Raw genomic sequence first — 115,343 nt, forward strand, 5'->3', positions numbered from 1 at the left:
GCAATCGGGTGTGACGATTCCTCTATTGGCACGTTTATCTTCGTTGATTAGGAATTGCTTGCTAATCCCGCAGTCAATGTGATCCCAAGGAAGCGGCTCGGAATAGTCCCTAGGCCGATTTGCATAGGATGCTGGGGTTATGCCAGCAGCAGAGAATGCGCTTAGCCACTTTTCATAGTCAAAATACTCATCCCAGGCGTCAAACTTGCATCCATTTTTCCAAGCATGGTAGATGGCTTCCCCAACTTTCCTGTCACCTCGGGAGAGAATTCCCTCAAGAGCACTGATTCGAGCGTCGTGCCAACTGAGTTGAATGGCTTTATCTTTAATTGCACTTCGGAGAAGCGACTGCTTCCGTTGTAGCTCTTCGACCGTATCTTGCGGCCGCCACTGAAATGGCGTGTGCGGTTTCGGCACGAAGGATGAGACGCTCACGTTTACTGTCGGTCGAATTCTCATCTTTTTGGCGACCTGGGAAACCTTTTCGGCTAACTGTGCAATTCCTAGAACATCTTCATCAGTTTCTGTAGGGAGGCCTATCATAAAATATAGCTTGATGGTTCGCCAGCCATACCTAAAAGCTGCCTCCACAGCGCTGAGAAGATCTTCCTCTGTAACGTTCTTGTTGATTACATCCCTAAGCCGTTGCGTGCCAGCTTCTGGTGCGAGCGTTAACCCTGACTTCCGCACCTTCTGAATCTCCGATGCCAGCTCGACGCACGAAGCATCGGCTCTAATTGAAGGGAGTGAGACTCCAATTTTTTCGGGTTCATACTTTTCGATTAGTTTGTGAACTAGACCTTCGATGCCGGTGTAGTCTGCAGTAGAGAGGGACAGCAGACCTATTTCATCGTAGCCGGCGTGGGCATTCAAACACTCTGCCAGCTTGAGGATTCTTTCTTGGGGCCGCTCTCTAACAGGCCGGTAGATCATCCCAGCTTGGCAGAACCGACAGCCGCGAGAGCATCCGCGCATAACCTCGATTGGCAGGCGGTCGTGTACTGTTTCGATGAATGGAATTATGGGACGCTCAAGATATTCTGCGGTATCGAGGTCTTTAACAAGCCGCTTCCTGACCGGGTGTTGTCCAAGAGCTGGCACATACACACCAGAAATTTCTGCAAGCTTCTCAAGCAGTGCTTTTCTGGTGAGTGAGCGATTAAGCTTGAATACCTCGACTAGCTCGTGGATGATTTCCTCTCCCTCCCCGATTACGAAAGCATCCACAAACTCCGCCATAGGTTCGGGATTACACGCACAGCATCCACCTGCGATTATAAGAGGGTGGCTTTCGTTTCGCTCTGCAGAGCGAATTGGTATTCCAATTAGGTCGAGCATATTTAAAACATTAGTATATGTGAGCTCATAGCTGAGGGAGAAACCGATGATATCGAATTCGCAAGCCGGCGTATGGCTTTCTAGAGTAAAGAGAGGAAGCCTGCATCTTCTCATTTCCGCTTCCATATCAGGCCAAGGTGCAAATATGCGCTCGGCAGCAGTATCGTGCCTCCGGTTTAGGATCTCATATATTATCCTCAAACCGAGGTTCGACATCCCTATTTCGTAGACATCGGGAAAGGCTAGCGCAAATTTAACGTCCACGCTGTTTAAGTCTTTAATTACAGCGTTAAATTCGCCGCCAATATATCTTGCAGGTTTTGCTACTTTCGATAACACATTATCCAGCAGTTCGAGCATGTCTCATCAGCGCCTAGGAAGCAGGCAAGAAAAAAGCTGGCACCCCCGATATTTCGGGAGGCCAGCACGCACAGGATTGCTCCGGTTTTAAAATACTACCATAAAATAATGGAAATGTCAATTTTAATTAATTGACATGGCATCTTTTGGAAAGTAAAATATCTGGAGAGACATCGGCCGTTGGCTAGAAGACAAGGCGGTGTTTAGGTATTGAGATTTATGATTATTTTGGCGGTCGTAATGACCGCGGTACTACAAGCGGAGGTAGCAGCTTTGGGTAGCGACGCTAAGAACGCCAGGGCGGAAGCCAGGGCAATATGGGTAGTTCGGTTTGACACAACCTCACCGGAAAAGATTCGAAATGCAGTTTCCTATGCAAAGAAAAACAACATTAACGTACTAATCGTACAGGTTCGGGGTCGAGGAGACGCATTCTACAAGTCTCGCTATGAGCCCCGAGCGGAAGCTCTTGAGGGGCAACCTGAGGATTTTGACCCACTTCAAATGTACATCGAGGAATGCCGCAAGGCTGGCATTCAAATTCATGCTTGGTTGAATACTCACTACACTTGGAGCTCGAGTACGCCGCCAAAATCGCCAGAACACATCGTAAACAAGCATCCTGAGTGGTTGATGAGAAATGCGGAAAATAAGATTACCCTTGGGCCTGCTGGACAAGCTGAGGGAGCATATACGTGCCCGAGCAATCCAGAAGTCAAGGAGCATATACGCAACTGCTTTCTCGATGTGGTAGAAAACTACGACGTAGACGGCATCAATTTTGACTATGTGCGCTATCCAAGTGGGGATTATTGCTACTGCGATGGTTGTCTAAGCCGGTTCAAAGAATGGATGGACAAGGAACTTCCCGCCGATAAGATTGAAGCGCTCTCGTCGATGAAGGATAGATTGGCATATGTGCAGGCGTTCCCAAAAAAGTGGGATGATTTCAGGCGCAAGCAAATCACTGATTTGGTTGGCCAAATTTATCGTAGGGCACACGAGATTAAGCCTAATATTATAGTCTCCGCTGACGTATTTCCCGATTACGTTGATGCATTCAACAACCGCTTCCAAGATTGGAAACTTTGGATGAAAATGGGCATAATGGATCTACTTTGCCCGATGAACTACACGCCGAATTTCGACAGCTGGGTTAAATACGCAAAGGATGCCGTGGAAAATGCTAGCGGTCGGCATGTATATTTGGGCATTGGCGCATGGCAGACCGATGTTGAGGGGTCAATCCAAAGAATATTGAAAGCCAGGGAACTTGGCGCACAAGGAGTTAGCTTTTTTGCTTATAGTTCGGTTACAAAGGACGGCACGGACGACGAATATCTTGCAAAGATTAAAGACACGGTTTACCAAGAACCGGCGCAAGTTCCAGTAATAGAATGGCTTATACAAAAATGACTTTAGATTTTGCTAATCCTGCTGGTATTGGCCTCGACACCCAGAGATTGGAAGCTGCTAAGGAGCTGCTTTTTCGGGGGCTTGAAAACGGAGAGTATACTTGCGCCGTATGGCTTGTAGCTCGGCATGGAAAAGTTGCAGTGTGGGAGGCAATAGGGCGCCTGGGGGATGAAGAAAATGACCCACCTGCTAAACCTGACTCCATTTTCGATATGGCATCGGTGACTAAGCCAGTCGCCACTGCTACCTCTTTGATGATACTTGTGGAACGCGGAGCACTGCATTTAAACCAACCGGTCACTGACTTCTTCCCGAACAGAAAGCTCCCACACCTTTCGGGTGTTACCGTCAAACATCTGGCGACCCACACCTCGGGTCTTCCGGCATGGCGTGATCTTTTTTCGGAGGACGGGACACGTGAGGGAGCGATTGAAAGGCTTCTGCAAACCCCTCTTGAAAACCAGCCTGGGAAGAAGCATGTCTATAGCTGTTTGGGCTATATCACTCTGGGTTTGGTAATAGAGCAGGCGGCGGGTATGCCTTTGAAGGAGTTTGCTCGCAAAAATATTTTTGAGCCTCTTGGAATGGTAGATAGCTGTTTTAATCCGCCAGCTGAAAAGTCGGGTCGTATTGCTCGGACCGCAAATAGTCGGGGACGTGACCGAGTCCTCTGCGGCGAAGTCCACGATGAGAATGCACATGCGATGCAGGGGAACAGTGGGAATGCGGGGCTGTTTTCAACGGCTTCTGATATCGCCACTTATGCCCAGATGCTCATCAACGGTGGTTGGGTTCGGCAATCGGACAAGCAGGAAGAGGCAAGGATACTATGCCCTCTGAGTGTGCGGAAGATGTTGACTAATCAAATTAACCCCGAAATTAGTGGGCAGTCAATTGGATTCTTTACGCCGCCGAACGAGATGACTCCATGCGGAGATTTGTTCTCTGAGCGTTGTGCAGGGCATACAGGATTCACAGGAACGTCGCTCCTGATAGATCCAGAGTATGATATGTTTGTCATCCTTCTAACGAATAGGGTCTATAAGAAGCGTGAGGCTCCTGACTTTCTGCGCCGGAGGCGCTTGTTCCATAATATTATCGCCTCGGCGGTTCGATGATTACATTATCTGCATCGGCATGACGACATAGATATAATCTTCCTTGCCCACTTGTCGTAAGAGGCCCGGTTCAAGCGGTCCATTTAACTCAAAGCTGACACCTTCAGTGTCGAGCGCACTGAGGAAATCTATTAGATATTTCGCATTGAAAGCGATTTCGATATCATCGCCTTCTTTCACAATTTCGATTTCCTCGTATGCTTTTCCCACGTCGCCGCTTTCTGCTGTGACCATTAGCTTGTCGCCTTCTGTCTTGAGAATCACACGGTTGGCATTCTCGCGTGCTACTATGGATGCGCGGCGTATGCGGCTGAGGAGACCTTCAGCTGGCATGGTAAGTTTTCTTTGGCACGCCGTTGGTATAACGCGTTCGTAATTCGGAAACTGCCCCTCTATAAGCCTGGATACCATAGTGACATCGCCAACTGTGAACTTAATTTGGCTTTCTGAGATGGCAACCTTCACTGGAGTGTCTTCTTCCCCAAGCATTCGGCCAAGCTCATTTAGCGCCCGGCCCGGAATAATGCAGCTTGTTTCCCCTTTTGCATTTGCCACGGGTGATGTGCGGATTGCTAGTCTATGACTATCGGTAGCAGCTAGGCGAATTTCATCACCCTTAAGCACGAGCAGAACGCCGGTCAATATTGCTCGTGATTCATCAGGCGAGACGGCGAATATCGTTTGTTTTATCATGTTGCGCAGGGCTGCTTGTGTAATCTCAAAACTTTGGTCGTCGGGCACGTCAGGAAGGGCGGGGAACTCCTCAGGTGGAAGGCCCAATATTGTGTAGTCGGACTTTTCGCACTTCAGGTTTACTGAATTGTTTTCGTCAACAGATAGAACCACATCCAAGTCAGGCAGGGTGGCGAGAACTTCCGCCAGCACTCTTGCAGGGACCGTGAGGGCTCCTTCTGTTTCGATGGTCGCTGGAATAACAGATTGCATACCAAGTTCAAGGTCGAAAGCAACGAGCCGCAGGTGGCCATCCTCGCTTTTAATCAGAACATTGTTTAAGATTGGGAGCGCACTACGCCCAGCTATTGCCCTGCTTACGGTCTGAACACCCTCGTAGAAGTCCTTTCTGGCGCAAATCGCTTTCATGCGTTTCCCCTCCGCGTGAAGATTGCTTTAGTCTGGCCAAACCGTCTCTTTTTCGGCCACAAGCCACATCAGTATATCACAAGTGTATCGAGGAGGCAATACTAAGTTTCTATGTTACCGCTAGCCAGTTGAACAATCCAGTGTTGCAAGTTGTTTAAATGTTGCTACTTGGCAATCGGGATACTGTGCCGGCGTTGGCGCGTGGTGAAGCATTCTGGTGGCGTTTGCTTTGAAGCGCGGATAGTTGCATTGCTACTTAATTAGTACTCGGGCGGGAGTTCTTTCAACTGAGCATAAGAGAACACTGGCCCGTCAACGCAAACATATTTAGGGCCGATATTGCATCGTCCACACTTGCCGATGCCACATTTCATCTTCATCTCAAGCGTTGTCCAGATTTGGTTGTCTTCAAACCCAAGTTCTTTGAGGTTTTGCAAGGTGAACTTGATCATAATCGGTGGCCCGCAAGTTATGGCAATGGCATTCTTCGGAGATGGCTTAAGGTCCATGACATATGCTGGCACAAAACCGACATTCTTGTTCCATCTTTCCTCTTCCTTGTCGATTGTAAGGAAGAGCTCGGTATTAGGTGAATTCTGCCATTCGTCAAACTCGTATGTGAAGCAAAGGTCGCCCGATGATCTTGCGCCATAAATAATGTTTACTTTGCCGTAATCTTTGCGGTTGTCGAGGCAAAAATTCAAGAGCGAACGGAGGGGAGCCATACCAATTCCACCCCCAATAAACCAAAGGTCTTTGCCCTTGAACTCCTCATATGGAAACCAATTGCCAAGCGGCGCACGGATGCCGATGGTTGCTCCTTCATCAATTTCATGGAGCGCAGAGGTTACGCTCCCAATTTTCTTTACGGAAAACTCGACGAACCCCTTTCGTGTTGGCGATGAGGTTAGGCAAAATGGCGCCTCGCCGACTCCAAAAACAGAGACCTCTTGGAACTGGCCGGGCTCATAGGTAAAGCTCTCACGGAGCTCCTCGTCCTTAAAGACTGCCCGAAAAGTTTTAGTATCCCAGGTCTCGGTGATTATCTTTTCAATTGTCGCCAGTTTTGGAATATAAGGGTTTTCGATTCTCATCGTTTCTTTTTCAACGTTTGAAGCTGTATTTTCGATATTTGGTGTTGTCATTTTGCTACCGCCGTCTTTTCAAGCTCTTCCAGCACCCTGCGAATGTCAATATTCACAGGGCAAGCGGCAATACATCGGCCGCATCCTACGCAGCCGAGCATGCAATACCGCTCTTGCGAGTACTTGAATTTGTGAAAAACGCGCTGTCTAGTTCGTTCCTTCCTTGTCTCCCTGGGGTTATGACCTGATGCCATTAGCGTAAATTTTTCAAACTGGCATGTGTCCCAGCAGCGGTACCGGCTGCCTTTTTTTAATTTTGGGTGCTCTTGGATGTCGAAGCAGTGGCATGTTGGGCATAAAAATGCGCATGCACCACAGCTTAGGCATTTCTTCGCAAGCTCTGTCCATACTGGATGGTCCCAGTCGTATGAAAGGCATGCTGTTTCATGTTCCGCGCGCTTCGGCAGTCGTTCAAGTGCCTTTTGTCGTATTTCTTCATTTGCTACCTTGTCATTTTCATCTGCTGGTCGAAAGTTTCCAAGTCCAATAAGTTCTTCTCCCTTGGGTGTTAGAGGTTCTGCATAGTACCTGTTGCCTAAATCAGTAAGATATACATCCATTGCAACGGGATTTGTAAGGAAATCACCGACCTCGGTGCAGAAACAGCTCCATGCTGGCTTATTGCAGAACAAGCCAACAAGGTAGGTTTTTTCACGCCGCATAAAGTATGCGGTGTCGATAGGTTCGACATTGGAGTATACTGCGCCAACATAGAGTAGCGTAGCGGCATCGCAAGCCCTTGCACCGAAAATCACGCGGTGTCTTTCTTCATTTTCTGGAGGGATGACTTCCGCTGATAAATCTTCGAGCTTGTAGTCGAAGAGCGTCTCGGTTGGAGGCGTAAAGTGCTCACGGAGGGACTTCGCGGGTCCTACCATTCCCTCGATTGTCATTTCGGAGAGCCCCGACACCTGCCGGAACACTACTACGCCGTCTTCAGTTACCGGGGCAATGACTTCGTATTGTTTGACCAGTGCGTCTATCCATGTAGCAAGATCTTGTTTTGATATGACTTTAGCTTCCACAGCTTACTCCTCAAAAGTGCGGGCTTAGTAATTATTCCGAGCATGGGTCTGGGTCGTTTTTCAAATCGAACGTTCCTAGGGTCGGCGGTGCTTCGGGATTGGTTCCTGCTTCCTCGCCGAACATCTCGCGGACTTCTTTGCGCATCTTCTGATTGAGGCGCATAAGGGGTATCCCCATTGGGCAGACGCGTTCGCACTCGCCGCACGCAATACATCGACCTGCGGTGTGCATTGCTCGCGAGAAATGGAAGAACCAATTCGACTCGACATCTGTTGACCTCAGTACCCAAAGCTGGCAGGGCTTATCGGTAAAGCATTCTTTGCAATAGCAGCCCGGACAGACAGAACGGCAGGCATAGCACCTAATGCATCGGGCAAACTGCCTTGCCCAGTATGCGCGGCGTTCTTTGGGTAGCATTTTCTCTAACTCTTCGATGTCAGCGTACTTGCTTCGTATTGGGTGTCTCTCAATCGGCTCGCCGAACTTTTTATCTGCTATTGGTGATTCGGCAAGCTCACAGGACAGGCATTTGCTGGCAAAAGCTTTCTCTGATGGGATAATTGTTTCACCAGCGTTTGTTTTTATTGCGATGCCACTCTGGTGCCATTCGACCGACTTCACGTCTGCAAGGTCTATTTCCGCCAAAGCGTCTAAATTTAGCACGCCAGGGCATGACATCGCGAGAATAACCACATCATCTCGCTCAATCTGATTCTCTCGAATCAACTCGATGATTGACCGGGCATCGCAGGGCTTGACGACAATTGCCGCCTTGCCTTGCCTGCATGCATCTCTTAAGTATACGGTGAGATTATTCACGCATGTTGGATTCCATATGAGTTTATGAGCATCTTCGGGCTTTTCAATAAAAATCGGTGTACTCTTGAACGGAGCACTTCCCTGCCCATAGCCGATGACTACTTTTACCTCACCGCTTTCCAGAAGCTCTTTTGCTTTTTGTCTCAATTGCTCTTCCATAGTCACCAAAACCTATCTGGCTCCCACGCCCATGAACGGTCCTACTTTGCGTACTTGTTCGGTGAATTGCTCTACTACTTCGGCGAATTTTTGACCTTCTGCGGCCGAAATCCAGTCAAAGTGAAACCTCTCGGGTTCTATCCCCATATATTCCAACATCTGCTTAAGTAGCATAATTCGTCGTCGGGCGAAATAGTTGCCTTTTGCGTAATGGCAGTCGCCTGGATGGCACCCCGAAACGAGGACGCCATCAAATCCACGTTCGAATGCTTTAATGATAAGCTGGGGGTTAACACGACCTGAGCAAGGAACGCGCACGACGCGGATGTTTGGCGGATACTTTAGTCGGCTAGAACCTGCTAGGTCTGCCCCGGCGTATGTACACCAATTGCACAAGAAACCGATTATTCGCGGCTCCCATATTTCCTTTTCTTGTCGTGTTTCCTCAGCTTTAAGGTTGTTGGTTTTCACTTCTGTCGTCACTTAGCTTGTCCCCCACGATTCCTCCGAAATTTCAGCGCCACAGCCCTAATCCTAATTTACTCTATATACGCTAGAGCGTCCACCTCTGCGAGTAACTGGTTGTCCTTGAACCCTCTCAGCTGGAGCGATGCCGACCGGCAGGCTGCTACGCATGTTCCGCATCCGTGGCAAAGGCCTTCGTTTACAGAAGCGACGACCTTTAGCGAGTTGCCCTGTTTATCGTAGATTGTCTTGGGTTCGATGGCATTAAATGGACAGACTTCCTTGCAAATTAGGCAGCCTACGCATGTGTCCTCGTTGACCTCAGCCACTGTTGGCTCGGAGAGGAGGTAATCCTTCGAGAAAAGCCCTATTACTTTCGAGGCGGCTCCTGAGGCTTGTGCTACGGAGTCTGGGATGTCCTTAGGGTATTGGCATGCGCCAGCTAAGAATATACCGGATGTCAAGACTTCAACGGGGCGGAGCTTTGGATGTGCCTCGCTGAACCAATTGTATTCGTCAGTTGTGATGCCAAGTTTTCGTGCAAGTTCTTTTGCATCTGACTGCGGCTCCATTGCGGCAGCGAGAACTACGAGGTCGGCTTCAATTTCAACTGGCTTTCCAAGCAGTGTGTCGGCCCCGCGGACGATTAACTTTCCGTCGCCAGTTTCAAATATTCTTGAAACGCGGCCCCGAATATAAGTCGCCCCATATTTTTCGATTGCTCGACGAACAAACTCTTCGTATCCTTTGCCATTAGCCCGAATATCCATGTAGAAAACGTATGCTTGGGCGTTGGGATACTTTTCTTTCAAAAGGAGAGCATGCTTTGCGTTGTACATGCAACAGACTTTTGAGCAGTACGGGTAACCGTGCTCATCGTCGCGCGAACCCACGCAGGAAAGAAAAACTACCTTTTCTGGCGCTTTGTGGTCGGAGGGCCTCACTAGCTTGCCTTCTGTCGGGCCTGATGCGTTAATCAACCGTTCAAATTGAAGGCTTGAAATGACATCCGGGTACTTCCCATAGCCATAGTTCCCGTAGGCAGAGTGGTCCCATAGTTTGAAGCCGGTAGCAACTACAATTGCGCCAAATTTCTCGGTAATTATTTCGTCTTGTTGGTCATAGGCGATGGCGCCAGAAGGGCAGAGCTTCTCGCATGCCCTGCACTTACCCTCGGTAAACCAGCGGCACTTCTCGCGGTCAATGACCGGTACATTCGGGACTGCCTGCGGGAATGGGACGTATATCGCTCGTCTCTGTCCGAGTCCTTCGTCGAACTCAGAAGGTAGCCTAACTGGACACTTTTCGTAGCAGATGCCGCATCCAGTGCATTTTGTCATGTCTACGCTTCGTGCTCTTTTTCGGATTTTGACTTCGAAATTGCCGACAAAGCCCGAGACCTCTTCGATTTCCGAGTAAGTAAGAATTTTGATATTTGGATGGGATGCACAGTCAACCATTTTGGGCGTCAGTATGCAAGCGGCGCAGTCAAGCGTAGGGAACGTCTTGTCGTACTGCGCCATACGACCACCTATGCTTGGCGTCCGCTCAACGAGCGTAACCTTGTGCCCAGCATCAGCAATGTCAAGCGCCGCTTGGATGCCTGCTACTCCTCCACCGATAACAAGGGCGTGCTTTGTGATTGGAATTTTTTGCTCGAAGAGCGGTTCGTTTCTCGCCGCCTTCGCTACAGCCATGGCTGTAAGGTCAATCGCTTTTTTAGTAGCAGCTTCCTTGTCGTCGTGCACCCATGAGCATTGCTCGCGGATGTTCGCCATTTCGAGCATATATGGATTTAAGCCTGCCTCGCTTATACACCGCTGAAATGTTGGCTCGTGAAGCCGTGGCGAACATGATGCGACAACAACCTTATCGAGCCTGTGTTCCTTGATTGCTTCTTTGATTAAGTTTTGGCCTGGTTCTGAGCACATATATTTGTAATGCGTAGCGTAGACGACCGAGGGCATCTTCGACGCCGCTTCGGCTACCTTCTCCACATCTACTGTTTTAGCTATGTTTGATCCACACCAGCAGACGAAAACTCCTACTCGTGCCATTTTAACCTCTCACACCGGTGGTCAGAACTTGCTCGGGGCTGACCATTAACTTGTCTAAGCCGAGCGATGTGCCAGGAAGCCCGAATGCTATCCCCATTAACTGCGTGAAGTAGAACGCAGGGAGCCCGTATTTCTCGCCATATGCTTTCTCCACGTCAGACTGCCGAAGGTCTAGGTTCGACTGGCAGAGAGGGCATGCTGTCGCCAGACAATTTGCCCCTGCGCGCTTTGCCATTGAGAGGATATCATGCGTTAGCTTTAAAACAACCTCCGTCTTTGAGATCGAAAGGCCTGCGCCACAGCACTCTGTCTTATAGGGCCACTTTACCACTTCAGCTCCTAGGGCAGTAATTAGATTGTCGAGCGACTGTGGGTCTTCTGGGTCATCAAATTCCGTCGTCTCTGGCGGCCTAACTAGAAGACAACCATAATATGGCGCGACCTTTAAATTCTCCAGCAGACGCTTCACGTGTTCGCGGATGGTCTCAGTGCCGATTTCGTTAATGACAGCTAAAAGTGGAAGGACTTTTACTTTGCCTGAGTATGGCATCCCGATTAAATCACTCATTCGTGCTAGGAGCTCTGGGTTTTCGTTGACTGCGACGTTTGAGGACTTCATTCGGTTGAAACATGCTGCACATGGTGCAATTACATCGAGGCCCATCGTCTCGGCGATTGCTAAGTTGCGAAGGGGTAGTGCAATGCTTAAGTCGCGGTTTAAGGCATGTGCCGAAGTTGCACCACAGCAGTTCCAATCTGGTATTTCCACTAACTCTATTCCGAGCTGTTTGCATACAGCTAAGGTCGAGAGATTATAATCTCTTGCAGTCGAATGCAATGAACAGCCCGGGTAATACGCATATCTCATCTTTATAGTACTCCTGCTGCTATAAAAGTAGTAAGCAGTCGAAAATAAGCTTATTTTCCAAAAGTTTTATTGAATATCTTCTTTATATCACTTCGTCCTTTTAGGAACTCTGGGATAAGTGCCAATTTCCCTTTTAGGAACATTCGTGCGCCAAGAAGCAAGTCCGAAAACAGGTTTCCGCTTCTTAACTTGTATTCAGCAAGCATGGTAATCTCGTGCACCCTGCCCATGCGTTCTACGGAGTCCAGGAAGGTTTTGTGGAATGTGCTGATAGATGGCTCACTGGGTTTGATTTTCCTTGCAACTGCTGTCTCGCGCAGAGCGTCCATTACCTTTGCAAGCTCAATCCCGCGGGGGCAACGCGTTGTGCAAGTCTCACAACCAACGCAGAGCCATATCATCCTGGACCTGAGGACAGGTTCTTCTAGCCCGACCTGAACCATTCGCGTGACTTGATTTGGCATAATATCAGCAGTAAAGGCTACTGGGCATCCGGCAGTGCATTCTCCACACTGGTAGCACGAAATCACCGGCTGGCCGCTCAGCGCAGTTATCTCGTCGCAGAACTTCTTCTCGCCTGTGAGACGTATTCTATCCTCGGCAATAGCTTGCAATTCTAACCTCCAAAAAGACTTGGGGAGTTCAGGATTTATTAGAGCCTAAACCCCTATCCGAATTACTGTTCCCAAGCCAATCATGTGCTCCAGCTTTTGGAATTGTTCTGCAGAGAAACACCAACTCTGGGTAGTAAGAGCTACACCTTTAGGACACGATGAGGGCTATATAGATACAAGGTTAAGACATTCTTTGTTCGCCTGGCAACCAACTTATCCAGTGCCCCCAGTGTCTATTTTGCAAGGTAGTTGGTGCCCAACAGATTCGACATGCCAAATCTTGATAATCTATTTTTGATTGAACAACACATTATAACGTTTTCATGGACGTGTTTGCAAGCAACAGACGTTGCTGACTTTTTATCTGCCGCCAATCTAATTTTAATGGATTAACCTTAATCCATTCTTAAAAGAATCGTAAGCCTAAATAAAAAGTTATTTAAGTTTGATTGGGTTTTAATGCGAAGGCTTTGGCAATTTTGCGATTATGAGAGGCGACAGTGGAGTTTGGGAAGAGAGGCATGAGGGAGATTTACCTAGGCTGATAAGTGGCGTTTGGCAGTTATTTTTGTGAGCCACGGTTCGTCTTTCGAATACATTGCTTATTCTTGTAAATATCCCTGACAATGCTTGGTTTAAGAATCGCTTCTTCAGTCTCAATGCCAAAAATGGGTGGTTTGTTTGCCTTTGGTTATGGGCGAAGTTGTCATTATTTGGAAGCGTCCTTTTTAGTCTTTGCTCGGTAGACAGCTATGGCTTCATCATATACCTGTCGCACTGGAACTGAATGTGCCTCCGCAGCTTTTCGGCAATCTTCGTATTCAGGCGAGGCTACAATCTCGGTGTCGTCAGTCATGCCGACCTTAATGCGAATGTCGCCGAATCGTGTTGTTGCCGTCTCCCACTTCCTATTGAGGCATCGCCGCTTGGCGTCCGAAATTCGAATGCCAAATGTTGTTGTTTCTGCTAGCATAACTTGTGCTACAATGTCTTTCCTATCGGTCGGGCAAATTGCGCTGAGTAGGGTTCCGGGGCGGCTTTTTTTCATGATGATTGGCGTTAGAAATACATCAAGCGCTCCTGCTTGGAACAGCCTTTCAAAAATGAGCTCATAAAACTCGGGGTTCATATCGTCAATATTTGTTTCTATTATCGAGACATATTCTGTAGGAGAAAGCGCTTCTTGTGAAGGATTGCCTATTAGCACACGCAACACATTTGGGAATTGGAACTCAGCTTTGCCCGCTCCATAGCCTATGGATTGAATGCTCATAGAAGGCATGCCACCAAATTCGGACGCAAACGTGGAGATCAAAGCAGCTCCTGTGGGTGTAACGAGCTCTCCCTCAATGCCGGCATCATATATTGGTATGTTTTTTACTAGCTCGACAGTTGCAGGAGCGGGCAGCGGTATTCTGCCATGCGCAACTTCGACAAAGCCGCGACCCATCGGAAGCGGAGATCCAATGACTTTCTCGATGCCAAGGAGCTCGATTAGAATACAAGCGCTGACTATGTCTACTATTGCGTCGATTGCTCCGACTTCGTGGAAATGCACTTCCTCTGGACTAGTGCCGTGAACTAATGCCTCAGCTTCAGCCAACCGCCTAAAAATAGCCAAAGCTTTCTCTTTGACTGATTCTGAGAGGCCGCTTGATATTATGATGTCGGAAACATCTTTTAGCCTGCGGTGGTGATGGTCTTCGGATGTCAAGACTTCGACATTCGTTGCCCGAATGCCCTTTTTGTTTATTTTTGAAATTTTGAGTTCAAACTCGATTTCGGGGAGCTTAGCAAGCTCCTCTCGGAACTCAGCCTCATTGGCACCGCAGTCGAGCAAGGCTCCAAGCGTCATGTCGCCGCTAATTCCGGCAAAGCAGTCAAAATAGGCAATTCGCATGAGGCTTCTCCGTTTTGTTTGGTTATTTATTCACTAAATGTGCAAAGTAGCCTGCGCCAAACCCGTTGTCGATGTTCACGACAGCTACGCCTTCTGCACATGTGTTGAGCATCGAAAGAAGCGCCGCTAAGCCAGCAAAGCTTGCGCCATATCCAATGCTTGTTGGTACAGCTATAACTGGTTTGCTAACCAAGCCTCCAACGACGCTTGCAAGTGCTCCTTCCATTCCCGCGACAACAATAATGACATTAGCGTTGTCGAGTTTTTCCTTTTGGTTTAGAAGTCTATGCAAGCCAGCGACACCGATGTCATAGATGCGCTCGACCCTGCTTCCCATTGCTTCGGCGGTAATGGCTGCCTCCTCGGCAACTGGGATATCTGCTGTTCCGGCGGAGACCACCAAAATATAGTTTTCGCTACTGACGGCTTGGGGTTTGTCTTCTTTGCTCCTTACTATTATCATTCGCGCGGCTTCGTGATAAATAGCATGAGGAATCTCACGCTTTACGGCTTCATATGCAGCTATATCCGCCCGAGTTGCCAAAACAGTTGGGTTTATCGCAGCTAGACGTTTAATAATTTCAACAATCTGTTGGGGGGTCTTCCCTTGGCAAAATACTACCTCTGGGAAGCCGGTACGGATGCTACGATGGTGATCTATTTTGCAGTAGCCGAGGTCCTCGTATGGCAGGTTACGCAGTTTGGATACTGCTTCGTCAACCGTTATTTCGCCTGATTGCAAAGCGTTCAGTATTTCTCGCAGGGAATTGATGTCCATTTTTGAGTTAATGGGAGCTTGGAATCATAAGATCTTATTAATCGCCAATAGTTATTAACTAGTTTTGGCTTTTGTATTCAAAGCTTCATTCATGCTTCCAGTGCGGTAGCCTTCAAGGTCAACGGCTACGTATAGGTATCCAACCTTTTTGAGTTCCTCAACCACCTTAGGCCGAATTTTAGAATCCAGCAACTTTGGTAGCTCTTCCATCTCGACCTCAATTCGCGCGATGGTATCATGGTGCCTAACCCTAACCTGTCGGAAGCCTAGACCTTTGAGTGCTGTTTCTGCTTTGTCGACCTTCTGTAGGGCTTCTGCAGTGATTTGTACTCCATAGGGAATTCTTGAGGCTAGGCAGGCGAGAGATGGCTTATCCCACGTCGGCAAGCCTAGCTCGCGAGAGATCTCGCGAATATCCGCCTTTGTAAGGCCTGCTTCCTGAAGTGGTGCGCGTATATCCATTTCTGATGCAGCTTTTGCTCCAGGACGGTAATCTTTTAGGTCGTCAACGTTTGCACCATGGGCTACCCATTTGAGACCCGCCCCCGCCGCGACCTGTTTGAGCTTAGCGAATAGTTCCCTTTTGCAATAGTAACACCTTTCAGGGGTATTTATTGCGAAAGAAGGGTTATCGAGCTCATGGGTGCGAATCTTAATCACGCGAGCGCCGAGTGCGATTGCTGTTTTCTCCGCTTGCTCTATCTCGTCGGCCGGGTAGGTCTCGGAAGTCGCTATCACGGCAACTACCCGATCTCCGAGCACATCGAGGCTAGCCTTTAGGAGTAGTGTGCTATCCACTCCGCCAGAATAGGCTACCAGGATGCTATTCATTTTTCCAATAATATCTTTGAGTTTATCGTATTTGGTGTCCATATCGAAAAACATTATTTAAAAACGAATGAAGCCAGCTCGGAAGTAGTATAATTATCATTGTAGAAAAAGTCAAACTCAGCAATGCATCTACAGGCGCGCATCATGCGAAGGAATAACTCCATAGTGTATTTAATGTTTTATGTGGGCGCTTGTTGGTATTTATGACGAGCCTTGATTGAAAGGGGGCAATGGTATGCCTGCTGAGGATGTGCAAATGACTCGGCTGGTACAGCGAGAAATTGGACGCCGATATATAGATTCCAGACAGCTGGATGTTAGAGTGATTCATGGCGTGGTCTATATTCGTGGTATTGTTAGGAAAATACGCGGTCATGATGTAAGTTTGGAAGCCGAAATGGAGATTATCCGCAGGATTCTTCGCTCCAAGCCTGGCATTAGAGATGTAATCATGGATGTAACTTACAGGTAGCCGAGGTTTCAGACCGAAAGAGCTTTGAACATAATAAACGCTGTTTTAGTTGTGCACGTTGTTTAGATACCATTATGGGTAATTTCTATGGGTTCGGAGTCACGAAAATTGTTTTTTCTCGTTGGTAGATGGCCATCCCTGACGGTGCATTTTTGGGTTTTCGAACGTGTTTCCTGAGCGTGTAATCAACGGGTACTAGCGACGAGTGTTTGGAGTCACTATGCTGAGCCGCGATTTCGGCAGCGGCGTGCAAGACTGCTGGTGGAACTGCTTCAGGATGTCCTTTTGTTCGTATAATGACATGGGCGCTCGGTGCGGCTTTGACGTGAACCCAGTAATCATTTGGAGACGCTAGCCTTGTAAGCAAATAGTCATTCGCTTCGCTATTTTGGCCGTATAATATTTCCCAGCCGTCTGAGACGACCTTTCCAATCTTGTAGCCCTCGAACTCTGGCTTTCGCTTCTCGGCTGGTGCCTGCTCTTGCTTGCTCAGGTGTATTCCGCTAGTCTCAAGGGTTTCGTGAAGTTGCTGAATTTGTTCGATTGATGTAATCAGATTTGCAGAGTCGAGCACTTTTCTTAGCAGTTTAATTTCGGTACTTATTTCGGCAAAGCGGTCCTTCATCGCTTCTATACCCGTGAGCATTTTTCGATATTTTTTGAAATAAGCTTCCGCATTCTCGATAGCGCTAAGGGCTGGGTCAAGCTCTACCCTAATCACTGAGCCAGAAGGGTCATAATAATCCACCAACTCGACGTATTCTGCCCCATTAGGAATGGTGGCTGCTTGGGCAAGTATTAAGTCGCCGATTTGTTTGAAGCGCTCTGGCGCTTCGAATTCAGCCAAGTTTTCCTGAATTGAAGCAATTGCATGTTCCCTAGAATCTATTTCTTTTTGCACAAGGCTTATGAAGTTTTCCTTTGCTCGTTCAAGGGCTATTCGCGGCAAAGCGCTGGTGTAGTAAATGTCTGCAACTCCGCTTACCGTCGGTCGCTGATGTTGATTAGCCGCTGTGTGTTGGACGCTTGGGAATGGATAAAAACCAATCGTATGCCCGGCGTTGTCAGTGATTATCACAGGAGAAAAATCGGCCCGCTTTACCCGGTCGAAAAATTCGGTGAATACATCTGGAAGCTGATTTACGTTGTCATGGCTTCTGGCGGCGAGTTCACGTGCGGCAAAGGGACTTATCCCGGTAAACGTTTTCGAAAGCCAGGAGGCAATTTCTGTTTGGTCAGCTGTGCTTGATGGGAAGGTATCGTTGAGCAGCTTGGCGAACTCATCTTTCGTGACGGACAGAGGATTGGTCTTGTTTTGTGGTGGAGGAGGTACGTATTGCCTGCCGGGGAGTACCTCGCGATAGCGATTCTTTTGGTGCCCAATGGGCTTGATTACGCCAAGTATACGATAAGAATCATTTATTAGAACAATATTGCTATGTTTTCCCATGATTTCAACAACCATTGTTAGTCGTTCGCCATCATAAGCTGTGAATTTAAGGCGGAGTATGCGGTCGAAATCCGCCTGTTCCGCTCCAACGAACCGTGCGCCTTCGAGGCGCTTGCGAAGAAGCATGCAGAAATTCGGAGGTGTCTTGGGGTTTGGGCGTCTAACTGAAGTTAAGTGAATGCGTGGATGCTCGGCGTTGGCAGAAATTAGCAGGCTATAGTTCGCTCCGCTACTCCTGATGACAATAACAATGTCAAGCGGTTCCGGCTGTCGAATCTCGGATATACGGCCGTTAGCTAGATATCTATTTAATTCCGCCGCGACAGCGGCTAAAATTACGCTATCGAAATTCACTTCAATATAAATTATATCATAACTCAGAGGGGTGAAAATGTTTCCTTACGGAGCACAATATTATCGAACTCCCAACCCGCCTGAGAGCGAATGGGAAAAAGACTTTCGCGTAATGGCTGAGCACGGTTTCACGATTGCGAAGATATGGGCGATGTGGAACTGGATGCATACGTCTGATGACACCTTTGATTTCTCACATTTCGACCGTCTTTTTGAGCTGGCTGAAAAGCATAACATCAAGCTTATCATCAATACTATTTTAGAGAATGCGCCGTATTGGCTAATTGAGCGTCATAGAGATGCACTTTACGTTGCTTCAGATGGCCAAGTATTTGAGCCTATTGCGCGGTCAAATACTCCAGGAGGCGGTTGGCCGGGTCTCTGCTTTGATAACGAGCCAGTGCGTGAGATGGCGGAAAAATTCCTCGTGGAAGTGGCTAAGCGGTACTTGGACCACCCAAACCTTTGGGGATATGACGTTTGGAACGAGGTATTTTTCGAACCTCTAAACCATCCTGGTTTTGAGGGGAGATTCTTTTGTTATTGCAGCGGCACAAAGGCGCGTTTTATCGAATGGCTCAAGGCGCGCTATGGCACGGTTGAGGAGCTGAATAAGGTTTGGTACCGTCGTTACTCTGATTGGAGCCAAGTTTACCCACCTAGGTATTGGGGTTCATATCCTGATTGGCTTGACTGGCTTAAGTTCCGGTTGGAAAACCAACGAAACCTTATGCGCTGGCGCATTAGGGTATTTCGCTCGGTTGACCAAAAACACCCGCTGACTAGCCATGGGATTGCTTATACTTTGCAGGGTATGCCTACTCATTTAACAAATGATTTCGACATTGCGCCGGAGGTTGACCAGTGGGGGCTTTCTGCATTTCCTATGTGGGCAAATCTGCACTCGAGTGATTTTTTCCGAATGCTTGATTTGGTGCGTTCTGCCTCGGCGGCAAGTGGGAAGCAATTCTGGCAGAACGAACTTCAGGGCGGTCAGAGCGGAAATGGTCTTGCAAGGAGCCGAACCCCTAGGGCTGAAGACACAACAATCTGGAACTGGACAGCTTTCATGTGTGGGGCAAAAGGACTAATGTATTGGCAGTGGCGGCCCGAGCTTCTTGGCCCTGAGTCGCCAGGTTTTGGCTTGTGCAGATTGGATGGAACGCCCAGCGACCGAACCGAAGCGGCGGCGTGGTTTGCAAGTTTCATGAACTCAGATGCTCGGCTCGCGGAAGCCAAGCCAATTAAAGGTGAAGTAGCCATTCTCGTTCTGCCAGAATCGCAACTATTTTGCTTTGTTGCAGATGGCAAAACAGACCACTATGCGCATTCAGTCTTTGGAATTTATCGGGCGCTTTGGAACGTAAACCTTCAAGTTGACTTTTGCACAATCGAGCATATGGGTGAATATCCGCTAGTCTTCTTGCCATTTCCACTGATGATTGAAAAAGCTCATGCAGAGATGCTGAAGAAATACGTTGCCGAAGGTGGAGTTTTAGTCTCGGATGCGGCTCCAGGCCACTTTACCGACCATGGTTATACTTGCATGCGCATTCCTGGGATGGGCCTAGATGAAGTCTTTGGCGCGGTAGAAGATGAAATGGAGTATGTTCCGACTCTAATGCAGGGCGGAGCGGCTCCTCCATCCATTGTTTGGGACAGCATGAGGATCAACTGTTCGGTATATCAGGAGAAGCTCATTCCGACAACCGGAGAGGTTGTCGCCCGATACGAAGATGGAACAGTGGCAGTTGTAGACAACTTGTTTGGCAAAGGAAAGGCTAGATTGATTGGCACATTCCCTGGGGCTACTTATTACCGTACTCTTGACCATGAGCCTGAATTACTTATCCGTGATGCCCTTCGGTATGCAGGAGTAAGACCTTTAATTCAGCCTCTTGATACATTTGTCAAAGCGCGAATCCAGCGAGGTCCTTCGGGCGATTTTCTTTGGGTGCTCAACACTAACTATCAAACCATTGACACCGAAATAACGCTCCTTCCGAGCCTTGGCGACTACTCGCATGCTGAGGACCTTATTACTAGCGAAGTGCTTCCCATCCGCCGTGGCGTGCTTCGTATTAGGCTTGGCGCTCTCAAGGGCACTGTATTACGACTGGAGTAGGTATGATTTATTTGACACTTGGTGTTCTCCATGTTAGAATCTCTTACCAATTCAACATTCGGTAACGCCATTGGACCTCGAAGCTAGACTTAGAAAATTCATGTCCCGGAAAGGAATACTAATCGTACTTTCCGGCCCTTCAGGCGTAGGCAAGGACACCCTTCTCGAGCGACTTGAGCAAGTGTGTCCACACATCCAGCGGTGTGTCACATACACTACTCGTGAGCCCAGGCAGGGCGAACGCCGGGGTTTGGATTATAATTTCGTTTCGGAGGAAGAGTTCCGCTCAATGATTGCTAGAGGAGAATTCCTCGAGTTCGCCCGTGTTCACGGTCATTTATATGGCACGCCACTCAAAGAGGTATTGGCAATTCGAGAAAAAGGCATTGACGTGGTCCTTAAAATTGACGTTCAAGGCGGCCTTACAGTTAAGCAAAAGGTCCCAGAAGCCATAATGATTTTTGTAGTTCCTCCGTCGCTAGAGGAACTTGAAAGGCGTCTACGTGCCAGATATACTGATAAAGAATCGGACATCAAGCGGCGGTGCAAAGATGCACGTAAGGAATTAGAACAAATACCTCAATATGATTATTTGGTTATAAACGATCAAATTGAATCTGCAGTTGATAATCTTCGCGCCATAATATTGGCTGAGCGCGCAAGGATACGAGATGACGGGTGAAGCTTTAAAAGAAAAAAACGTAATCCTGGGGGTGACAGGCAGCATAGCTGCCTTCAAAGCTGCGGAGATATGCAGTTTACTAATCCGCAAGGGTGCAACTGTGCATGTTGTAATGACAGAGCATGCCACAAAGTTCGTCGGACCGGTAACCTTCCGCGCGCTTACAGGAAATCAAGTTATCACTGGGCTTTGGGATGAGCCGCGGGAGTATGAAATCGCTCATATCTCGCTTCCAGACAAGGCTGATGTTTTCCTCATTGCCCCTGCCACAGCAAACTTTATTGGAAAGGTTGCGGCTGGCATAGCGGATGATATGCTCACTACGATGGTAATGGCCACCAAGGCTCCTGTGGTCATTGCACCTGCGATGAACTATAAGATGTGGGAGAATCCCATCCTTCAATCGAATGTTGAAAGCCTAAAATCGCTAGGATACCGCTTCGTAGGACCTGAAACTGGGCGCCTAGCGTGCGGCGTCGAGGCTGTGGGTCGCCTGGCGTCGCCAGAAGCAATTGTACAAGCAGTCGTTGAATGCATTAGCGGTCCTCGCGATTTAGAAGGCGTCGGAATACTAGTGACTGCAGGGCCGACCGAGGAGCCGCTTGATCCAGTGCGATTCATCAGCAACCGGTCATCTGGCAAGATGGGGTATGCCATTGCTCAAGTAGCGGCCAATCGTGGGGCTAAAGTTACCCTAGTCTCTGGACCAACAACACTTCCGCAACCGGCGGGGGTGGAGTTGGTTTGCGTTAGAACAGCAGCTGAGATGCTGGAAGCAGTTTTAAGTCGACTATCCGATACGGACGTAATTATAGGGGCAGCAGCGGTTGCAGACTATACACCAAAGTCGCCGGCGCCTGAAAAAATCAAGAAGGCAAACGAGGCTTTGGTGCTTGAACTTGAGCCCACCAAAGATATAATGTTCGAGGTAGGCAGGCGAAAGAATAACCGCATCCTCATTGGTTTTGCGGCAGAGACAGAAAATACGTTGGAGAACGCGCGGAAAAAACTAGCCCAAAAAAACCTCGACCTAATAGTAGCCAATGATGTGTCAAAGCCAGAGATTGGCTTCGGCTCGGATGTCAACGAGGTTACACTTATTGAACGAGATGGCACGACGCATGACCTGCCGAGGATGTTAAAATCGGAGATTGCAGCTCGTATTCTCGACTGGGTCAAAGAGCATTTGAACGGAGGGCACAGTTGAAAAAAGGCAGATATACTTTCACATCAGAATCAGTTGCCGAAGGACATCCCGACAAGTTAGCAGACCAGATATCAGATTCTATCCTCGATGCAATTCTTGAGGGTGATGAGAATGGCAGGGTAGCCTGCGAGACTCTCGTTACCACGGGTCTATGCATAGTTGCCGGAGAGATTTCTACCTCGACCTATGTAGAGATTCCCGCGATTGTCCGGCATACAATCGAGGAAGTTGGCTATACGCGGGCGAAATACGGCTTTGACTACGAAAATGTTGGTGTCCTTACGGCAATACAAGAGCAGTCTTGCGATATTGCAAAAGGCGTAGATATTGGTGGTGCGGGCGACCAAGGAATGATGTTTGGCTTTGCTTGCACGGAGACACCAGAGCTTATGCCAATGCCGATAATGCTAGCTCACAAACTTGTTCGCCAACTAGCAACTGTCAGAAGGAATGGTGTGCTAGATTATCTGCGTCCGGATGGCAAAAGCCAGGTTACTGTAGAGTACGAAGGCTATAATCCTATTAGAATTGACAAGGTTTTAATTGCAGCTCAGCATAAGGAAAACATACCTCAAGCCACAATTTTTAGCGATATTGTTGAGCAAGTCATAAAACCAGTGCTCCCGCCTGAAATGCTCGATAAAAATACCAAGTATTTGGTTAACCCCACGGGAAGCTTTTCCATCGGCGGGCCGAGAGCAGATACCGGCCTGACAGGACGCAAGATTATTGTAGATACTTATGGAGGTATGGCTAGGCATGGCGGCGGTTGTTTCAGTGGAAAAGACCCGACAAAAGTTGATCGCTCTGCAGCTTATATGATGCGTTATATCGCAAAAAATATTGTTGCTGGAGGTTTGGCAGATCGATGCGAGCTCCAGGTAGCCTATGCCATCGGCGAAAAGGAACCACTTTCAGTCTTAGTTGAGACTTTTGGCACCGGCAAAATCCCCGATTCCGAGATTTGCAAGTTGGTAACAAAAAATTTCGATCTTACACCTGGCGGTATTATTAAGAAGCTGAACTTACGCCGTCCCATTTATAGACAGACAGCGGTTTATGGCCATTTTGGCAGGACAGATTTGGGAGTGCCTTGGGAGGACACCGATATGGCCGAAACCCTGCGCAAAGAAGCGGGATTATAGGTGTATGCAAACGTCATAGTAGATTCTCCTGGTTTAAGAAAGGCTTTTACGTACGGCGTTCCTCCCGAGCTGGGGAACGCCGTACGCGCAGGAGTTTGTGTTGCTATTCCGTTCGCAGGCCGAGAGCATATTGGATATGTTCTCTCTCTTACAGAAAATGCCCCGACTGATATCACGGAGGTTAAGGATATCCTTTCTGTTATTCCAAATGCTTGTTCGCTGACCCCTTCGCTTCTTAATATTATTTCGTGGATGGCTGACCACTATATCGCTCCTCTCCAGCAAGCCATGCGCGCCGTTGTTCCGGAGGCGATGAGTGGGGCAATAACAACAACTATTAGGCTTATTGATGCCTCAAAAGCTTCGTTTTTATCCCAAAAACAACTTAAGATAGTTGCGATGCTCGAATCAATGGGCGGTGAGGCAGAATATGAGATTCTAAAGGCAAAAGTGCGGCTCGACGGTTTTGCTACCTCGCTAAGGCAGTTGAGGGACCGAGGCGCCATTGAAATTCTTCGGACTCTCGATCTCCCAAAAGCCAAGCCCCGAATAGTACGCGCCGTCAAGTCAGCTAGAGAGGCTAATCCGGATGTCCTTCAGCGTGCTCCAAAGCAGGCTGAGATTCTCCGAGAACTTGCAGAAGCGGGCGGCATTGTGCGCCAAGCTGAGTTGATAAACCGAGTTAAAAGTACAACATCGCCAATCAATTCGCTTGTCAAGAAGGGGCTAGTTGAGAAAGTTGACATTTGCATACGCCGGAAACCTTTTGAGGCTGTCCGCGGGTCTCGAAAGCCAGATTTAACATTAACAGCTGACCAGCAAGCCGCGCTAGAAGTAATCGTTTCGGGGTTAGAGTCAAGTAGCCCACAGACGACATTACTTTATGGCGTCACTGCCAGTGGAAAAACTGAGATATACCTCCAAAGTATTCAAAAAGCACTTGGACAGGGCAAGACGGCAATTGTCCTCATGCCTGAGATAGCTCTTACAGCCCATCTTCTAGAAGTATACAGGGCAAGGTTTGGCGAAGAGGTTGCCATTCTTCATAGCCATTTATCAGTTGGAGAGCGCTATGATGAGTGGCGAAGAATTGAAAGTGGAGAGGCCAAAGTTGTACTTGGCGCACGTTCGGCAATTTTTGCGCCTGTAAGTAATTTGGGTTTAATAGTTGTTGACGAAGAACACGAACCATCATACAAGCAAGAGCGTGAGCCCAGATATAATGCCCGAACAATTGCAGAGGAATTGGCAAGAGAAGCATCGGCGTCAGTGGTGCTGGGAAGTGCGACGCCTGCAGTTGAGACATTTTACCGCGCAAAGTCTGGCGAGATTGGTCTTGCAGTTTTAGCAAACCGTGTTGACGAACGGCCACTTCCGAAAGTGGAGATTGTTGACCAACGCGTTGAATTTGCGCATGGACGGCTGCAGATATTTAGTAATCGACTTCGGGAGGCAATTGAGAGTCGCCTAGGGAAGCGTGAGCAAATCATACTTTTCGTCAATCGGCGGGGTTATGCATCATTTATCCTTTGCAGGTCATGTGGATATACTCCCTCATGTCCAAACTGTGCTGTTTCGTTTACTTACCATATCGGCCCACGGATTCTCCGTTGCCATCATTGCAATGCTTGCCAGCCCGCGCCTACGATATGCCCAAATTGTGGCGGGCCGCATATTCGGCAGTTTGGGATAGGCACAGAGCGAGTTGAGGAAGAAGCCAGGCGTATTTTCACCAACGCATCGGTAATAAGGATGGATAGGGATACAACAAGCTCTAAGGGTGTACATTTCCGACTACTGGATGCGTTTAGTAAGGGCGAAGCCGATATCCTAGTAGGCACCCAAATGGTAGCGAAAGGACTTGATTTTCCAAACGTTACGCTGGTTGGAGTGGTAAGCGCAGATACAGCTCTTCATCTTCCGGATTTTCGCTCCGCCGAGCGTACATTCCAGCTTTTAACTCAAGTGAGCGGGCGGGCAGGCAGGGGTGAAGTCCCCGGCGAGGTAATAATTCAGTCATTCTCTCCAGAGCACTATGCGATTAGAGCTGCCTCGGCTCAAGATTACATAAGGTTTTACGAACAGGAGATTGAAAATAGGCGTGAATTGAGCTACCCACCTTTCTCAAGGCTGATAAATGTTATTTCTACAGACCCTATCGAAGAAGCCGCGGAAAACCGCATCAGACGGTTTATGGATGAGATTGCCTCCGAGCTTCCATCCGGTATGGTAGATATTCTGGGTCCTGCGCCGGCTCCTCTTGCCAAACTAAAAGGTCAATATCGCTGGCACATGGTTATCCGATACCGTGGCGAAGTTGCCATGCAGGAGATAATCAACAGTGTATGCAATAGGCTTCCTGATATGGTTGCAAACAACATTATTCTCGACGTTGATCCAATTACAATGTTATAATAAAGCTTTGAATTGGGAAAAGCCGTGTTGGAGTATGATGGCATTAAAGTGCTTTAATTAAGAGGTAGTGAAATGGCTGTGCGCGATGTGGTTACCTATCCGGATTCTGTTCTCAGACAGCAGGCTAAAGCCGTAACCAAAGTAGATACGAACACGAAGAAGCTGATACACGATATGATTGACACCATGCACGAGGCAAATGGTGTGGGATTTGCCGCAAATCAGATTGGAATCCTGCAGAAAGTTATTGTGTTTGATGATGGAACGGGGCCAAAGGTTCTTATCAATCCCAAAATCGTGCATGCCAGCGGTGAGCAAATTGGTATTGAAGGATGCCTCAGCGTGCCAGGCCTGCAAGGTGAGGTGCGCCGCGCAAATGAAATTGAGGTTAGGGGTTTAGATGAAAGAGGAAAGCCCGTGAAAATCAAAGCCGAGGGATTAACTGCCCGCATTATCCAGCATGAGCTAGACCATCTAAATGGTGTGCTGTTTATTGATAGAGCTGAGCCAAATTCGCTGCATTATGTCACAGCCACAGAGGAAGAGGAAGCGATAGAGGCATAAAAAAGATGCGCATCCTTTTCATGGGCACATCAAAATTTGCAGTGCCGACACTCCAAGCCCTTCTCAACTCCCGGCATGAGGTTATCGGAGTCGTTACTCAGCCAGACCGACCCAAGGGACGCGGTAGGGAAGTGAGTATGTCTCCGGTAAAAGAAGTAGCGTTGGAAGCTGGTGTGCCTATCTACCAGCCTGAGAAAGTTCGGGATGAGAACTTTATCAAACTTGTCGAGGAACTATCTCCCGACGTCATAGTCGTCGCCGCATTTGGACAGATACTACCGCAAAAGCTTCTCGACATACCAAAATACGGTAGCATAAATGTTCATGCTTCGCTTTTGCCGAAATATAGGGGAGCTGCGCCGGTGCACCATGCATTGTTTGAAGGGGAGACAAAAACTGGGGTCACAACTATGTTAATGGATGCAGGCTTGGATACTGGGCCGATTCTTCTTCAGCGGGAAGTTGAGATACTTCCCGAGGACAATGAGGGTACGCTTGAAGAGCGGCTTGCTAATATTGGCGCAGAGCTTTTAATTAAGACTCTTGATGGCCTTGAGCAGGGTAGAATTCAACCGAAGCCGCAGGATCATTCGTTGGCTACCCATGCTCCCTCGGTCAAGAAAGAGGACTGTGAAATTCAATGGGCTCAGCCAGCGGATAAAATTGTAAATAGGATAAGAGGGTGCACGCCACGTCCCGGAGCATATACTTATTTTGAGGGCTCACCGCTTAAAATTTGGCTATGCCGCCGATTAGATAGGGATATGGAGGCTAGTCCGGGTGAGATTATAGAAGTTTCAAAGGAGGGAATTGTGGTTGGAACGGGAGATGGCGCGGTTCTTTTAGTGGAGGTGCAGCCGGAGAATCGCAGACGAATGACAGCTGCAGAATTTGCGCGAGGCAGACATATAACCGCAGGCATGCGGTTCGATAGTTGCTCTTCTTGATTAGTCTATCGAAAGATGCTATACTTAATATAAGCCCTGGTAGAGTGAGCCCCATCTCCGGCTGTAAAATCCCGACTTTAAAGAGTCTGAACAAATATAAAACGCACTTATAATCTTATTACTACCTTTCGCGTGCTCAGAGCACGAGGTTTGGAGATGGGCGAGGCTAAAGAACATCTACAACGGGGCATAGAGTTTAAAATAGCCGGTCAATATGATGAAGCCATAGTTGAGCTACAGGAAGCAATCAAGCTTGATGGCATGAATTGTGAGGCTTATAGGCAGCTTGGCTTGGTATATGGCTTTACGGGCATGTTCGATGAGTCGCTTGAGATGCTCCGTAAAGCTAAGGAGATTGAACCGTCGAACCTAGATGCCAGGAATGACCTTGCTCTTACCTATGCAATGCTTGGAATGATTGAAGAGGCAAAGCAGGAATTCATGTCGGTGCTTGAAGAGGATCCCTCCAATGAGGTAGCACGTAAAAACATTGTCTACTTCTAAGATTCCGCTGAAAAGTTCCAGTTAGGGGCTTTATTTTGAATTCCTACTTATAAGGAATACATGGAGAGTTACAAAACTTGAACTCGAAAAAAATTAGAATAACAATTTACCCTTCAGGGCGATCTGCTTTGCTTTCGCCAGGCACTCCTCTTCGTTATGCATTTGATATATTGGGAAAAGGAATAGCCATGCCGTGTGGCGGGAAGGGCCGTTGCGCCAAGTGTCTTGTCTATTTTCAGGAAGGTGCACCTCCGCCCACACCTGCTGATGAGGCGGGTCTAACTGAGGCTGAACTCGCCCAGGGTTACCGGCTTGCATGTCAGGTTATCCTCGATAGAGATGCAGTTATTTTCACTCGCGATCACAAATTCAAGGCAACGGACAAGATACTCGTAACCGGGGCGACTAGAGACTTCGTCCTCAAGCCGAATATTACCAAACGCTGCGCAGTAATACCTAAGCCTACCGTGGATGACCTGCGTTCGGATCTCGACCGCGTATTGGATGTCTTCGGTATTAGGAGGGGCTTTGCGCCTTCGCTTCAGCTATTAAAAAACCTTGGATGCGAACTGCGCAAGTCGGGATTTCACACGACAGGTGTTTTCGCGAACGGAAAGCTTATTTCCGTTGAGGGTGGAGAGACTGCGGAAGAATGTTATGGAGTTGCCTTTGATATAGGAACAACGACGATTGCAGGTTACCTTCTTGATCTCACCAATGGTTCTCAATTAGCGGTGACGGCGGCCGTCAACCCTCAGGCTCGAATAGGTGAGGACGTCATCAGCCGAATTAGCTATTCGATGCAAGAGACCAAGGGCCTTAAGTGGCTTCAAACGGCGGTTGTCAAAGAGCTGAACAGAATCGCTGGCAGATTGGCTAGACAAGCAAATGTGTCGTTGAGTAAAATATATGAGGCAGTTGTCGTTGGCAACACATGCATGACACATTTACTGCTAGGTGTGGATCCGAGGCATTTGGCGCAGGCGCCCTATGTTCCGACATTCAGTCACAGTATGACGTTAGATGCGGGCGACCTTGGTTTGAGAATCAATCCAGCTGGCTTGGTGCACGTACTTCCGAATGTCGCTGGATATGTAGGGGCAGATACAGTTGGCATGATTCTTGCGACCGCCATCCACAAGAGCGACGGCATTGTGTTGGCGGTAGATATAGGCACAAACGGCGAAATTGTGCTAGGCTCGAAAGAACGAATGCTTGCGTGCTCAACGGCAGCAGGTCCAGCGTTTGAGGGAGCGCATATCAAGCATGGGATGAGAGCTGCTTCTGGCGCGATTGATTCTGTGTGGATTACGGATGGAGATATAGAGTTTAGCACTGTGGATGGCGCAAAGGCGGTTGGTATTTGCGGCTCCGGCCTTCTTGATGCAATTGTTTGTTTGCGCAAAGCAGGAATTCTGGAGGAAAGTGGAAGAATAGTAGATGTTGATGAAATACCGCCTGATTACGGTGGTCTTAAAGCCAGACTCACGGATGGGGGATTTGTTCTGGCAAGTGCTGAACATTCGGTGCATGGAACGCCGGTGGTGATTACTCAAAGGGATGTGCGCGAAGTTCAGCTTGCAAAGGGAGCCATTGCGGCTGGAATTCGTACGTTAATGGAGCGCCTAAATATTGTGCCGAATGATTTATCGGCGGTAGTTCTCGCAGGGGCATTCGGCAATTATATGCGCAAGCAGAGCGCGATTGCCGCTGGGCTTATACCAAATGTGCCATTATCAAAGGTACATTCGGTAGGGAATGCGGCGGGCGAAGGTGCGAAGCTTGCACTGCTTTCAACTGACGAGAGGTCCGAGGCTGACCGGATCGCTCAGTCAATTGAGTATGTAGAGCTGACGACGGACTCTAGTTTTCAGGAAAAGTTTGCGGAAGCCCTGATGTTCGGCTCGTGGCCCGACACAGGTTCGCAAAGCGTTTTTCCTTAATGGGGTGGGCTAGCTTGATAGGTGAGATAATTGCTGATTCAATCCCCTAAAGCTAGCAAGCCCAATTAAGGAGAAGAGTCAGACAAATAAATACTGCATAGGGGGTATCTGAATGTTCAACTACGAGGAGCTAGCCAATGCGCTGATTAACGGCAAAGCTCCACTTGTTCGAGAGCTCACTGAAAAGGCCCTGGCTGAGGGCGAAAGTCCCCAAGACATACTAAACAAGGGCTTAGTAGCGGGCATGAGCGTAGTGGGTGAAAAGTTCAAGAACAACGAGTTCTATGTGCCTGAAGTGCTCATTGCTGCTCGCGCCATGAAAAATGGCATGGAGGTTCTAAAGCCGAGGCTGGTTGAAACCGGTGTTGAGCCAATCGCAAAGGTTGCGATTGGTACGGTTCGGGGCGACCTCCACGATATTGGCAAGAATTTGGTTGCCATGATGCTCGAAGGCGCTGGCTTCGAGATTATCGACCTCGGCGTCGACGTCAAGCCTGAGCAATTTGTGCAGACAGTAAAAGAAAAGAATGCAAAGCTAGTATGTTTATCGGCGCTTCTTACTACTACCATGCCGGCAATGAAAGACACAATAAATGCGCTGTCTAAAGCTGGCTTGCGGGATGGTGTAAACGTCATGATTGGCGGGGCGCCGGTAACGCAGAACTATGCCGACGAGATTGGCGCCGATGGTTATGCGCCGGATGCCGCGAGTGCGGTGGACAAAGCTAAAGAGCTGTTGAAGGTTTAACCTCGACAGGTTGGCTTTTCAATAAGAGCATTAATACTGAGCCCTTGAGACCGGAAAATACGGCCAGCGGCCGTGGGTTGAACATATTCGGTTTCGGGGCTTATTTTTTAGGGAGGTACTTGTGGGTAAACCATCTTTGCTTTCTGTAGCACTGATCCTTTTCAACGTCATGCTTGCAGCGACTGGTCAGATAGTTTTAAAAATTGGTACATCAAAGCTTGGCGGCTTAATTAAGCCCAATCATTCAATTCTTGAAGCGGCTTTTTGTGCCATCAGGGCAATGTTCACGCCATATATTTTTGCTGGATTGATGATTTATGCCTTCAGCGCCATAACTTGGATCATCATTCTGAGCAGAGTGGACTTAAGCTTTGCATATCCAATGATTAGTTTAAGCTATGTGCTTGTCGTAATCCTTTCGGCACTGATTTTGAGCGAAAAAATCCCGCTGATTGCAGTGCCAGGCTTACTTCTGATTTGCATAGGTGTAAGCTTGATAGGGATAGGTTACAGTGGGCAGCGTTGAGATATAAATGATTCGCAGGCTCTTGCCGTTTTTAATCTTCGCCGTGCTTACTTTTATCTTTCTTTGGCCGGTTCTATTTGGCGCGCGGGCACTTCTGCCGGGTGGTATGCTTGGCTACATGTCGCCATGGAGGGCAGGCGTGGCGACGCCGGACCCGGTACATTGGAATGCGCTCACTTGGGATTCGATTGCCTACTTCTATCCTGCGAGGAAATTTTTGGGTGAGTCTATAAAGTCTGGAGATATTCCATTCTGGAATCCATATCAGATGTGTGGAATGCCTTTCCTTGCAGATCCCCAGACTGCCGTACTATATCCACCAAATCTCCTATTCGCTTTGCTCCCAGCTGATGTTGCATTTGGCATACTTGCCGCACTTCACCTTTTTGCGGCAGGGGTTTTCACCTATATTTTCCTAAGGGGCATTGGATTGAGCTCGATGGCGTCGATGCTTGGCGGAATCACATTTATGCTAGGCGGTTTTGCTGTTGTTTGGTTGGAGCTCCCAAACTTCTTGGCTGTTGCTATCTGGCTTCCTCTTACGCTGCATTTCTTGCGGTTGGCTCTTATTCATCGCTCGAGAATCTATGCCGCCGTATCCGGAATAATGATAGCGCTCTCACTCATAGCAGGACATCCACAGATTGCCTTTTATTGTCTGCTTGTGTCCGCTATGTTCTTGGCTTATCTAGCTTTCGTTGGGCGCTCGGAAACTGGAATTGTCTGCTCACTGGGGCTTGGCATTTTTGCGTTTGCTATTGGATTTGCCCTTGCCGCACCGCAGATACTTCCGACCACCGAACTAGCGGCTCTGTCGCATAGGATTGGCGGTGGATACAAGGCGTATTCATCTACAGCAATGACCCCGGCAAACCTTATTACGCTCCTACTTCCTGACTTTTATGGCAATCCGTCGAAGCTGGATTTCGACTATTGGGGTGTAGGTGAATACGCTGATTATTGTGGTTACATGGGAATTTTGCCTCTGCTCCTCGCACCGCTTGCATTTATGTGTGGTGGTAAGCGGCGGCAATATGCTTGGTTTTTCGGTTGCCTTGCTGTTCTGGGTCTTTTGATGGCAATGGGCACCGCTGTTAATCGAATCTTCTACTTTGGAGTCCCTGGATTTTCACGTTCAGGTTCTCCTGTAAGGGCACTCTTTATCTATATGTTTTCGCTAACCATCCTTGGTGCGCTGGGCTTTGAGCGGCTCTTGAATCAAAAGCCAGAAAAGGCAAATCAAACGTTGATTCGAATTTTACTTATAGTTATATCAATTCTACTCATAGGGCTTCTTCTTTTAAAGCTAAATTTTGAGCGCATACGTAGCGAATTTGGCGCGATTGACCTGCTCGAGATATCACTTCCGGTGACCTGGCTATTCCCACCATTTTTTCTTGGAGCTTTTGGGCTTATGGTGCTTCTGGTTTCGGGGAAGCTAAATCGGACTTTTTGTGGTGGGCTTTTGGTAGGGCTACTCATCGCAGACTTGCTTGTATTTGGGATAAAGTATAACCAAACCTGCGTTCGGCCTCAGATTTATCCAGAGGGCACACTGACGAATTTCCTCAGGGGTGACTTGGGCTTGTGGCGAATTATGCCTCTGAACTCAAGGTGGGACCTCCGTACCTATCCGAAGGCTGTGCTTCCACCAAACTCGGCAATGGTCTATGGGTTGCAGGACGTTCAAGGCTATTCGGCGCTCTATCCACTCAAATACAAAAAATTGCTTGATGCAGCTGCCGGCAGGGATTCATCGCCGCGAGAAAACGGCAACATGGTTTTTGCTCACAATCCCACTTCGCCCATCTATGATTTGCTTGGGGTTCGTTGGATTATCTCTCTAGCACACCTAGGGGGCAAGCCTTTAGAGATGGATGGTTGCTATTTGTATCAGAATGATGGTGTTCTTCCGCGAGCGTTTATAGTGCATAAGGTAGAGTTTGTGGATGACGATGAATGCCTTCGCAGAATACGGCGCGGCGAGGTGGACCTGCGTTCAACGGCGCTAGGTGACTCCGAGTTTCTGCTGGAAGCACTTCGTCCGAGCTTGCTGAAGGCAGATATGGCAAGTGAGGATGTAAAGATTACCAAATATAGGCCGAATGAAGTGACGGTAAGCGTGAGAACTCGTGCGCCCGGCATTTTAATACTCACTGACCAATTTTATCCGGGGTGGGAAGCTTTGGTAGATGGTGAGCCAAAACGCGTATTTGAGGTGGATTTTTGTTTCCGAGGGGTAGCGATTCAAGCCGGAAAGCACGAGGTAGTTTTCTCATACCGTCCAAAGTCATTTAAGAGGGGACTTTGGCTGGCATGTTGCGCACTGGTTGTTCTGCTTGGCGTAAGCGTTGCTAGCATTAAGCGGGGAAACGCAGGTAGTGAAGATGGATAAAACATCTATCAGCCGAAGTGAATGGAAATGGGTGATATGGGTGTCTCTCGCCATTGTGCTTGGGACAATGGTCCCTTATGCAATAGGTTATGCCTTCGCAGGCCCAGGTTATCGCTTCATTGGGTTTATGCACAATGGCGATGATATGTGCGTTTATCTTTCTTGGATGCGGCAGGCCGCTGATGGGTATTTTTTTATAAGAAATCTCTTTACAACAGAACCCCAGATAGGCAAAGGTTTCAATATTTTCTTTTATTTGCTCGGAAGATTGGCTCACTTTGCGCACTTGCCGCTAATAGCAATGCTTCACATCGCAAGGGTTATCAGCGGCTTTGCGCTTTTGCTTGCTATATATATTTTTTCGAGTACCTGGCTTAAAGACAAATTCTCTCGACGTCTTTGTTTGTTAATCACGGGAACTTCGGCTGGTTTGGGCTTTCTATTTGTAGGGGTTCCTCATTCAACAGACGCTCCGGTAGATTTGTGGCAACCAGAAGCGATCACATTTCTTAGTATTTATTTAAGTCCACTGTATACTTTCCCAACCTTGCTGATGGTAGGAATTATTTTTTGGCTTTACAAATTCGCAACAGCTGGCCAATGGAAATATGCAATATTTGCTGGTGTGGGCCTATTGCTTCTTTCGAACATCCATACTTATGACATTATCCCACTAGGTCTTACTTGGGCGCTCTATTCGCTACTCAAGCTGGCATTGAGACCTCGAAATTCTAGGGTTTTGGTTGGAGGCGCAACCGCTTTGCTAATTGCATCGCCTGCGATAGCATATCAAGCGTACTTTTATTTGAGTGAGCCTGTCTTTAGAATGCGCGTTGCAGTGCCGACGACTTCGCCTAGTATTGTTTGGTATATTGCCGGCTACGGACTTCTTCTTGTGTTTGCGTTTATTGGGGTGTGGCAGTCGAGAAGGAATAATGACTTAAGCCTTCTCGTCTGCTGGTGTTTGGCTGGCTTCATTGCGGCATATCTTCCTGTAACTTTCCAAAGAAAGCTCATAATGGGAACACATATACCGCTGAGCATTCTAACGACAATGGGCGTGACTGCTGTAACTAGCCGTATTCTGCAAGATAAACATCGGACGTTGTTTTCTGCACTTATATTACTGGCGATGGTTCCATCAAACATGGTCGTAATAGCGTGGAATATTGGTGATATTCTGCAAAACCAAGTGCCAACAGGGTTTCACACGCCTTACATTTCAGAGGTTGAGCTGAATGCTCTTTCATTTCTACGGGCTCATGCGAAACCAGATGAGGCAATCCTTGGCCCGCCGAGCTTGTCGGTGCTTGTTCCGGGGTTTACAGGACGCACTGTGTACTGCGGTCACTGGGGGGAAACAGTGCGTTTTTGGGAGAAGCTTTTGGAAATTGGGCGCTTCTATGTTCCTGACACTTCTGATGACGAGAGGCGGATGTTTTTACGGAAGCACCGAATAAGCTGGGTTGTTGAATGTCGTGAGGAAAGCTCCCCTGGTTTTAAACCTGTTAATTTAAGTGAGCGGAAGGTTGATTATCTAAAGCCAGCATTTGACCAAGGTGGAATTGTGATTTACAGGGTGGTGAATAACGAAAATGCATAGAAATTGGAGGGTGATATAATCACCCTCCAGCTTTAGCCTTTTGCATTGAACTTACTCTTTTTAAGCTTGAGATTGCACATATTCTGTGATTTTATGCAATGCATCGGCGTTTAATGGGCCGAATCGGATATCAATGGCATAGCGGACAAGTTCTTTCTCGTATTTGTGCTCAATTTTGCTAACTACGCCCTTTACAGCCACTGGATTGTTTTTCTTATTAACAAAAAGGTCAAGATCCAGAGCTACGCCAGGCTTGAGATCCATTCTCGATGGAAGGTATACCCTAATTCCTGAGCATCCCATATCTCCTGATGTACAGAGTGCACGCACTGTATCGCCATTTGGGCGCGGCAGGTAAAGCCTGATTAGAAGCGGCGACTTTAATTGAAAATAAGCGTGTCCCTCGTCCCTTACAAATCTTTCTAAATCTGCCAGAGCCATTGTTTCGTCATCGGCCTCCTTTATCTGTTTTGAAGTTAATATTGTATGGCTCACGTTGGCGTCGTGCGGAATTGCCGAACAACCGCTTTTAAATGGCAATGGAATTGCACCAGAAAGCTCGGCGTTGCCTGCGGTTACAGCCGTGAGTGATTCAATTCTTGACTGCCAGGATGAACGCACTGCGTTCCTGTAATAATTCATAACAATGCCATTTAAATTGGTTCTAGGTTTCATCAAATTGGGAATCCGCCGTTCCAAACGGAGTCTACGTTAACGTTATTCCATTGACTATCCAGCGTGGAAGTTGTCAACATTACCAGTTTAATACCCGCATTTATGCCTGATTTGCCTTTCAATTTTCGCTTTTATCTATGAACTGACTGCAAAGTCAACAAATGGTCTAGAATCAAGCAAGTGCTTTAGGCGGACCCTGAATTGGCAGTATGGTATAATATAGGTGCTATGAAATACGATGTCATTGTGGTTGGAGCTGGTCATGCTGGTTGTGAGGCTGCACTTGCGGCCGCTCGTTTGGGTTGCAAGACTCTTCTCCTGACAATCAACATAGATAGCATAGCGGTCATGCCGTGCAACTGCAGCATTGGAGGACCTGCCAAGGGGCATCTAGTCCGCGAGATTGACGCACTAGGTGGACAGATGGGCTTTACAATCGATGTTGCTTATACTCACATCCGGATGCTGAATACTGGCAAAGGACCAGCAGTCCAGGCGCTTAGGGCGCAAGCCGACAAGCGACTATATCAATCTGTAATGAAGCAAACTATCGAGTCGCAACCTGGTCTCGACCTTAAGCAGGCAATGGTTGAGCGAATTCTTGTTAAGAACGACAGAGTAGTTGGCGTAGTAAGCCAGACGGGGGTAGAGTATTTAGCGAAAAAGGTTATCCTCACTACGGGCACTTTTCTTCGGGGTCTTATCCACATTGGCGAAGTGAAGTTTCCTGCAGGCCGAGCCGGCGAATTCGCCGCCGACAAACTCTCTGAAAGCCTAATTGAGATTGGCTTTGAACTTGGTAGGCTGAAGACCGGCACAACTGCGCGAATCCACAAGGGAAGCATAGATTTCTCAAAGGTTGAAGAACATCCCTCTGATGACGAACCCTTAGCTTTCTCATTTATAACGCCTTTGGTGCGTCGAGAAGGCCTACTTCCTTGCTGGCTCACCTATACGACGCAAAAGACGCGTAACATCATAATGGAAAATCTTCACCGCTCGGCAATGTATGGCGGCTCCATCATGGGCGTTGGGCCTCGTTATTGTCCATCTATCGAAGACAAAATGGTGAAATTCCCTGACAAGGAAAGACACCAGGTCTTTCTTGAGCAGGAAGGCTGGCATACTGATGAGGTTTATGTGCAGGGAATGTCAACAAGCATGCCTGAGGATGTCCAAATTGAGATGATACACTCGATACCAGGCTTGGAAAACGCTCATATAATCCGACCTGGATATGCTATTGAGTATGATTTTGCGCCGCCAACACAGCTCAAGCCGAGCCTAGAAACCAAACTTGTTGAGGGACTTTACTTTGCCGGTCAGATTAATGGCACCTCAGGCTATGAGGAAGCTGCCGCTCAAGGACTAATGGCTGGAATCAATGCTGCCCTTGCAGTTCAGGGCCGTGAACCCATCGTACTCGACCGGTCGCAGGCTTATATCGGAGTAATGATTGATGATTTGGTAACAAAAGGTGTGAATGATCCCTACAGATTGCTAACCTCTCGCGCAGAGCATCGGCTCTTGCTACGGCAGGACAACGCAGATGCACGGCTGACCCCAATCGGCCGTGAGATAGGTCTCGTTACTCAGGAACGATGGGACCGATTTGCTGCTAGACAAGAGCAGATAAGTCAAGAAATGGAGCGTCTTAAGAAAACTTTTATAAAACCGTCGGATACAGAAGTCCTAGCAAAACTTGGGATTGAAAACCTACAACGGCGGACATCTCTTGAGGAGCTACTGCGCCGTCCGAACGTTCGCTATGATGATATATTGAGCCTCAATAGTCATGGTCCGCAGCTTCCACGCGACGTCCGCGAACAAATTGAGACTCAAATTAAATATGAAGGCTACATTCGCCGCCAGCTTTCGCAGGTCGAGCAACAAAAAAAACTAGAAAGCCTTAGAATCCCTTCGGATTTCGATTATTCCTCTGCTACGTCACTTTCCAATGAGGGGCGCGAAAAGCTCAGTCGCATACAGCCTGCTTCCATTGGACAGGCGGCACGCATTCCTGGGGTAACTCCTGCTGATATTTCGCTTCTAATGGTTTTAGTGAGCAAATATGAAAGGGTTGGCTAGTAACCCTTTTTGTAGTTATAAAGCTCATCAGTTTGGGGCTGCATTCAACGGGGAATAAAAATTAGTACTAATGAAAACAGTGCAGGGTAACTCCGCGCCAACAATCTGCTTTTTAATTTTATGCGACTTTAAGCATTTCTAAGGTCGGTAAGGGGGTAGAGCGTGATGGGTGTGCGTGAGGCGGCGCTGGAAGTTGCAGTCAGGTCTCGTCTGAGCGAGGACAAGCGGATAGGTGATCTGCCAATCAGTCCTTATGTTGTCGATAATGTTGTTTATTTGATTGGCAGGGTCAACACACTAGAACAGCGAGACATAGCGCTTTTTCTTGCTCGTGGTACACCGGGCGTTCGGAAAGTTTATGTTGATGAATTAGAAGTTGGCGAAGTTGAGCGGGCACGAACTAAATCTAATAATTCACAACAAATAAGTTGACGCCTTGTTCCCCGGCGAAATATAATTACAAGTCTGTGCCATTGCTATTTAGCTAAGGCCAAAGTAAAAAATAATTGCTGGGGGTAAAACGAGCAGATGTCACATGAAATCGCAGGCAACATTGCGTTGAGGGCATTCCTCTTGATACTAATCGCCGAGTTTGGTGACAAAACGCAATTAATGAGCATGGCTCTTGCAGCAAAAAGTGGCAAACCTTTTCTCGTGCTTTTTGGAGCTATTTCGGCGCTTGCAGCTGTGACGCTTGTTGGCGTGTTGGTTGGTGATGTGCTTACCAAAATAATTCCCATGAATCGCATACATCAATTTGCTGGTCTGCTTTTTATTGCTATTGGCGGATTAATGCTGTTTGGCAAAATCTAAAATCCCCTTAATAAAAAGAATTGGCCGACCCTCTGGTGAGTCGGCCATTACTTATTATTTTCTTTGAAGGCTTAAAGCAAGTGTTGCTTAATGATAGATAGTGACATCGGAGTCGCCTCTTGGAATTACGACCCGATAAACAGTGCCTCCAACTACTTCGGTTGAGCTGATTCCAGTGACGACAACGTAATCGCCTTGTGCGGGAATTTTTGTGTTAAGTTTTTCCGAGTTTATCTTGACGCCGCCTGGAAGCGAGCCATCGTCAATGTAGAAAAAGCCAGTTCCTGGGGGATCATTAACCTTGCCAGTTACAGTCACAAGCATTCCGATATTGTTTGTTCCAAAGCCGCCGGTGACACCAGGCGTATATGGATTCAATTCCCCGCCGCCCAAAGCTAGGTTAATTAGCAACAATGGACCAGGAATGCTTGCAGTCCCATCTGGAGTTATTGAGGCATTGGTAATGACTCGTTCTCCGTTAATTAGGCTAATTATGCCTCCGATATCAACCTTTGTTCCTTGGTCAGGGGCAGTACCGTTTACCCTTATTCCGCCATATTGAGGAATTTCCGGTGTAGCGAGCGGTTCCGCGATGTAGAAATAGTTGTCAAAGTCAGCGCTAACCACTTTTTGTGGGATGATTACGGCCCGACCATTTGGAAATGCCTTTGCGTCAGAGATTTTCTCAACCACGTCGGCTGCCATTATTCCGTCGGATACAGATACTGCAGACCAAGCATTTGCCGCGTTCCTTGCTTTAACGCCGATATAGTAGGTTACTCCTGAAGTAAGGTTGATGCCAGTGGTAGTAACGGATGTACTTGTTCCTACGCTTGTCCAAGGCACTACGGAGCCAAGGTTATCTGGCAAGGTGCCAACTGCGTATTGATATTCCTCGATGCCGGATTCAGGGTCACTGCCGCTCCACGTTGCGTTAAGTTGCCCAGCGGCGTTGGTATATGCTCCGTTATCTAAGACAGCGCCCGTTTCAGGTGCTGTTGCATCGTACTTGTATGGTCCAAGATCAAGTGTTCCGTTTGGTATTCCATCGCCGTTGCAGCTTTGGAGGTGTAAGTAGTATGAACCGCTATCCTCGCAAGATAGCTCTAAGGCGCCAGAGCTCCAATGCTCTTCGCCGCCTGTCCATGTGTGTGTGGGCTGAGTATCCCAATGGATTCGGTAATATTGGCGAGTCCCTGGTCCGAAACCGTCTGTTGAGTTGAACACAAAGGTCGTTGAAGAATACCAGGTATCCACAGACTTGTTACATGTTACGCTTCCAGATGACGGTGCAATGGGCAATGTGAACCTAGAAATTGGCGCACATTGGTCAGACTCGTTTGATTCAGCATCGTAAGCTGAGATGGCGTATGTGTAAGATGTATTTGCTGCAAGGTTGGTGTCTGAGAAGCTTGTAGTCGTGCTTGTGCCTATGAGGCCGCCATTCCGATATATTTTGTAACCTGCTACGCCAACATTATCGGTCGAGGCGGTCCAGGTTAAGTCAATTCCGCTAGTGGAAACAGGTTGTGCTGAGAGGTTTGTTGGCACTGATGGCGGCACTCTATCCTCGGCGAACTCAAGCTTGATAGCATCTGCGATTACGTTTAGGTTTGTCTCAACTCCGGTACTGCTGAGTCTGACCCAGCCATTTGCGGTTCCTGTTGCAAATGGCACGTTGGCTACAAGGAGTTGCCACTTCCCGCCAGAATTTGGGTCTTGTTGGTTGACTGATATGCTCATCGAACCCCCGCTCCACTGGATAAAGTATGGGGCATGGGTAGTTCTGTTGGCACCATCAACCCACCAAGCGTAAACGTTGTACCTGCCGGCTGTGATTACGTTTGGGTACCAGGTGCATTTCCTATTTTGGTCGTAGCCCGAGCAGTAATGATAGCTTGCACCATATCTCTCGGTAGAAGAAGTGCTCCTAATCCAACTACCTACAAATACTACTCCTGTGGTGTCATCGTTATCTTTGATTATGTCTGCCGGTATGTCATAGCCTATTGTTGTAAATGTTTGCTGGGTTGAGACAGCAGTGGAGCCGCTTCCATCTTTAGATATTACTCGGTAATAATACTGAGTGTTCGGCGCGAGGCCAACCAATTGGACTGAGTGGCTGGTCACTAGCTTTGTGTTTTCTGGTGTTATATAACCATATGAAGGCGTCGGCCCATACTCGACCTGGGTGGTTGCCTTTTCGTCTGTGTTCCAAACAATAATGGCATTAGTAGCCTGAATATTTGTCGCCTGGATGTTGCTCAGGACGGGCGGCACACCATCAGGGGCAAGAGAGAAATTCCTGGTGGTGACTGCCCCGGCGGTAATAGTTACACCAGTGGCACTTTGACTTACGTAACCATCAGCTGAACATGTAACTGTGTAGGTGCCAGGGCTTACGTCAAGAATGCCGTAGAAGCCTGTGCCGTCTGAAGTGGTCGAAAGACCGCCGCCCGAGATAGAGACGGTCGCCTTGTATAATGCAGTGCCGTTTGATGAGTCGGTAACGGTCCCCTTAAGTATCCCATATGTTGGGTTGGTCTTCCATGTCATTGGGGTTGGTTCGACCCAGGTGGGGAATGCGCCGGTGCTGGGGTCTGTTAGAACCGACTGTAGCGTAGTTCCAACAGCGCAGTTGTAGCTGTACAAACTTAGTCCGAGGAGGCCTGTTGACCTGCCGTCCTTGAGTTGGTAGTTGGTATTGCTAACCGTATTGCTGCATGTATCTTGGGCAACGTACATGTGCCTGCCGTAGGCGTGGAGCAGATTATCCTGATTGTTCGAACGCCAGACAGCATTGTCTGTTGTGTAATTCATCGGGCACATGTAGTCGGCATAGTGGCCTGCCATCCATGCGTCCCAATCTTGGAGGTAATCTCGGCTGCCGGTCAGCGAAGTCTTCCAAACTGCGGCACCAACTTTTAGCTGTGGCTTGATTGCCATGGCGTTGCAGTAGAATTTCTTGACAAATGCACTGATTTGTGCCCGCCGCCAATTGCTCCAGTCATCGTTTCCAGCGTTTGGTTTCCCTGTGGTTCCAAACTCTTTATTGAAGCGCTCCACCGCTATAGGGTTATAGCCCCAGTCTGTGCCTGGATAGCGTATGCGGTCGAAGGTGATGCCGTCGATGTTGTAGTTTTGAACTACCTCTAAATAAGCGTTTACTAGCCAGTCCTCGACTGCAGGGACGCCTGGGTCAAGGTAGCTAGAGGTGCCGGAGAGTTTAGCTCCTGTGCTAGTCTCGCTAAGCCATTCGGGATGGAGATTGTAGACATGGTTAGGTTGAGGTGGTGGCACTGTTTGTGTCCATATGCGGTAGACACAATACCAAGCATGTACTTCTATATTTTGTGCATGGGCTTTATTAATGATATCCGCCAGCGCATCGTAGGATGGATTAGCGTCAGCTGCCCATGGAAAATAGCTTGAGGGATGATATGCATCACCAGCTTTTTCCATTTCGACGATGACAGCATTGCAATTGCACGCTTTAGCGTAGTTGACCATGGCAGTGGTCTGTTCGGGGGTTTTGAAGCCGGCATGCCAGGCGTCAACCCAAAAGGCTCGGAATTCGGCTGCATTTCCGCAAATTGCTGATGTTAAAAACAGAAATATGGCAATCAAAAAAGGCAGGCTTTTTTTCACTACATAATCTCCTTTCAAAAACTGTTTTTATTTTAAAAGCGCTTGCTATAATGTTCTCCGAATCCTTTGGGGATGCTTAAAATGTTGATATACTTTGAGAGTTCGAGTTATCCCTTTGTGTTGTTTAATAATTATCCCTTTGGGAGGGTAAAATGTCAACGCTTAAAGCGCAAAACAGGTAAAGATACTAGTAATGTAAAGCTACTAGAGATAGTTTTTATTTTGTGCTTTCCTAACCTTTGCATTTGACGAATGACCTCGCCTTTGTTATGATTGAGGCTTAGAGGAAGAACTGCTTGAGTAGTATGCAATTGCAGTCGAGGGAGGCATATGTTTGGAAAAACCATCAAAGTTGGTGTCATATCGTTCACCGATCCCAGGGCTACGAGTTTTGTAGAGAGACGCGAGCAATACATACGCGAGAAGCATGCGGAGGTAGTCCAAGCCCTCAAAGCTGCTGGGATTTCGGCAACAGACCCAATGCAAAGTCTGCGGTCGCCTGATTCACCCATCTTTGGCGTTTCGACTAGTGAAGATGTGCGCCACTGCATTCGTGAAATTAAGGCTGCCGAAGCCGATGCTGTCGTACTTGGTTGTTGGCACTGGACTGAGCCAATGCTTGCACTTGCAACTGTTCGAGAGCTAAACCTGCCTACTCTTCTTTACGCCGAGGATGATCCTACATGGGCAGGAACGGTGTGCATGGGTGCCGTTGGTGCATCGCTTTGGGAGTCACCTGTAAACTCTCATGCACTCACGCATTCGAGGCTTCGGGGTGACTTGCCTGGAATTATACGCTGGGCAAAAGGAGTCGGCGCAACTGAGCAACTCAAGCGAAAATCATTAATACTTTGGGGCGGCACCTACTGCCTGCGAATGGAGCATTTGCGGGATGATATTCCTCGATTGAAGAGCCTCTTGATTGGCGATATCATTTCTGAGGACCAGTATATTTTAATTAGGCGCGCTGATGATATTCTCGAGAATCAACCAGGAAGAATAGATGCTTTCATTAATTGGTTAAAACAAGGTTCAGCAAGCATTATCTACGATGAAACCATGCTAACGCCAGAATCGTTCCGCCGGCAGGTTGCCCTTTATCTTGCCTCCCGAGACCGCTTGTCAGAGTTTCCTGCCGAGGAGATTGCAGGTGTCTCCGTGAAATGCCAACCTGAGCTTAGCGTGGATTATGGTGTAACAGCGTGCCTTCTACCTTCGTTCCTCCCATTTTCAGTCGACAGCGAGGGCGAGCGTCTTGCGGTTGCAACTGTTTGCGAAGGTGACATCAAAGGACTTCTAAGTTGCGCGCTCCTTCAGGCAATTCAGCCCGAGGTACCGCCTTTGTTCGGAGATTTGAAGTACGTTGCAAAGGACTATGTGCTAATATCGAACTGCGGAGGCTCTTCGGTTTACTACGCCGCAAATTCTCTTGATCCTGCTAAGGTTCTTCCCAATTTGCGATTTGCCGCTCAATGCCAGGGTGAATCGGGTGGTGCGGTAGGTTATAATGGGCAACCTGGTGTGATGACTGTCTGCAGGCTATGTCGGATTGACGGCGAGTATTATATGCAAATGGGCGTTGGAAGGTCATTGGAGATAACACCCCAAATTACCAAAAATATACTTTGGGGTCAAACATGGCCTCATATTGCAATTGATCTTGGGGTTGACCCCGCTAGGCTTATGGCTGTTGTTGGGTCGAACCACTTAAGCGCAACATCAGGCGACTTCGCGCTCGAGATCACCTATGCTTGCCGGGAGCTTGGCATACCCATCATTCGGCTGGATTCGGATGACGACTTGCGAAGTGCCTGGTATAACATCGCCGGTGGCTAGGAGGTCACTTACGGTTGTCCCTGAAAACGCAGGGATTTATTCAGCTATTTAGAATCAGGAACTTCGCTCTTCTTTGGGTGGCACAGCTGATTTCGGTAATCGGAGATTGGGTCCTCACTGCCGCACTCCTTGTTTTCGTCTACAAGCTGACGGGGGAGAAAGTAACAGTTGGCAAGATGATCATCTTCGAAGCGCTCCCCGTTCTTCTGTTTGGCTATCCTGCGGGGATGATTGCCGATTGCTTGAACCGCCGCAGGGTTATGATTTTCTCTGATTTGGCAAGGGCTGGGCTGGTACTACTTCTTCTTTTCGTTCGCACTGCCGAATCAATATGGATTGTATATGTTGTGGCGTTCTTTTGTGGGCTTTTCAGTTTGTTCTTCCGTCCCGCAAGAACCGCTTCAATCCCTAATATTGTGCCCAAAGAATTATTGATGACAGCCAACTCTGCGGCGACTTTCAATGAAACCATAGGAATGCTAATTGGCCCTGTGATTGGCGGTGCGCTCGGTTATTCGTTTATACGGACGGCATGCGTCCTTGATTCGGCAACATTTTTATTTTCGGCGATTGCATTGATGTTCACTGTCATTCCTCAAGGCAAAAGCTCAATGCCAAGGCGTCTTAGTGAATTAGGGAGAGAATCGGTAGATGGAATTGGTTTTGTTATCAGAAGCCGTACACTCCGGTCTTTGTTGCTTATCCTTGGGCTCATGGCGGTGGCAGTGGGCGCATATAATGTCCTGGAGGTAATATTCGCTGTGGATGACCTGAAGCTTTCCGGCGGTGAATTTGGAATGCTTTTGTCGGCTGCGGCGATGGGCATGTTCGTAGGGTCATTGATAGCTGGGAGTATTTCTCGAAGGTTCAGCCCTGCCATTTTCCTTTCCTCGGGCGTATTTGGCGTTGGTCTCACAATGATATGGTTCTCCCAGACTCATATCATCCATACGGCACTTATGGCTCTTTTCATGATGGGAGTATGCAATGCGGCTGCGATTATTGGATGTTCGACACTCTTCCAGCTTTGCACACCAAATCGACTCCAGGCACGCGCTATTGCCATGTTTTGGACACTTTATTCAGCAATTAATTTGACTGCCACCTATGTTTCGACCGTGGCGGCTGATTTTTATTCGGTTCGCGGGGTTCTTATGCTTTGTGGTATTCTTGCTAGCCTCGGCGGAATCTTAAGCGTTGCTATCCTCCCTCGAGAAGATTTGGCGTACGAGTCCAGTGTGTCGGAATCGTGCAAGGTGCTTGCTGAAGAGCGAATGTAGCCATCTTTACGAACAATTGGTACCTAACCCTCTGCAGTTCCACTGTATATTACTTTGTGGTACACTAGCGCTATGAGCTCGCGTGAAAATCTCGGTCCTAATAAGCAGATTTCCAGGCAGTTTGATGAGATTGCGGTCTTCTATGATACGCTCATGGCTGGTGTGCCCTATTCAACTTGGGTTGAATATGTCCAGCGCATTGTAAAAAAATTTTGCCGTAGGCCCCAATGGGTGCTCGACCTATGCTGTGGAACGGGGAGTGTGAGCATTCTTCTTGCAAAAAAGGGCTATCATGTTGTCGGGGTAGATATCTCGCCTGGAATGATAGCAATTGCTCGTGAGAAAGCTCGGATGGAGCATGTTTCCTTGGATTTCTACGTTCAAGACGTCTGCCGTCTGTCATTGGAAAGGCGCTTTGACTTGGTAATCTCACTTTTTGATAGTCTAAATTATATTTTGAATCCCGATGATCTTCTTGGAGCATTTCAGAGGACAGCCAAACATATGGCGGAGGATGGCCTTTTGATTTTCGACCTTAACACACAGCTTGCTTTAGAGGCGGGGTTCTTCGACCAAGACAATATTGGAAGTGGCTCGCCGGTCGAATATCTTTGGCGAAGTTCATATGATGAATTGTCGCGAATTTGCACAATTCACATGTCATTTGATTACAAAACCGCTGAGGGTCCTCGCCATATTGAGATCAATCACTACCAGCGTGCGTATACTCAAGATGAAATTGTTTCGATGCTGGCCAAATCAGGTCTTACGGTACTGGCTGAATATCATGGATATACATTTAGAGAGGCAACGGGAACCAGCGATCGGATTTTCTATGTAGCAGCGAAATAGCTTTATCATTTCCATTCGTTCATTGTTGTGCCCACCCTTTTGTGTTATAATTACCAAAAAGCTCTTAGCAGAAGGTATGTGGTATACCGATTGCGGAAGTAAGCCAAACCATGTCCATAGCAGATAACTTAAGGCAGGTCAAGGATAGGATTTCAGCCGCCGCAGAGCGGGTTGGTCGCTCTGGCGAAGATATAGTGCTCGTTGCAGTGACAAAAACCGTCGGTGTGGATAGGATTGAGGAGGCCCTTGCGGCAGGTGTAACTGACATTGGTGAGAATTATGTTCAAGATGCGTTGGCGAAGTTCGAGGCGATAGGCTTGCGGGCACGGTGGCATATGATTGGGCATCTCCAGACGAACAAAGTCCGTACTGCTGTTGGGATATTTGATCTTATTCAGACGGTGGATAGCGGAAAACTAGCTAGGGAGATTGGAAAGCGGTCGGTAGCGATTGGAAAGACTTCGGATGTTTTAATCGAAGTCAACATCTCGGGTGAAGAGTCTAAGTTTGGCGTAGCGCCAGACCAAGCGCTAGACTTGGCGGAAGAGGTTTTGGGGATTGAAGGAGTTAGGCTTCAGGGTCTAATGGGAATTGCGCCGTTTGTTGATAATCAAGCCGTTATTAGAAGGTCATTTGCCAAACTAAAAAAGCTTTGGGATGAGCTACCAATAGACCATCGTGTTTGGCTATCAATGGGAATGACATCCGATTTTGAGATAGCTATCGAGGAAGGATCAAACATGGTTCGAATTGGAACAGCGATTTTTGGGCCACGGGTTTAATGGATTTATTCTTTGCTTTGAATGCCAACTAAATTTCTTTCTTAGCATGAGAGGCTAAAATTTTTTAATTCCCTAGTAGGCGTATGAAGAGGAATAAGGAGGGCGTAAGATGAATAGTGATATGTCCACAGATGGGAACGAGCATAGAGGTTTCTGGTCGAGGATAAAGCGGGGAATCGGCATCTCGGAGATTGACGAAGAGGAGTTCCCTGAGGAGGTCGTCGGTGCAGATGACCCGCGGGGTAGGCCGTTAACTCTGCGACTACATTCTGCGAGGGTGAGCCACGTGTCGGTAAGACAGCCTACTTCTTTCGAGGATGCAAGGCTAGCGGCAGACGGACTAAAAGAGGGCCGGCAACAGATAATAAACCTGGAAAAGTCGGATCAAGAGATGTCTGAGCGCATCATTGACTTTCTGAACGGCGTGACTTATGCCCTCAACGGCTTTGTCGAGAAGGTTGGCGAGCGCGTGTACCTATTTGCGCCTAGTAATGTGGTTATTGATGTGCCGGACGATTTGCACAAGGCGTCTCCTGGAGTGTTTGAAACGACCTAGCGAGGAGAGCATCCATAGTGCTTGGAAATAAAAAGATAGGTTTTATCGGTGCCGGCATGATGGCAGAGGCAATTGCACGAGGTCTTTTAAGTGCTGGAGTGGGTGCCGAAGCTATCATTGCATCGGATCCTGATGAAAAGCGGCGAGAGGTATTCAGCGCCCAGCTGGGAGTGAAGGCCACTGCCGATAACAAGTCGGTCGCTAGATGGGCTGATATTCTAATCCTGGCAGTGAAGCCATTCGTCATGTCGGAGGTCCTTGGGGAGATTGGTAGCGAGATTAAAACGGACCAGCTTGTTATTTCTATCGCCGCTGGAATCACCACCGAGAGCATTCAAAACAAGCTAGGAGAAAACGTTCCTGTTATCCGCGTTATGCCGAACACCCCAGCGTTGATTGGTAAAGGTGCTAGCGCACTTGCTCCCAGTAAATCTGCCACGCCAGCCCACATGGAAATTGCGCTCCAGATATTTGGTGCGGTGGGAAAGGCGGTTCAGGTAACTGAAGACAAGATGGATGCCGTTACTGGATTGAGCGGCAGTGGCCCTGCATACGTATATATGTTCATCGAAGCATTGGCAGATGGTGGTGTACGGATGGGATTGCCAAGGCAGACTGCCGTTATGCTGGCGGCTCAGACGGTGGCTGGAGCAGCAGAAATGGTTCTCCAGACCGGAACTCATACAGCCGAGCTTCGTGATAGAGTGGCGACGCCCGGCGGCACAACAATAGCTGGTATTGCAACTCTTGAGAAAGCAGGGTTCCGGTCGGCGGCGATCGAGGCAGTGATGGCTGCTACATTGCGCTCTACAGAGTTGGGCAAACCAAACAAATAAAAGGGCTAGAATATCCTTGCTCAAAGCATTGGGCGTAGGAAGATGCCTGTTTCTTCAGGACGTCCTGTGAACGATTCTGTATTCTCCAACAATTCCCCTAGATATCCTGAGAAGCGATTTATCAGCTTGTTAGTGACTCTCGGTTTGCTGATAGTGCTTATTGGCTATCTTCAAAGGCGTGATGCACTATCGTCGAGGGGCGATTCTTTTTCTCCACTTGCTTTTCAGACAGACATGATAGTAAAGATTTCCTATGCTTACGAACGCTGGGCAGAATTTAAAAAAGACGAATCAGCGGTTGATGCCGCGGACTTTTTAAAGAGAAGGGCCATTAAGGCGTATCAAGAGGTGGTCCAAGAGACGCCCATTCCTCGCTATGTCCGCCGATACATTATTCTCAAACATGATATAAACCCTCTGGGCATCGAAAAGGCAATTCAGCTTCTTGAGGAAGCAGCTGCGCGGCCAGAATACAGCAAGTATAGGCAGAAGCAATTGCTTATTGAGGCGGATATGTGGCGCTCGATTTACCTAAAGCCGGGCGTGCCAAGGCCTGACGTTCCAATATTCGAGCATAGGATAAACAATCTTCATCTAGGTTGGTATGCACATCTTGCTTTAAGAGACCTCTACCGAAAGGCCGGGCTTGATGAGCAGGCCAAACAACAGCAAATGGCGGCGCTGAATTCTGCTGGGGTGAGTGCTGTCATTTTGTTTGGGGTTTTTCTATGCGCACTAGCTATTCTTTTTGTAGGATTAGTGGTCTTGATAGCCTATATTGACGAGAAAATTCGTTCAAGACCCCTGCGAACCTCGTCCCCCATTGAAATTCAAGCTGACCCCAGTGTAATAGCAGGATACTTGCTTGAAGTTTTCATTACATACCTAATAGTGCTTCTGGCATCACAGCTCATGGGGGGCGTCTTGCTCGGAACCGCAAATTTTGTTTCGGAGGAACTTAATCCTACTTTTGCAATTGCAGTAACAGCCGGGACTTACGTTTTCGGTGGACTTGTGGCGCTTGCGTATCTCTCCTTCCGGCTTAATCTTGCGGGTTGGTCATGGAAAAGCGTTGGGTTAAAGGTTGACAATTTTGGTCGCAATGTGCTTTTTGGAATTGGCGGGTATTGTGCGGCTCTTCCACTTGTTCTCGCGGCGGGGTTTATCTCGCAGTCGATGGAGCGGTATATTCGTTCGCCTGAGAATCCGGTCTTGCCGCTCTGCCTTCAAGCTGATACAACCATTGCCAAGATGCTCTTATTCCTATTGGTTGCAGTTGCCGCGCCGTTCTTCGAAGAGCTATTCTTTCGCGGTGTTCTTTTTACTGGATTGCGTGCCCGATGGGGTGTAAATGTAGCTATCGTCGTTTCAGCTACTGTTTTTGCAAGCATTCATCCGTTTCCGATTCACTTCCTGCCGATTTTTGTGCTAGGAGCTGCATTTTCAATCTTGATGTATGAGCGAGGCTCGCTTATTTCGTCTATGGTTGCGCATGCACTTCAAAACAGTGCAGTATTTCTGTTGTTGGTATTAGTGAACTAGCAGAAAATGAAGCTATTTGTGATAGGGATTCTTATTGCGCTATATGTTGTAATTTTATGGGTGCTTTTGTTTTTTGCATTGCGTCGGGGATATCGCGAATGGCGTGAAGGCCGCTCAACTCGCCTTCGCCGTGTTCCTGCGTGCGTAATGGATAAGCGAAGGGCATCTGAATACTCAGACGCAGTAGGTCAGCCGATATCACGATATTTCATCACTTTCAAGTTCGAAGACATGCAAAAAGAGTTCGAAGTTTCGGAGGAAATATACACATCAACTCGAATAGGTGGCGAAGGGGTGCTAATCCTCAAGTCTGAGAATTATCAGACTTTCGAGCCGAAGTCCCCTGGCGATGAAACGGACGAGGTGTATCGACGAATGGTTAAATGGTAAGGGATATGGAGAAGACTCTTCTTAAAGTTCGCGTTAATCCAAGAAGTTCACGAAACCAGATTATGGGATGGAAGGATGATGTCCTTCTTGTAAAGGTAACCGCTCCGCCAGTAGAAGGAACTGCGAATAAAGCATGTATAGAGTTACTTGCCGACCAGCTTGGCATAAAGAAGTCGCAAATTTCCCTTGCCGCAGGCGCCACTAGTCGCGAAAAGACCTTCGAGATCTTGGGGCTTTCTATTTCGGAGGTTAAGTAGCGCTTAAAGTAGTTGTCAAATTCCCAGCCAATGGGTTTTTAGAAGTTTAATTAAAAGAGGGCTAGACATGACAGAAATCATAAGGCGATATTCAAACAATCCAATTATTACCCCGGCGATGATTCCTGGCGCGAATGCAGTATTCAACAGTGCAGTACACAAGTTTGGAGACCGATATGTTGCCGTGCTTCGAGTTGAGAATAGGCAGGGTTATCAAACCATGCGTCTTGCATGGAGTGATGATGGTATTCACTTTGATATAGAGCCCGAGCCGATTCTCATGCCGACGGAGGAGCCGTTCCTTACGTATGAGGAAGCAATATACGATCCTCGAATCACAAAGATTGATGACACATACTATATTTGCTATGCTGCCGAAAACCGCTATGGCTGCCAAGTTTCCGTAAGCAAGACGAAGGATTTTCGAACATTCGAGAAAGTTGCGATTGCATCCGAGCCTACGAACCGAAACATGGTGCTTTTTCCAGAGAAAATTAATGGGCTATATGTGCGTTTGGATAGACCTTTCCAACCTGGAGGTCAAGGGCACATATGGATATCTTATTCGCCCGATTTAGTCTACTGGGGAAGGTCGCAGTGCATAATGGAAAGCCGCCGTTTTGCTTGGGACCAAGGGAAAATTGGGCCGGGTGCGCCGCCGATAAAAACTAACGAAGGCTGGTTGGTTATTTACCATGGCACGGCTCCTCGTTGCAATGGTCTAATCTACAGGGTAGGCTTGGCACTTCTTGATCTCGAAGATCCTTCAAAAGTTATCGCAAGGGGGAAGGAATACTTAATGGCACCCACGGAGCTTTATGAACGAGTGGGGGATGTGCCAAATGTTGTGTTTGTTACGTCGGCTGTTCCGGATTACGAAAAGGATGAAGTGCGTCTTTATTATGGCGCTGCTGATACGGTTTTCTGCATGGCGGTGGCAAAAATAAGAGATTTGATAGAGTTCGCTCGCACGAAATAGTTATGCTTGCCTTAGATACCGATTGGTGTTATCATTTTCATGAATTCAAATGCTCATAATTGACGGTTTGTGGAAAGGAAGGCGCTTGATGAAGCTGGCAGTGTTTCTTACTTTAGCCGCCGCGGTGGCGGCAGTAACAGTGGGCTGCGGTGGTTCTGGTACTGGGGGGTTTATAACGACGTCATCTGGCATCCAGTACTGCGACGTGCGAGTTGGCAGGGGGATGCCTCCACTCAAGGGTGAGGTGTGTGTTTTTCATTATGCAGGATGGCTCCAAAACGGGGTCAAGTTCGACAGCTCCTATGACAGAAATGAACCGTTTGAATTTACGCTTGGAGGCGGCGAGGTAATTCAGGGATGGGAAGAGCTGGCAAGCACAATGCGTGTTGGAGGCAAACGCAGGGCTTATATCCCACCAGAGCTAGCATATGGTTCTAGGGGCAATCCACCTTTGATACCTGGCAATGCAACTTTGTATTTTGAGATGGAACTGCTTGAGATACGCACGCCAGATGAAGTAACGACTGAATCTGGCCTTAAGTATGCTAATCTTTATGTGGGCGACGGAAACCTTGTGCAAAACGGTAGTAATGTTTTGATACATTATTCCCTTTGGCTTTCGGACGGCACCAAGTTGGAAAGCACTTATGATACCGATTCGCCAATTTCATTCGTCATTGGAAATGGAGAGGTTATAAAGGGATTGGAAGAAGGCCTAATCGGGATGCGCTCTGGCGGTAGGCGTAAACTAACAGTTCCTCCTAGCTTAGCTTATGGGGAGCAAGGTAATCCTCAAAAAAATATTCCACCGAACGCTACGCTAGTCTATGAAGTGGAAGTAATAGGCGTGCATTAATTATTTCCAGGTGTGATGCCCGAGTGCAAAGCACTCAATTTAAAGTGTTATTTATAAGCTTTTTGATAAAGGCATCGGGGATTGGTGATCCTTTGTTGCGCAAAATAACCTCGGCATCGTATTGCAAGATACTCGCAATATTTACGTCAATGATCCTCTTCATAGTCCTGACTGGTGTTGGGAGAGGTGATGAACCATTGGTGGAGAACCTCATTCCGAATGAAATTAATGGGTGGAAGGCTGAAACACCTGATGGGATATACGATCGTAAGACACTTTTTGACTACATAGATGGTGGAGCGGAGGTATACCTTGCGTATGGCTTCCAAAAAATGCTTGCAAGGCGCTTTGTGAAGGAGAATGAGCCGTCGATTACCCTTGACATTTTCGACATGGGCTCGCCGGAAGATGCATTTGGGGTATATAGCTTTGAACAGGATGGTAAAAGCGTCGGAATTGGGAACGATTCAGAATATGCTGCTGGCCTTCTTTGCTTCTGGAAAGGTAAGTATTTTGTTAGCATCCTGGCGGATAAGGAGTCTCCTGATGTAAGAGAAGCCGTTATGGCGCTTGGTAGAATAGTTGCGTCAAATATTCAGCTCGTGGGGTCCAAACCTGAGGTTGTTTCGCTTTTGCCACCATTGAATCTTATCAAAACTAGCGTTCGCTATTTCCATAAGAAATCTGGACTGGATTACCACTACTTCCTTGCTGATAAAAACATCCTCAATTTAGATGAAGATACTGATGTTGTTCTCGCAGAATATGCGGAAAAGAAAGGGAAATCAAAGCTCCTTGTTGTTCGGTATCCGGATGAGGATAGTTCCGTTGCAGCCTATAGAAGCTTTGTTAAGGCATACATGCCCGAAGCACAGGATACAGGGATATTAAAAACTGAGGATGGCAAATGGGTGGCGGTCAAGCGTTGCGGTCAGTATCTATTGGCTATATTCGAAGCTCCGACGCGTGAGAGGGCATCCGAACTTATAGCGGCAGTGAAAATGCGATGGGAGAGAGTCAAATGACCGAAAAAAGTGGAGTCATTACCCGACGCGATTTCATTCGGGGGGCGGCGACAGCTGCTTTTGCTGCGGCTGTTGGTTTCCCGATTGAGGCACAATCCGCGGAGAAGCGTGCGAGAGTTGTGCTAATCCGAGATGCTGGCGTGCTTGATAGTGAAGGCAAGATAAACATCTCGGTTTTTGGCCGAATGCTTGACCAGGCAGTTGCAAAACTTCTTGGCAAACCCAATGCTGCATCTGCATGGAAATCAATTGTCAAGCCAAGCGACTTCGTTGGAATCAAGACAAACGTGTGGAATCGGTTCCCAACTCCGCCTGAAGTGAACGAAATTCTTATGAAGCGCGTTATTGCCGCTGGTGTTTCGGAAGATAGGGTGTTTTGTGATGATAGGGGGTCGCGCGACAAGTTTGAGCAGGCAACTGCTCTTATTAACGTCCGTCCAGCCCGCGCCCATACGATGGCGGGTATGGGCGGATGCATCAAGAATTACATAATTTTGAGCGGCAACCCAGCGTCATATCACGCGGACGCGTGCGCAGATCTTGCCAAAGTTTGGAATCTTCCCATTGTTAAAGGCAAGACGCGTCTAAACATCCTTCTTCTGCTAAATCCTCTCTTCTATTGCAAAGGTCCTCAGGCGTACGATCCGAGATATGTTTGGCCATATAAAGGGCTTGCAGTTTCACTTGACCCCGTGGCGGTTGACAGTGTTGCTACACATATTCTGCGCGCAAAGAGGATTGCCTTCTTTGGCGAAGATAAGCCGATAACGCCTACCAAGCACATTGCCGTTGCCGATGAGCGCTATCATCTTGGAGTCGCCGACCTCAACCGCATTGAACTTATTAAGTTGGGTTGGAGGAAGGATGCGCTGATTTAGAGTCTCGTGTATTCAAAAGTTACTTTGGTTTCCATAGTCCCCAAAAATTAGTGACTTCCAATTAAAAGGCAGACTTTTCAGAAATGAAAGTCTGCCTTTTTAGGGTGTCCCAAGACTTTGCCAAAGTCCCTGCTGCAAGTTAGGGCATAAGTGTCAGTCTAAACTTTTCCCCAAAGGGTGTTCGATTGGCGGCTTTGAAGGAAAAGGTAATCTCCGTTTGGTTTTTCTGCGCAAATGGAATACTAAACGTTATGTTTCCCGATTCTAGGTGGCCAACATCTCGCTTTATAGGCACCATTTCGCCACCGCCCGCTAGCGTACAGGTGATGTAGACACCACCCTGGCGGCCCTTTGCATTGGCGGGAGCTATTAGCTTGGCTTCTCCAAGGTTTGTGAACTGAATTTTGAATTCAATTTGCTTGTTTTTTGAGATGGGAACCGTATCACCCGGCTGGAGCAAGACCCATTTACCGTTAGCATCTTTTACTTCTACTGTATCAAAAGCGGCATCAAGGTATTTTGGTGGATTATTTCCTTTGCAGGGGGTGTTTCCAACGGCTATCAGCGGGCAGTTGGTGGAGTCCGTTCCTGTGCCTTCTGTTCGAAGAGCAGGGACATGGCCATTCTCGATTGCTTGCCAAAACAGTTCTTTTACCTCGTCATACACTCCCGCAATACCATCTGGATATTTGTCACGGTCAACAGTTATCCAAAAATCGGGTTTTTTCGCTGATGGTGCGCTTATGAACTTTGGTGCATATTCACGGATGACTCTTGTTACCGGCCGGTCGCTCCCGTCGGGATTAATGATACCAAAATCGCTATTCTCGCCATATCGAAAGCCACCGGGATACCACCACGAGAAGATGCCGTCGGCACAGCTCTTTATGAGCATTTCGTAGAAAGCCTTGTAGTGTTTTGCTTGGAAGTCAAGCCGTATTGGGGACGTCTGCATTCTGCCCATTTCCCAAGTACTGCATCCCTGTTCTGCCCAAATCATCGGAAGTTGTGGGGCCCAAAGTCTTGCCCATTCGCGCTGGAACCATCCTGGCTTGGCTGCTTCCCATTCGCCAATGCGGCCGTATGCCTCGGGAGCAAGAAAATCCACGGCGCCGGCAAGATAGGGAAAGTCATACGGGATGCGGCCTTCCCAGCGGAAAGTAGGGTTCGCCGCCTCTGCCATGCGGAAACTTATAAGATGGTTTGGATCAACGCTTCTGACGAGCCGCCTTGCCGCGCTATATTTTTTGTAAAGGAGGGTATCAAGGAAACGTCTATATGCGGCTGTCATTCGATTCCATGGGCCGCTCGAGTCTATCTGGTGAGGCAAGGGATTTGTGACTTTACCATTTTTGTCGCGGGGGACGGCGAAGCCCCAATCATTCTCGGCATTTTCAATGCTTCCATAACGTTCGATAATCCACTTTTCCCATTCGCCATCCCATATAACGCGGTCACGTTGATGACCAAAAGATGGCTCCCATGCAAGGTCATAGGCGAAAATTGTGTCGTTGTCCATTAGGCGTGCGTTCTTGATAATTTCACCGATTTGTGGCCATAGGAAGTTCATTGGTGTGCCGGGTCTAAGTGCTAGATTAGCTTTGAGGCCTAGCTTTTCAAGCCGTCGAAGCAGGTCATTGAGGTTCTGGGCTTTTTCGTACCCAGAGTACACGAAGATGCTAACAGCGTTATAACCTAGGTCTTTAATATGCTCGATGTCGCGTTGAAAAACTTCTGGGTCATATGAGCGAGCGCTTAGATAATGCTCGAAGTAGTTGCCGTCTTCGATTCCGATTCCCGAAGATGGCATGTAGTTTACCCCACAGGGACGCCATCGTTTCCCATCGAGCATGAATTCGCCATTTTTTATTGTAACAAAGTGCTTTTCCTTCTTTGGTTTCCATACGCCCACTTCGTGGGTTACGCGGTCAATTTCCTTAGAGCCCTGGAAGAGTGCCGCTTCAGCGATTAGCCCGGCTTTTGGCCATTCTGGGCTTTCCCAAACAGTTTCTTTTTTCGCTATGGTGCTGTTCCCGGCGACCGTGAGCGGCCACTCATGGGAATAGAGCACCTCCCCTGAGCGCTGGTCCATTAGCTTCACATGCCCAACCAGGTCATTCCGATGTTCGTTACTGAGGTTCACTACATTGAAGCCTACTTTAATTTGTTGATCCTCGAAATAAGTGTAAAAATTTGTGCCGCCATCGAGGAAAAAGATACCATCGTGCATTTTCTCGGCTATTTGTCGGATTACCCGCCGCACTTCTGGCTGCTTATACCAGTTCGTATCGCCAATTCCAAACGAAGCCCAAACCCCGCCTTTGAACGGCCCTGAAGCATGCACCATCATTGTGACAGGGTTGCCCCGCCATTCGCCTTCAGCAGTTCGTGCCTCAAGGATGGGAATCCATCGCCAATCACGCCCTTTGTCGAAGCCGCCACCTTTCGGCCTGGGATGCGGTGAGCGGATGGAAGAGGGCAGAGGAATTGTTGTAGGTGGAACAATTACTTGGTCTTTACGAACAACAATGCTTGCAACTTCGGTTGAGTCAAACAGTTTGTAGCTTGGGGAAAGAGTATCGAGTGCAGGGGGTTCTATTGCGTTTAGAAGTTCCTGGTATTCAGGCGTCATTTTCGCTGTGCCAAATGGCCCAACCCAATACTCAAACCGCCCAGTTCCTATGGCGGATGTATGTGTTTGCGCCAGTCCGACGCTCATGGCAACTGCATTCTCGGGGTTGAAGTGGTCTCCTCGGCCGCCCCGGTTTGGTACACTTATCCAGAACTTGAAGTCCTCTGGGGTCAGCACGTACTGCCGCCATTCTGGAGTCAGGGCGACGGTGGCAATCCACCTTGAGCCATCTTTTTCGTCCCACTCGATTGCAAGCTGGGTTGTTCTTTCATCACCTTTCGCTGAGAAGACTGTGAGTGTGTGACCTTCTGGGAAAGGCTTATCTAGGGAACGGTTGCCAAAAGTGTCGTAGGATTTAAGATTGGAAACTATTATGTGTAGCGAACGTTGTCCTGCGGCTGGCCCTTCGGCGACTGTTTCGGTAATGGTTTGTGCCTCCATTGTATCGCTAGATCTTGTCCAGTCTGCTATGTCTTTTGGGGTGAAATTGAAAATTACGTTCTCAGGAAGTTTTCCAGCGCTTTCGCGTTGATACGCTTCGCGCGTGAGCCAACGTCCACCTAAGTTAATGAGCGCTTTCTGCCACATTGGCGTGTTTAAAGCAATTATGTCTCCACCTTCCTTTAAATACGCCTCGATTGATGAAGTTGACTTTGCAGGGAGGGTTGATGCGTCTGGGATGACAAGGAGATCGAAATTGCTGATTGAAAGCCTTTGTCGGTCGCACAATTCACGGCCGTCTATATGTGTAACAAGATAACCTGCTGCTTTAATTTCATTCGCAAGTGCTTCGATTAACGCTGAGTCTTCGTTTGGCAAGCCGTTTCTGAACAATGCAGCTGTATACTCACGTGTGCATTCGGCATTTTGTATTCCAAACAGCATTCCGAACGCCAAAACCGCTGCCATAAAAAGCGTTTTCTGCAAGTCGAACATTTTCTGAGCCTCCAAGAAAATTGCAAAATCTAGAGAATATTTCAACATTCCTAAAAGTTATCCTTTTGAAGGAGATGTGCTATTTTAAAGAGAACAAAAGAATACATCGAGTCTGATTCCAAACAAGCGCTTGAAGTTGATAATTCAGCAGGGAGGAAAAAACTTATGGAAAATCAGTGCAAATGCATGATGACACGCCGAAGGTTTATTCAGGCTGCGGGGGGTGCTGCGGCTTGTTGGACGCTTCTGCCGTTAGCTGAGTCATTTGTTTCGGCTGACCCTCTGAGTAGGACGCCAATTTTCCCAAAGGCGAAGGCAAAGGTTGCTCTTGTCTTCACCCATATTGCATCTGGCAGTCCCACTTGGCCCATGAAAGATTATGACTATGAGGGGCGAGCCAAAGAGCTTTCAGACAAGCTGATAAAGGGCTGCCCTGGGATAGATTTTACCATCAGGCATGCGCGAAATAGTGCGGAAGCGCAGACGATAATAAACGAACTGACCGATATCGACGGCTTCGCAGTGTATCTGCTTGGTATATGGCCCCATGCGGTAGTTCCAATCCTTCACAGTGGGAAGCCAGTTGTTATGATAGACGATCTTTTTGCAGGCTCGGGCGAGATGCTGATTCATACTGGCGGCGGAAACCGAGAGAATTTGCCTTTCATTAGCATAAGCTCGTCAAACTTTAACGACGTGATTGAGGGCGTCAGGCTTTTCGAGGTGATAAGTTCGCTTAAGCAATCCAGGATTCTTGATGTGGTGGACTATGACATTAGTGGCTGGGCGGCAGCAGAGAAAAACATTGGTCCTAAGGTTATCAAGCTTTCTTTTCAAGAATTAGCTGAGTATTACAACAAGGCTGACGAGGCAGAAGCAAATCAGTGGGCTGACTATTGGATTAAAAATGCGAAAAAAGTTGTGGAGCCGACTCGAAAAGATATCGTGGATGGTGCAAAAATGTATTTAGCGCTGTGTCGCGCTTGCGCAGAAAGGCGCTGTGATGCAGTAAGCATGGACTGCTTGGGTGGGTTCTATAGTGGAAAGATAACGGCATATCCGTGTCTATCATTCTTCCAGATGAACAACGATGGGGGCACCGGTGTTTGTGAAGGTGACATAAACTCCACTTGTACTCAGCTTATGATGCGGTATCTAACAGGGCGGCCAGGATATGTTTCCGACCCGGTGATTGATACTGCCACGAGCGAGATTATTTATGCCCATTGTGTTTCAACCAATCGAGTTTTTGGCCCCAAGGGGAAAGCGAATCCTTATATTATTCGTTCACACCGAGAGGATGATAAAGGTGCGGCAGTCCAATCACTAATGCCGGCGGGCGAACCTGTGACTACACTTGAAATTGATGTGCGCGGCAAGCGGATGGTCATTCACACAGGCGTTACTACGCGAAATATTGATGAACCTAAGGCATGCCGCACGAAGTTGGCGGCAAGGGCTAATGTTGAAACAATACTCAATAATTGGGATGTTGGTTGGCATCGGGTAACAGTCTATGGTGATTGGCGAAAAAAGTGCATTCAACTTGCACGTCTCCTCGGAATTACAGTGAAGGAGGAAGACAAAGCGTAGTTTGATAAAACTGCAGAGATGATAGGTGAGATTCACTTCAACTATTGTCTGAACATATGCCAACCGACGAAAATGAGCTCGATTCTCGCCGCTTTGATAAGGCAATATGTGGCATGTGTTTAAGTTTGCTTGTTTCCTTTTTTTGCACGGTTGGAGAGATAAAAGGGAGGTAAAAAGGTACAAAGATGGCTGACAATTATCGAGCGAAATATGAACTTTTAGCTGAAGAGTTGATAAGCCGCGGCCTTGATATCGAAAAGATAAAGGCACGATTAAAGAACCAGAAGATTGAAACCCCATCGTGGGGGTATTCGAATGCCGGGACGCGATTTGGCACATTCAGGCAGGATGGTGCGGCGGTAACGATTGAAGAAAAGATCGCCGATGCGGCGCAGGTGCATAAATATACTGGTGTTGCACCAACTGTTGCTGTTCATGTACTTTGGGACTTTCCGCATGGCCTTGCGGATGCTCGAGGGCTGGCATCGTACGCTGAGTCATTGGGCGTGAAAATCGGAGCAATCAACCCAAATGTGTTCCAAGATCAGGTGTATGCATTCGGCAGTATTACAAGTGCTAATCCAAACATTCGGAAACGGGCCGTTGACCATATTCTCGATTCGATTGAAATTGGGAAAGAGCTTGGTTCTGAGGTGTTGTCCCTGTGGTTTGCTGATGGGACAGACTATCCTGGTGAGGGCGACTTCCGCAAGCGTAAGGCATGGGCGCATGAATGCTTTCGTGTTGTTTATGATGCCATGCCTGAGAATATGCGCATGCTAATTGAGTACAAGCCTTTCGAGCCAGCGTTCTATCATACAGACATTGCCGATTGGGGAATGTCTTACGTTTTTTGCAAGGCAGCAGGTCCGAGGGCACACGTACTTGTAGACCTCGGCCATCATCTTCAAGGTGCGAACATTGAGCACATAGTAGCGTTTCTGCTGAACGAGGAGCGCCTGGGCGGTTTCCATTTCAACAACAGAAAGTATTCAGATGATGATCTTACTGTTGGCTCCATAAATCCATATGAGTTGTTCCTCATTTACAATGAGCTAGTTAAGGCGGAGGATAATCCTAACAACAATCCACCTATTGCGTTTATGGTTGACCAATGCCACATAAAAAAAGCCAAGATTGACGCAATGATTCAAACGGTTGAGCATATCCAAACGAGCTACGCCAAGGCTTTATGCATAAATCGAGAAAAGCTTGCGCAAGCCCAGGAGAAAAATGACATCGTCACCGCCGAATCCTGCCTCATCGAGGCATTCAACACCGACGTCCAGCCGCTTCTCAAGGTTGTTCGCGAAGAAATGGGTCTCGACCCTAATCCGCTGGAGGCGTTTCGCGCGTCCGGCTACTGGGAAAAAGTCTCCAAAGAGCGTGCGGGACGATTAGGCGGTGGTGGACTCGGCGTGTAGCAGGATTAGGAGAGCGAGAGGTGTATTAGAATATGGTCTCTTAAGCAACGTTTTCATGATGCAATTTATCGCCTTGCTCGGCGGCCTTCTTTTGCGTTACAATTAGCTTGGGTAAATACCCCAAGGGTAATTCAATGGCAAGAATAAAGCTCAGCGCGGTATTTATCTCCTCGCTGTCTATTCTCGCAGTTGCTGCTGTTTTGAACATATGGCAGCTATATTTTATGTCTGCCACCCTCGGAATGCTTCCGATAGTTTCGTATCTACTCGGGCGCATTTCAGCAAGGGGGTTGAAATGTACAAGGGAATGCCCTGAGTACGTCTCCGAGGGTGAACCTATTTTGGTTTCCCTAAGGCTTGAAGGGGGGCAGATGCTCGTTGGTCCGGTAGAAGTCCACGATTCATTTCCCCAATGGTTTGAATTGGCGTCCAGGGAAAATGTTGTTGAGTGGCATGATGAGGTGCTGGTAATCTCTTATAGGACGGTGCCGAAAAAGCGGGGAAAATACCGCGTTGGGCCCGTGATTGTTCGCACGACTGACCCACTCGGATTTTTTACATTCACAAGCCGCTATCCTTTGTTTTCCAATATGATCGTTTATCCGTCACCTCTGCGCATCTCCGAACTAGATTCGAGGCTTGGCGGAGAATTTGCAGAGCAGCAGTTCGAGGGTTCTGGCGCAAAGGGGAGCGGTGTGGATTTCCATGGCGTTAGGGATTTCAGTGCGGGTGATGAACTGAGGCGGGTTCACTGGAAATCAACTGCTCGCCATGGGAAGCTTAATGTTGTCGAGTTTGAACATGCCCTAGGGCATAATGCTGTAATTGTAATTGACCTAGAGCAGGGCATAGAGATAGGCGAACCACCTTTTACATCGCTGGAGTACGCCGCAAAATTAGCTGCGGGGATTGCAGAGCAGGCAGTTATGCGGGGAAGTAGTGTACGGCTCATATATCCAGGGATTACTGGAAGTGCAGCATTGCCTGGGGTTGGGCTTGACCAGTACTACGCGATTTTGGAGGCTCTTGCAGGAATGAAAGCAGACAAGTGTCAGTCCCTATGTGACATGTTATTGCAAGAGTCAGATTCGATCGAGAGAAATGCAGTTGTGATATGCTTGTCGTCTCGAATCGAAGAGAAAATGGCAGATTGTGCGGAGATTCTAGGTGGCCGATCTATAAAGATCTTTTTTGTTTTTTTGAAGATGGCATCAGTTTTATTAGGGGCGCATGAAGAGATATTGATTTCTAATTTGGCTTCCGCTGGGGCGTCTATTGCAGTTGTAGAATGTTCAGATAAAGAGCTAATGGCTAGGCTAAATTATCAATATGTGGGCTGAAAGAGTGCAGAATGAGGCTTTAAATAGAATACCGCTATATGTGGCAGCTTTCGGTGCGGCTTTGGTTGGGGTAGCTTCGTTAAGCATTGCAGTGAACGATAGTCGTTTCGCAGGCATAATATTTGGCCTACTAGCCACCGGGTTCGCCACGAGTTGGGGGACACGCGCAGGTCTTATCAAGAAGCAGCTTATGGAGAAGGCTATCTTGCTTATGCTTGGTGTGATACTAGCTGCAATGTACTTTATGCCCGACCTGAGGTACGAGTTCCTGCCAGCGAGCGGTCTTACTTCTCTGGACAGCTTGATGGTTTCATTGCTGGCCTGGATGATGGTAATTTACAGCTTCAATCTGCGTTCGGACAGGGCGGTGTTATTTATATGTGTCCCTGTGCTTAGCCTTGTGGGGCTAATCGGAACTTTCGGCGTTAGTGCTGAGGTCCTCACTTTCTTTGTCATGTTTGTGTGCTTTGCTGCCTTCGCCCTCGTTGAGCAAAATGCCCTCTCGGCGCAGGAAGGAAGCGTGGTCAGGTCGCATTCAAGGAGGGTTGTCCACGCGCTTGTTGCAGGCAAAGTTGTGATTTGTGCAATTTTAATGGGTTTGCTAGCAGGGCAGGTTGTTTTCTGGGGCACCGGCGGCAAGATAACAGGTTTTTTTGTTGGTCGCCAGCAATTCTTGGCGGCAGAGTCCTTAGTCGGAGGCGATTTCATGCCTGTGTGTACCGGCCCTGTTGCACTTGGTGATGAGGAAGTGATGACTGTGCAGTGTGAAGAAGGTTTTCTTTGGCGCTCGCAAGTATATGATACTTACACAGGGCGGGGCTGGGTAAACACTATATATGAATGGGAACAAAACCTAATTCCCAAAACACGATGGGTGGCACTTGGCTTCCAAAAAGGCCATAAAGTACCTCTTAATGGATATGCTATTCCCTGGGATGCTAATCGCTTAGGTATGCGCACAAGAGTAAGAGAAGTTCAGCAGACTTTTCGTTCGTTAGGAACGCCGATGGTTTTGGTCTATGGGGCTGCAGAACCAGTGTTTGTGGCGTTCCAGAGGCCTGTTGGACTGCGGCGGGTTGGTGGTTCTTTACGGACAAGCCGTCCTTACGGAACTAAGAATCGATATATTGTAATTTCATCAGTGAGTACTGCGACTAGGGCAGAGCTTGAAAACGCCGGGACTGATTATCCTGAATTCATCGCAGACCGTTACTGTGATGTCCCGCCGTCTTGTTGGCAAATCCAAAGGATTACCGATAAAGTTACCTCAGGGTTGACGAATCCCTATGAGAAAGTAATAGCGATTAAGGATTTTCTTGAGAAAGAGTACGTCTACGATGCCGCGGCACCGGCGGCGCCACCCCAGGAAGATGTAGTTACCTATTTTTTGTTGAAATCCCGCCGCGGCTATTGTGATGTTTTTGCAAGTGCAATGGCAATAATGTGTAGGCAAGCAGGCGTGCCCGCACGTGTTGTGAGCGGATTTGCCACAGGTGTTTATCACGAGGAGGACGGCCTATTCCATGTCCAGCAGAAGGACCGTCATGCATGGACGGAAGTGTATTTCCCAAATTACGGATGGATTGCATTTGATTTGGCCCCTGCTGAGGGCAGCCCTGGTCTGCTAGTACGTATTTCCAAGCTTTTGGCAAGAGCATATAGGGCGGTAACTGCTGGTGGTTTCGCCGTGGCGGCAATGCTCGTGTTGGCGGCCCTTGCGTTATATTTGGTCAAGGTTCGAATAATAGACCGGAGGAGAAATGAACCTCAATGGGTGGCTGACTTAAAAGTATCCCGCAGCCGTGCAGTTCAAAACTATAAGAGGATGTGTCGCATGCTTGCAGGCATTGGGTATCCTAGATTGCCTGCATTAACGCCGTTGGAGTATGCGGCGGAGCTGTCTGCTGTTTTGCCGACAGAGTTAAGCCGTATGCTGCCGACTATAGAAGCGATTACATCTGATTTTATGGAGGTACGGTATGGAAGGCGCGACCTCCCTGAAAGTCAAATTAATGAAAGTGCTGCTCTTCTAGAAGATTTTGCTCGGGCAATAAGAGGATTTTGGATGAAACGTCTGCGAAAAGTATGCGTTCGGAGATTAGTCAATGAATAATATAGCTAATGGTCAGGCAAAGGATAGGGTTTGTCTTTTTACCGGTGAAGTTGACGCCCGCAGGTATGAAGCTGTTGATGCACTTATCAGTCGTTTTGTTGATCCTGCTTTTGCAGAATTTGACCTTGAATATATCGATGCGGAGACATCATCTGCATCAGAAATCCTTTCTGCTGTTTCAACGGTTCCATTTGCTTCAGAGAGGAAAGTTGTCGTTGTTCAGGATGTTGACTGCTTAGGTGCGGATGAACAGCTCAAAATTGCTAATTTTCTTCCAAAGTTAAGTGCGAGGAGTTGTCTGATACTTCTAACTTCGGAAAAGGCGGTTACAGTAAAGCCAAAGAGCCAGGCAAAGGAAAAAGCTTCAACGGGTGCAGATGGCGAAGAGGAGGCTCCGAGAAAGGGGCTTCAGCCGAAGCTTCGGTCGGCAGTCGCCAAATATGGAACCATTGTTCATGCTGAAAAATTAAAAGGGGAGGCTCTTCGAAGGGCAGTTGTTGCAGAGGCACACAAGCACGGAAAGGATATTCAGCAGGCGGCAGCGGAGGCTCTTGCGTACTCAATAGAAGGGAGCTTGGCGCTAATGCAACGTGAGATTGAGAAGCTTGCTATTTATATTGGCGATCGAAAGACTATCATGCTCGCCGATGTCGAACGTTTGACACCAAGGCCACCTGAAGATAGGATTTTTCCAATGATTGATGCGATTGGAGCAGGTAAGAAGGCGCAGGCGATTAAGCTCCTCCAGGAGACTCTTATGGCAAGCGCAAGACCCGAGGAAGAGGTCATGCGAATTTTAGCGATGCTAGCTCGGCACTTTCGCTTACTTTATCAGATGGCGTATTTGAGGCAAATTGGCTTGGACCCTTTCTCCAAGGTGCCCGACGACGTTGCAGATATGTTGCCTAAGGAGCATAACATCTTGGAAACCGCAGAATATGCAAGGAGGGCAATGGCGGCGCAGTTGCGGTTTTTTACTATGCCTCAAATCATGAAGTGCTTGAAGCAGGTTCTTGCAACTGAGCTGGTAACAAAAGGCGTTGAGGGAGAAGCTAGCTCCCGCCGGTTGAACCTCGAAATCCTCATAATGAGGCTTTGCGATCGAGAAAGGTGTTAAGGGCTCCTTAGTCTGACTGGGGCAAGTATTTTATAAATTTCCCACTATTGGGTGTCGTCTCAATATACAGCGCGTCGTAGGGTTGAGAATCTCCTTGCCTGTAGTAGATGACGTGATCGTCCGTGTAGTCTCCTGTGGTTATCACATTGACTGATACCGGTCCGCCCGACGCTATCCAAGTTTTTCCTTGATAGGTGAAAGATGTCGGTAGCCCAGGTGGTAAGACTGCTTCGCCTTGTGGTTGAGTTGGCGTTTGTGGCTGAGCGGTTTCTGGGGACGGTTGCTGAGGAGGTATTTCCGCAGGCGGTGGCGTTGGTGGTTGGACTTCCTTTTTTATGAAGTCCTCAGGTCGGCCAGTTTTGACTTTTGGCCCGGTTACGACAATTGTTTTAGGCGGGCGACTAGAAGCGGCTGAGATAAGTGTTAGGACGAGGAGGATACTGGCAATTCCCAGTGCGAACCAAATCCAGTTATGCGTGCGATTGGTTTTATCAGTAGTAGCCATACGCACCCCTTATGTTTAGTAGCGCTTTTGAATTTCAATTCATTAATACCCAAAGAGGTGCGTTTGCAATCACGGGCATGCAATGGCACAATTTTACCTGCTCGTTACCCCCAGCAGACACGATTGGTTCGGCGGTAACGAACCTTCTCAAAGAGGCTAAGTGTATCAAAATATTGTATTTTATAGATTCTTGATTACCGCTTGTTATGTTGGAGACAAAACCCCCAGCTCTGCTGCGCGCCGGAGTGCCTGAATTCGATTCGAAACACCCAGCTTTTCATAAATTTTTGCTAGATGAAAGTCCACAGTGCGTTTGCTTAGGTAGAGGATCTCGGCAACCTCTCCGCTTGACTTACCTTCGAGGATCAAGTTCAAGACTTCGATCTCCCGCGCGGTCAAAGAGGGCGTCTCCCTGCGGTCAGAAGAAGGTATGGATAAGGTGGTGGCCATCCTTCAGCTCCCCTTTCCGCTTAACCTCTTGGCTCCAAAGAGCCGGGCTTTGCTATTGCCGGTATCTCGTTGTATTCGGCTTTGTATTTAGCAGTAGATATAAACTACAACGATATCCGGTCCCTGAGATCACCTGCTCTGCGTCAGGTTTTTATTTATGCCTGCGTCTTCGATTTCTGTTTAGCTCTGAATCAAAGAGCGGCTTTGCCGCCCGGTACTATGTAAAAGCAATTGATGGCTTTGATTGGGGTGTGCTATATCTTCTTTGTTCAAGTGCGATTTTATTAAAAGTTCGCCTTATTGTCAACTTTCGAACATAAAACTGGTAAAATTACCAGGTGTGTAAAGATTATATATACTACAGTCAATTGGTACCTCATATATCCTGGCACTAATGCCTGTTTATTGATGATTTATTGATAATGGCACATGTTCTGCAACAATTTTAGATAGCGCAACTCTTCTCCTTCCAGGCTTGATTTAGGATCCTCATGATCCAACCCGTCCAGCAGGCGCTGGCGGGTTTTCTTTTTTATATTTTTCAAAGAAAATTGGGCAATGGTTGGGTAATTTTTATTTGAATACTTATTCTTTTTGCCAATTAGCATTAATTGTTAAAGGCGACAGTTAGCTCATATTTTCCAGATTGTTCGATTGTTAAATAGGCTCTACCACAACGGAGTCCAGAAAAGGAGATACCTGCAGGCAGAAGTTGACTTCCGTTTACTAATACTTTTGGTGTCTTGCTATCGTCAGGCAGCGGCAGGCTAACATCCGCCTTCATTCCCTTGGGAATCTTAATTGCAATTCGAAAAGCATCCTTGTTATTTTTCCAATCAACTTCAACGTCGCCTAGAGGTGTTGGTACACACCCCTTTGCCCAATCTAGGCTGCCAGCGTTTGGGGCAATGGACACTCGGCGAAACCCTGGTTTGGCTGGGCTTATTCCTAATATATACTTGGACAGATGTGAGGTTGGGGCGGAAGACCACCCGTGGCATAGTGAATTTGAATTATGCCAATTCTCCCAAAGTGTGGTTGAGCCCCAGTCGAGCATTTTGCCCCAGTTGGTCTCGATGAAGTCGAGTGCTTCACTGTGCATGTTGTTTTCGAAAAGCGCTTCGAGGAAGAAGTAGGAGAAGAATGGGCCGCCAGGTATTATGCCGCTTGATGTATCAAGAGCCTTCGCAAGTATCGCCTTACGGACTTCAACGGGGGCGATTCCATAGACAGCGGCGAGGCCGTTCGGCATCTGGCTAAGTTCGCTTGAGAAAGTTTTGTCCTTCTCTGAGTAGTATTCAGCATACATCCCTCTAGAGTAATCAAAGAGCCTTGAGTTAATTGCTAATTTTACTTCCTCAGCCCGAGTGGAAAGTTTAGTTGCTGTTTCATTATCTCCAACTAACTTCGCAAGCTCAGAGGCATCTAAGAGCGCCTTGTAATATAGGCAGTTCTGCGCTGTAATAGTGCCCTTGAGCTGGCCAGCGGTCCAATCAATAAAGTTCCAATGCGGTAAGTCGGTTAGCAGGCCAAAGGCATCCTTTTGTGCTTCAAACCAGCCAATTAGTTTTTTTACTTTGGGGAAGATTTCGGCAACAAGGGTTCTGTCGCCAGTATACATGTAGTAGTCTTGGATTGACATAATCCAATAGAGACAAAAAGCCGGGATTGGGTTATCAAACGTTCCTGGCCAAAAACACATTGTTATGCCATTTGGCTTTTGTGATTGGCCTATTTGCTTAATACCCTTTCGGATAAGATAAGTATCGCCAAATACGTAATAATTGGTCATCGCCTCGACTCGGGCATCGCCCCACCATTGTGTGCGTTCTCGCCAAGGGCAGTCAGTGTAGGCGTCTTCCATATTGAGCTGAACTGTGTACGCGCCCACCCTCCATATTTCGTTCAGTCGTTCGTTTGAGCATTCGAAGTATCCGCGCCATTTAACCGGATAGGTGGAGAAATTCACGCTAATGGATTCGATAACTACTGGGCCTGGGCAGTCGCGAAAGTCAAGCTGCATATACCTAAATGCACGTTTATCGAAAGTCTCCCAAGTTTGGCGATTGGGCTTCATTCGGTATCTATCTGCGTAATGGACGCCGCTACGATGGGGGTCGACCTTTCCTTCGGTAAGCAGTTCGCCGTATCCGATATCTATTACACCCCCGCTCGATGCGAGGATATTGATTCGGGGGTAGCCTGTGATTTCGCGGCCAAAGTCAAGAACGATATATACTGCTTTTCCGGCCTTGCGTTCTTTTTCTGGGAGTGGATAAACAGTGCATACGCCTAGCTTTGAATTTGTTGCCGAAAACGCAGGCAAAGTCTTTCCCCTAGGGTCCAAAGGTTGAGAATGTAGGATATCTTCAATATTTGGCCGCCTGATGAGCGCTTGTGGGTTTGTGACCAGTATGGCTGTGTTTTGTGCCTTTTTTCTAACTTCATGGCTCATCAATGCGGCTATTGAGGCCTTATCGTCATAGGGGTTATCGTTTGGAGATGGCTCAGCAGTGCCTATTTCATAGATTGCCGTTGGGAATATCTCCTGTTCATACATCTGGGGGATTTCGCTCGGCACAAGCATGGGCCATGGGTCCATACCCGATGGGCCGATTACCTTTGCCTTCTCCCAGTTTGAATCATCGAAGCAGACTTCAGTCCATCCATCGGGGGCAAGATTTGCATCGTAAACTTCGTTGAATCCCAACTGCACGTCCATTCGCGGTAGATCGCGGAACCAGGCTTTGGCTGGCAACACCCGCCAAGATTCGTCGGATGCGAGCGTAAGCTTCTTACATTTGCTAGAGTTGGCATCTGTGTAAAAAATTGACCCGTCAAAGATGAAGCCGCCTCGCCCGAGTATGTAGAAGAATGTTCCTGTGCCGTAGTGATGAACCAAAGCAGCAATTACATTCTTGCCGGATGTTAGGTAAGGTGAAAGGTCATAAGTGTCATAGTACTGCCATCGAGGGTCAGACCGCGCAGGGCCGCGCCCAACGAACCGGCCATTTACGTAGAGCTTGTAGCGGCTGTCAGCGCAAATCCGCACGGGTGCGGTGACAGCGTTTCCAGGCAAGTTGAATGTCTTTCGAACATACAAGTAGTAGTTGACCGGCTTGTCCTCGCCTGAGTCCCATATCCATTTGCCTTTCCAGCTTCCAGCGGCAGGGCGGACGCTGAAGATTAGGCAGAGAACGGCGCAAAGGATGATGATTCTGCACATTGTAGTCAGTTTAAGGGTTAAGCTGAACTGGTTATTTTTCCTTCTTAAGAAGCAGTGTTTGGTTATTTTCGACTTTAAATGCAGAGTGGTGTTTGATTTTTATGCTCGGCGTCCGATGACTTTGGCGAAGAACGCTTCTACATCCTCGATCGAGTGTGTTATGGGAGAAGGCGGGAGGTATTTGAGGAATTCTTTGCCGTAATGTTTTTTCACGAGCCGGGAGTCGAGTATTGCCACTACCCCTCGGTCATCTTTCTTGCGAATTAAGCGGCCAAAGCCCTGCTTTAAACGTATTTGTGCTTGTGGCATCGCATATTCTCTGAACCAGTCGCGGCCAGCAGCCTTTATTGAATTTATACGCGCGCGGTTGAGGGGATTATCCGGTACACCAAATGGTAACTTGTCAATCACTACGCAGCTTAGAGCCTCGCCGCGAATATCAACGCCCTCCCAGAAGCTGTGAACGCCGAAGAGACAGGCATTGTTGAGCCTAAGAAATTCCTGGACGAGCTGTTCGTTTGGCATATCACCTTGCTTCAAGAGGACGTAGGGCAACCTTGTTAAAAGCCGTTCATACACGGCGTTCATCATTCGGTAAGAGGTGAACAGCAGGAACGCTCTGCCGCCGGAGGCATGCACAATGTGCTCGATTTCGTCTGCGATCTTGTCTGCATATTCAGGGCTTTCAGATGGAAAATCTAGGTGTTTTGGAATGTAGAGCAGTGACTGATTGCGAAAGTCAAATGGCGAATCTTCGATAATCTCCACGCAATCTGGAATTCCAAGCCTTGCCTTGATATAGTCAAACCTTCCTGAATTTGAAAGAGTTGCAGAGGTTAAGACAGCAGTATCTACTTGTTTCCAAAGAGAGTGGTAGAGCAGGTCTGCGACGCTTAATGGGGAGTAACGAAGGTAACAATTTGCAAGTTTGCCGCTTGAGGCTTTCTCTCCCCATTTGAAGTAGCCGTCTTCCGTACCAAAGAACAGCAGTTTAAGTTCCTCGCTAATGCGAGTGCACATTCGCTTAAGGCCGTTTAGGCGGTCCTCAAGTTCCTGGCGGCCTTCTGTCTCTTGTTCGGACAGCTCTCGATTTAGCCCGTCAAGCATTGTGGTAAGAATGCTCACAACATTTTCGATTTCATCTTGTGATTGTTCGCGGTAGATGTCCTCAAAAAAGAATTCTTGTTTTTGATAATTGATGAATATGCCGAAAAAGTCTTGGTTGAGTTTCTCAATTGTTTGGATGCGTTTTGGATCAAGCGATATGCCTTTGGTTCGGCGAATTTTATTAAGGAAGCTTGGTATTCGCCAGTTGCTAAACTCGATGCCAAAAACTTTTGTTGCGACATCCTCAAGGTGGTGTGCTTCGTCGAATATTACGACTTTATAATCAGGTAACACACCTGCATTTGGGTCCGTCATTCGGATTGCTAGGTCGCTAAAAAATAGGGAGTGGTTGGTAATAACGATATCTGCTTCTGAGGCTGCCTTCCGTGCCTTATAGTAGAAGCATTTGTGGTAAAACCTGCATTCCTGGCGGTGGCATGTGTCCTGGTCGGAGCAGATTTCTTCCCATTCTGGGAATGCAAAGTCTAGTTCGGCGACATCACCTGTTTGTGTTTCCTTTGCCCATTCCCTTATACGTTCAAAAAACGGATTGCTTGTCAGTAAGAGCTGGGGGGTTTCGGCGTCAAGGTTATTTAAGCACAAGTAGTTGGTGCGTCCTTTCATTATTACTGCGGTGAAAGGCATTTGGGGAATCGCGTTCTGGACGAAAGGAATGTCTTTGTTCATAAGCTGGGCTTGCAGATAGAGGGTATGGCTGGAGATGATAACCTTATTGCCGTTTAATGCGTGCTCGGCGGCTGGGATAATATATGCCATGCTTTTCCCGACACCAGTGCCAGCTTCAGCAAGGCAGTGTCTTTTCGTTTTCAAGGCATTTTGGATTGCAATTGCGACTTTGATTTGCTGAAGCCGATGCTCGTAGCCAGGCATATTTTGCGAAATTGGCCCCCCGGGGCCTAGAAGGTCTTTTAAGTCCATTGAGTTCAACTCGAACACCTGTTCTGATGCGATAATTATACTTTTTTCGCGGTGCCTGGGCAAGTAAAATGCCAGAAATTGTAAGCAAAAGGGCCCCGGATTATTATTCCGAGGCCCTTTGTTTTTTGCTTATTTCTTATCAATCAGCTGGTTGAGATATTCTCTAAGTCCTTATCTACGTGAATTGCGTTGTCAAACCATCGCCACGTGAGACCCACCGGTAACAAAGTCTTTCGAAGGGCGTCCTCAAGGGTTTGGGTGCCGGAATCAAGTGCAGGCGGGGTCTGCTTTAGTTGGGCGTTGGCAATTATCATAACCCCATAATCCTGGGATATTCTGTCTAATATTGAGTAGAGGTTGCCGCTTGTTCTATCGAAATCGACGTCAGTAGATAGGCCTAGGACCCCTGGTGCACTTTCGCTTGGCTTCTTGGTAGGGATGAAGATAATCTGAGCGAAGTGCCTTTTTCTAAATGTCCAGGTTACGAGTAGCTTATCGGCTCCTGTTCTTTGTGCTGAGCGGTAAACTGGCCAAGGAAGTACACAGTCCTTTCCGTATACTACATCACCTTTCCAGATGAGCTTGGCGTCTTCAAGGTTTTCCACGTCAATGTAGTCCCGTCGGTCGGACCTATCTGGAATCAGATATACTTCAGCGGCAATTCTTGCTGTGGCTTCTCGAACAAGGGCATCGGTATTGATGCTGAGCATAATTTGGTAGAGTATTTGCTCTTTGCTAACATCAATTGGCGGAGCAGTAATCCAAAGTGTATTGCTGTACAGCTTTCGATTTTTCCACTGCTCGCGCATTGCGTTCTCGTGAGCAGAGAGAAGTGAGGCTTCCGCCAGGGATGTTGGCTGTGTCTGCGTGCCAGTATACTGTTCGGCAATGATTTCCTGGGAATTGCCTCCCGCTCTTATATTCTCAATAGTGCTTGGCACCTTAAGGAGTAGGAAGGCAAGAGCAACTCCTGCGCATGCAATTGCGATTGCACGTGCGGGTACCAGACGAGCGAGCATATAACTCCACGTGAGGCCAAAAGTGCCTTGCTTTGCGCGCATTGCCTTTTCATGCTCTGCGCGGGCAATTCGCATCACGATGTCGTGTCGAAGGTTGTAGGGTGGCTCCACTTCAGGCAGGGTTCCCAGCACAGCCCATGTTCGTTTGAAGGCTTCAAAGCTTTGACTACAATCTGGACATCCCTCGATGTGATTGCGCATGGCGGCCATGAGGGAATAGTCCATGCAGCCTTCTAAATAATCCGAAAACAGCTCTTTAGCTTCTCCACATTTCATGTCGTTATCCTATTCTGTGCCTGGGTGCCCTCTAATGCACAACGCGGACCGAGTCCGAAGGTCGTTTGCACCTGGCCTCGTAATTGCGCCGCTCTTTTCTTTCCAGAGGTATAGTGCTTTTCTTTAGTTTTCATTTAGTTTGACGACTTCAAGACTCGAAAAGTTCCCTGACTGCTTGCAGTTTGTCTTTGAGAGCTAGTCGCGCTCGATTGAGCCTCGATTTGACGGTTCCGATTGGTAGGCCGATTATCTCTGCTATCTCCTCGTATGATTTACCCTGTGTGTGGAAGAGCACTACCATTACCCTTTGGTAGTCGGGCAGACTATTGATTGCTTCCTGGAGCATATCGGAGCGCTCTTTTGCTTCGAGTACCTCGATTGGCCCAGGTGAAGGGTCCTCAATTTGGCGCGTTACTGTGCTTTCTTCAAGCTCAATATATTCGTCGAGAGGAATGTTCAGATGGCCTTTTGACCGCTTGCGTTCGTCGAGATAAACATTGGTGACGATTCTAAACAACCAAGTGGAGAAATTTGCATCTCCTCGGAAACTTTGAATTGCGTTGAATACTTTAATAAATGCTTCGGAGATTACGTCGTTTGCGTCATCATAGTTGCCACAAAGACGGAAAGCAAAATTATAAATTTGCTTCTCATATCGACGAATTAGCTCGTCGAATGCTGAGATATCGCCTTGTTTGCAACGTTCGATTATGGCGTACTCGTCTTGGCGCAATGCTTTAGCATCCTTATGCGTGCGAACCACGCTGCTTTCAATGCTTTTAACCCTTTCCAATGCTTACCTCAAGGCGTTTGTTTTTACGCCAGTTGAAAAGTACTGCTATGCTATAATTTTCTCAGCACCTTTATATACGCTTGAAACCGCTAGTTATTCGCTGGCTATTTTTGCTCAGCTTTTACTTACAGCAAATGCTAGGTGCTGTTCGAAGGAGTAAATTATCATTGCAAGGAACTTATAATTATTATAGCACATTTTTGTTTAAGTTCCACACAGTAGTCTACCCAGAAGTGAAGAAGGGCGGGGTTATAGCTGACCCCGCCCATTTCATTCAACCTCGATTCGGAAAGCCCGCGTTTTTTAGGGCATTATTGCGGCGTTTGTTTTGGGATAATGAGCGCTAAGTCGTCCGCATGTGTTCGTACCCAATATCCTTGCCAGGGCATTACGAGTTCTGTTTGGTTCTTTCCGTTTGACTTTAGCCATACATGGCCCAACCTTTGAGTTGCGTTGTCCCAAGTGAATAGCAAAGGCATAATCCAGCCAGCTTTGACAGCCTCTTGGATTGTTAAAAGCTGTTTGCCGTCGGTTATCGTCATATCTTGATACCTAGATGGAGCAGTGAATGGCTGAGAAATTAGATTCCATCCACTCTTCGGCAGTGTGATTCTCATGTCTGCTGCGTCCTCATTGTTGAAGCCGGCATAGCTTATTTTCTCTGTTTTGATTGAAGTTAAGCCGTAACCTTCGCCTCGAAGAATTCCGAATTTGCTGTCATCCCAAGGATTGTAAGGAATCCAAGAGTCGCCATTCCAGCTGCAAAGCTTGTCGGTAATTTCAAGCCCAGCGAACACTGCATCGGGAGCGGAGTTTTCGGGTGCGCAGGGTACGCCGATTAGATTGAAGCCCTTTCTAATTGCTTCTTGTGGTGAGGTTAAGCTAACCAAAGATTCGCTGGACTGGATGTCTGACTGGTAGCGAACTCTGATTACGCGGACCGGTGCCGTTTCACCTGCGTCCATGCCGCTGATGCCGGTTACGCGGGCTACAGTTGTGGGTATGTTCTTTCCTGGACAAATAACCTTTACCATGCTAGATCCATCGTTGATTACAAACCAACCGCTCCCAGACTCGACAACCTTGCCAGTGCACTGGATGAGTAGCCCTGTAGTAATTGGCTTGAGGTCGAGGTCCTTTATCTTTACGGCTAAAGCTCCTAACGGTGTTCCCGCCTCGCTACTGAGCAATCGAGCTTTGTCTAGCACGCGCTCGCCATTTTCGGTAGTTAGCACGCCAACATAACTTACTACGTCTCCTTCAACGACAGGATTTGTCCAGAAAAGCGGTTTGACTTTGAGGCCAGCTGTCCTGTTGGGTTCTTCGATGTATATACATCCCTCTATCGCACCTGTTGGTGAGGTGACAGACTTGCCGATTACCCTGATTTGCGTGCCGTCGGGAAGTTCGCGAGCTTCCCAAAGCGTTACTGGATCCACCAAATCAAGGCTAAAATCGAGGCGGGTAGCGAGTCCAGCTGTGACGACTGCTGTTTTCGTTGCTGTTTTGAACCCTAGCGAGGAGACGTTGACGGTGTACTCGCCTGGCGGTAGGTCTACAAAAACGAAAGTACCCGTGCCATCGGTAAGCATGCTTTTTGAAATCGGTCCGCTGATGGATACTTGTGCCTTACAAATCCAGTTGCCATATACTGGGTCGTTTGGCATTGAAGAATCGGTAACCTGACCAAATAGAATACCTTCAGTTGGATTGCTTTTCCAAGGCATGTCAGGAAGTGGTGCAGGGAGCGCAAACACAGAATCCTTGATTGCTTGGTAGAAGGCATAGCTAGGTTGGTTATCTTTGTTTGTAGAGCGATAGCTATATGTGCAGACGCCTTCACATCCGGCAGTTCTGGCGTATCCAATTTGGCTTATCGTACCTGAGATTGAATTAAGATATGCCGCCACTCCGTCTACTACATGGCGGTCAAACTTATTGGTGATTAGGTAATTAGTCCAAAGCCGGTAATCTCTGGCCTGACTGCTATCGTGCTCGCGTTTATAGTTCATCAGGATATTCATATCGAGGATGTGTTCTTCCATCCATCGCTTGTGGTCTTGGAAAACTTCGGTGTATGCACGCGTAGCCCTAAAGTCAACATTTGGGTCGGCGCCCATCCATCCAATTGTGTCGGCCGACATCTTAATAGATGGCTTTATATAGACGCACTCGGCATAGCACTTCCGTACTAAGTCGGTAATCTGGTTTCTTCTGAAATCGCACCAAGTAGCCCAAAGAGGGTCGGATGTTTTTGTTGGTGGATACGAGCCGTATTCACGTCTGAACCTTTCACAAGTAATATCGTTGTAGCCCCATGGATTGGCGGTGTAGCCCTTTGGCCAGTAAGAGCTTTCGGGATAGCGAATGCGGTCAAAATTGACGCCGTCAACGTCGTACTTAGAAAGTATGTCCTTGAGGAGGTCGCAGATATATTGCTGAACACCCGGCACGCCAGGGTCGAGCTCCCAATATGTGCCAACAAGGTTTGTTCCATTTGCGGCTTTATGTAGCCATTCAGGATGTGTTCTGAAAACATGGTTTTCGGGAGGCAGTGGCCAGGCGGTGTTCCAGATGCGGTATGGTATTATCCAGGCATGAACTTCAATTCCCTTAGCATGGGCTTTCTCTAGGCAGTCTGCGAGAGGGTCGTATGGGGGATCGGTTACGACAATATTGCGTGCCCATGGTTCGTAGGCTGAGTTGTAGTAGGCGTCTCCGCACTTCCTAACTTCAAGGACAATGGCGTTATAATTTGCGGCGGCGGCTGTGTCTACTAAAGTCGTTACCGAATCTGGATCATATGGGCCAGGGCTGCCCCATGTGTCTACCCACAAGCCTCTGAATTCGGGCGGTGCTGTGTTTTGCGCAAGTGCAGTGGTAGCGAATGCAATTAAAAATAAGATGGTTAGGAAGGCAAGCAAAATTGCGCTCCGTCGTGTGTGCATGTTTTATTAATTCTCCTTTCCGTTATGTTCTTTTTAAGATGCCGCATTCTTGCCACTTTTTTGACTAATTTTTAATTAGTAATGTTGCTCTACTTTGCCGCTGTGACTTATAAAATTTTCACAGAAGTAGCAATCGAATACTTAAGTTGGCCCTTTGATACCGAAAATACTGCCAGGTTTCTGTTTTGTCAATCTGCACTTATACCAGTTTTAGAAGCTTTTCTGATTTTTCAAATAAAACAATGAAAAACCGGTGATTGGCGTGCAAGCATATGTATAAGGTCTACCTTTGCAAGTTATGGTTTGCATGGAAATAAAAATATATTATTTGAGATTCGACCTAGGAAGTTTCTTTCTATTAAGGCAGTGTTAGCCAACTCCTAAGATTTCTTAAGTCTTAACCTGACGAGAGAATTTGGTGGGAATGTGTGAGTAAAGCCTGTTGAGTGTATTCCCGTGGTTGAGTGAATTGGCTTGACAGCTTCCGGTTCATCGAATGTATTCATGGCCATGAAGTCGTCGCCTGTAAGTGTTTCTACAAAGGCTTCGCATTCAGCTTGGAAATCATGAAGTGCAATATCAACTGTGAGTGGGTCTTTTGGATGCCGATTGGATACGAGAATATTCATTTCCTTTTCTGTTTCATCGAGTAGAGCGATGGCGTCTAGCCAGGGTGCGTCATTCCATTCGGGCAAGTCGGCAAGCTCTGCAACTGAGAATTTTGGCCCTGTAATGCGGATATTAATAGGGGTTCGCCCGGGTTGAGATGCATACATTCTGTGCGCCCAGTAAACTGGGTTTGGGTATACGAACTCCCGTTGTTTCCGCAGGCCGCCGCCATGGTTCACAAGGGCTGAGTGGGTTATAATTTCCACTATTCCTTGGCTTCTAATTGCTGTGTTTGCCATTCCAGCATAAAGTAGTGCTTCTGAGAGGGTTTGGTTATTTGGCAGTTCTGGCCTGTGGGTATGTATTTGTAGCTCAGTAAGTGCAATCGTTGGAACTCTAACTCCACCTTCGGCCATTTGGCGTGCCATTTCGTGGAGATGAGCCTCGAACCAGAATGGGAGTGCCATGAAAGCCTTATAGGCAATCTCTGGGTCGGTTTCTGCAGGAATTCCAGCGCCCCTGAGCTGGTGTGTGGAAAGCGAGCGTAGAATGTCGGCGTCTTTCTCGATGATGGGTTTGTTCCAATTTAGGTCCTGGCCGTTCGCAATGAACTTAATGTTGGGATCAACGGCGTTCATAGCTTCGTAGAATCGGCGATATCGTTCGGCATATTCCTCGGGTGTGCAGTTGCCGATTTGCCAGCTGCCGTAAAGTTCGTTGCCAATTTCCCAGTATTTGACACCATAGGGTTTGGGATGCCCATTTTTTGCGCGAAGTTTGCCAAGTTCGGTGTCCAGTTCGCCGTTGCAATATTCAACCCACTGTGCCGCCTCCTCGGGTGTGCCGTTTCCGGCATTAATGCAAATCAGGGGTTCACAACCTAGCAGTCGGCACAGCGCAAGGTGTTCATCCGTTCCAACATGATTTGGCTCTTCCTGGTCCCACGCAGGGTTCACCCGCATTGGGCGTTCATCAAGCGGGCCCACTCCATCCTGCCAATGGTAGCCTGAGACAAAATTCCCACCTGGGAAGCGAAGCATTGTCAGTTTTGATTCTTTTAAGAAGTGAAGTATGTCGGGGTCAAAACCTTCTACATTGTCCGTTGGGAATAGGAAGCACTGGTCAAGGAAGACTTCTCCTTTTTCTTCAGCTCCGATGGTAAAAAGTAACGGCTGTCCACGCTCGACGCCATTGCGTTTAATGGTTAACTTGCCTTTGCGCTTTTGCCAATTTGGATTTACTGAAAACGTCGTTCCGCAGAGGTCCTTACCGTCAAGCGTTCGGATAATGGCGTGGAGTTCCTTTATCGTCCCTTTGGCCCATACAGTAAATTCGTATTCGCAGGTGCGGTGGATTGGCAGATAGATTGGTTGGAGGATGCCAACTTGTGGCGTGCTTAGCGACCGAATTTCAATTCTTTGGGATGTTTCCGAGTTAATTCTATCGGTAGAGAGTGAGTACGAAACGTTCCCTGTGCCCCAGCGCGCCCAGAAGCAAGCAACGCCTGCCTTATGACTCTCAAGGAGGTCAGGCCAGACTTCGGAGATTCCGGAGTGAGCTAACTTCCGTTCAAGGCCCTTCTCGCCGTGGTGGCTGAAATACTTTGATGGTTCGAAGCCGCTATTTCGCAAAATCTGCGCCCAGAAGCCATGGTATATATTGTTACCAAGGTTCTCGGTAAACTTTCCGAAAAGGTACGGAGATATCGGCTTGGATTTTTCGCCTGCAAATACCTCAATTCGTGGTTTGTCGCCGGGCTTGAACTCTACTATTGGCTTGGATTCGGTTTGCCTCAATTTCTCTACCTTAAATAAGAGTACCCACATTGGGTCATTTATATAAAGCTATACTAGCCCTATCCAAGCGTTCTGTCAAGCTTAGTTTGACGTGCCTTGTAGCGGCTGTTATAATTCTCCAAGAAGGGAGTGGGGTGATTGGGTCGGTTAATTTTTATTGTGTGCCTCGTGTTTATTGCAATGGCGGCTGCGTGCCGAGCACAAAATCTGCTGACGAACTCCAACTTTTCAATGGGGCTGGAAAACTGGGAGCTATATGGCAAAGACAAGGCGCTCATTCGGTTGGGTAGCGGCGAAGGGCCTAATGGTTCGAACTGTGCCATTGTGCCTGCAGCGCATGCGACCATATCGGAGACAATGCGCTTGAAACCAAACGCGGTCTACGAGCTTTCCTTCCTATATCGTCGTAGTTCCCCTGCTTGTGCAGGAGACTTAGTTATATTCCTTAATCGGCTTGGTGAAGGGAACGCCAGTGCCGGTGTTATTAGGCTTTCATTCCCTCGGGAGTCGGATATGTATAAAGCGGGCGAATGGGAGAAATTTTGCGAAGCATTTCGCACCCCCATTCTTACGAGCTCTGGCAAGGTTGTACTCGGCGCTTCTGGTTCTGGTGAAATTGCGTATGCGCGGGTATCGCTGAAAGAGCTACCGCCAAGTTCGACGCCAACTTCACTGCTTCGCAACGCCGATTGGAGCAAGCTCAGATTACTCCGCACTCGCAGTCCATTATTCGAAGAGTTGCTCTCCGATTTTCCGGGTGGCTACACGGTTATTGCTTGGACTCACAACCTTAATAAAAAGAATCTGCCGCCAGAGTTAGCTGCTAAGTTCACCGATGAACAATGGAAGCAAGAACAGCTTGCTATGTTTCGGGAGGCTGGCGAAAACGGGCTTTATTATTATGGCTTGCCTGGTTATTCAGAAGTAGCTGAAGAGGTATATCGCCAGTTTGGGGTTAAATTCGACGTCGCTTGTGAGATGAGCAATGTTAGGAGTGCTGCGATTAAAGCTGGGGCTGAAATTTTGAATCCAAAGAAACACGCTTCTACATCGGCTGAACCATCGGTATCGCTGGTTGATCCTGCGTATATCAATGCAGCGGTGGAATATCTCAAAGCGCAAGCTGAGAGATTCAAGGGCAAGCCATATGTATTCGCCTATATGGGCAAAGATGAGCCGAGTATAAACTTTCCAGAAGGGCCGATATCAGAATGGGGACCGTTTGCAAGGCGGTGTGCAGAAGAGGTTCTAAGGGATTTTGGGTTCGGCAAATATGCGATGCCTGCTCCTGGGGACCCTGAATATCTTGCTGATGATGTTAACCGCCCATTTCGTTGGATTGCTTTCAACCGCTGGATGGCAGCGAAATATGCTGACTCCAAGAAAACTATGTACGAGGCGCTTAAGGCTGTTGACCCAAATGCACTTTATAGTCCTTGTGACTATTGGTTCATGACCGGCTTCGTGCCTTTTGACTTTGCACTCATGGCGAAGTATGGTGATATCTTCGATTGCGACCCTTATGCTAGCTCGGCAGAGCGAATCAAGGGCAGAGGACTTTACAACCACGGCTTTGGGACTAAGTTCTTGCGTGATATTACTAGAAAGCCTGTTCGTGCGATTGTGCAAGCTTTCGATTATGCTGGGTACGACATGACCCCCGAAGATTTGCTTGAGTGGGTTAGCCAAAGCCTGCGGGCTGGCGCTAGCCATATTGACTTTTACCAGATGGATAACCCTAGGTTTACACATCCCGACCGATGGAAGATGATGCTGTATATTTCGAAGGTTGTTACTTCGATGAGGGCAATTAAAATCCCTGATGACCCGGAGGTTGCGATACTTTACTCTGCCGATTCGCATCGAAGCAAAGGTCCGAGCACCAATGCAAATGAGCTTTATACTGCCTATGCCTTGCTTGGTGAAAGGGTTGGCTCATGGTTTGAATTCGTAGATGATGATTCGCTAGCACGGGGGGGAAGAAGCCTGTCTAAATATCGGGCAGTCTACATACCCTTTGGTACTTATCAGCGGAAGTCGGTCGTTCGGCAGATTGAGGAGTTTGTCCGAAAAGGCGGCGTCGTTATTTCTGGGGACCCGAGTATTTTTTCATGGGATATCAACGGGGAGAATCTTTCTTCATGGCGTGAAAAAATATTTGGCATTCGAACGATTGCTCACAAGCCTCGAAATTTTCTTGTGCTTCAAAAGAGTGAATGGGTTAGAGATTGTCTTGTAGGGACGTCGCTTCCAATTTATCCTATATTTGGCAGGAACGGGTGGTCTGAAGACAACGGCTGGCTAGTTGAAACAGCAAAGCCCGATGTTCGCGTGCTAGCCGTGTTTGCTGACGGCACACCAGCGATTACGGCGCACAGGTATGGAAAAGGGGAGGCGGTTTACTTCGCGGCAAATCCGTTTGTACCCGAGTGCCTCTTCGAAAGCGACAAATGGGACCGCCTTTTCCGTGCATTCCAAATGCACTTAGGTGCGAAGGTTGACCGCCCAATCTGGCGATTCCGTCTTCCTTCGATGCAGTAGCTGAGCTCTTGTATTAGCTTATCGAGCTTTTGACTTAGAATGCCATGTCCGGCTTCCAAACCTCCCAAACATGGCCTACAAGGTTCGGCCCTGGCTTGAGTGTAGGTTTGCCAGGCTGCCAGCCGGACGGCATGACTTCACCAGTTTCGCGAGTGTGTTGGAACGCCCTGACCTGGCGAAGCATTTCGGCGACGTTTCTTCCAACGGGAGGCGTAAGAACCTCCATAGCTTGAATTATGCCATCTGGGTCTATTATAAATCGGCCTCTCACGTTTACGCCGATTTCTTCATCGTAAACTCCGTACATGCGGCCAATTTTTCCGCCGGGATCGGTTAGCATTGGATAGGGAACGCCGCCCGGAACCATTTTGGACAGCTCTTCCTCCTGCCATATCTTGTGTGAGAATTTGCTGTCTACGCTGATGGCTAGCACTTGGACTCCGAGGGATTCAAGTTCTTCGCGTTTGACGGCGACCGCCGACAATTCTGTCGGTCAGACGAATGTGAAGTCGCCGGGATAAAAGCAGAGGACTACCCACTTTCCACGATAGTCTGATAGCTTAATGTTGATGAAGTTGCCTTCAAAGTAGCCGGCTGCTTCGAAGTCGGGGGCAAGCTTGCCACATGCTGCTTCCATTCTGTTACCTCCTTTTGGTGGGTTTCAACTTTCCATTTCCCCATCTTAGGATGTTATTAAACGTTGGTTGGGTTGAAATACGCAAACAATACCGACTGTAATGATGAAAAGTTTGGGGAAGCTACGTATGTGCCAAGAGGTTTTGCTATTGGTTGTTAATCCTCTTCCAACCTCCGATACCATGTCTGCCAGAGAATAAGCGATGCTCCGACGACAATTCCTCCGGCGATTAGTGCCTCGGTAAAACGATGGAGGACAAGGTAGATAGGGCACATCCACATCGCAATTAGCCAGGGGATGCCAACCAGAACGTTTGCAAAATCTTGGCCAAACGGTCTTCGGAGTCTATCGTCTAAAACCAGGTCTTTTGCAACGGCTCCCCACCATCCTGCAGGGCGCACTTCTATATAGAACTTTCGCAGAGTCTTTTCATCGGTTGGCTTAGTAAGAAGGGTTACGGCGATGGTTATGCCGAGCACCAAGAAAACAATGGCAGGGAAGGTTAAATAAAGCGGCATAGCGGCGAACTTCGGCACAAACGCTTGAATTAGCGAAAGCACCATCCCAGAGACTGCGCCTGCTGCGTATCCCCAGCCGTTCATCCGCCACCAATACCAGCGCAGAACATTCGGCATTAATACTCCAGCGCCGAGGGTTCCCATAATCCACGTGAACATTTGATTAATAGACTTTGCGGCGAAGCCGATAGCTATTCCTAAGGCGATGAGGAGGGCTGATGATACATAGCTTGCATAGATTAGTTTGCGCTGTGAGGCATTTGGATTGATGTATTTGTGGTAAATATCTTTCACGATGTAGCTGGCTCCGCCGTTAACTGTTGAGTTAAACGTTGCCAGAAAGCCCGAAAGCAAGGCAGCGATGGCGAATCCCCTAAGCCCAACAGGTAGCATGTTTTGGATGACTGAAGGGAGTACCTTCTCGGGGTCTCCAATTTCTGCCAGTCCAACTATGCCAAGTATTGCTAGCCCCATTGCCATAGGCCAGCGGACTGTATGTATGATTCCCCAAAGCGCACCAAGCTTCGATGCCTCCTTTGGGTTTTTCGCTGCCAAAAAGCGTTGGAAATCATAGAGTTGCTCAGGCCCGGAGAGCGAGAGAAGAAGGCCTTTCATCACCCAGATGATTAAAAGCGCTCCAAAGAGTTTGTAGGCCGGGTCGGTAATGTATGCGAAGTCCCACTTGTTTGGGAGGAGGCTGCCCCATTCGGAGGGTACTTTAGCCAAAAGTGCTTGCGGCGAGACATGGGCAAATCCCAAGTATGCGATAACAATTGCTCCGATGCTTAAAACGATTGTTTGGAATATCTCAACCATTACAACGCCATGAAATCCGCCAACGATTACGTAAATGCCGGTAATTCCAATAATTCAGAGCTGCGCAGGTATGTTCACTAAATGGGAGATAAACTGAGCCAAATTTCCCCATTCCGGTTGCGCCGTATGCCAAAAATGCAGTAATGGTTAGGACGGCGTAGAGCGTATAAGAAGCTCGTGCGGCCTCACCCGCCTTTCCGCTTCCGAATCGGGTTTCCATCCATTCAGACCCCGTCATTACGCCTGAACGCCGAATCCACTTGCCCATATATGCCATATAAAAGACAGGGATTATGAATCCCCAAATCCATTGCACCCACATGCCTTTCAGCCCGATTGTAACGAACAAGCTAACAATCCACATTGTGCCGGTTATGTCAAAATAAGACGAGCTACCAGACATTGCCAGCGCCCACCAGGGAAGTTGCCTTTCGCCAAGAAAGTAGCTGCCAATGTTTTTCGATGCTTTCTTCTTCATCCAAATTCCTAGCGTGATTACGATGGCGAGATATGCGATAATTATTGCAATGTCAATGGGATTCAAGCGCTTGAGCATGTTTCCTCCGGTAGAACATGGTATTAAGAGAGCATTTTTGCTTTTTGATTATATTTCCCAATTAAAGATAAGCTTCCTTTGTTTTTAGTAGTAGCCGACCAAAAGAATATTCATTGCAAAAGCTCGTAAAGCATGATATAATGCGTCGAAATAGCGCCAGAAACGTGTTTTCAAAAATGCTATAATAATGCCGGCGTCCTTCCTGCTCCGGACCTAATTCCGGGGCTGCTAATCCGAGGGGAGGTGAAATAATGGTCCGTTCCTACGAAGCTCTATACATCATTCCACCCGGCTTGCAGGAAGAGGAGATTACCCCCATCACTGAAAAGTATAAGCAGGTAGTGGAATCCCAGGGCGGTGAAGTCGAGGGTGTTACCCGTTGGGAAACTCGAAAGCTTGCTTATGAAATCAAAGGTCAGCGAGAGGGTATCTATGTGCTGATGACCTTCAAAAGTGAGCCCAAAGTTGCCGCCGAGTTGGATAGAGTCTTTAGGATTGGAGAAGATGTGCTTAGGCACATCATCGTTCGTAGAGATGAGAAATAGGAATTAATAGTGGGCTATGTTGGAAGTATTGATTGGGTACTGAGTAATTGGCCAGAGTTCATAGCCCTAGATGAGGAGGAAGAGAGTATGTTGAACAGAGTGGTATTGATTGGCAGACTAGCTACCGACCCAGAACTGAAGTACACGCCTAGCGGAATTGCGGTGGCAACGTTCAGGCTGGCCGTAAGCCGTAATGTATCGAATGCACAAGGCGAAAGGGAAGCGGATTTTATTCCTATAGTGACATGGAGGCAAGCTGCTGAGTTTGCGGCGACTTATCTTACAAAGGGGCGGCTTGTTGCTATTGATGGGAGACTTCAAATAAGGTCATGGGTGGCTCAAGATGGATCTCGCCGGAGCACGGCCGAAGTTGTTGCAGAAAAACTTAGGTCTTTAGATAGACCAAAGGAGCGCACTGAGGCTGGCGTGGCAGAGATAGAAGAAGCGCCAGTGGTTGAGGAAAGCGACACCGCAATTGAGCCCCAGGAAGAGGAATTTGAAGACCCGTTTGCCGATGAATAGGCGTTGCCTTTTTAAATGCTTGATTAGATTTCGAGGAGGCTCTTAATCATATGCAGAAAAAGAATGCAACAAAATTCAAGAAAGCGCGGCGAAAAGTCTGCACATTCTGTGCAGACAAAGTAGAGACAATTGACTATAAGAATGCAACTAAACTGCGCAAGTTTATCTCGGACCGCGGAAAGATTCTTCCTAGGCGAACAACCGGAACTTGTGCTTCGCATCAGAGATTGCTGACTAGGGCAATAAAACGAGCTAGGCACATGGCTTTGCTCCCATTTACGGCGGAGTAAATTCTGTTTTGGCTCAAGCAAAAGGACGCTGGATTCTTCCGGCGTCCTTTTTGTGTTTAAAAAGCCAGAGAAAAATATTATTCGACCCGCGTCTGGTCGGGTTTGCGAAGTCGAAGGCGAAGGAAGACGGACATAGGCTTCCCAAAAAGGGTAAACGTTCTAGGCTCAACTTTTGCATCTGCGAAGTGAGTTGCTTCAGCAATCTCTAAAAGTTCTTTCATGCTGTATGCTGCCCGCCAGGATGCCATTGGCCCAACTTCAAAGGCAAGACGCAAGTGGATTGGCAATTCCTTTTCGTATTTCTTCCACTCCTCCAATGAAACTTCGCTTTGATAGTCGTAAAGCCAGAACTCGCCGCCGGGATTCAGGATGCGGTGTATTTCATCGAATACCTGGGATGGATTGCGCCAATGGTGCAAAACGTTGACGCTAACGACAAGGTCAAAATACCTGCCTGGAAACGGAATGTTGGTCGGTTCGCCTTGGGTGAATTCAATCGCTTTTTCGACATTCGAAGCTCGGGCGTTCGCCTTGGCAACTCGTACCATGTCAATGGAGCGGTCCATTCCAACTATGGTGTGGAAGTGGTTTCTTAGAGCAAGTTCAATAGGAAGGTAGCCTGGTCCTGTGTCAAGGTCCAGTATTCTCGCAAAGCGATCCTCTTTATAGATTTCGCTTGCAATCTCGACATAAAGTGGTCGGAGCTGCCTTGCCAAAAGAAACGAGTAAAGTTGGGTGCCCGGGAATGGAACAGCTTCAATATTCTGAGCGAACTCCGCAATCTTGGATGTAATGCCATATCGGCGAGCGAGTACGAATAAACCCGCTCCGCAGAGGCTAGCGGCAATTCCAGTTTTTATGATTCTCTTTATTTTACTCATAATTTTTGTAGAGTAAAGTTTTATTTTCTTAAGTGCCGATGTTGTTTTACCCTGAAGCTGCAAGGCCTCAACCTTGGGTGATAAGGCACTTTGACGATTAAATAAGCACATCCTTTGAGAGTTTCTTCGCTCCAATGGCGTTTTTCTCCTTCGTTGACGTGCGATAAGTTTACTAATTAGAATTATGGCAGTAACAAGAGAAGTCACTAGTCCAGTTAGAAGTTCTAGGTAGAGGACAGAGAATGCCATCATTGGAGTCAGAGATACGAGAGATACTTAATCGCAACAAAGGCACATTTGGAATTGCGGCTTGGAATTCCACCGACGGCTTGGAGTTTTTCCTTAATGAACACGAGGTTTTTCCTTCTGCAAGCGTTATTAAAGTTCCCATTATTGTTGAGCTTTTTTGGCAACGTGATGAGGGGCGGGTTTCGCTCGACGAGACGGTCATTCTAAAAGACAAGGATAAAGTTGAAGGTTCTGGCATTCTAAAGGAGCTCCATGAAGGGCTTGAACTAACGCTTAGAGACCTTGCGACTCTCATGATTGTTATTAGCGACAACACAGCTACAAATTTGTTAATAGATCGCTTGGGTAATGATGTTGTTACTTCGCGCATGCGCTCGCTTGGTTTAAAGAAGACAACCCTTGCCCGCAAAATGTATGATTGGGAACAGGCTCGGCTTGGAAAAGAGAACCTTTGTACGCCGTATGAGATAATGCACCTACTGCGTTGGCTTGCCTGCGGTGAAATTCCTAGCAGAAGTGCGAGTCAGGAAATCATCGAAATCATGGCAAGACAACAATATAGGGACAAGATTCCGCTCATGTTGCCCGCCGACCTTAAAATCGCCAACAAGACGGGTTCGATTTCGGGTGTTACCCATGACGTGGCTGTGGTCTATGCGCCCTGGGGTCCATACGTACTCTGTGTGATGGCGAAAGGGATAGACGACCAAGAAGACCAGCGCATCGCCAAACTCGCCATAGCGGAGATTTCCAGGGTGGTATATGACCACTTTTCCGCATGATGGTAAGCTTTCGGAGCGGATTCGCTGAAAGGCAGGGGAAGAGACATGCAGACGGTTGACAAGTTGGCAGCTAGTTATTGGGAAGTAGACCGCAAAATGACTAGCCATCAACTGAGGCCTTACTGTGTTGTCATTTTAAGAAACAAAAAGCATAAAAAGACGGTCGTCAAAGCTAGTTCGTATGACTTCGAATCAATGAAAGAATATGCGGAGGCACTTCAGGAAGACTTAGAAAAGCTGACTAACGAAGAGTTCATCAGGAAGTATGATCTAACTACCATAACATAAAACCTCAGACCGGCACTTTGGGTGTAAGCGTTAGGAACGCCGGCGTGCTGGCCGGTAAGGAGCTATAATTATTGGCTTTTTAAGCAAGATGAGGGGTAGATTGAGGATTTTCCGAATCTACCTCTCTTTTTTTATTAATTGATGCATTAGTGAATTGGGCTTGCTTTGTTGTAATTTCTAGAAAGTACAGCGGTTCGAAAACAAAAGAGGGCTACTGAGCGTTGGCTTCTGCCAGGGCTTCATCCAGTGTAGTATACATTGGAAGACGATTTTCGAGGTGTGATAAAGTTATTAGCTTGCGAAAGATACCATGACATCCGACGATTGCTAAATGTCGGTTCTCATTCTGAAGTTTTTGCTGAAAGGATATGAGGGTCAGAATGCCAGAGCTGTCTATATAGGTTAGCTCAGCTGCATCCATGACAATATGCTTCTTGCCACTTCGTGCAGCGTCTTGGAGTGCCCTCGCTAGAACGGATACAGTTCCGCTGTCTATCTCGCCGCTGCATTTCACGATTGCCGTTTCCTTTAAACGATGAATAGAAATCGAACAAGATTCCGCTGACATCATTTGAGTCCAAAGAGGTAGTAGCCGATTGTGGTTTTATGAGCATCTCATTTGCTTTATTGTTTTTAGGCTGCTTGTTTTTCTTTCACGTCCGAAAGCATTTGGTCTAAGCTGTCTCGTACGTGGATAAACTTGTCAACACGGGTAATTTCAATCACTCGTCTGGTTGCATTGTGCCCTGGTGGCACAATTACGTAAAGTTTGGCATTCCGCTCCTCGAGTGATTTATAAGCGGCTATAAGCGCGCTTAGTCCCGAGCTGTCTAAATAAGATACGCCTGTTAAGTCCACAGCCACAATTTTTGTTCCACGGTCGACTGCCCGTTGCATGCCGTCTTCAAATCTTGAAACGTTATAAAGGTCAATTTCGCCAGCTGCACGCACAAGGGGTATACCATCTAAGTCTACCAATTCTATGGAGAGCTTTTCATTATCAGGGCGAGCGTTTTTCATGTCTGAACTACTCAATCTCCAGAGTAAGCCCGGCAAAAGGATTGACCTACCATCTAAATACTATAAGCCGCTTAGCTTTTGGTTTCGCAAGTTCATATACCCTTCTTTTCTACAAATAACACATAACCCCATTCCAAACTTTGTTGACACCTCATATCACCAATGCTAACATTCATGATTGAATTGCTACATATTTTACCTCAGGTGATGCTGTGGCTGTTATCGCTCTCAATTCGGTTAGGAAATCGTTCGGCGGGCTCCAGGTCCTCGATGAAGTGAGTTTTACGCTAGGATTTGGAGAGAAAGTTGCGCTTGTTGGGCCTAATGGGAGCGGAAAGACAACAATACTCCGACTTATTGCTGGTGAAGAGGAATCTGATTCGGGTACAATTCAAGTTCTTCCGGGTGTGACTATCGGCTATATGCCTCAGGATAGTGAATTGGTAGGTGAGCGAAGTCTCATTGAGGAAGTTTCGAACGCATCTGAGGAAGTAGTTCGCTTGGAATGGGAACTGCGCAGGCTTGAAGCTGCGATGGGCGAAGCGACGGGCGAAGAATTAGAGGCAATCCTTGCCAAGTATGGCGAGACGCAACACGAATACGAGCGTCTCGGCGGTTATTCGTTCGATGCAGAGGTTAAGTCGACTCTGAGTGGATTGGGTCTTGGGCCGGAACATTGGGAGAAGCCGGTTAACATCCTTAGTGGTGGACAGAAGACACGGGCGGCATTGGCAAAGCTGCTTCTACAACAGCCAGACGTGCTCCTCCTCGATGAACCGACGAACCATCTGGATATAGAGGCGGTCGAGTGGCTGGAGGATTTTCTCCAAGACTTTTCTGGCACGGTGCTTGTTGTATCACACGACCGCTATTTCCTCGACCGAGTAGTAACAAAGGTGATTGATTTGCACGAAGGATACACTAAGACTTATGCTGGCAATTATACGGCATATGTTCGACAGAAGCAGGAGTTTCTCCGACAGCAGTTTGAGGATTACGAAAGGCAGCAGGCAGAGATTGCTCGTTTAGAAGACTTCATCTGGCGGTACCATGCTGGACAACGACATCGGGAGGCGAAAAGCCGCGAGAAAAAGTTGGCGAGGATGGAGCGGCTTCGAAAGCCAAAGCTAGAAGCCGATAAAATGCGAGTTCGCTTTGAACAAGCTAAGACAAGTGGACAAATAGTGGCAGACCTGCGAGATGTTGGCAAAGCTTTCGGGGAGCGGCAACTATTTGCAGGGTTGAACCTCATGGTGGAGAATGGCGATCGGATTGGAATAGTGGGGCCGAATGGTGCGGGCAAGACGACCCTCCTTAGGATGATTGTTGGCGACGAAGAACCAACAACCGGCACACTTAGCCTAGGTTACGGGGTCGAAATAGGTTACTTCGACCAAGATTTGAGCGGCTTGGATCCTGAAAATACAGTACTTGAAGAAATATTGGATACAGAGGACCTTGGCCCGGCGGAAGCGCGAGTTTTCCTCGCACGCTTCTTGTTCAAAGGAGATAGCGTGTTCAAAGCTGTCTCGAAGCTGAGCGGTGGCGAAAGAAATCGTTTGGTACTGGCTAAACTGATGCTAAAAAAACCAAACGTTCTTGTGCTTGACGAACCGACAAATCACCTTGATATTGATTCCCGGCAGGCGCTTGATGATGCCCTAAAGGCATTTGAAGGAACGATAATTCTCACCTCTCATGACCGGTACCTACTGAACTCAGTGGCCACCCGAATCGTCGAAATTAAAGGAGGAGTAGCGCGGGTATTTGAGGGAAACTATGACTTTTTCGTCGAGCGAGCACGCCCAAGGCCAGCACGCCCTTCAAGAAGGAAAAAGCCAAAGCCAGTTGCCCGCAAGCCATCTGTTGCTAACGAAGTTGCTTCGACAGGGCTGACTGCCGAAGAAATCGAGCGCCAAATAGAAGCGGCTGAATCAAGGCTTGCTGAGGTAACACAACTTCTTGGAAATCCGGAAACTTATGCGAGCGCCGAGAAGGCGGCAAGTACCATTGCCGAATATCATGAATTGACTAGAACGGTAGAACAATTGTACGCAGATTGGGAAGCTTTGCTGGATTGAATATCGGCAGTTTTGCTCCTGACGATAATGACAAACCGACAGGCTACTAAAAGGAGATAGCTTCGGGAATGAGAGACTTATTGTACACCTTTGCCCGAACCTCAACGTCTAATGAGTTGAATATGCGCCTGCAGGTGCGAAAATGCTTATGGGTAGTTTGGAGAAGCCGGCAGTGCTGGACGCATCTGTTATAGACAGAGACCAGTTGCTGGTGAAAAGCTTTCTAGCTGGCGATGAAAGAGCGTTTGACGAGCTTGCAGTCAAATACCACACATATATTTACAACATCTGCCTACAGATGCTCGGCAACGCTGCAGATGCGGAAGATGCAACTCAAAACGCCTTAATCTCTGCCTATCGTGCGCTACCTCATTTCAAAATGAAATCACGGGTATCTACGTGGCTCTATCGCATTGCAGTGAACCAATGCCTGAGCCTTCAGCGAAGTCGGCGATTAGAGGCTCCCTTGGAGAAGGATTTCGGCGAGTGGTCCCAACCCAGCCTCGAAGATGTCGAGAAGCGTCGGATAATTTCGAAATTACTCCAGCGGCTTGCGCCTCACTTCCGTGCAGTGCTCATATTGAGGTACTATCGAGAACTTTCGTACATAGAAATTGCTGAGGTGCTAGGCTGGTCACCTGATAAGGTGAAGTGCTATCTCCACCGCGCTAGGAACGTCTTTAAAGAGATTTACCTGCGCGAGTGTGAGAACGGAGAAGTGCCATGAAGTGCTCCCAAGCTAGAGATAAGTTGATGGATTATATTGCGGCAGAGCTTCCGTTGAGAGAGGCAAAGGAGCTGAGTGGTCATCTTGATTCCTGTGAATCATGCCGCAAGTATTTAGCACTTGCGCAGAAGGCTTCTGAAGCACTGAATTGCTTGCGAGAAGAAGAACCGGCGCCAGATGTCCTCAGTGCAGTTAGGCAGAGGATTGATGCTGAAAGGATTGTACGTAGTCGGATTCGCGTGCCCCGCCTAGCAGCGGCGTTCGCGGTAATTTTTATATGCGCAGTAATCATTGCCGGCTGGTTTTTGCAGGGGTTGTTCACCCATGAAGCTACACAAATCACGCGGCAACAAGAACACTTTAAAGCTCCTACTTTGACGGATAATCTTACGGTGCAGAATGTACCAGATTCAATTCACGATTCAGCTAATATGTCCAAGCCCGTTGTTCAGCAAACTGAACAGAATATAAGCAAGCCTCAAATTCGTAAAGTTGCAAATGCCCTGCCTGTGCATAAGCGGCGGAGAACTATATCAACTGCCAGAAAACCCATATTGGCACATAAACCGTTAGGTGAAGCAAACGACAGAATTGCACCTGAGCCCAGCAATGGCGAGCCAGTAATGGTGTTCGTGCTAAAGCCAAGGGAGCCCGAGGTATACACAATACAAGTAAGCGCCGATGCCGAGTCGGATGAGGCCGAGACGCCGACTACCGAGCTGAATGTAGTGCGAGAATTTGACGTCGGAGGCAGGGTAACATCTGTAACTATCGCGGAAACGGTGGCATCTGCTAATATTTACTAGTTTGGAGTCACGGGGTGCACAGAACATGCACAAGATTGCAAGCTTTCTGACAGCAATGGTTTTAATTTCCTCAATAGCAGGGTTTGCCTTTGGGGGTGTAGATTCATCGAGTTCGAATGAATCTGAGAAAATATATCCCAAGCAGAGGCCACCGGAAACGAAAGAGCAAATCCCAAGGCGGTCCCGCGATTTGCGTGAAAGACTGTATCAGTTTGAGGGTGCACGCTTTGGGGATGCTGGGCGGTTTCGAATAGGTGATACATACTTTGGTGGGACCATCTCTCTCAAATGGCCAAATAAGCTAGTAAGCATAGATGTTAGGGATGCTGACCTAGCGAGGCTTACGGAGCTTCTCAGTGCACAAACGGGCATTCAGTTTGTGTTGGGAGAGGGGGTGCCAGTAAACCTAAAAATCACAATTCGCGTGTCGAAGATGGATGTAAAACGGTTCCTTGACACGCTTACTGCAACCACTGGCTTGACGTATATAGCCGAGCATAGGGAGACAGAGAAAACAGAAGCGGAGACAGCAAAGCAAGAAAAAGCCGTTGAGACTAAATCGGAGGATAGTCCGGACAGCCCCGATTTTGCGGATTCCGAAATAAGAAAGTTTCCATTCCCGGGCAAATTTTCAGAGAAGCATCCCATGTATGACTTCGCAAGAAAGGAAGTAACCCACGTCACTATCTACAGCCTCAAAAGCAAGGGTGTAATAGTGAATATGGGAAAGGTTTCGGCTTCGCTAAAGAACGCCGACCCTATCGAGGCGGTAACAAACCTTATCAAACAGATTGGTGGCGCAGGTTACGTAGTCATGAATCTAGATGATTATTTAGCTCTTCAGGATCCAGCTCAAGCGGAAAGAATAAGAAAAGCACTTAAGAGCGCTCCTCGCATGAAAGTCAACCTTGAATTAAGGGATTCGCCTATAACAGATGCGCTCGTTCAACTTTCTCAAAGGGGGAAGTTTTATATTACAATACCTAAACCTGGGATTCCGAATTTCCTGATAATACCGGACGTCGAAGTTGTAGACGAGAAAATACTACCTTCTCTCAGTGCTGCAGACAAGGAGGCTGAGGAAAGGGCAAGGAATGACCAGCGAATTTGTATGGCCAGAATGAAGGAAATGGTTACAAAGCTTCTAGCTTTTGCAAAAGCCAATGGTGGGGTGTTTCCGGATGCCGCAGAGTGGATGGAAAAGGTTCCATTCCCCAAAGAGTATCAGCGGTCTTATGCAATGAACAAATATTTGAGCCTTAGGAAGTTGAGCGAAATTAAAAATCCTTCTGAAGTAGTATTGCTGTTTGAATCAATCTGCGGCCGGGTATATGGAACAGAGGAGTCAGTTATTCCAATTCGGCGGCACCCCGATGGCATTGTGTTCGGTTTCGCGGATGGGCATGTTGAGATAAGGGAAGACATGCCCAATTTCAAGCCATAGGGTGAATCCTACCAGTTGATATGGCGGCGGAAAATGAGAAGGCCGGGCACGCCCCCTGGCCTTCTCGCTTATGGGTGTGGTGGGTGATTGCAGGGCGAGTTAAATTCAAAAACTCTATAAGTTCGCTGAACCAAGTGTGCCGAAAGCAATCTAACCCAGCGCTTTGATTATGAGCGCTTACATCCATAGTATAGCTAAGCAAGATGCATGCCAATATGGCACGGACGCATTCGATTTGTTATAATATCTCCCTATGGCAAGCCTTATTGAAAAATACAGAGCTACTCAAAGGCGGATTCGCGCACTATTTGCGCCGTATACGGCGGAGCTCTGCCCTGTTTGTCCTCAGCCGTGCTGCCGGAAACCCACGAAAGTTCGGGAGATTGATGTTCTTCTTGCAAATGCATTTGGATGTTCACTACCTTCGGCTGACCAAACGGTGAGAGAGTATCTGGAAGCTAGCATTAGTATCCTTGCTGGCGGCGAATTGGTTGAACAAACCCTTGAACCATGCGATTATTTGGGAAATAACGGGTGTCTTTTCCCCGATGATCTTCGGCCATTTGAATGCGTGAAGTATGTGTGTCCACAATTAAAACGCAGAATGACCCCACATGAGATGCGCGAGCTTAGATATCTGCTCCACAAGCTAGGCGTTCACCATCGAGCGCTCATTGACGCCGTCATGCCTGCGGGCCGCCGCCCTTGACACCAAATTCGGCTAAGAATATGATGTTCATGTTTAGATAAGTCCAATTAAAAATTTTGGCACAAAATATGTCATGAGAGCTGCCGTACTTGAAAAGTTCAACGAGCCGCTAGCAGTGCGAGAATTCGATAAGCCAATCCTCGGGCCTGGTGAGGTTCTTGTGCGGATGCTTGCCGCGGGTGTGTGTGGGTCAGATATCCACATGTGGCATGGTAAGGACCCTCGAATACCTCTGCCAACAATCATAGGTCATGAGGGCGTGGGAGAGGTGGAAGAAATTGGTCCCGAGCCGCCAAAGTCCATCAGTGGGAGAGAACTCAGCCGTGGGGATAGGATTGCTTGGGACCGTGGAGTTACGTGTGGCCAGTGCTTTTACTGTGCTGTGCGGCATGAGCCGAACCTTTGTCCAAATCGGTGGGCTTATGGGATTGGGAGGTCATCGGAAAAACCGCCCTACCTTGTTGGTTGTTATGCTGAGTACATCGTACTTGTGCGAGGCACAAATATCATTCATCTAGATGAGTTTCCTTCGACTGATTATGTGCTATTGGCAAGCACGTCTTGCTCTGGAGCAACCGCTGCCAATGCCGTGGAGGTTGCTGGTATTGAGCCGGGTAGCGCTGTTCTAGTGCAGGGTTCTGGTCCGCTTGGATTATTCCTAACTGCTTTCGCAAGCATGCTTGGGGCATCACCAATAGTAGTCGTGGGAGGCTCACCAGATAGCCTTGCGCTTGCACTAAAATTAGGTGCAGACCTCGTTCTTAGCCATCGAACTACACCATCAAAAGAACGGATGGAAGCAATTCGTGAAATTGCACCTCGAGGCATAGATATTGTGCTTGAGTCATCCGGCAGACCTGACTCGATAAATGAGGGAATACAAGCATTGAGAACAGGCGGCTCGTATATTTCCACAGGCTTTGCAGTCCCGGGAGCATCAGTAACCATTGATTGTTACCAAGATTTAGTGCGGAAAAACCTTCGGCTTCAAGGAGTTTGGACGAGCCATACGCGCCACCTTTATCAAGCTCTGGCGCTTGCTGGTCAGAATCCCGTGCTGGGCAAAGTGATTACAAGCACATTCACTCTCGAGCAGGCAACCGATGCCCTTGTTGCTATGGAACGACGCGAAGCTATTAAGTCGGCAATTGTATTCTAAAACTTTCAATTTACGCTTTGCAATATTCCTCCCTTCTTTGTGGTTTGTCGTTGCATTTCAACTTTTGATATAATTCCTTTGTTGAGAAAATATAAAGGGGTTATAATTGGCAAAGAAGCAGACTAAATATGTATGTCAACAGTGTGGATATGAGTCTCCAAAATGGCTTGGTCGCTGTCCCGACTGCAACGAGTGGAACACTCTAGTTGAGGAAGTTGTCACCCGAACATCGGAGGCTACGAAGAAGCCCGCGTCCGCTACATACAACCCACCCAAACCGATTACCGATGTTGTGGTCGGTGAGCATCACCGATACACCACTGGCATTGGTGAGTTCGATCGTGTTCTTGGCGGTGGTGTAGTGCCCGGCTCTGTTGTGTTAGTTGGCGGCGATCCGGGAATTGGGAAGTCAACCCTTCTTACACAGGTGGCTGAAAACCTGAGCCGCGGTGGCCCAACGCTCTACGTTTCGGGTGAGGAATCCTTAGAGCAGGTCAGGATGCGAGCCAACCGATTGGGCACGGTTTCAGAGCGCCTTTATCTCGCCGCTGAGACGTGTATTGAGCAAGTCGAGGCGTACGTGCATTCTCTTAAACCTGGTGCTGTCATTATTGATTCTATCCAGGCAATGTATGACTCGTCGCTGGAATCAGCGCCTGCCACTGTGAGCCAGGTTCGCTCTTGCACTGCAACTCTTGTTAGAATCGCGAAGAGCTTAAGCATACCAGTGTTCATCATTGGCCATGTTACAAAGGATGGTTCTATTGCCGGCCCACGCGTGCTCGAACATATGGTAGACACCGTGCTTTATTTCGAAGGCGACCGGCATCAAGTTTATCGGATACTGCGGGCGGTGAAAAACAGATTCGGTTCAACAGACGAGCTGGGGATTTTCGAGATGCACGAAAATGGCCTTGTGGAGGTAAGCAATCCGTCTGAGCTTCTTCTTGCGGAAAGGCCCCTGCATGGCCCGGGCTCGGTTGTAAGTGCCGTTATAGAGGGTACAAGGCCCTTGCTTGTCGAAGTTCAGGCTTTAGTATCGCCTTCGTATTTTGCTGCTCCAAGAAGGATGGTAAGTGGGGTTGACTATAACCGCACGATGCTGATTCTGGCGGTTCTGGAAAAGCGCATAGGACTTCGATTTTCTAATCAAGATGTCTATGTAAGCATAGCAGGTGGCGTAAAAGCCGCGGAGCCCGCGCTTGATTTGGCGATTGCGGCGGCAGTGGCTTCGAACTTGAAGGAATTGCCAATTGACCCAAAAACTTTGGTTGTTGGGGAGGTTGGTCTTGCGGGTGAAGTGCGAGGCGTGGTTCAGATTGAAAAGCGAATAAGAGAGGCGGCGCACTTGGGATTCGAGCGCGCAATCATTCCTGCAGCCAACGCAGGAAGAGCCAAGGTTACAGGAATGAAGACTGTTGGCGTGGAGTCGGTTTACCAAGGAATTGAAGCCGCGATTGGCAGCTTTAAGCGCAAGAGGGCGACGGCTTCCGCAATTGGAGAACGAGATTTAGGAGAGGGCGAAAAGGGTTGTTAGAATAGGAGCGAGTGCTTATGTCTTTAGAAAAGAGTGGAGTTGAGGATACAACGTTTCATTTATTAGGTAGGATAGAAGTATACCAGAATCTCCGCAATGCGGTTATTCTAGCTCATAACTATCAGCTTGGCGAGATTCAGGATGTTGCCGATTTTGTGGGTGACTCCCTTGAGCTAAGCAGAAAGGCGGCGGAGGCCCAGGCGGACGTTATCGTTTTCTGTGGAGTTCACTTCATGGCGGAAACAGCCAAGATACTTTCGCCGCAGAAAACTGTGTTGCTGCCTGACCTTGCGGCTGGTTGCCCAATGGCGGATATGATAACTGCCGAGCAACTACGTGAGCTTAAAGCCGAATACCCAGGGCGACCTGTCGTGGCATATGTAAATACTTCGGCGGCAGTCAAGGCTGAGAGTGATATTTGCTGTACATCTGCAAACGCCGTAAAAGTTGTCGAATCGCTTGATGCAGACGAAGTCATTTTTGTGCCCGACAAGTGTCTCGGCGACTATGTTGCATCGAAGACTAACAAGCGCGTTATCTGCTATCCGGGCTTTTGCCCAACACATTACAATATCACGCCTGAGGACATTCTAAGGGCAAAGGAAGAGCATCCCAAAGCGCTAGTAATCGCCCACCCCGAATGCACGAAAGAGGTGCTCGAGCTGGCCGATGGTGTTTTCAGTACGTCGGGGATGATTCGCTTTGCAAGAGAGAGCTCGGCACGGGAGTTTATTGTTGCCACGGAGGAAGGCTTGCTTCACCGACTCTATCAGGAAAATCCTGGCAAGAAGTTTTATGCGCCCACAGCTGGGGTAGTCTGCCCGAATATGAAGCTAATTACGCTTGAAAAGCTTGCTTGGTCGCTTGAAAATATGCAGTATACAATCGAGTTACCTGCCGATATAATAAATAGAGCACGAAAAGCGATTGAGCGCATGATAGAAATAGGATAGCTTATATTGGAAATTTAGTCATCATGAGTCTTAACTTTCTTGAAGTTGAAAACATAGTCCGGAGGGCGCTGGCGGAAGACATAGGAGCTGGCGACATAACAACGGCGCTAACTGTGCCGTCTACATCGTCGTCTCGCGCGCAGATGGTTGTCAAGCAGGATGGCATCATCTGCGGGTTGCAAGTTGCCGCTCTTGCATTCAACATTGTTGCCGAAAGCTACTCTTCGGGCGAGAACCTAATTCTTCGGAGACTCCAGCCTGGTGGTCAGGCTAATAGAGAGCCTTTATTTGGAGTTGGTGGGCCGACACGTGTAAGCATCCGTCACATGAACCCTGTCGAGGTGGTAAAAGCGGGTGCGCCCCATCCCGTATCAGTTGCCAAAGGGAAGAGCCTTACTTTCCGAGCGGAGATGCCAGATGGCTCACATGTAGAGGCTGGGGATGTTGTGGCGGAGATTACAGGCCCGACTGCAGTGATTCTAACCGCAGAAAGGACTGCGCTTAATTTTGTCCAGCGTTTGAGCGGAATAGCAACAATGACGTCGCGGTTTGTTGCGCTTGTGCAACATACTAAGACAGTAATTACAGATACCCGGAAGACAACCCCCGGTCTTCGGATTCTGGAGAAGTATGCAGTTCGTGTTGGCGGCGGACAAAATCACCGTTTTGGACTTTATGATGCTATCCTAATAAAGGACAACCATATTCTCGCTGCCGGCGGCATCACGGAAGCAGTTGCTGCTGCCAAGGCAAGGGCGCCTCATACAATGAAGATTGAAGTTGAAGCAGAATCGCTAGAGCAGGTTGAGGAGGCGCTTGCTGCGGGCGCTGACATAATCCTTCTAGACAATATGAGCCCAGCCATGCTAAGAAAGGCGGTTGCTCTTTGCAAGGGTAAGGCGCTCACTGAGGCATCCGGCAACGCTACTGAATCAAGCATTGCCCGAATCGCCGAAACCGGGGTGGATGTGATATCTGTGGGCGCACTGACTCATTCCGTGAAAGCTTTAGATGTGAGCCTGGAAATCGTTGGATAGCCGCAAATCAGAGAAATTAATCATAAAAAGAATAGCGCGGAAGTAAAGCAACTAACTTTAACGTTAATAATTCTCCGCACTCTCGCTTTCGTTGGCTGAGTTTGTCCAATGCAGTTTAGCATTCATCGCTTTGAAAGAGTTACCTCCACTAATGCAATTGCTCTTCAGTTTGCCAAGAAGGGCGCTCCTGAAGGAACGGTTATCATTGCACGTGAACAGACTGCCGGTAGAGGAAGGTTTGGGCGAAATTGGGTTTCTCCGTTGGATTCCGGACTTTACCTAACGATAGTCTTCAGACCCAACAGGTCGCTTGAGGAATTATGGCAGCTCGCTTTTGTATGCTCCCTTGCCGTGGCTGAGACGATTGAATGTGTATCCGGACTAACGCCGGGCTTGAAATGGCCGAACGATGTAATGCTAAACGGTCGCAAGGTTTGTGGCTTGCTAGTCGAGATTGGGAAAGCGGTTGTAGCATCTGAGCAAGGCATAAAAGACAGTAAGGAGAATGCAAACTCAACGCATGCTGCAGTCGCGATTCCGGATTCCAAAATTCCGGTCGTCGTTGGCATCGGCATCAATGTCAATAATGCCGAATTCCCCGAAGAGTTGGCAAATCATGCGACCTCGTTAGCGCTTGAGGCGAACAAAAGGTTTGATCTTCATAAAGTTGAGCAGTCGCTTCTAGGGGCCATCGAAGCAAAATACGCGCAGTATGGTCAAGAAGGCTTCCCGCCAATACTTGCGGCATGGAAGGGGTACGACATCACCGTGGGTAGCAGAGTAGCCGTTCACATGCTCGGTAAGGTTATCGAAGGTACGGCAGTTGAGATAGATGGTGAAGGCAATTTGGTTGTCCGCTGTCTAGATGGTACTTTAACTAAGCTGTTGGCAGGTGACGTTAATATCGAATTTAACCGGTGAAGACACCTGTGATGCCTATAAATTAATACTTTATTTAGGTGACTACTTTACAGCAAGCTCGGCCGTTGACGAGGCACGCTGAGGGGTGATATAATTAACACAAATCAACTATGAGTCGCACGCTTATGGAGGGTTGATTTGCATGGCGGGACATTCGAAGTGGCATAACATAAGGCTGAGAAAAGGTAAGCAAGATGCCGAGCGCGGCAAGACATTTACGAAGCTCGCTCGTGAAATAATAGTTGCAGCTCGTGAAGGAGGCGGTAACCCAGAAACAAACCTTCGGCTCCGCCTGGCAATTCAAAAGGCGCGTGAGGCTAGCATGCCCGCCGACAATATCAAGCGTGCGATTCAGCGCGGCACGGGCGAAATCGAGGGTGCCCAGTATGAAGAAGTAACCTACGAAGGATATGGACCTGGTGGAGTCGCAATCATGGTCTCGGCTTTGACGGACAACCGAAATAGAACGGTGGCTGAGCTCAGAACCATCTTCTCCAAGAATGGAGGAAGCTTGGGAGAATCTGGTTGTGTAGCTTGGATGTTCGACCCGAAAGGTATAATCACGATTCAGAAGGACTCCGTTGACGAAGATACGTTAATGATGATTGCTCTGGAAGCGGGAGCAGAAGATATACGCACCGAAGGCGATACATATGAAGTAATAAGCGCGCCGGAGGACTTCCATGCCGTTCGTCAGGCCATAACCGACGCTGGGGTTAGCTATGTAAGCGCTGAACTTACGCGTATGCCGAAGAGTACAATAGTTGTCAATGGCAAGGAAGCTCACCAAGTGCTTCGCCTAATGGACCAGCTAGAAGACAGCGATGACGTCCAGCAGGTTTTTGCCAACTTTGACATTCCTGAAGAAGTTTTGGAGGCAGCTGCTGTAGAGTAAGCGTCGGCATTCGGATATTTGACTTAATGACACGACAAAAGGGCAGGCAGAAAGCCTGCCCTTTTTTAATTGCCCTAATTCAGCAAGAGGTTTTAGATTCTTCGTCAATGGCAAAAATCTACCGAGGCACTACGCTTTGCAAGGGTGGAAAATTATGTCTTTACGAGTAGGCATAGTAGGTGCTGGCAGGATTGGCTTGGCTAGGGCACGCCAGATGAAGACTTACTCTGATGTGGAAATAACGGCCGTTGCTGACCCCAATCGGCCGAACAGAGATAAGCTTGCTGGATTCTCAGGGGCTGGATTGGCTGTTGCTGACCATAAACGGCTTGTTGTCGACAAAAATGTTGATGTTGTTTATATCGCTTCTCCTCCCAACACCCATCGCCAGGTTGCAGTGGATGCCTTGAACGCTGGCAAACATGTTATATGCGAACCTCCGATTGCCATTAGCATTGGTGACGCTGAGGCAATGCTTGCCGCCGCAATTGAAAATAACAGAAGGCTCTTGGTGGCGCTTTCCGAGCGATACGACCCGGTTAACCAAGAAGTCTACCGCCTCATTGAGGCTGATGAAATTGGATTTCCCTTTATTGTTCAGTTCACATATGTTGAGAATGAATTTAATAGGCTCAACGATTGGCATGACTGGAAAGGAACATGGGATATTGCAGGCGGCGGAATCCTTATGGAGCGAGGGTCGGGGATTTTGGACCTCCTGTGCTTTCTTCTTGGGCAGGTTGAGGGCGTAAATGCAGTTTGTACCAGATTCGCAATAGAACCACTCAACAAGGCTGAGGACACGTGCATGCTTGGTCTTGAGTTTAAAGAAGATATTGGCGCATATTTGCTTATGACAGGAGCAGCACAGTACAGCGCCTGGCCGCCAAATTTCACAGGTCTCGGTTATCGTATGGAAATATTTGGCTTGAAAGGGTCAATTCAGGTGACCAATTACGAGCCGCGGCTTTCCGTTGTGACAAAAAAGCAAAAGCGGCAAGAGATATCAGAGTCAGAAATACACACATCGTTTCCCACTGATATGCTCCGCGATTTTATAGACTGTATACGTGAGGGCAAGGAACCGCTTGTCACAACCAAAGATGCTCTATATGCGCTCCGCCTGATTCTTGCTGGGTATAAAGCTTCTCGAAATAAACGACGGGTTGAGCTGTTGGAGGAAGTGTAGGCGGCTAGTTTTCGCTATATATACTTAACCGCATGTGGACCTTCCTGCTTCTTGCGGTGACGTGCGCTTTTTTGAAAAATTTCCAGAAACGTTCACAGTTTGTTCTTTTATTTTCCGCCTTCCCGAGGATTTGTAATATTGAGAGCGAATTAAGCTGCTATTGCCCAAGGAGGTCATTATGAGCATCAGACAGCGTATTCTAAGCAAGTTTGGGCGAAACCGGCCGTTGATGGAGGAAGTAGCGGCAGCTCAAAGCAGACTTGCAAGCAGTGCCTACCGGCTAGCGGCATACTCCCCGGACGATCTTCTCAGCCGTAAAGGGCTTGCAGTCTATGATGAAATGCAGAAGGACTCGCAAGTTCTGTCGTGCCTGAATACTAAGAAGTTTGCCGTGCTTTCGAAAGGTTGGGATGTTGTCCCAGCTGATGGCTCCCAGGCGAACATACGTTCGGCAGAGTTTGTCAAATTTTGCCTTTAAAATATGAGGGGTTCAGTCCAAGATGTGTTGTTTAAGGTAATGGATGCGCTTGCAAAAGGATTTTCAGTTTGCGAGATTAACTACAAAATTATTCCCGATGGGCCTTTTGCAGGCATGGTAGGTTTGGAATCAATAAAATCTAAAGACCCGGCAGCTTTTGGCTTCGAAATGGACGAATTTTTAAATATCAATGGGCTCACCATTATGGAAAGCGGCAAGACAGCAAGCTTGCCGGTCGAAAAGTTTATCATTTATACCTATATGCCCGAATATGAAATGCCTTATGGCCAGTCAGACCTCCGAGCGGCATATAAGCACTGGTGGAGTAAAGAAGTAATTCTGAAGTTCTGGAATATCTACTTGGAAAAGTTTGGGTTGCCTACTGCCAAGGGATCATACCGACGCGGACTGCCGAAGGAACAACAGGATGACTTGCTTCGTGTGCTCGACAAAATACAGCAGGAGACAGCTATTGTTGTCCCGGAGGATATTCGAATTGAGTTGATTGAGGCGCAAAGGGGCGGCGAGGCTGGCTACTTGGCGGCAATCGAGTTTCACAATAGGCAGATTGCGAAAGCGATTCTTGGACAAACGCTGACCAGCGAGGAAGGCTCGCGGGTGGGGTCGCTCGCAATGGCGAAAGTCCATCTCGATGTCCTTTGTTTTTACCTTCAGAAGCTTAAGCGTGATTTAGAGGATACTGTAGTACAGGAACAGATTATTAGGCGACTAGTGGATATAAACTTTGGCCCATTAGCAAAAGTATATCCGAAGTTTGTGCTAGGAAGCTTGGAGGACAAAGATATAGAGGCTCTTGGAAGCCTAATTGAGAAGCTAATTGCTGGAAAAGTTGTCGCTCCTAATGAACCCTGGATACGTAAGTATCTTGGAATACCTGTAGCATAGGGGATAAACCTGAAAAACAAACTGGCATCATTTTTAATACTAATTAACTATGGGAGGTTTGCCATGAATGGAGCCATTTATTTTGATGTGGATTACTCCCCATCAGAGCCAATGCCGGTGGAGAAGGATGCAAAGATATTCGAAGCTGGCAATTATACAGATAAAGGGCTCATCATAACAGAAGATGATTTGGATACTATTGTCGGCAATTTTCACGAGGCGCCCGTGAAGGTTGAACATACTGACAGCCCGCTAGATCCACTTGGCGTTGTAAAGCGGATATGGCGGCGGGGAAAGGAGCTCTTTGCAAAGCTAGCATTTCCGCCAGACGTGGCTGGATTCTTGGAGCGCCGTGGAGTAAAGAAGCTGAGCGTTGCATTGTTAAAGGACCCACTGCGACTAGCGGAGGTTTCGCTTGTGCTGAATCCGCGCGTTCCTTCTGCGGCAATATTTGGCAAGAAGGGCGCCATTGACTGCCTGCCATTGGGCGCCAGGTTTGGTGATTCGCAAGCATTTAATCAAATAAGACGAAGTAGGAGGGAGGTGAATGAGAAGGTGAACGAGGCTGAGAAAGAGATTGCAGAGCTGAAGTTTGCACTGAAGTCGCGTGACGTGGAGGCGCAAATTGCCGAGTTCAAAGCCAATGGTAAGCTGGTCCCTGCATCAGAGCCGTTTGCTCGGGCAATCCTCTTGAATGCCAACCAAGTAATTACATCCTCGGATGGTGAAAGCACGGCGGCTGAGTTGTTCATCCAATTCCTGATGAACCAACCCAAGGTAATAGAGTTCTGCGAGACTGCAAAGGCTGTGGAGAAATCGGCGAGGCTGTTGACGTTGGAGGAGGAAAACCTTCTTGCAAAGCTCGGAATAGACAGGGAAAAGCTGGAGAAGTATGCGAAAGAGTAGCTGGTAATTGTAGATTAAATATGGGTTTTAAATCTGCATATGCAACATTAGAAATGGAGGTAAGATAGGTGACAGCGACTACAACGGATCGTGATACAAAGCGCAGTGATGGTATGCTCAAGGCGATGAAGATGTCGAGTGTCAAAATACCAAAGGGCGTTTTGGTCTGTATTAACACAAGTGGCTATGTTGCAAATGGTGCTGACACTGGCGACTTCAGATTTGCCGGGGTTAGCTATGAGCAGGCGGATAACTCTGCAGGTTTGGCAGGCGGTAAGGAAATTCGCGTTGAAAAGTCGGGCGAACATATGTTCGTATATAATGGCGGCGATGCTACTCAGGCTGTTGTCGGCAAGGAGGTCTACATTGTGGATAACCAAACCGTAGACGATGACCCGGCGGCCGTTGTGAATGACATTAAATGTGGTGTAATCGCCGAGGTGATTAGCCCCAGTTTGGTGCGTGTGCGAATTGATGGTTATGCAAGATAAAGAGAATACACTGCTTTTGCGGCACATGTTCTTGTAAGAGAGAGTTAGCTAAGCAACATTTTTTGCTTTTTGGATTGGCAAAAACATACGAAAGGAGATTTGTTTCCATGCCAATAGTCAAGTCAGATATTCCAAAGCTTCTGGAAGCTGGACTTAGGGCAGTATTCTTCGATGCCTACGAAGCATATCGTAGTGACTGGGAGTGAATTGCCACTATTGTTCCTTCAGAAAATGATATCGAGAAATATGCATGGCTTGGGGCAACTCCCAGGATGCGGGAGTTTAAAGATGAGCGAGTACCTGCTGGCCTGCTTGAGCATGATTATTCGATTAAAAACAAAACTTGGGAAGCCTCAATTGCAGTTGACCGCGCTGCACTGGAGGACGACCAATATGGCCAAATTCGGCTGAGAATCCAAGGATTGGCAGATGAGGCTAGACGTCATCAGGAGGAGTTGGTTTTTGGCCTGCTTAGGGACGGGTTTAATACTTTGTGCTATGACGGTCAGTTTTTCTTCGACACCGACCATAGCGATGGTGAGTCCGGCACGCAATCGAACAAGGGGACTTCTGCTCTTTCTGCGGCATCTCTTCAAGCAGCTTTTACTACAATGATGAAGTTCAAAGATGACCAGGGCAAGCCGATGGGAATCATCCCTGATACACTTGTTGTTTCGCCTGACCTTAAGTGGACAGCAATGGAACTCTTTTGGTCGATCTATGCGCCTGATAGCGAGGTTGGGAAGACTGAAGCCAGGAAAAACGTCCTCAAGGGTGCGCTCGATTTGATTGTCAGTCCATACCTTACAGATTCAAATGATTGGTTCCTACTGTGCACCAAGCGTGTCGTCAAGCCTGTTATCTTTCAGTCCCGAATTCCCATAGAATTTGCGGCTCTGGAGGCAAACTCGGAAAACGGGTTCATGCGCGATAGGTATGTTTACGGCGTCCGAGCAAGATACAATGTTGGATTCGGACTGTGGCAGCTTGCGTATGGTAGTCAGGTGAGCTGATAGGGGGAGGCTATAATGATTACAGCAGCAGATAGGAGTACAAAACAGGCAAAGGAGCTTATTGCAGTTCCAAGTGGCGCTCTCTTGATGACGCCTGAGGAGTGTGAAGCCTGTTTTGTGAATGAGACTACTATGATTCAGACGGGCCCATGTCGGCTCGTGGGGGTAATCCTAAACGTCGGAACTGAGGTTGCTACGATAACTATAGAGAGCGATACCCAGATTGTTCTCAAAGTAAAAATGACCTCAGGTAGTCGCCCTGTTTTCCCTGCACTACCAATTGCATGCAAAGGAAATCTTGGGGTTACTTTGACTGGTGCAGGCGCGGAAGCGATTGTCTATTACATACCAATGTAAACAGTGGAGTGGTGGAGTATTGGCAGGATGATGGCAGCCTTTTTCTTGTAGGACTCATTTTCTTGTTGCTTCATCACTCCAATTTATCCTATTTCGCGGAGGGTTATCGATGGCAATCACAATTACAAAGGCGGAGATTAAACGGAAGTGCATGATTCCTATATCGGATACGACTTATGATTCAGATATTGATGCCCTGATTGCCGAGATGCAGCCAGGAATCGAGTATACAATCGCCGATGCATACTTAAATGACGCTGGAAATTCCAGACTCCAGGCGCTCTTAAAGCTTGGGATGCTTGAGATAATGAGCGGCGAATTCATCCAGCAACTTTTTCGAAAAGCAGGCGCATCGGAATCACTTAAAATCGGTAGTCTAACGGTAGGAGCCCGTCCACAGTATGGCGCAAAGTTAATCGAGCAGGGCCAGTCGAGACTTCGGCCCTTCAGAAAGGCAGTGGACGATTTAGCCGATGTAACTCAGATTGCGAGCACAACAGAAGATATGGATCGGATTTTCACAAGCGATAATATGAGGATATGGTGACAATGGAGGCACTAAAGGAACGGGCAAAGAATGCATTTGAAGCATATGGCGAGTCTTTTGCAATTGGAGGAAGACCTACAAAAGGCGTTTTCCAGCAGCTTGATATGCAGAGAATGAACATGTTTTTTGATGATATTGAAATTTCAACGATAACCAGACCTGCGCTTATTGCTTTTATTTCAGCTGACGCAACCGCATCAATTGACGAAACAATTACACGAGATGGGAGAACCTATACTATCAAGAAGTTGGCAAAGCTAAGGGCAAAAGATACGGTTGTAATGCAGGTAATCCTGTTGGTTTAACTGTTTGAAGTTCTTTTATGGTCTTGATTGGGGTAACTTGTTTGAGAAGGCGAATAACAGCGGCAAAAAACGATGATGTGAGCTCCCGGCTGGCGGTGATTGAGGAGAAAATTGAACTTGTTATCTCAGAGCTTTCCGCCATTCGGGCTTACATCCCCGGCAAGATGGTCGAACACCAAGAAAGGATAACTGTCTTGGAGCGGAGCATCCGTGGCATTCAGTGGCTAGGTGGTGCGCTAGCGATTGCTCTTATAGGAGCTTTCATAGGGCATGTGCTTGGAAGGTAAAGGAGAGTTCAAATGAATAAGGTTCAACTGTGGCAGTTTTTGCCATATATTCTGCCTTTAATTTCTTATATCATTGGCAGACAAATGAATAGGCTGCGTGTGCCAAGAGAAGTTGTAAGGCTGATTAGCAACCCAAACATTGTCGACATTATCACCCAGGGGGTCAAGACCGCTCAGGCACTCCATGGGAAATCTGATGACGAAAAGCGAAGATATGTGCGTTCATGGGCAAAGTCGGAACTGTATAAACTTCTTGGCAAGTGGTTTCCAGATTCAACAATCAATTTTCTTATTGAGCATGTAATCATTCGCAGAAAGGCATTGTAGATGTGCTAAGATTGGCACTTGATAATGTATATTTTGGCGGTAGTTGGTTTTACACAAATTTTAATTTTCAGAAATAGGTAAACATGGCAAACAAATATGACGGTCTAGATGCGGAGTTCCGGGCGAAGTTAGGATTATTCGAGAAACGCCTACTTGAGCGAGGTATCCATGTAAAGCTTGTATGTGGCTATAGATCAATCGAAGAGCAGGACCGGCTGTATGCGCTGGGCAGAACAAAGCCGGGCAAAATTGTTACCAAGGCGCGTGGTGGCTACTCATGGCATAATTTCGGGCTAGCTGCTGATTATGCATTTGTTGTTGGCGGCCGACTTACCTGGAATGGTCCTTGGAGCGTTTTTGGCAGGATTGCGAGGGAATGCGGCTTAGAATGGGGAGGCGATTTCAAGGGATTCTCCGACCGCCCGCATGTGCAGTGGAGAAAGGGCAGAACGCTGGCAGCAATGAGGAAGGGTTTGGCTACTATTACGCGTAATTTGGAGTGACAATCCTATACTTGTATGGTATTCTGAACAAGGCTTCGATTACACTATGTTGTTTGGGGGATTAGGCAAATGTTGATTACCATTATCGGCAGAGGCCATGGGGGCACACGGGCGATGAGCAAGACGCTTGTAGATAGCGGCGTGTATATGGGGGCACAGCTCAACGCTTCCTATGACCTTGTCCCTGCTGAGGAAATGTACGAGGCATGTCGAATTATGGCGCGGCATGTCGTTCACCTCGGTGGGGTGCAGTGGGACTTTTCAAAGCTTTACGAGATGCCGATAGACCCCGAATTTGAGCGCCTAGTGCGTTCATATCTTCATTCGGTATTGGAGAGCGATGCCCCATATCGAGGGTGGAAACTTCCTGAGACGACGCTTGTATACCCTTGGATTAGCCGCATGTTTCCTGATGCTTACTACATACATTGGACGCGCGACCCGCGAGACTCAATTTTAAATGCTCATCTCACGGATGATCTTGCGAAGTTCGGAGTTCCCTATACCCCGGTTCAAGATGAGCGCCTTAGGCGGGCTGTAAGTTGGAAATATCAGCGCGAGATTGTCAAGGCAACTCCGAGGCCTAAGCACGCGATTGATGTGCGCTTTGAAGATTTTGTGCTGGACCAGGAAAAGACCCTCAAGCGGCTCGAGGAGTTTCTCGGCATTCATCTTGCCCGCATAGAAGTTCGTCCTGAGGCAGTTGGCCGCTGGAAAACGGACGAAGGACAACACGACTTCGACTTCCTTAGAGAAGATATGAAGGAATTAGGGTACCTGTAAACTTTGTTTCTTGCTTAGTTGACGAGCTCAGGTCTCTACAAAACGTTTTTCTTTCCCAAAAACGCCATGACTGTGCAGACTGCCTCGTTGATTGAAATTTGGTCTGTCCGCAAGTGCAAGTCTGGTGATTCAGGCGCTTCATAGGGTGATGATATGCCAGTGAAGTCTGGGATTTCATTGGCACGAGCTTTAGCATATAGGCCCTTTGGGTCTCGTGCTTCGCATACTTCAAGTGGGGCGTCAACAAATACTTCAATAAACCGTTCGCTGCCGATGATTTGCCGGGCGTTTAATCGGTCCTTCCTAAATGGCGAAATGAATGAGGTAATGACTATGAGCCCGGCATCGTTAAATAGCTTAGCTACCTCTGCGACACGTCGTATGTTTTCCGTGCGGTCTTCTGGTGAGAAGCCTAGGTCGCGGTTCAGCCCTTGCCGTATGTTGTCTCCATCGAGCACAAAGCATGCGCGTCCTTCCTCAATAAGACGCTTTTCAAGTGCGTAGGCAAGCGTGGACTTGCCTGATGCGGAGAGCCCTGTGAGCCAGATTGTTACAGGGCGTTGACCTAGCACCCTCGACCTGTCTTCGATTCCAACGTAGCCTTTATGGCGCACGATGTGTCGTTCTGGCGCCTCATAGCGGTGGAGGCGGTCGATAATCAACCCTGCACCCACTGTGAAGTTGGTCTGTGGATCTATGACAATGAAGCCGCCGGTCTGCCTGTTATGTTGATACTCGTCGCATAGGATAGGGCGGAACAACTGCATGCTGATGCGTCCAATATCGTTAAGTTGGAGATTGGTGGCTGGTTGCCGATGGAGAGTGCTAGGGTCAATCACGTATTTTAAATCAAAGAACCGTCCTCTAGCAGTAGTTGTAGTATGTTTGATGAGATACTGGCGGTCGAGGCGGAGCGGCTCCTCATGCATCCATATAAGCATTGCTTCCAGCTCATGAGCTATCCAGGGCAGGTTTGCGGGGTGGGCGAGCATATCTCCTCGGCTGATATCGAGCTCATCCTCCAGGCAAATTGTTATTGGCTGTGGTGAGAATGCATAATCAACATCTTGGCGGTCGTAAATAATTCGCGATACACGGCTTGTCTTCCCTGAGGGAAGAACAATCACCTCGTCGTTCACCCTTACCACACCTGACGCCACATTTCCACAGTAGCCCCGAAAATTGCCGCTTGGCCTGAGAACGTATTGGACGGGAAAGCGGAAGTCTATCAGGTTTCGGTCGCTAGCGATGTGGACATTTTCTAAATGTGCGAGAAGCGGGGCTCCTTCATACCAGGACATGTTTGTGCTTCGATACACTACATTGTCGCCATGAAGTGCACTAATCGGGATGAATTCAAGGTCTTGTGTTCGAAGCTTTGAAGCAAATTCTGCATATTCGGCGACGATATTCTCAAAAGCATTTTGAGAATAGCCGACAAGGTCCATTTTGTTCACAGCAACGGTAATATGTGGAATTCCCAGTAGCGATGCTATGAATCCATGGCGCTTTGACTGGGTGGTTACACCATTAAGGGCATCAATTAAAATTACAGCCAAATCCGCGGTTGAAGCTCCTGTGACCATGTTACGCGTATATTGCTCGTGTCCCGGAGTGTCAGCGATGATAAAGCGGCGGCGCGGGGTTGCAAAGTGACGATAGGCGACGTCTATTGTTATTCCTTGTTCGCGCTCTGCTCGAAGGCCATCGGTTAGGAGGGCGAAGTCTACGCCTTCTCGGCCTGCGCGCCGAGAGTCGCTGTGCAGTGCGGCTAGGTGGTCTTCATAAATGCATTTGGCATCATGGAGGAGGCGTCCTATCAGCGTTGATTTTCCATCGTCAACGCTTCCGGCTGTTGTAAAGCGAAGCAGTTCAATCTCTTGAGCTTGTTTTATGAAATCTTCAAGTGTTGGCATCTCGAAAGCTTTAGTTGATTTCTTTTGTCGATTTATAGTTTTTCTACAGAGTTAAAAATAACCTTCGCGCTTCTTTTGCTCCATTGAACTATCTTGGTCATGGTCAATCAGCCTTGTGATGCGCTCTGAATGGCGAACGAGCATCATTTCTTCGATAATTTCTGGCACTGTCCTTGCTGATGAGCGGACGGCTCCTGTGCATGGATAGCATCCAAGCGTGCGGAAGCGGCACATAACCATTTCTGGCTTTTCGCCTGGGAGAAGGCGTGTGCGTTCGTAGACTGGGATAAGGCGGTTCTCCCTTACAACAACTGGCTGTTCTTTTGCAAAGTACATTGGCACAACAGGGATTCCTTCGGTATAGATGTAAAGCCAGATATCAAGTTCAGTCCAGTTAGAGAGCGGAAATACTCGAATGCTTTCACCCTTTTTGATGCGTCCGTTGTAGATATTCCAAAGTTCGGGTCGCTGGTTTTTGGGGTCCCACTGGCCAAAAGAGTCGCGAAACGAGAATATGCGCTCCTTGGCGCGTGATTTTTCCTCATCCCGTCGTGCGCCTCCGAAAGCAGCATCAAATCCCCCTTCCTTAAGGGCGTTTAAAAGAGCCTGGGTTTTTAGTGCTGCACAGCACTTCACCGTGCCCCAGTCCCAGGGATCAGCTCCTTGTGCGATTGCTTCTTCATGGCGATATACAATCAGGTCGGCGCCGATTTCCTTGCAAAATGCATCGCGGAATTCATACATTTCAGGAAACTTCATGCCCGTGTCGACATGGAGCAAAGGAAAGGGTATGCGACCGGGGTAAAACGCCTTTTGCGCTAGACGGACCATGCACGAGGAGTCCTTGCCGACTGAGTAGAGCATCACGGGCCGCTCGAATTCGGCAACGACTTCGCGGATTATGTGTATGCTTTCAGCTTCTAGGGCTTTGAGATTTGATAGGCGATACCGTTCCATAGCAGAGGATATATTATGGGAGAGAAATCAAATAACCTGCTTGTTTTTCTGCGAAGACTAAATTTAATTTTTCGCGAAGTGGTTGGTGGTGAAACTGAAATCCTTAGACTACTATCAAGGTTTATTCGGATTTAAATTAACCAAAGAAGATTATTCAGCCAATGAATGACAAAAATAAAAAGGCACGCCTCGTCTCAGACCTCGAAGTGCTTGCCCTTGCAGAAGCTCTGGGGTGTTCTCCTTGCTGGCTTCACACCGGCGATGGCTCCCCGACCGCCTGACGCAGATGGTTTTCCCCGCTGCACCACGACCTCGTTTGAAGGAATCAAGTATGGCCGCGTCGAAACTGCCATGTGGGACAGCTATGGGTGAGCGTTTCCCACCATTGCGCTCACATTCTTGAAGTGAGCTGGCAGGGCTGAGTGACGGTAATTGTCACCCGGTCTTGTTCACCCCCCGTGACCTCAGTCTCGAAAGCAGTAACGCCTGGGAGGTAGTGGGCGTTCATATGCGTCGCGATGTGCCTGGCACTTTCAGGCACGGGTATTTTCACGGAGAACAAGGTGAATGCGGGATGATTCCTCCGAAAGCGGAAGATATACTACACGGTGATTTCTGGCCAGAGCCGGTCCGCGTTCTGAAAGTCCAGGAGATCGGCGACCGAACGAAGATCGAGGCCGTCGGCGTGAACACAGGCCACTTCTACTCGAACATCTTCAGTCCGGCGGACCTATCCGGCGTTGAGGTCAGAAGCGAAACCGGTCGTGACTTTGGCGGCAACGGTGAAGCCTTTTTCCTGGCGATGGAGGCGCATCGCATCCGATACGCCCAGCAGTTTGACCCGATCTTCGCCGTAAACGTTTCTCAAGTAGACCCGCTACCGCATCAGATCGAGGCCGTGTATCATTTCATCCTGCGCAATCCGCGTATCAGGTTTCTCCTCGCGGATGACCCCGGCGCTGGCAAGACCATCATGACTGGCCTGCTGCTCAAGGAGTTGAAGTATCGCGGTGTTGTCCGCAGGTGTTTGATCGTTGTTCCCGGACACCTGAAGGAGCAGTGGCTTCGAGAGATGAAAGAGCGGTTTGGCGAAACCTTCACTCTCATAGATCGGGCCGTGGTGAACGCCAATTGGGGGCGAAATGTCTGGCAGGAGATTCCCCAAGTCATTACCTCTATGGACTTCGCAAAGCAGGACGACATGATGGCGAGTCTGGGCGAAGCCCGGTGGGACCTGGTCGTCGTAGATGAGGCACACAAGATGGCGGCCTACCGGTATGGCGAAAAGCTGGATCGCACGGAGCGGTACAAGTTTGGCGAACTTCTCTCCCGCACGAGTGACTTCCTTCTCTTCCTGACAGCCACACCACACCGAGGCGACCCTGAGAACTTCCGCTTGTTTCTTGACCTTTTGGAGCCCGGGATGTTCTCTAACACCGAGCTCCTACTAGAGTCCGTCAGTAGCCATGATAACCCGCTCTTCCTACGCAGGCTGAAGGAAGACCTAAAGGATTTCGAGGGTAGACCGCTATTCCCCCCGCGTCATGTGATTACAAAGGCTTACCGTTTGAATGACGATGAAAAGCGCCTCTACAACGCTGTCACTTCCTATGTAGAGGAATCATACAATAGGGCTCTGTCCACCGAGAAGCGGAATGTGGCTTTTGCTCTCCTAATTCTCCAGCGCCGTATGGCGTCCAGCGTGCGGGCCGTACGCCGATCTCTCGAACGCCGCAAAGAGCGCCTGGAGGAGCTTCTGAACCTTGGACGGTGGCTTGCTCAGCAAGACACTGTGGACGAGGAGGCTCTAGAAGATGCACCCGAAGCCGAGCGCATGCGTCGGGAAGAGGAACTGGTGGAGCGACTCACTGCCGCAGAGACTCGCGAGGAGCTTCAGGAGGAGATAGGCACTTTGGCCGACCTGATACGCCTCGCCCGCGACGCCGAGAAGCAGGAGATAGAGACCAAGCTGGCGGAGCTTCGCCAGGTCATCAGCGACCAACAGATTCAGAGGACTGGTGAGAAGCTGTTGATATTCACCGAGTCCAGGGAGACCCTGGAGTACCTGGCCGAGAAGCTGAAGGCATGGGGCTTTTCGGTAGTCGTCCTCCATGGGGCAATGAACCTCGATGCACGCATTCGCGCCGAACACGACTTCCGCGAGCGGGCGCAGGTCATGGTCTCGACCGAGGCAGGCGGCGAGGGCATCAACCTCCAGTTCTGCGCTCTCATGGTGAACTATGACATCCCATGGACACCGAACCGCCTTGAACAGCGCATGGGTCGAATCCACCGGTATGGACAGCAAAAGGAAGTGCATATCTACAATCTAGTCGCCGCCGACACACGCGAAGGCCGGGTGCTAGAGGCTATTTTCCGCAAACTTGAGCGTATACAGGAAGCTCTCGGTGCAGACCGCGTATTCGATGTCATCGGCGAAGTTCTCCCCGGTCGCGGTCTTAAGGATCTAATTGTCGATGCCATCGCCAATCGGCGCACGATGGACGAGATCATCGGCGACATCGAGGCCATCCCGGACGAGGAAGCAGTCAGCAGGGCGAAAGAGGCTGTGCTAGAGGCCCTGGCGACCCGCCATGTTGATCTTCAGCGCGTTCTCGGTGAGGACCGGTCTGCGCGGGAGAGCAGGCTCGTTCCTGAATACATCGAGCGGTTCTTCGAGCGCTCCTGTGCCTTCGTCGGCATGAACGTCGAGCGTCGCAATAGTGTCTGGCGGGTGCCCAGCGTACCCTTTGAGATTCGCAACGTGTCCCAAAGCTTCAAGCACCAGTTCGGCGAGGTATTCAGAGAGTACAATAGGATTGCCTTCGAGAAGGAAAATGCCCGCCGAAACGAGGCAATCTTTGTCGCCCCAGGCCACCCACTGCTGGAGTCCCTCATCGAGCAAATCTTCACCAGATGCGCGGAGGATATGAACCGCGGTGCTGTCTTCACTGACCCGGATGGGCGGCTAGACGGCTGGGTTTGGTTCGTCGAAGGCGAGGTCCGAGACGGCATGAATCAAATCGCTGGGCGACGGCTCTTCGCGGTGTACCAGCCCATAGACGGGGATATGCGGTTGGTCAGTTCTTCCATCCTCTGGGATCTGAAACCTGTGGTCGAGCCCGGCGCAGATGAACAGTGCCCGAACGAGAGCGAAATCGTGGCCTATGCCATCGAGAACGTCCTGGAGGGATACCGTGCCGAGATCGCTGCGCAACGAAACCGAGATGCAGAAATCAAGCGAAAGTACGGCGTGCGATCCCTGGATCAAAT

General features: G+C 48.2%; 100 protein-coding genes (2 of these 100 running past the window's edge). 68 read left to right on the plus strand and 32 right to left on the minus strand.

All coding sequences use genetic code 11. From position 1 onward, the window contains the following. Positions 1-1,698: the 5' portion of a TIGR03960 family B12-binding radical SAM protein gene (locus K6T99_03840; GenBank protein ID MCL6518937.1), read on the minus strand. It extends 828 nt beyond the left edge of the window; only the first 1,698 of its 2,526 coding nucleotides appear in the window; it begins with the start codon at positions 1,696-1,698; its stop codon lies off the left edge, out of view. 240 nt (positions 1,699-1,938) lie between these two features. Here K6T99_03840 and K6T99_03845 point away from each other — a divergent pair, with 240 nt between their 5' ends. Then, the gene (locus tag K6T99_03845) at positions 1,939-3,114 is read left to right on the plus strand and encodes a family 10 glycosylhydrolase (GenBank protein MCL6518938.1); all 1,176 of its coding nucleotides are present in this window, start codon (positions 1,939-1,941) and stop codon (positions 3,112-3,114) included. After that, positions 3,096-4,232, plus strand: a complete 1,137-nt coding sequence (locus K6T99_03850; protein MCL6518939.1) for a beta-lactamase family protein — start codon at positions 3,096-3,098, stop codon at positions 4,230-4,232. Before K6T99_03845 ends, K6T99_03850 begins: the two co-directional genes overlap by 19 nt. On the opposite strand, the gene dnaN is transcribed toward K6T99_03850, so the two are convergent. From dnaN to larE, 11 genes are all read right to left on the minus strand, one after another. After that, positions 4,233-5,333: a DNA polymerase III subunit beta gene (gene dnaN / locus K6T99_03855; GenBank protein ID MCL6518940.1), complete on the minus strand. Its 1,101-nt coding sequence runs from the start codon at positions 5,331-5,333 to the stop codon at positions 4,233-4,235. Positions 5,334-5,593: 260 nt separating this feature from the next. After that, positions 5,594-6,427: an FAD/NAD(P)-binding protein gene (locus K6T99_03860; protein ID MCL6518941.1), complete on the minus strand. Its 834-nt coding sequence runs from the start codon at positions 6,425-6,427 to the stop codon at positions 5,594-5,596. 47 nt (positions 6,428-6,474) lie between these two features. Continuing rightward, complete coding sequence (locus K6T99_03865; protein ID MCL6518942.1) at positions 6,475-7,503, minus strand: 4Fe-4S dicluster domain-containing protein; 1,029 nt, start codon at positions 7,501-7,503, stop codon at positions 6,475-6,477. A 31-nt stretch (positions 7,504-7,534) separates the two neighbouring features. Then, positions 7,535-8,470 carry a 4Fe-4S dicluster domain-containing protein gene (locus tag K6T99_03870; protein ID MCL6518943.1) on the minus strand — a complete coding sequence of 312 codons (936 nt, stop codon included), beginning with the start codon at positions 8,468-8,470 and terminating at the stop codon, positions 7,535-7,537. 24 nt (positions 8,471-8,494) lie between these two features. Next, complete coding sequence (locus K6T99_03875) at positions 8,495-8,953, minus strand: hydrogenase iron-sulfur subunit (GenBank protein MCL6518944.1); 459 nt, start codon at positions 8,951-8,953, stop codon at positions 8,495-8,497. 68 nt (positions 8,954-9,021) lie between these two features. Next, positions 9,022-11,004 (minus strand): CoB--CoM heterodisulfide reductase iron-sulfur subunit A family protein, encoded by a 1,983-nt coding sequence (locus K6T99_03880; protein ID MCL6518945.1) that lies wholly within the window; start codon positions 11,002-11,004, stop codon positions 9,022-9,024. Position 11,005: 1 nt separating this feature from the next. Next, positions 11,006-11,872 carry a CoB--CoM heterodisulfide reductase iron-sulfur subunit B family protein gene (locus K6T99_03885; protein ID MCL6518946.1) on the minus strand — a complete coding sequence of 289 codons (867 nt, stop codon included), beginning with the start codon at positions 11,870-11,872 and terminating at the stop codon, positions 11,006-11,008. Between the two features lie 50 nt (positions 11,873-11,922). After that, positions 11,923-12,462 (minus strand): 4Fe-4S dicluster domain-containing protein, encoded by a 540-nt coding sequence (locus K6T99_03890; protein MCL6518947.1) that lies wholly within the window; start codon positions 12,460-12,462, stop codon positions 11,923-11,925. A gap of 733 nt (positions 12,463-13,195) precedes the next feature. Continuing rightward, complete coding sequence (gene larC, locus K6T99_03895; protein MCL6518948.1) at positions 13,196-14,386, minus strand: nickel pincer cofactor biosynthesis protein LarC; 1,191 nt, start codon at positions 14,384-14,386, stop codon at positions 13,196-13,198. 22 nt (positions 14,387-14,408) lie between these two features. Next, complete coding sequence (gene larB, locus K6T99_03900; protein ID MCL6518949.1) at positions 14,409-15,164, minus strand: nickel pincer cofactor biosynthesis protein LarB; 756 nt, start codon at positions 15,162-15,164, stop codon at positions 14,409-14,411. 54 nt (positions 15,165-15,218) lie between these two features. Continuing rightward, on the minus strand, positions 15,219-16,049 hold the full coding sequence (larE, locus tag K6T99_03905) for an ATP-dependent sacrificial sulfur transferase LarE (GenBank protein ID MCL6518950.1): 831 nt from the start codon (positions 16,047-16,049) through the stop codon (positions 15,219-15,221). Between the two features lie 181 nt (positions 16,050-16,230). Between larE and K6T99_03910 the strand changes: the two genes are divergently transcribed. After that, positions 16,231-16,467 (plus strand): hypothetical protein, encoded by a 237-nt coding sequence (locus tag K6T99_03910; GenBank protein ID MCL6518951.1) that lies wholly within the window; start codon positions 16,231-16,233, stop codon positions 16,465-16,467. A gap of 85 nt (positions 16,468-16,552) precedes the next feature. Here K6T99_03910 and K6T99_03915 read toward each other — a convergent pair whose 3' ends face one another. Next, positions 16,553-18,271: an NFACT family protein gene (locus tag K6T99_03915; protein MCL6518952.1), complete on the minus strand. Its 1,719-nt coding sequence runs from the start codon at positions 18,269-18,271 to the stop codon at positions 16,553-16,555. A gap of 37 nt (positions 18,272-18,308) precedes the next feature. On the opposite strand from K6T99_03915, the gene K6T99_03920 reads away from it, so the two are divergent. The 13 genes from K6T99_03920 to K6T99_03980 all read left to right on the plus strand — a co-directional run bounded on the left by K6T99_03920 (position 18,309) and on the right by K6T99_03980 (position 35,075). Continuing rightward, entirely contained in the window at positions 18,309-20,396 is a 2,088-nt protein-coding gene (locus tag K6T99_03920; GenBank protein ID MCL6518953.1) for a beta-galactosidase, read from the plus strand. Between the two features lie 100 nt (positions 20,397-20,496). Next, entirely contained in the window at positions 20,497-21,078 is a 582-nt protein-coding gene (gmk, locus tag K6T99_03925) for a guanylate kinase (protein MCL6518954.1), read from the plus strand. Continuing rightward, positions 21,068-22,285 (plus strand): bifunctional phosphopantothenoylcysteine decarboxylase/phosphopantothenate--cysteine ligase CoaBC, encoded by a 1,218-nt coding sequence (gene coaBC / locus K6T99_03930; protein ID MCL6518955.1) that lies wholly within the window; start codon positions 21,068-21,070, stop codon positions 22,283-22,285. Before gmk ends, coaBC begins: the two co-directional genes overlap by 11 nt. Beyond that, a complete protein-coding gene (gene metK / locus K6T99_03935) occupies positions 22,282-23,430 on the plus strand; it encodes a methionine adenosyltransferase (GenBank protein ID MCL6518956.1) in 1,149 nt (382 codons plus the stop codon). The genes coaBC and metK overlap by 4 nt, the downstream gene beginning before the upstream one ends. Beyond that, complete coding sequence (gene priA, locus K6T99_03940) at positions 23,431-25,845, plus strand: primosomal protein N' (protein ID MCL6518957.1); 2,415 nt, start codon at positions 23,431-23,433, stop codon at positions 25,843-25,845. Between the two features lie 72 nt (positions 25,846-25,917). Beyond that, positions 25,918-26,409 carry a peptide deformylase gene (gene def / locus K6T99_03945; protein ID MCL6518958.1) on the plus strand — a complete coding sequence of 164 codons (492 nt, stop codon included), beginning with the start codon at positions 25,918-25,920 and terminating at the stop codon, positions 26,407-26,409. Positions 26,410-26,414: 5 nt separating this feature from the next. Next, positions 26,415-27,356 carry a methionyl-tRNA formyltransferase gene (gene fmt / locus K6T99_03950; GenBank protein MCL6518959.1) on the plus strand — a complete coding sequence of 314 codons (942 nt, stop codon included), beginning with the start codon at positions 26,415-26,417 and terminating at the stop codon, positions 27,354-27,356. A gap of 156 nt (positions 27,357-27,512) precedes the next feature. Next, positions 27,513-27,860 carry a tetratricopeptide repeat protein gene (locus K6T99_03955; GenBank protein ID MCL6518960.1) on the plus strand — a complete coding sequence of 116 codons (348 nt, stop codon included), beginning with the start codon at positions 27,513-27,515 and terminating at the stop codon, positions 27,858-27,860. A 77-nt stretch (positions 27,861-27,937) separates the two neighbouring features. Then, positions 27,938-29,803, plus strand: a complete 1,866-nt coding sequence (locus K6T99_03960; GenBank protein ID MCL6518961.1) for an ASKHA domain-containing protein — start codon at positions 27,938-27,940, stop codon at positions 29,801-29,803. Between the two features lie 112 nt (positions 29,804-29,915). Then, complete coding sequence (locus K6T99_03965; protein MCL6518962.1) at positions 29,916-30,551, plus strand: corrinoid protein; 636 nt, start codon at positions 29,916-29,918, stop codon at positions 30,549-30,551. Between the two features lie 121 nt (positions 30,552-30,672). Then, positions 30,673-31,077 (plus strand): hypothetical protein, encoded by a 405-nt coding sequence (locus tag K6T99_03970; protein MCL6518963.1) that lies wholly within the window; start codon positions 30,673-30,675, stop codon positions 31,075-31,077. A 7-nt stretch (positions 31,078-31,084) separates the two neighbouring features. After that, on the plus strand, positions 31,085-33,472 hold the full coding sequence (locus K6T99_03975; GenBank protein ID MCL6518964.1) for a YfhO family protein: 2,388 nt from the start codon (positions 31,085-31,087) through the stop codon (positions 33,470-33,472). Further along, positions 33,465-35,075 carry a hypothetical protein gene (locus K6T99_03980; protein ID MCL6518965.1) on the plus strand — a complete coding sequence of 537 codons (1,611 nt, stop codon included), beginning with the start codon at positions 33,465-33,467 and terminating at the stop codon, positions 35,073-35,075. Before K6T99_03975 ends, K6T99_03980 begins: the two co-directional genes overlap by 8 nt. 60 nt (positions 35,076-35,135) lie before the next feature. Here the strand turns inward: K6T99_03980 and K6T99_03985 are convergent, their stop codons facing one another. Continuing rightward, positions 35,136-35,750, minus strand: coding sequence for a hypothetical protein (locus K6T99_03985; protein ID MCL6518966.1), 615 nt, complete (start codon positions 35,748-35,750; stop codon positions 35,136-35,138). Positions 35,751-35,978: 228 nt separating this feature from the next. Here K6T99_03985 and mnmG point away from each other — a divergent pair, with 228 nt between their 5' ends. The 3 genes from mnmG to K6T99_04000 all read left to right on the plus strand — a co-directional run bounded on the left by mnmG (position 35,979) and on the right by K6T99_04000 (position 38,651). Beyond that, on the plus strand, positions 35,979-37,838 hold the full coding sequence (gene mnmG / locus K6T99_03990) for a tRNA uridine-5-carboxymethylaminomethyl(34) synthesis enzyme MnmG (GenBank protein ID MCL6518967.1): 1,860 nt from the start codon (positions 35,979-35,981) through the stop codon (positions 37,836-37,838). Positions 37,839-38,003: 165 nt separating this feature from the next. After that, on the plus strand, positions 38,004-38,270 hold the full coding sequence (locus tag K6T99_03995; protein ID MCL6518968.1) for a BON domain-containing protein: 267 nt from the start codon (positions 38,004-38,006) through the stop codon (positions 38,268-38,270). Positions 38,271-38,378: 108 nt separating this feature from the next. Further along, entirely contained in the window at positions 38,379-38,651 is a 273-nt protein-coding gene (locus K6T99_04000; GenBank protein MCL6518969.1) for a TMEM165/GDT1 family protein, read from the plus strand. 87 nt (positions 38,652-38,738) lie between these two features. On the opposite strand, the gene K6T99_04005 is transcribed toward K6T99_04000, so the two are convergent. Then, positions 38,739-42,299, minus strand: a complete 3,561-nt coding sequence (locus tag K6T99_04005; GenBank protein ID MCL6518970.1) for a family 10 glycosylhydrolase — start codon at positions 42,297-42,299, stop codon at positions 38,739-38,741. Positions 42,300-42,629: 330 nt separating this feature from the next. Here K6T99_04005 and K6T99_04010 point away from each other — a divergent pair, with 330 nt between their 5' ends. The 13 genes from K6T99_04010 (at position 42,630) to K6T99_04070 (ending at position 54,368) form a co-directional block, all read left to right on the plus strand. Then, a complete protein-coding gene (locus K6T99_04010) occupies positions 42,630-44,135 on the plus strand; it encodes a fucose isomerase (GenBank protein MCL6518971.1) in 1,506 nt (501 codons plus the stop codon). A 14-nt stretch (positions 44,136-44,149) separates the two neighbouring features. Further along, a complete protein-coding gene (locus tag K6T99_04015; GenBank protein ID MCL6518972.1) occupies positions 44,150-45,415 on the plus strand; it encodes an MFS transporter in 1,266 nt (421 codons plus the stop codon). A 72-nt stretch (positions 45,416-45,487) separates the two neighbouring features. Then, a complete protein-coding gene (locus tag K6T99_04020; GenBank protein MCL6518973.1) occupies positions 45,488-46,267 on the plus strand; it encodes a class I SAM-dependent methyltransferase in 780 nt (259 codons plus the stop codon). A gap of 110 nt (positions 46,268-46,377) precedes the next feature. Next, entirely contained in the window at positions 46,378-47,049 is a 672-nt protein-coding gene (locus K6T99_04025) for a YggS family pyridoxal phosphate-dependent enzyme (protein MCL6518974.1), read from the plus strand. A 109-nt stretch (positions 47,050-47,158) separates the two neighbouring features. Continuing rightward, the gene (locus K6T99_04030) at positions 47,159-47,605 is read left to right on the plus strand and encodes a cell division protein SepF (GenBank protein MCL6518975.1); all 447 of its coding nucleotides are present in this window, start codon (positions 47,159-47,161) and stop codon (positions 47,603-47,605) included. 14 nt (positions 47,606-47,619) lie between these two features. Then, positions 47,620-48,441 carry a pyrroline-5-carboxylate reductase gene (gene proC, locus K6T99_04035; GenBank protein MCL6518976.1) on the plus strand — a complete coding sequence of 274 codons (822 nt, stop codon included), beginning with the start codon at positions 47,620-47,622 and terminating at the stop codon, positions 48,439-48,441. Between the two features lie 42 nt (positions 48,442-48,483). After that, positions 48,484-49,983, plus strand: a complete 1,500-nt coding sequence (locus K6T99_04040; GenBank protein MCL6518977.1) for a CPBP family intramembrane metalloprotease — start codon at positions 48,484-48,486, stop codon at positions 49,981-49,983. 18 nt (positions 49,984-50,001) lie between these two features. Continuing rightward, entirely contained in the window at positions 50,002-50,373 is a 372-nt protein-coding gene (locus tag K6T99_04045; GenBank protein ID MCL6518978.1) for a DUF2500 domain-containing protein, read from the plus strand. Positions 50,374-50,378: 5 nt separating this feature from the next. Beyond that, the gene (locus K6T99_04050) at positions 50,379-50,630 is read left to right on the plus strand and encodes a DUF167 domain-containing protein (GenBank protein ID MCL6518979.1); all 252 of its coding nucleotides are present in this window, start codon (positions 50,379-50,381) and stop codon (positions 50,628-50,630) included. Between the two features lie 67 nt (positions 50,631-50,697). After that, entirely contained in the window at positions 50,698-51,609 is a 912-nt protein-coding gene (locus K6T99_04055; GenBank protein ID MCL6518980.1) for a glycoside hydrolase family 130 protein, read from the plus strand. Positions 51,610-51,658: 49 nt separating this feature from the next. Then, positions 51,659-52,465 (plus strand): FKBP-type peptidyl-prolyl cis-trans isomerase, encoded by an 807-nt coding sequence (locus tag K6T99_04060; GenBank protein ID MCL6518981.1) that lies wholly within the window; start codon positions 51,659-51,661, stop codon positions 52,463-52,465. Positions 52,466-52,560: 95 nt separating this feature from the next. Continuing rightward, positions 52,561-53,490 (plus strand): hypothetical protein, encoded by a 930-nt coding sequence (locus K6T99_04065; GenBank protein ID MCL6518982.1) that lies wholly within the window; start codon positions 52,561-52,563, stop codon positions 53,488-53,490. Next, a complete protein-coding gene (locus tag K6T99_04070) occupies positions 53,487-54,368 on the plus strand; it encodes a DUF362 domain-containing protein (protein MCL6518983.1) in 882 nt (293 codons plus the stop codon). Before K6T99_04065 ends, K6T99_04070 begins: the two co-directional genes overlap by 4 nt. Positions 54,369-54,507: 139 nt before the next feature. Here K6T99_04070 and K6T99_04075 read toward each other — a convergent pair whose 3' ends face one another. Beyond that, positions 54,508-57,936: a hypothetical protein gene (locus tag K6T99_04075; GenBank protein ID MCL6518984.1), complete on the minus strand. Its 3,429-nt coding sequence runs from the start codon at positions 57,934-57,936 to the stop codon at positions 54,508-54,510. Between the two features lie 165 nt (positions 57,937-58,101). On the opposite strand from K6T99_04075, the gene K6T99_04080 reads away from it, so the two are divergent. From K6T99_04080 to holA, 5 genes are all read left to right on the plus strand, one after another. Further along, the gene (locus tag K6T99_04080) at positions 58,102-59,529 is read left to right on the plus strand and encodes a hypothetical protein (GenBank protein MCL6518985.1); all 1,428 of its coding nucleotides are present in this window, start codon (positions 58,102-58,104) and stop codon (positions 59,527-59,529) included. A 185-nt stretch (positions 59,530-59,714) separates the two neighbouring features. Beyond that, positions 59,715-60,953, plus strand: coding sequence for an L-rhamnose isomerase (gene rhaI / locus K6T99_04085; protein MCL6518986.1), 1,239 nt, complete (start codon positions 59,715-59,717; stop codon positions 60,951-60,953). Positions 60,954-61,087: 134 nt separating this feature from the next. Continuing rightward, on the plus strand, positions 61,088-62,293 hold the full coding sequence (locus K6T99_04090; GenBank protein MCL6518987.1) for a DUF58 domain-containing protein: 1,206 nt from the start codon (positions 61,088-61,090) through the stop codon (positions 62,291-62,293). A gap of 4 nt (positions 62,294-62,297) precedes the next feature. After that, positions 62,298-64,406, plus strand: a complete 2,109-nt coding sequence (locus tag K6T99_04095; protein MCL6518988.1) for a DUF3488 and transglutaminase-like domain-containing protein — start codon at positions 62,298-62,300, stop codon at positions 64,404-64,406. Next, positions 64,399-65,523: a DNA polymerase III subunit delta gene (gene holA, locus K6T99_04100; protein ID MCL6518989.1), complete on the plus strand. Its 1,125-nt coding sequence runs from the start codon at positions 64,399-64,401 to the stop codon at positions 65,521-65,523. The genes K6T99_04095 and holA overlap by 8 nt, the downstream gene beginning before the upstream one ends. 7 nt (positions 65,524-65,530) lie before the next feature. Here the strand turns inward: holA and K6T99_04105 are convergent, their stop codons facing one another. From K6T99_04105 to K6T99_04140, 8 genes are all read right to left on the minus strand, one after another. Then, entirely contained in the window at positions 65,531-66,028 is a 498-nt protein-coding gene (locus K6T99_04105; protein MCL6518990.1) for a hypothetical protein, read from the minus strand. 204 nt (positions 66,029-66,232) lie between these two features. Next, entirely contained in the window at positions 66,233-66,478 is a 246-nt protein-coding gene (locus K6T99_04110) for a helix-turn-helix transcriptional regulator (protein ID MCL6518991.1), read from the minus strand. Positions 66,479-67,085: 607 nt separating this feature from the next. Continuing rightward, positions 67,086-69,704: a glycoside hydrolase family 78 protein gene (locus K6T99_04115; GenBank protein ID MCL6518992.1), complete on the minus strand. Its 2,619-nt coding sequence runs from the start codon at positions 69,702-69,704 to the stop codon at positions 67,086-67,088. Positions 69,705-69,803: 99 nt separating this feature from the next. Further along, on the minus strand, positions 69,804-71,750 hold the full coding sequence (locus K6T99_04120) for an ATP-dependent DNA helicase (GenBank protein MCL6518993.1): 1,947 nt from the start codon (positions 71,748-71,750) through the stop codon (positions 69,804-69,806). A gap of 143 nt (positions 71,751-71,893) precedes the next feature. Then, the gene (locus tag K6T99_04125; protein MCL6518994.1) at positions 71,894-73,045 is read right to left on the minus strand and encodes a zf-HC2 domain-containing protein; all 1,152 of its coding nucleotides are present in this window, start codon (positions 73,043-73,045) and stop codon (positions 71,894-71,896) included. A gap of 148 nt (positions 73,046-73,193) precedes the next feature. Beyond that, entirely contained in the window at positions 73,194-73,778 is a 585-nt protein-coding gene (locus K6T99_04130) for a sigma-70 family RNA polymerase sigma factor (protein ID MCL6518995.1), read from the minus strand. A 371-nt stretch (positions 73,779-74,149) separates the two neighbouring features. Further along, on the minus strand, positions 74,150-76,786 hold the full coding sequence (locus K6T99_04135; GenBank protein ID MCL6518996.1) for a family 10 glycosylhydrolase: 2,637 nt from the start codon (positions 76,784-76,786) through the stop codon (positions 74,150-74,152). A gap of 380 nt (positions 76,787-77,166) precedes the next feature. After that, positions 77,167-79,191, minus strand: a complete 2,025-nt coding sequence (locus tag K6T99_04140) for a hypothetical protein (protein MCL6518997.1) — start codon at positions 79,189-79,191, stop codon at positions 77,167-77,169. A 138-nt stretch (positions 79,192-79,329) separates the two neighbouring features. Here K6T99_04140 and K6T99_04145 point away from each other — a divergent pair, with 138 nt between their 5' ends. After that, complete coding sequence (locus tag K6T99_04145; GenBank protein MCL6518998.1) at positions 79,330-81,732, plus strand: hypothetical protein; 2,403 nt, start codon at positions 79,330-79,332, stop codon at positions 81,730-81,732. Between the two features lie 34 nt (positions 81,733-81,766). Here the strand turns inward: K6T99_04145 and K6T99_04150 are convergent, their stop codons facing one another. The 3 genes from K6T99_04150 to K6T99_04160 form a co-directional block, all read right to left on the minus strand. After that, positions 81,767-82,369 (minus strand): peroxiredoxin, encoded by a 603-nt coding sequence (locus K6T99_04150; protein ID MCL6518999.1) that lies wholly within the window; start codon positions 82,367-82,369, stop codon positions 81,767-81,769. A gap of 155 nt (positions 82,370-82,524) precedes the next feature. Continuing rightward, complete coding sequence (locus K6T99_04155) at positions 82,525-83,757, minus strand: hypothetical protein (GenBank protein ID MCL6519000.1); 1,233 nt, start codon at positions 83,755-83,757, stop codon at positions 82,525-82,527. Continuing rightward, positions 83,696-84,259 carry a hypothetical protein gene (locus K6T99_04160; GenBank protein MCL6519001.1) on the minus strand — a complete coding sequence of 188 codons (564 nt, stop codon included), beginning with the start codon at positions 84,257-84,259 and terminating at the stop codon, positions 83,696-83,698. Before K6T99_04160 ends, K6T99_04155 begins: the two co-directional genes overlap by 62 nt. A gap of 251 nt (positions 84,260-84,510) precedes the next feature. Between K6T99_04160 and rpsF the strand changes: the two genes are divergently transcribed. The 3 genes from rpsF (at position 84,511) to rpsR (ending at position 85,616) form a co-directional block, all read left to right on the plus strand. Further along, positions 84,511-84,804: a 30S ribosomal protein S6 gene (gene rpsF, locus K6T99_04165; GenBank protein MCL6519002.1), complete on the plus strand. Its 294-nt coding sequence runs from the start codon at positions 84,511-84,513 to the stop codon at positions 84,802-84,804. Positions 84,805-84,891: 87 nt separating this feature from the next. Next, positions 84,892-85,326 (plus strand): single-stranded DNA-binding protein, encoded by a 435-nt coding sequence (gene ssb, locus K6T99_04170; GenBank protein ID MCL6519003.1) that lies wholly within the window; start codon positions 84,892-84,894, stop codon positions 85,324-85,326. Between the two features lie 50 nt (positions 85,327-85,376). Then, the gene (gene rpsR / locus K6T99_04175; GenBank protein MCL6519004.1) at positions 85,377-85,616 is read left to right on the plus strand and encodes a 30S ribosomal protein S18; all 240 of its coding nucleotides are present in this window, start codon (positions 85,377-85,379) and stop codon (positions 85,614-85,616) included. 77 nt (positions 85,617-85,693) lie between these two features. On the opposite strand, the gene K6T99_04180 is transcribed toward rpsR, so the two are convergent. Continuing rightward, complete coding sequence (locus K6T99_04180; protein MCL6519005.1) at positions 85,694-86,497, minus strand: class I SAM-dependent methyltransferase; 804 nt, start codon at positions 86,495-86,497, stop codon at positions 85,694-85,696. A gap of 242 nt (positions 86,498-86,739) precedes the next feature. Here K6T99_04180 and K6T99_04185 point away from each other — a divergent pair, with 242 nt between their 5' ends. Next, positions 86,740-87,528: a class A beta-lactamase-related serine hydrolase gene (locus K6T99_04185; GenBank protein MCL6519006.1), complete on the plus strand. Its 789-nt coding sequence runs from the start codon at positions 86,740-86,742 to the stop codon at positions 87,526-87,528. Positions 87,529-87,573: 45 nt separating this feature from the next. Beyond that, positions 87,574-87,816 (plus strand): hypothetical protein, encoded by a 243-nt coding sequence (locus K6T99_04190; protein MCL6519007.1) that lies wholly within the window; start codon positions 87,574-87,576, stop codon positions 87,814-87,816. A gap of 211 nt (positions 87,817-88,027) precedes the next feature. Here K6T99_04190 and K6T99_04195 read toward each other — a convergent pair whose 3' ends face one another. Continuing rightward, entirely contained in the window at positions 88,028-88,330 is a 303-nt protein-coding gene (locus tag K6T99_04195; GenBank protein MCL6519008.1) for an STAS domain-containing protein, read from the minus strand. A gap of 119 nt (positions 88,331-88,449) precedes the next feature. Next, positions 88,450-88,836, minus strand: a complete 387-nt coding sequence (locus tag K6T99_04200; protein ID MCL6519009.1) for an STAS domain-containing protein — start codon at positions 88,834-88,836, stop codon at positions 88,450-88,452. A gap of 212 nt (positions 88,837-89,048) precedes the next feature. On the opposite strand from K6T99_04200, the gene K6T99_04205 reads away from it, so the two are divergent. The 24 genes from K6T99_04205 to K6T99_04320 all read left to right on the plus strand — a co-directional run bounded on the left by K6T99_04205 (position 89,049) and on the right by K6T99_04320 (position 109,197). Next, positions 89,049-90,917 (plus strand): ABC-F family ATP-binding cassette domain-containing protein, encoded by a 1,869-nt coding sequence (locus K6T99_04205; GenBank protein MCL6519010.1) that lies wholly within the window; start codon positions 89,049-89,051, stop codon positions 90,915-90,917. A 148-nt stretch (positions 90,918-91,065) separates the two neighbouring features. Then, positions 91,066-91,644, plus strand: a complete 579-nt coding sequence (locus K6T99_04210; protein ID MCL6519011.1) for an RNA polymerase sigma factor — start codon at positions 91,066-91,068, stop codon at positions 91,642-91,644. Then, complete coding sequence (locus K6T99_04215) at positions 91,641-92,450, plus strand: zf-HC2 domain-containing protein (GenBank protein MCL6519012.1); 810 nt, start codon at positions 91,641-91,643, stop codon at positions 92,448-92,450. Before K6T99_04210 ends, K6T99_04215 begins: the two co-directional genes overlap by 4 nt. A gap of 25 nt (positions 92,451-92,475) precedes the next feature. Further along, positions 92,476-93,894 (plus strand): hypothetical protein, encoded by a 1,419-nt coding sequence (locus tag K6T99_04220; GenBank protein MCL6519013.1) that lies wholly within the window; start codon positions 92,476-92,478, stop codon positions 93,892-93,894. 253 nt (positions 93,895-94,147) lie between these two features. Then, complete coding sequence (locus K6T99_04225) at positions 94,148-94,603, plus strand: hypothetical protein (protein MCL6519014.1); 456 nt, start codon at positions 94,148-94,150, stop codon at positions 94,601-94,603. A 73-nt stretch (positions 94,604-94,676) separates the two neighbouring features. Beyond that, positions 94,677-95,762, plus strand: a complete 1,086-nt coding sequence (locus K6T99_04230) for a zinc-binding dehydrogenase (protein ID MCL6519015.1) — start codon at positions 94,677-94,679, stop codon at positions 95,760-95,762. A gap of 106 nt (positions 95,763-95,868) precedes the next feature. Beyond that, on the plus strand, positions 95,869-97,299 hold the full coding sequence (gene radA, locus K6T99_04235; GenBank protein ID MCL6519016.1) for a DNA repair protein RadA: 1,431 nt from the start codon (positions 95,869-95,871) through the stop codon (positions 97,297-97,299). 17 nt (positions 97,300-97,316) lie between these two features. Next, positions 97,317-98,252 (plus strand): quinolinate synthase NadA, encoded by a 936-nt coding sequence (gene nadA / locus K6T99_04240; GenBank protein ID MCL6519017.1) that lies wholly within the window; start codon positions 97,317-97,319, stop codon positions 98,250-98,252. A gap of 23 nt (positions 98,253-98,275) precedes the next feature. Then, the gene (nadC, locus tag K6T99_04245) at positions 98,276-99,289 is read left to right on the plus strand and encodes a carboxylating nicotinate-nucleotide diphosphorylase (GenBank protein ID MCL6519018.1); all 1,014 of its coding nucleotides are present in this window, start codon (positions 98,276-98,278) and stop codon (positions 99,287-99,289) included. Positions 99,290-99,397: 108 nt separating this feature from the next. After that, the gene (locus K6T99_04250; protein ID MCL6519019.1) at positions 99,398-100,210 is read left to right on the plus strand and encodes a biotin--[acetyl-CoA-carboxylase] ligase; all 813 of its coding nucleotides are present in this window, start codon (positions 99,398-99,400) and stop codon (positions 100,208-100,210) included. 142 nt (positions 100,211-100,352) lie between these two features. Next, the gene (locus tag K6T99_04255) at positions 100,353-101,105 is read left to right on the plus strand and encodes a YebC/PmpR family DNA-binding transcriptional regulator (protein MCL6519020.1); all 753 of its coding nucleotides are present in this window, start codon (positions 100,353-100,355) and stop codon (positions 101,103-101,105) included. A gap of 154 nt (positions 101,106-101,259) precedes the next feature. Then, a complete protein-coding gene (locus K6T99_04260; GenBank protein ID MCL6519021.1) occupies positions 101,260-102,294 on the plus strand; it encodes a Gfo/Idh/MocA family oxidoreductase in 1,035 nt (344 codons plus the stop codon). A 178-nt stretch (positions 102,295-102,472) separates the two neighbouring features. Further along, on the plus strand, positions 102,473-102,772 hold the full coding sequence (locus K6T99_04265) for a DUF935 domain-containing protein (GenBank protein MCL6519022.1): 300 nt from the start codon (positions 102,473-102,475) through the stop codon (positions 102,770-102,772). A gap of 24 nt (positions 102,773-102,796) precedes the next feature. Continuing rightward, positions 102,797-103,678: a DUF935 domain-containing protein gene (locus K6T99_04270; GenBank protein ID MCL6519023.1), complete on the plus strand. Its 882-nt coding sequence runs from the start codon at positions 102,797-102,799 to the stop codon at positions 103,676-103,678. Positions 103,679-103,741: 63 nt separating this feature from the next. Next, positions 103,742-104,584 carry a hypothetical protein gene (locus K6T99_04275; GenBank protein ID MCL6519024.1) on the plus strand — a complete coding sequence of 281 codons (843 nt, stop codon included), beginning with the start codon at positions 103,742-103,744 and terminating at the stop codon, positions 104,582-104,584. Between the two features lie 68 nt (positions 104,585-104,652). Beyond that, the gene (locus K6T99_04280; protein ID MCL6519025.1) at positions 104,653-105,075 is read left to right on the plus strand and encodes a hypothetical protein; all 423 of its coding nucleotides are present in this window, start codon (positions 104,653-104,655) and stop codon (positions 105,073-105,075) included. 272 nt (positions 105,076-105,347) lie between these two features. Then, complete coding sequence (locus K6T99_04285; GenBank protein ID MCL6519026.1) at positions 105,348-106,088, plus strand: Mu-like prophage major head subunit gpT family protein; 741 nt, start codon at positions 105,348-105,350, stop codon at positions 106,086-106,088. A 15-nt stretch (positions 106,089-106,103) separates the two neighbouring features. Continuing rightward, entirely contained in the window at positions 106,104-106,445 is a 342-nt protein-coding gene (locus tag K6T99_04290) for a hypothetical protein (protein ID MCL6519027.1), read from the plus strand. Between the two features lie 109 nt (positions 106,446-106,554). Continuing rightward, entirely contained in the window at positions 106,555-106,992 is a 438-nt protein-coding gene (locus K6T99_04295) for a hypothetical protein (protein MCL6519028.1), read from the plus strand. Positions 106,993-106,994: 2 nt separating this feature from the next. Then, entirely contained in the window at positions 106,995-107,297 is a 303-nt protein-coding gene (locus K6T99_04300; GenBank protein ID MCL6519029.1) for a hypothetical protein, read from the plus strand. A gap of 41 nt (positions 107,298-107,338) precedes the next feature. Beyond that, positions 107,339-107,584, plus strand: a complete 246-nt coding sequence (locus K6T99_04305) for a hypothetical protein (protein MCL6519030.1) — start codon at positions 107,339-107,341, stop codon at positions 107,582-107,584. Positions 107,585-107,596: 12 nt separating this feature from the next. Then, complete coding sequence (locus K6T99_04310) at positions 107,597-107,911, plus strand: hypothetical protein (GenBank protein MCL6519031.1); 315 nt, start codon at positions 107,597-107,599, stop codon at positions 107,909-107,911. Positions 107,912-107,994: 83 nt separating this feature from the next. Beyond that, the gene (locus K6T99_04315; GenBank protein MCL6519032.1) at positions 107,995-108,414 is read left to right on the plus strand and encodes a M15 family metallopeptidase; all 420 of its coding nucleotides are present in this window, start codon (positions 107,995-107,997) and stop codon (positions 108,412-108,414) included. Between the two features lie 69 nt (positions 108,415-108,483). Next, a complete protein-coding gene (locus K6T99_04320) occupies positions 108,484-109,197 on the plus strand; it encodes a sulfotransferase (GenBank protein MCL6519033.1) in 714 nt (237 codons plus the stop codon). A gap of 35 nt (positions 109,198-109,232) precedes the next feature. On the opposite strand, the gene cysN is transcribed toward K6T99_04320, so the two are convergent. Further along, entirely contained in the window at positions 109,233-111,113 is a 1,881-nt protein-coding gene (cysN, locus tag K6T99_04325; GenBank protein ID MCL6519034.1) for a sulfate adenylyltransferase subunit CysN, read from the minus strand. Between the two features lie 51 nt (positions 111,114-111,164). Then, positions 111,165-112,070 carry a sulfate adenylyltransferase subunit CysD gene (gene cysD / locus K6T99_04330; GenBank protein ID MCL6519035.1) on the minus strand — a complete coding sequence of 302 codons (906 nt, stop codon included), beginning with the start codon at positions 112,068-112,070 and terminating at the stop codon, positions 111,165-111,167. A gap of 574 nt (positions 112,071-112,644) precedes the next feature. Here cysD and K6T99_04335 point away from each other — a divergent pair. Continuing rightward, positions 112,645-115,343, plus strand: partial view of a DUF3883 domain-containing protein gene (locus K6T99_04335; GenBank protein ID MCL6519036.1) — the 5' portion only. It continues 607 nt past the right edge of the window; 2,699 of the gene's 3,306 nt are visible here — the first part of the coding sequence; its start codon is at positions 112,645-112,647; the stop codon falls past the right edge of the window.

It is taken from the genome of Armatimonadota bacterium (genome assembly GCA_023511795.1).
Taxonomy (GTDB): Bacteria; Armatimonadota; UBA5829; order DTJY01; family DTJY01; genus JAIMAU01.

What these genes read in the sequence shown, in the direction of transcription:
- K6T99_03845 (MCL6518938.1), top strand. Translation starts at nt 1,939, where the DNA reads ATGACCGCGGTACTACAAGCGGAGGTAGCAGCTTTGGGTAGCGACGCT.
- K6T99_03850 (MCL6518939.1), top strand. Translation starts at nt 3,096, where the DNA reads ATGGCTTATACAAAAATGACTTTAGATTTTGCTAATCCTGCTGGTATT.
- dnaN (MCL6518940.1), bottom strand. Translation starts at nt 5,333, where the DNA reads ATGAAAGCGATTTGCGCCAGAAAGGACTTCTACGAGGGTGTTCAGACC.
- K6T99_03860 (MCL6518941.1), bottom strand. Translation starts at nt 6,427, where the DNA reads ATGAGAATCGAAAACCCTTATATTCCAAAACTGGCGACAATTGAAAAG.
- K6T99_03880 (MCL6518945.1), bottom strand. Translation starts at nt 11,004, where the DNA reads ATGGCACGAGTAGGAGTTTTCGTCTGCTGGTGTGGATCAAACATAGCT.
- K6T99_03885 (MCL6518946.1), bottom strand. Translation starts at nt 11,872, where the DNA reads ATGAGATATGCGTATTACCCGGGCTGTTCATTGCATTCGACTGCAAGA.
- larC (MCL6518948.1), bottom strand. Translation starts at nt 14,386, where the DNA reads ATGCGAATTGCCTATTTTGACTGCTTTGCCGGAATTAGCGGCGACATG.
- larB (MCL6518949.1), bottom strand. Translation starts at nt 15,164, where the DNA reads ATGGACATCAATTCCCTGCGAGAAATACTGAACGCTTTGCAATCAGGC.
- larE (MCL6518950.1), bottom strand. Translation starts at nt 16,049, where the DNA reads ATGTTTTTCGATATGGACACCAAATACGATAAACTCAAAGATATTATT.
- K6T99_03910 (MCL6518951.1), top strand. Translation starts at nt 16,231, where the DNA reads ATGCCTGCTGAGGATGTGCAAATGACTCGGCTGGTACAGCGAGAAATT.
- K6T99_03920 (MCL6518953.1), top strand. Translation starts at nt 18,309, where the DNA reads ATGTTTCCTTACGGAGCACAATATTATCGAACTCCCAACCCGCCTGAG.
- gmk (MCL6518954.1), top strand. Translation starts at nt 20,497, where the DNA reads ATGTCCCGGAAAGGAATACTAATCGTACTTTCCGGCCCTTCAGGCGTA.
- coaBC (MCL6518955.1), top strand. Translation starts at nt 21,068, where the DNA reads ATGACGGGTGAAGCTTTAAAAGAAAAAAACGTAATCCTGGGGGTGACA.
- def (MCL6518958.1), top strand. Translation starts at nt 25,918, where the DNA reads ATGGCTGTGCGCGATGTGGTTACCTATCCGGATTCTGTTCTCAGACAG.
- fmt (MCL6518959.1), top strand. Translation starts at nt 26,415, where the DNA reads ATGCGCATCCTTTTCATGGGCACATCAAAATTTGCAGTGCCGACACTC.
- K6T99_03955 (MCL6518960.1), top strand. Translation starts at nt 27,513, where the DNA reads ATGGGCGAGGCTAAAGAACATCTACAACGGGGCATAGAGTTTAAAATA.
- K6T99_03965 (MCL6518962.1), top strand. Translation starts at nt 29,916, where the DNA reads ATGTTCAACTACGAGGAGCTAGCCAATGCGCTGATTAACGGCAAAGCT.
- K6T99_03975 (MCL6518964.1), top strand. Translation starts at nt 31,085, where the DNA reads ATGATTCGCAGGCTCTTGCCGTTTTTAATCTTCGCCGTGCTTACTTTT.
- K6T99_03980 (MCL6518965.1), top strand. Translation starts at nt 33,465, where the DNA reads ATGGATAAAACATCTATCAGCCGAAGTGAATGGAAATGGGTGATATGG.
- K6T99_03985 (MCL6518966.1), bottom strand. Translation starts at nt 35,750, where the DNA reads ATGAAACCTAGAACCAATTTAAATGGCATTGTTATGAATTATTACAGG.
- mnmG (MCL6518967.1), top strand. Translation starts at nt 35,979, where the DNA reads ATGAAATACGATGTCATTGTGGTTGGAGCTGGTCATGCTGGTTGTGAG.
- K6T99_03995 (MCL6518968.1), top strand. Translation starts at nt 38,004, where the DNA reads ATGGGTGTGCGTGAGGCGGCGCTGGAAGTTGCAGTCAGGTCTCGTCTG.
- K6T99_04010 (MCL6518971.1), top strand. Translation starts at nt 42,630, where the DNA reads ATGTTTGGAAAAACCATCAAAGTTGGTGTCATATCGTTCACCGATCCC.
- K6T99_04020 (MCL6518973.1), top strand. Translation starts at nt 45,488, where the DNA reads ATGAGCTCGCGTGAAAATCTCGGTCCTAATAAGCAGATTTCCAGGCAG.
- K6T99_04025 (MCL6518974.1), top strand. Translation starts at nt 46,378, where the DNA reads ATGTCCATAGCAGATAACTTAAGGCAGGTCAAGGATAGGATTTCAGCC.
- K6T99_04030 (MCL6518975.1), top strand. Translation starts at nt 47,159, where the DNA reads ATGAATAGTGATATGTCCACAGATGGGAACGAGCATAGAGGTTTCTGG.
- K6T99_04040 (MCL6518977.1), top strand. Translation starts at nt 48,484, where the DNA reads ATGCCTGTTTCTTCAGGACGTCCTGTGAACGATTCTGTATTCTCCAAC.
- K6T99_04050 (MCL6518979.1), top strand. Translation starts at nt 50,379, where the DNA reads ATGGAGAAGACTCTTCTTAAAGTTCGCGTTAATCCAAGAAGTTCACGA.
- K6T99_04055 (MCL6518980.1), top strand. Translation starts at nt 50,698, where the DNA reads ATGACAGAAATCATAAGGCGATATTCAAACAATCCAATTATTACCCCG.
- K6T99_04060 (MCL6518981.1), top strand. Translation starts at nt 51,659, where the DNA reads ATGCTCATAATTGACGGTTTGTGGAAAGGAAGGCGCTTGATGAAGCTG.
- K6T99_04070 (MCL6518983.1), top strand. Translation starts at nt 53,487, where the DNA reads ATGACCGAAAAAAGTGGAGTCATTACCCGACGCGATTTCATTCGGGGG.
- K6T99_04075 (MCL6518984.1), bottom strand. Translation starts at nt 57,936, where the DNA reads ATGTTCGACTTGCAGAAAACGCTTTTTATGGCAGCGGTTTTGGCGTTC.
- K6T99_04080 (MCL6518985.1), top strand. Translation starts at nt 58,102, where the DNA reads ATGGAAAATCAGTGCAAATGCATGATGACACGCCGAAGGTTTATTCAG.
- rhaI (MCL6518986.1), top strand. Translation starts at nt 59,715, where the DNA reads ATGGCTGACAATTATCGAGCGAAATATGAACTTTTAGCTGAAGAGTTG.
- K6T99_04090 (MCL6518987.1), top strand. Translation starts at nt 61,088, where the DNA reads ATGGCAAGAATAAAGCTCAGCGCGGTATTTATCTCCTCGCTGTCTATT.
- holA (MCL6518989.1), top strand. Translation starts at nt 64,399, where the DNA reads ATGAATAATATAGCTAATGGTCAGGCAAAGGATAGGGTTTGTCTTTTT.
- K6T99_04105 (MCL6518990.1), bottom strand. Translation starts at nt 66,028, where the DNA reads ATGGCTACTACTGATAAAACCAATCGCACGCATAACTGGATTTGGTTC.
- K6T99_04110 (MCL6518991.1), bottom strand. Translation starts at nt 66,478, where the DNA reads ATGGCCACCACCTTATCCATACCTTCTTCTGACCGCAGGGAGACGCCC.
- K6T99_04115 (MCL6518992.1), bottom strand. Translation starts at nt 69,704, where the DNA reads ATGTGCAGAATCATCATCCTTTGCGCCGTTCTCTGCCTAATCTTCAGC.
- K6T99_04120 (MCL6518993.1), bottom strand. Translation starts at nt 71,750, where the DNA reads ATGGACTTAAAAGACCTTCTAGGCCCCGGGGGGCCAATTTCGCAAAAT.
- K6T99_04125 (MCL6518994.1), bottom strand. Translation starts at nt 73,045, where the DNA reads ATGAAATGTGGAGAAGCTAAAGAGCTGTTTTCGGATTATTTAGAAGGC.
- K6T99_04135 (MCL6518996.1), bottom strand. Translation starts at nt 76,786, where the DNA reads ATGCACACACGACGGAGCGCAATTTTGCTTGCCTTCCTAACCATCTTA.
- K6T99_04160 (MCL6519001.1), bottom strand. Translation starts at nt 84,259, where the DNA reads ATGCTCAAGCGCTTGAATCCCATTGACATTGCAATAATTATCGCATAT.
- rpsF (MCL6519002.1), top strand. Translation starts at nt 84,511, where the DNA reads ATGGTCCGTTCCTACGAAGCTCTATACATCATTCCACCCGGCTTGCAG.
- ssb (MCL6519003.1), top strand. Translation starts at nt 84,892, where the DNA reads ATGTTGAACAGAGTGGTATTGATTGGCAGACTAGCTACCGACCCAGAA.
- rpsR (MCL6519004.1), top strand. Translation starts at nt 85,377, where the DNA reads ATGCAGAAAAAGAATGCAACAAAATTCAAGAAAGCGCGGCGAAAAGTC.
- K6T99_04180 (MCL6519005.1), bottom strand. Translation starts at nt 86,497, where the DNA reads ATGAGTAAAATAAAGAGAATCATAAAAACTGGAATTGCCGCTAGCCTC.
- K6T99_04185 (MCL6519006.1), top strand. Translation starts at nt 86,740, where the DNA reads ATGCCATCATTGGAGTCAGAGATACGAGAGATACTTAATCGCAACAAA.
- K6T99_04190 (MCL6519007.1), top strand. Translation starts at nt 87,574, where the DNA reads ATGCAGACGGTTGACAAGTTGGCAGCTAGTTATTGGGAAGTAGACCGC.
- K6T99_04200 (MCL6519009.1), bottom strand. Translation starts at nt 88,836, where the DNA reads ATGAAAAACGCTCGCCCTGATAATGAAAAGCTCTCCATAGAATTGGTA.
- K6T99_04210 (MCL6519011.1), top strand. Translation starts at nt 91,066, where the DNA reads ATGGGTAGTTTGGAGAAGCCGGCAGTGCTGGACGCATCTGTTATAGAC.
- K6T99_04215 (MCL6519012.1), top strand. Translation starts at nt 91,641, where the DNA reads ATGAAGTGCTCCCAAGCTAGAGATAAGTTGATGGATTATATTGCGGCA.
- K6T99_04220 (MCL6519013.1), top strand. Translation starts at nt 92,476, where the DNA reads ATGCACAAGATTGCAAGCTTTCTGACAGCAATGGTTTTAATTTCCTCA.
- K6T99_04225 (MCL6519014.1), top strand. Translation starts at nt 94,148, where the DNA reads ATGGCAAGCCTTATTGAAAAATACAGAGCTACTCAAAGGCGGATTCGC.
- K6T99_04230 (MCL6519015.1), top strand. Translation starts at nt 94,677, where the DNA reads ATGAGAGCTGCCGTACTTGAAAAGTTCAACGAGCCGCTAGCAGTGCGA.
- nadA (MCL6519017.1), top strand. Translation starts at nt 97,317, where the DNA reads ATGTCTTTAGAAAAGAGTGGAGTTGAGGATACAACGTTTCATTTATTA.
- nadC (MCL6519018.1), top strand. Translation starts at nt 98,276, where the DNA reads ATGAGTCTTAACTTTCTTGAAGTTGAAAACATAGTCCGGAGGGCGCTG.
- K6T99_04250 (MCL6519019.1), top strand. Translation starts at nt 99,398, where the DNA reads ATGCAGTTTAGCATTCATCGCTTTGAAAGAGTTACCTCCACTAATGCA.
- K6T99_04255 (MCL6519020.1), top strand. Translation starts at nt 100,353, where the DNA reads ATGGCGGGACATTCGAAGTGGCATAACATAAGGCTGAGAAAAGGTAAG.
- K6T99_04260 (MCL6519021.1), top strand. Translation starts at nt 101,260, where the DNA reads ATGTCTTTACGAGTAGGCATAGTAGGTGCTGGCAGGATTGGCTTGGCT.
- K6T99_04265 (MCL6519022.1), top strand. Translation starts at nt 102,473, where the DNA reads ATGAGCATCAGACAGCGTATTCTAAGCAAGTTTGGGCGAAACCGGCCG.
- K6T99_04275 (MCL6519024.1), top strand. Translation starts at nt 103,742, where the DNA reads ATGAATGGAGCCATTTATTTTGATGTGGATTACTCCCCATCAGAGCCA.
- K6T99_04285 (MCL6519026.1), top strand. Translation starts at nt 105,348, where the DNA reads ATGCGGGAGTTTAAAGATGAGCGAGTACCTGCTGGCCTGCTTGAGCAT.
- K6T99_04290 (MCL6519027.1), top strand. Translation starts at nt 106,104, where the DNA reads ATGATTACAGCAGCAGATAGGAGTACAAAACAGGCAAAGGAGCTTATT.
- K6T99_04295 (MCL6519028.1), top strand. Translation starts at nt 106,555, where the DNA reads ATGGCAATCACAATTACAAAGGCGGAGATTAAACGGAAGTGCATGATT.
- K6T99_04300 (MCL6519029.1), top strand. Translation starts at nt 106,995, where the DNA reads ATGGAGGCACTAAAGGAACGGGCAAAGAATGCATTTGAAGCATATGGC.
- K6T99_04310 (MCL6519031.1), top strand. Translation starts at nt 107,597, where the DNA reads ATGAATAAGGTTCAACTGTGGCAGTTTTTGCCATATATTCTGCCTTTA.
- K6T99_04315 (MCL6519032.1), top strand. Translation starts at nt 107,995, where the DNA reads ATGGCAAACAAATATGACGGTCTAGATGCGGAGTTCCGGGCGAAGTTA.
- K6T99_04320 (MCL6519033.1), top strand. Translation starts at nt 108,484, where the DNA reads ATGTTGATTACCATTATCGGCAGAGGCCATGGGGGCACACGGGCGATG.
- cysN (MCL6519034.1), bottom strand. Translation starts at nt 111,113, where the DNA reads ATGCCAACACTTGAAGATTTCATAAAACAAGCTCAAGAGATTGAACTG.
- cysD (MCL6519035.1), bottom strand. Translation starts at nt 112,070, where the DNA reads ATGGAACGGTATCGCCTATCAAATCTCAAAGCCCTAGAAGCTGAAAGC.